108 protein-coding genes (2 of these 108 running past the window's edge) are annotated in these 113,205 nt (G+C 62.9%); 30 read left to right on the top strand and 78 right to left on the bottom strand.

All coding sequences use genetic code 11. From position 1 onward, the window contains the following. Positions 1-84 carry the end of a substrate-binding periplasmic protein gene (locus tag AC3IQ7_RS04085; protein ID WP_489208421.1) on the top strand. 714 nt of this gene lie to the left of the window's left edge, so the window shows 84 of its 798 coding nt (coding positions 715-798); its start codon lies off the left edge, out of view; it ends in the stop codon at positions 82-84. A 55-nt stretch (positions 85-139) separates the two neighbouring features. Here AC3IQ7_RS04085 and AC3IQ7_RS04080 read toward each other — a convergent pair whose 3' ends face one another. After that, positions 140-643, bottom strand: a complete 504-nt coding sequence (locus tag AC3IQ7_RS04080) for a DUF3016 domain-containing protein (RefSeq protein ID WP_322426780.1) — start codon at positions 641-643, stop codon at positions 140-142. Positions 644-1,079: 436 nt separating this feature from the next. On the opposite strand from AC3IQ7_RS04080, the gene AC3IQ7_RS04075 reads away from it, so the two are divergent. After that, positions 1,080-2,585: a DUF3369 domain-containing protein gene (locus AC3IQ7_RS04075; RefSeq protein ID WP_489208420.1), complete on the top strand. Its 1,506-nt coding sequence runs from the start codon at positions 1,080-1,082 to the stop codon at positions 2,583-2,585. 230 nt (positions 2,586-2,815) lie between these two features. On the opposite strand, the gene AC3IQ7_RS04070 is transcribed toward AC3IQ7_RS04075, so the two are convergent. Then, positions 2,816-4,762 (bottom strand): GAF domain-containing sensor histidine kinase, encoded by a 1,947-nt coding sequence (locus tag AC3IQ7_RS04070; protein WP_489208419.1) that lies wholly within the window; start codon positions 4,760-4,762, stop codon positions 2,816-2,818. A 185-nt stretch (positions 4,763-4,947) separates the two neighbouring features. On the opposite strand from AC3IQ7_RS04070, the gene AC3IQ7_RS04065 reads away from it, so the two are divergent. From AC3IQ7_RS04065 to AC3IQ7_RS04045, 5 genes are all read left to right on the top strand, one after another. Continuing rightward, positions 4,948-6,495, top strand: a complete 1,548-nt coding sequence (locus AC3IQ7_RS04065) for a C13 family peptidase (RefSeq protein ID WP_489208418.1) — start codon at positions 4,948-4,950, stop codon at positions 6,493-6,495. Between the two features lie 29 nt (positions 6,496-6,524). Then, positions 6,525-6,899: a cation efflux protein, CzcI family gene (gene czcI, locus AC3IQ7_RS04060; protein WP_099378563.1), complete on the top strand. Its 375-nt coding sequence runs from the start codon at positions 6,525-6,527 to the stop codon at positions 6,897-6,899. A 91-nt stretch (positions 6,900-6,990) separates the two neighbouring features. Then, positions 6,991-8,229 carry a TolC family protein gene (locus AC3IQ7_RS04055; RefSeq protein WP_489208417.1) on the top strand — a complete coding sequence of 413 codons (1,239 nt, stop codon included), beginning with the start codon at positions 6,991-6,993 and terminating at the stop codon, positions 8,227-8,229. Between the two features lie 13 nt (positions 8,230-8,242). After that, positions 8,243-9,448 carry an efflux RND transporter periplasmic adaptor subunit gene (locus AC3IQ7_RS04050; RefSeq protein ID WP_489208416.1) on the top strand — a complete coding sequence of 402 codons (1,206 nt, stop codon included), beginning with the start codon at positions 8,243-8,245 and terminating at the stop codon, positions 9,446-9,448. Between the two features lie 25 nt (positions 9,449-9,473). Beyond that, positions 9,474-12,650, top strand: a complete 3,177-nt coding sequence (locus tag AC3IQ7_RS04045) for an efflux RND transporter permease subunit (RefSeq protein ID WP_489208415.1) — start codon at positions 9,474-9,476, stop codon at positions 12,648-12,650. Between the two features lie 13 nt (positions 12,651-12,663). Here the strand turns inward: AC3IQ7_RS04045 and AC3IQ7_RS04040 are convergent, their stop codons facing one another. Further along, complete coding sequence (locus tag AC3IQ7_RS04040) at positions 12,664-13,173, bottom strand: hypothetical protein (RefSeq protein WP_034753470.1); 510 nt, start codon at positions 13,171-13,173, stop codon at positions 12,664-12,666. 364 nt (positions 13,174-13,537) lie between these two features. On the opposite strand from AC3IQ7_RS04040, the gene AC3IQ7_RS04035 reads away from it, so the two are divergent. Beyond that, on the top strand, positions 13,538-14,176 hold the full coding sequence (locus AC3IQ7_RS04035) for an Npun_F0296 family exosortase-dependent surface protein (RefSeq protein WP_322426772.1): 639 nt from the start codon (positions 13,538-13,540) through the stop codon (positions 14,174-14,176). Between the two features lie 80 nt (positions 14,177-14,256). Here AC3IQ7_RS04035 and AC3IQ7_RS04030 read toward each other — a convergent pair whose 3' ends face one another. Beyond that, positions 14,257-14,493: a hypothetical protein gene (locus AC3IQ7_RS04030; RefSeq protein WP_158301226.1), complete on the bottom strand. Its 237-nt coding sequence runs from the start codon at positions 14,491-14,493 to the stop codon at positions 14,257-14,259. 211 nt (positions 14,494-14,704) lie between these two features. Between AC3IQ7_RS04030 and AC3IQ7_RS04025 the strand changes: the two genes are divergently transcribed. After that, the gene (locus tag AC3IQ7_RS04025) at positions 14,705-15,079 is read left to right on the top strand and encodes a hypothetical protein (protein ID WP_099378558.1); all 375 of its coding nucleotides are present in this window, start codon (positions 14,705-14,707) and stop codon (positions 15,077-15,079) included. Here AC3IQ7_RS04025 and AC3IQ7_RS04020 read toward each other — a convergent pair whose 3' ends face one another. Next, complete coding sequence (locus AC3IQ7_RS04020) at positions 15,080-18,118, bottom strand: sensor domain-containing diguanylate cyclase (RefSeq protein WP_489208414.1); 3,039 nt, start codon at positions 18,116-18,118, stop codon at positions 15,080-15,082. Between the two features lie 224 nt (positions 18,119-18,342). On the opposite strand from AC3IQ7_RS04020, the gene AC3IQ7_RS04015 reads away from it, so the two are divergent. After that, entirely contained in the window at positions 18,343-19,062 is a 720-nt protein-coding gene (locus tag AC3IQ7_RS04015; RefSeq protein ID WP_099378556.1) for a helix-turn-helix domain-containing protein, read from the top strand. On the opposite strand, the gene AC3IQ7_RS04010 is transcribed toward AC3IQ7_RS04015, so the two are convergent. Together AC3IQ7_RS04010 and queC are read right to left on the bottom strand one after the other, a co-directional pair. Next, on the bottom strand, positions 19,046-19,963 hold the full coding sequence (locus AC3IQ7_RS04010) for a sterol desaturase family protein (protein WP_489208413.1): 918 nt from the start codon (positions 19,961-19,963) through the stop codon (positions 19,046-19,048). The two genes, AC3IQ7_RS04015 and AC3IQ7_RS04010, sit on opposite strands and share 17 nt — an antisense overlap. Before the next feature lie 81 nt (positions 19,964-20,044). Then, complete coding sequence (gene queC / locus AC3IQ7_RS04005; protein WP_099378554.1) at positions 20,045-20,758, bottom strand: 7-cyano-7-deazaguanine synthase QueC; 714 nt, start codon at positions 20,756-20,758, stop codon at positions 20,045-20,047. A 222-nt stretch (positions 20,759-20,980) separates the two neighbouring features. Here queC and AC3IQ7_RS04000 point away from each other — a divergent pair, with 222 nt between their 5' ends. Next, positions 20,981-22,903, top strand: coding sequence for an autotransporter assembly complex protein TamA (locus AC3IQ7_RS04000; RefSeq protein ID WP_322426768.1), 1,923 nt, complete (start codon positions 20,981-20,983; stop codon positions 22,901-22,903). Beyond that, positions 22,903-27,327 carry a translocation/assembly module TamB domain-containing protein gene (locus AC3IQ7_RS03995; RefSeq protein WP_489208412.1) on the top strand — a complete coding sequence of 1,475 codons (4,425 nt, stop codon included), beginning with the start codon at positions 22,903-22,905 and terminating at the stop codon, positions 27,325-27,327. Before AC3IQ7_RS04000 ends, AC3IQ7_RS03995 begins: the two co-directional genes overlap by 1 nt. 80 nt (positions 27,328-27,407) lie before the next feature. On the opposite strand, the gene AC3IQ7_RS03990 is transcribed toward AC3IQ7_RS03995, so the two are convergent. Further along, positions 27,408-27,647: a hypothetical protein gene (locus AC3IQ7_RS03990; RefSeq protein ID WP_099378551.1), complete on the bottom strand. Its 240-nt coding sequence runs from the start codon at positions 27,645-27,647 to the stop codon at positions 27,408-27,410. Positions 27,648-27,671: 24 nt separating this feature from the next. Then, on the bottom strand, positions 27,672-27,824 hold the full coding sequence (locus AC3IQ7_RS03985) for a hypothetical protein (RefSeq protein WP_489208411.1): 153 nt from the start codon (positions 27,822-27,824) through the stop codon (positions 27,672-27,674). Between the two features lie 222 nt (positions 27,825-28,046). On the opposite strand from AC3IQ7_RS03985, the gene AC3IQ7_RS03980 reads away from it, so the two are divergent. Next, positions 28,047-28,565 carry a CcdC protein domain-containing protein gene (locus tag AC3IQ7_RS03980; protein ID WP_489208410.1) on the top strand — a complete coding sequence of 173 codons (519 nt, stop codon included), beginning with the start codon at positions 28,047-28,049 and terminating at the stop codon, positions 28,563-28,565. Between the two features lies 1 nt (position 28,566). Here AC3IQ7_RS03980 and AC3IQ7_RS03975 read toward each other — a convergent pair whose 3' ends face one another. The 8 genes from AC3IQ7_RS03975 to AC3IQ7_RS03940 form a co-directional block, all read right to left on the bottom strand. Next, the gene (locus AC3IQ7_RS03975; RefSeq protein ID WP_489208409.1) at positions 28,567-29,376 is read right to left on the bottom strand and encodes a hypothetical protein; all 810 of its coding nucleotides are present in this window, start codon (positions 29,374-29,376) and stop codon (positions 28,567-28,569) included. Positions 29,377-29,463: 87 nt separating this feature from the next. Further along, a complete protein-coding gene (locus tag AC3IQ7_RS03970) occupies positions 29,464-30,042 on the bottom strand; it encodes a nucleotidyltransferase family protein (RefSeq protein WP_489208408.1) in 579 nt (192 codons plus the stop codon). Between the two features lie 4 nt (positions 30,043-30,046). Then, positions 30,047-31,045, bottom strand: a complete 999-nt coding sequence (locus AC3IQ7_RS03965) for a DUF4424 family protein (RefSeq protein WP_158301225.1) — start codon at positions 31,043-31,045, stop codon at positions 30,047-30,049. A gap of 5 nt (positions 31,046-31,050) precedes the next feature. Next, positions 31,051-33,882, bottom strand: a complete 2,832-nt coding sequence (locus AC3IQ7_RS03960; RefSeq protein ID WP_489208407.1) for an ATP-binding protein — start codon at positions 33,880-33,882, stop codon at positions 31,051-31,053. 8 nt (positions 33,883-33,890) lie between these two features. Further along, on the bottom strand, positions 33,891-34,634 hold the full coding sequence (locus AC3IQ7_RS03955) for a hypothetical protein (protein WP_176390728.1): 744 nt from the start codon (positions 34,632-34,634) through the stop codon (positions 33,891-33,893). Then, a complete protein-coding gene (locus AC3IQ7_RS03950) occupies positions 34,627-35,997 on the bottom strand; it encodes a hypothetical protein (protein ID WP_099378545.1) in 1,371 nt (456 codons plus the stop codon). The genes AC3IQ7_RS03955 and AC3IQ7_RS03950 overlap by 8 nt, the downstream gene beginning before the upstream one ends. A gap of 223 nt (positions 35,998-36,220) precedes the next feature. After that, on the bottom strand, positions 36,221-36,985 hold the full coding sequence (locus AC3IQ7_RS03945) for a DUF3108 domain-containing protein (RefSeq protein WP_489208406.1): 765 nt from the start codon (positions 36,983-36,985) through the stop codon (positions 36,221-36,223). Beyond that, positions 36,986-38,104: a DUF3108 domain-containing protein gene (locus tag AC3IQ7_RS03940; RefSeq protein ID WP_489208405.1), complete on the bottom strand. Its 1,119-nt coding sequence runs from the start codon at positions 38,102-38,104 to the stop codon at positions 36,986-36,988. It lies immediately after the preceding gene. Positions 38,105-38,253: 149 nt separating this feature from the next. Between AC3IQ7_RS03940 and AC3IQ7_RS03935 the strand changes: the two genes are divergently transcribed. Further along, on the top strand, positions 38,254-38,973 hold the full coding sequence (locus tag AC3IQ7_RS03935; protein ID WP_489208404.1) for a PhaM family polyhydroxyalkanoate granule multifunctional regulatory protein: 720 nt from the start codon (positions 38,254-38,256) through the stop codon (positions 38,971-38,973). A 21-nt stretch (positions 38,974-38,994) separates the two neighbouring features. On the opposite strand, the gene AC3IQ7_RS03930 is transcribed toward AC3IQ7_RS03935, so the two are convergent. The 11 genes from AC3IQ7_RS03930 to pdxR form a co-directional block, all read right to left on the bottom strand. Then, positions 38,995-39,291: a hypothetical protein gene (locus AC3IQ7_RS03930; protein ID WP_225242919.1), complete on the bottom strand. Its 297-nt coding sequence runs from the start codon at positions 39,289-39,291 to the stop codon at positions 38,995-38,997. Then, complete coding sequence (locus AC3IQ7_RS03925; RefSeq protein ID WP_322426759.1) at positions 39,275-41,005, bottom strand: response regulator; 1,731 nt, start codon at positions 41,003-41,005, stop codon at positions 39,275-39,277. Before AC3IQ7_RS03925 ends, AC3IQ7_RS03930 begins: the two co-directional genes overlap by 17 nt. An 11-nt stretch (positions 41,006-41,016) precedes the next feature. Then, a complete protein-coding gene (locus tag AC3IQ7_RS03920) occupies positions 41,017-41,736 on the bottom strand; it encodes a sensor histidine kinase (protein WP_099378540.1) in 720 nt (239 codons plus the stop codon). 157 nt (positions 41,737-41,893) lie between these two features. After that, a complete protein-coding gene (locus AC3IQ7_RS03915) occupies positions 41,894-43,699 on the bottom strand; it encodes a family 2A encapsulin nanocompartment cargo protein cysteine desulfurase (protein WP_322426758.1) in 1,806 nt (601 codons plus the stop codon). Then, on the bottom strand, positions 43,674-44,603 hold the full coding sequence (locus AC3IQ7_RS03910) for a family 2A encapsulin nanocompartment shell protein (RefSeq protein ID WP_034784363.1): 930 nt from the start codon (positions 44,601-44,603) through the stop codon (positions 43,674-43,676). Before AC3IQ7_RS03910 ends, AC3IQ7_RS03915 begins: the two co-directional genes overlap by 26 nt. Positions 44,604-44,720: 117 nt before the next feature. After that, positions 44,721-44,945 carry a helix-turn-helix domain-containing protein gene (locus tag AC3IQ7_RS03905; RefSeq protein WP_070305409.1) on the bottom strand — a complete coding sequence of 75 codons (225 nt, stop codon included), beginning with the start codon at positions 44,943-44,945 and terminating at the stop codon, positions 44,721-44,723. A gap of 7 nt (positions 44,946-44,952) precedes the next feature. Next, a complete protein-coding gene (gene epsC, locus AC3IQ7_RS03900; RefSeq protein WP_099378537.1) occupies positions 44,953-45,939 on the bottom strand; it encodes a serine O-acetyltransferase EpsC in 987 nt (328 codons plus the stop codon). 19 nt (positions 45,940-45,958) lie between these two features. Then, positions 45,959-46,456, bottom strand: coding sequence for a rhodanese-like domain-containing protein (locus AC3IQ7_RS03895; RefSeq protein ID WP_489208403.1), 498 nt, complete (start codon positions 46,454-46,456; stop codon positions 45,959-45,961). A 117-nt stretch (positions 46,457-46,573) separates the two neighbouring features. After that, positions 46,574-48,205: an FAD-dependent 5-carboxymethylaminomethyl-2-thiouridine(34) oxidoreductase MnmC1 gene (mnmC1, locus tag AC3IQ7_RS03890; RefSeq protein ID WP_489208402.1), complete on the bottom strand. Its 1,632-nt coding sequence runs from the start codon at positions 48,203-48,205 to the stop codon at positions 46,574-46,576. Beyond that, positions 48,205-48,768, bottom strand: a complete 564-nt coding sequence (locus AC3IQ7_RS03885) for a DNA-3-methyladenine glycosylase I (protein ID WP_099378632.1) — start codon at positions 48,766-48,768, stop codon at positions 48,205-48,207. The genes mnmC1 and AC3IQ7_RS03885 overlap by 1 nt, the downstream gene beginning before the upstream one ends. A 38-nt stretch (positions 48,769-48,806) precedes the next feature. Next, positions 48,807-50,294 carry a MocR-like pyridoxine biosynthesis transcription factor PdxR gene (pdxR, locus tag AC3IQ7_RS03880; protein ID WP_489208401.1) on the bottom strand — a complete coding sequence of 496 codons (1,488 nt, stop codon included), beginning with the start codon at positions 50,292-50,294 and terminating at the stop codon, positions 48,807-48,809. Positions 50,295-50,399: 105 nt separating this feature from the next. Here pdxR and AC3IQ7_RS03875 point away from each other — a divergent pair, with 105 nt between their 5' ends. Continuing rightward, complete coding sequence (locus AC3IQ7_RS03875) at positions 50,400-50,861, top strand: OsmC family protein (RefSeq protein ID WP_489208400.1); 462 nt, start codon at positions 50,400-50,402, stop codon at positions 50,859-50,861. Beyond that, the gene (locus AC3IQ7_RS03870; protein ID WP_489208399.1) at positions 50,862-51,515 is read left to right on the top strand and encodes an FMN-binding negative transcriptional regulator; all 654 of its coding nucleotides are present in this window, start codon (positions 50,862-50,864) and stop codon (positions 51,513-51,515) included. Here the strand turns inward: AC3IQ7_RS03870 and AC3IQ7_RS03865 are convergent. The 3 genes from AC3IQ7_RS03865 to AC3IQ7_RS03855 all read right to left on the bottom strand — a co-directional run bounded on the left by AC3IQ7_RS03865 (position 51,499) and on the right by AC3IQ7_RS03855 (position 53,713). Then, positions 51,499-52,452 (bottom strand): AEC family transporter, encoded by a 954-nt coding sequence (locus AC3IQ7_RS03865; protein ID WP_099378531.1) that lies wholly within the window; start codon positions 52,450-52,452, stop codon positions 51,499-51,501. The two genes, AC3IQ7_RS03870 and AC3IQ7_RS03865, sit on opposite strands and share 17 nt — an antisense overlap. 99 nt (positions 52,453-52,551) lie before the next feature. After that, a complete protein-coding gene (locus tag AC3IQ7_RS03860) occupies positions 52,552-52,989 on the bottom strand; it encodes a CHRD domain-containing protein (RefSeq protein WP_099378530.1) in 438 nt (145 codons plus the stop codon). Between the two features lie 166 nt (positions 52,990-53,155). Next, the gene (locus tag AC3IQ7_RS03855; RefSeq protein WP_034753667.1) at positions 53,156-53,713 is read right to left on the bottom strand and encodes a winged helix-turn-helix transcriptional regulator; all 558 of its coding nucleotides are present in this window, start codon (positions 53,711-53,713) and stop codon (positions 53,156-53,158) included. Positions 53,714-53,966: 253 nt separating this feature from the next. On the opposite strand from AC3IQ7_RS03855, the gene AC3IQ7_RS03850 reads away from it, so the two are divergent. After that, positions 53,967-54,203: a hypothetical protein gene (locus AC3IQ7_RS03850; protein WP_489208398.1), complete on the top strand. Its 237-nt coding sequence runs from the start codon at positions 53,967-53,969 to the stop codon at positions 54,201-54,203. Here the strand turns inward: AC3IQ7_RS03850 and AC3IQ7_RS03845 are convergent. From AC3IQ7_RS03845 to AC3IQ7_RS03830, 4 genes are read right to left on the bottom strand one after another with little or no spacing between them, the layout of a single operon-like run. Continuing rightward, entirely contained in the window at positions 54,200-55,207 is a 1,008-nt protein-coding gene (locus AC3IQ7_RS03845; protein WP_099378528.1) for a Csu type fimbrial protein, read from the bottom strand. The two genes, AC3IQ7_RS03850 and AC3IQ7_RS03845, sit on opposite strands and share 4 nt — an antisense overlap. Next, entirely contained in the window at positions 55,207-57,561 is a 2,355-nt protein-coding gene (locus AC3IQ7_RS03840; RefSeq protein WP_489208397.1) for a fimbria/pilus outer membrane usher protein, read from the bottom strand. Before AC3IQ7_RS03840 ends, AC3IQ7_RS03845 begins: the two co-directional genes overlap by 1 nt. 57 nt (positions 57,562-57,618) lie before the next feature. Then, entirely contained in the window at positions 57,619-58,347 is a 729-nt protein-coding gene (locus AC3IQ7_RS03835) for a fimbrial biogenesis chaperone (protein ID WP_489208396.1), read from the bottom strand. 12 nt (positions 58,348-58,359) lie between these two features. After that, positions 58,360-58,890, bottom strand: coding sequence for a Csu type fimbrial protein (locus AC3IQ7_RS03830; protein WP_099378525.1), 531 nt, complete (start codon positions 58,888-58,890; stop codon positions 58,360-58,362). Between the two features lie 70 nt (positions 58,891-58,960). On the opposite strand from AC3IQ7_RS03830, the gene AC3IQ7_RS03825 reads away from it, so the two are divergent. After that, a complete protein-coding gene (locus AC3IQ7_RS03825; protein ID WP_158301222.1) occupies positions 58,961-59,227 on the top strand; it encodes a hypothetical protein in 267 nt (88 codons plus the stop codon). Between the two features lie 12 nt (positions 59,228-59,239). Continuing rightward, positions 59,240-60,043: a response regulator transcription factor gene (locus AC3IQ7_RS03820; protein ID WP_099378524.1), complete on the top strand. Its 804-nt coding sequence runs from the start codon at positions 59,240-59,242 to the stop codon at positions 60,041-60,043. Here the strand turns inward: AC3IQ7_RS03820 and AC3IQ7_RS03815 are convergent. Next, positions 60,040-62,607: a TonB-dependent receptor gene (locus tag AC3IQ7_RS03815; protein WP_322426752.1), complete on the bottom strand. Its 2,568-nt coding sequence runs from the start codon at positions 62,605-62,607 to the stop codon at positions 60,040-60,042. The two genes, AC3IQ7_RS03820 and AC3IQ7_RS03815, sit on opposite strands and share 4 nt — an antisense overlap. Before the next feature lie 331 nt (positions 62,608-62,938). After that, positions 62,939-63,529, bottom strand: coding sequence for a nicotinamide riboside transporter PnuC (gene pnuC / locus AC3IQ7_RS03810; protein WP_489208395.1), 591 nt, complete (start codon positions 63,527-63,529; stop codon positions 62,939-62,941). A 228-nt stretch (positions 63,530-63,757) separates the two neighbouring features. Between pnuC and AC3IQ7_RS03805 the strand changes: the two genes are divergently transcribed. Further along, positions 63,758-64,513 carry a substrate-binding periplasmic protein gene (locus tag AC3IQ7_RS03805; RefSeq protein ID WP_322426750.1) on the top strand — a complete coding sequence of 252 codons (756 nt, stop codon included), beginning with the start codon at positions 63,758-63,760 and terminating at the stop codon, positions 64,511-64,513. A 6-nt stretch (positions 64,514-64,519) separates the two neighbouring features. On the opposite strand, the gene AC3IQ7_RS03800 is transcribed toward AC3IQ7_RS03805, so the two are convergent. Further along, the gene (locus tag AC3IQ7_RS03800) at positions 64,520-65,221 is read right to left on the bottom strand and encodes an isochorismatase family protein (RefSeq protein WP_199534412.1); all 702 of its coding nucleotides are present in this window, start codon (positions 65,219-65,221) and stop codon (positions 64,520-64,522) included. A 65-nt stretch (positions 65,222-65,286) separates the two neighbouring features. Continuing rightward, positions 65,287-66,153, bottom strand: coding sequence for a pirin family protein (locus AC3IQ7_RS03795; RefSeq protein ID WP_099378521.1), 867 nt, complete (start codon positions 66,151-66,153; stop codon positions 65,287-65,289). Between the two features lie 119 nt (positions 66,154-66,272). Between AC3IQ7_RS03795 and AC3IQ7_RS03790 the strand changes: the two genes are divergently transcribed. Together AC3IQ7_RS03790 and AC3IQ7_RS03785 are read left to right on the top strand one after the other, a co-directional pair. Further along, positions 66,273-67,178 carry a LysR family transcriptional regulator gene (locus AC3IQ7_RS03790; RefSeq protein WP_099378520.1) on the top strand — a complete coding sequence of 302 codons (906 nt, stop codon included), beginning with the start codon at positions 66,273-66,275 and terminating at the stop codon, positions 67,176-67,178. A gap of 46 nt (positions 67,179-67,224) precedes the next feature. Continuing rightward, on the top strand, positions 67,225-68,028 hold the full coding sequence (locus AC3IQ7_RS03785) for a metallophosphoesterase family protein (protein WP_099378519.1): 804 nt from the start codon (positions 67,225-67,227) through the stop codon (positions 68,026-68,028). Here AC3IQ7_RS03785 and AC3IQ7_RS03780 read toward each other — a convergent pair. Both AC3IQ7_RS03780 and bla read right to left on the bottom strand, forming a co-directional pair. Beyond that, positions 68,025-68,198 (bottom strand): hypothetical protein, encoded by a 174-nt coding sequence (locus AC3IQ7_RS03780; protein WP_199534410.1) that lies wholly within the window; start codon positions 68,196-68,198, stop codon positions 68,025-68,027. The two genes, AC3IQ7_RS03785 and AC3IQ7_RS03780, sit on opposite strands and share 4 nt — an antisense overlap. A 265-nt stretch (positions 68,199-68,463) precedes the next feature. Beyond that, the gene (gene bla / locus AC3IQ7_RS03775; protein WP_489208394.1) at positions 68,464-69,420 is read right to left on the bottom strand and encodes a subclass B3 metallo-beta-lactamase; all 957 of its coding nucleotides are present in this window, start codon (positions 69,418-69,420) and stop codon (positions 68,464-68,466) included. A gap of 84 nt (positions 69,421-69,504) precedes the next feature. On the opposite strand from bla, the gene AC3IQ7_RS03770 reads away from it, so the two are divergent. After that, positions 69,505-70,362 (top strand): metallophosphoesterase family protein, encoded by an 858-nt coding sequence (locus tag AC3IQ7_RS03770; protein WP_233516170.1) that lies wholly within the window; start codon positions 69,505-69,507, stop codon positions 70,360-70,362. Here the strand turns inward: AC3IQ7_RS03770 and AC3IQ7_RS03765 are convergent. Beyond that, entirely contained in the window at positions 70,359-70,886 is a 528-nt protein-coding gene (locus AC3IQ7_RS03765; RefSeq protein WP_099378516.1) for a dihydrofolate reductase family protein, read from the bottom strand. The two genes, AC3IQ7_RS03770 and AC3IQ7_RS03765, sit on opposite strands and share 4 nt — an antisense overlap. A gap of 41 nt (positions 70,887-70,927) precedes the next feature. Here AC3IQ7_RS03765 and AC3IQ7_RS03760 point away from each other — a divergent pair, with 41 nt between their 5' ends. Further along, positions 70,928-71,524, top strand: a complete 597-nt coding sequence (locus AC3IQ7_RS03760; protein WP_158301221.1) for a TetR/AcrR family transcriptional regulator — start codon at positions 70,928-70,930, stop codon at positions 71,522-71,524. Positions 71,525-71,554: 30 nt separating this feature from the next. Here the strand turns inward: AC3IQ7_RS03760 and AC3IQ7_RS03755 are convergent, their stop codons facing one another. The 28 genes from AC3IQ7_RS03755 to AC3IQ7_RS03620 all read right to left on the bottom strand — a co-directional run bounded on the left by AC3IQ7_RS03755 (position 71,555) and on the right by AC3IQ7_RS03620 (position 100,367). Next, the gene (locus tag AC3IQ7_RS03755; protein WP_099378514.1) at positions 71,555-72,232 is read right to left on the bottom strand and encodes a type 1 glutamine amidotransferase domain-containing protein; all 678 of its coding nucleotides are present in this window, start codon (positions 72,230-72,232) and stop codon (positions 71,555-71,557) included. Between the two features lie 22 nt (positions 72,233-72,254). Beyond that, the gene (locus tag AC3IQ7_RS03750) at positions 72,255-73,418 is read right to left on the bottom strand and encodes an iron-containing alcohol dehydrogenase (protein WP_489208393.1); all 1,164 of its coding nucleotides are present in this window, start codon (positions 73,416-73,418) and stop codon (positions 72,255-72,257) included. A gap of 85 nt (positions 73,419-73,503) precedes the next feature. Next, the gene (locus tag AC3IQ7_RS03745; RefSeq protein ID WP_489208392.1) at positions 73,504-74,106 is read right to left on the bottom strand and encodes a TetR/AcrR family transcriptional regulator; all 603 of its coding nucleotides are present in this window, start codon (positions 74,104-74,106) and stop codon (positions 73,504-73,506) included. A 137-nt stretch (positions 74,107-74,243) separates the two neighbouring features. Beyond that, on the bottom strand, positions 74,244-75,023 hold the full coding sequence (locus AC3IQ7_RS03740) for an enoyl-CoA hydratase (protein WP_489208391.1): 780 nt from the start codon (positions 75,021-75,023) through the stop codon (positions 74,244-74,246). Positions 75,024-75,116: 93 nt separating this feature from the next. Beyond that, positions 75,117-76,313 (bottom strand): acetyl-CoA C-acyltransferase, encoded by a 1,197-nt coding sequence (locus AC3IQ7_RS03735; protein WP_070221628.1) that lies wholly within the window; start codon positions 76,311-76,313, stop codon positions 75,117-75,119. A 60-nt stretch (positions 76,314-76,373) separates the two neighbouring features. Next, complete coding sequence (locus AC3IQ7_RS03730; protein WP_099378629.1) at positions 76,374-76,820, bottom strand: PaaI family thioesterase; 447 nt, start codon at positions 76,818-76,820, stop codon at positions 76,374-76,376. A gap of 62 nt (positions 76,821-76,882) precedes the next feature. Beyond that, positions 76,883-79,282 carry a 3-hydroxyacyl-CoA dehydrogenase/enoyl-CoA hydratase family protein gene (locus AC3IQ7_RS03725; RefSeq protein ID WP_489208390.1) on the bottom strand — a complete coding sequence of 800 codons (2,400 nt, stop codon included), beginning with the start codon at positions 79,280-79,282 and terminating at the stop codon, positions 76,883-76,885. 14 nt (positions 79,283-79,296) lie between these two features. Next, positions 79,297-81,087: an acyl-CoA dehydrogenase C-terminal domain-containing protein gene (locus tag AC3IQ7_RS03720; RefSeq protein ID WP_034753387.1), complete on the bottom strand. Its 1,791-nt coding sequence runs from the start codon at positions 81,085-81,087 to the stop codon at positions 79,297-79,299. A 79-nt stretch (positions 81,088-81,166) separates the two neighbouring features. Next, entirely contained in the window at positions 81,167-81,769 is a 603-nt protein-coding gene (locus tag AC3IQ7_RS03715; protein ID WP_034753385.1) for a TetR/AcrR family transcriptional regulator, read from the bottom strand. 256 nt (positions 81,770-82,025) lie between these two features. Next, the gene (locus AC3IQ7_RS03710; RefSeq protein WP_099378509.1) at positions 82,026-82,415 is read right to left on the bottom strand and encodes an RNA-binding S4 domain-containing protein; all 390 of its coding nucleotides are present in this window, start codon (positions 82,413-82,415) and stop codon (positions 82,026-82,028) included. Beyond that, positions 82,412-83,575: a cardiolipin synthase ClsB gene (clsB, locus tag AC3IQ7_RS03705; protein ID WP_099378508.1), complete on the bottom strand. Its 1,164-nt coding sequence runs from the start codon at positions 83,573-83,575 to the stop codon at positions 82,412-82,414. Before clsB ends, AC3IQ7_RS03710 begins: the two co-directional genes overlap by 4 nt. Before the next feature lie 9 nt (positions 83,576-83,584). Further along, positions 83,585-84,406 carry an endonuclease/exonuclease/phosphatase family protein gene (locus AC3IQ7_RS03700; RefSeq protein WP_322426737.1) on the bottom strand — a complete coding sequence of 274 codons (822 nt, stop codon included), beginning with the start codon at positions 84,404-84,406 and terminating at the stop codon, positions 83,585-83,587. A 72-nt stretch (positions 84,407-84,478) separates the two neighbouring features. Continuing rightward, the gene (locus tag AC3IQ7_RS03695; protein ID WP_176387726.1) at positions 84,479-84,772 is read right to left on the bottom strand and encodes a hypothetical protein; all 294 of its coding nucleotides are present in this window, start codon (positions 84,770-84,772) and stop codon (positions 84,479-84,481) included. 20 nt (positions 84,773-84,792) lie between these two features. After that, positions 84,793-85,257 (bottom strand): dihydroneopterin triphosphate diphosphatase, encoded by a 465-nt coding sequence (nudB, locus tag AC3IQ7_RS03690; protein WP_099378506.1) that lies wholly within the window; start codon positions 85,255-85,257, stop codon positions 84,793-84,795. An 84-nt stretch (positions 85,258-85,341) separates the two neighbouring features. After that, positions 85,342-87,138 carry an aspartate--tRNA ligase gene (aspS, locus tag AC3IQ7_RS03685; protein WP_070221635.1) on the bottom strand — a complete coding sequence of 599 codons (1,797 nt, stop codon included), beginning with the start codon at positions 87,136-87,138 and terminating at the stop codon, positions 85,342-85,344. Positions 87,139-87,207: 69 nt separating this feature from the next. Further along, the gene (locus tag AC3IQ7_RS03680) at positions 87,208-87,849 is read right to left on the bottom strand and encodes a DUF502 domain-containing protein (protein WP_099378505.1); all 642 of its coding nucleotides are present in this window, start codon (positions 87,847-87,849) and stop codon (positions 87,208-87,210) included. A 40-nt stretch (positions 87,850-87,889) separates the two neighbouring features. Further along, positions 87,890-88,198 (bottom strand): FmdB family zinc ribbon protein, encoded by a 309-nt coding sequence (locus tag AC3IQ7_RS03675; RefSeq protein WP_099378504.1) that lies wholly within the window; start codon positions 88,196-88,198, stop codon positions 87,890-87,892. Between the two features lie 79 nt (positions 88,199-88,277). Further along, complete coding sequence (locus AC3IQ7_RS03670) at positions 88,278-88,880, bottom strand: methyltransferase (RefSeq protein WP_489208389.1); 603 nt, start codon at positions 88,878-88,880, stop codon at positions 88,278-88,280. Between the two features lie 18 nt (positions 88,881-88,898). Continuing rightward, positions 88,899-90,470 (bottom strand): ubiquinone biosynthesis regulatory protein kinase UbiB, encoded by a 1,572-nt coding sequence (gene ubiB, locus AC3IQ7_RS03665; RefSeq protein WP_489208388.1) that lies wholly within the window; start codon positions 90,468-90,470, stop codon positions 88,899-88,901. Beyond that, positions 90,467-91,105, bottom strand: coding sequence for a ubiquinone biosynthesis accessory factor UbiJ (locus AC3IQ7_RS03660; RefSeq protein ID WP_489210380.1), 639 nt, complete (start codon positions 91,103-91,105; stop codon positions 90,467-90,469). The genes ubiB and AC3IQ7_RS03660 overlap by 4 nt, the downstream gene beginning before the upstream one ends. Positions 91,106-91,252: 147 nt before the next feature. Next, the gene (locus tag AC3IQ7_RS03655; RefSeq protein WP_489208387.1) at positions 91,253-92,197 is read right to left on the bottom strand and encodes a Tim44 domain-containing protein; all 945 of its coding nucleotides are present in this window, start codon (positions 92,195-92,197) and stop codon (positions 91,253-91,255) included. Positions 92,198-92,228: 31 nt separating this feature from the next. Further along, entirely contained in the window at positions 92,229-92,963 is a 735-nt protein-coding gene (gene ubiE / locus AC3IQ7_RS03650; RefSeq protein WP_034753359.1) for a bifunctional demethylmenaquinone methyltransferase/2-methoxy-6-polyprenyl-1,4-benzoquinol methylase UbiE, read from the bottom strand. A gap of 29 nt (positions 92,964-92,992) precedes the next feature. Further along, positions 92,993-94,234 carry an RNA polymerase sigma factor gene (locus AC3IQ7_RS03645; protein ID WP_489208386.1) on the bottom strand — a complete coding sequence of 414 codons (1,242 nt, stop codon included), beginning with the start codon at positions 94,232-94,234 and terminating at the stop codon, positions 92,993-92,995. Between the two features lie 2 nt (positions 94,235-94,236). Next, complete coding sequence (locus AC3IQ7_RS03640) at positions 94,237-94,581, bottom strand: YciI family protein (RefSeq protein ID WP_489208385.1); 345 nt, start codon at positions 94,579-94,581, stop codon at positions 94,237-94,239. Between the two features lie 96 nt (positions 94,582-94,677). Beyond that, on the bottom strand, positions 94,678-95,127 hold the full coding sequence (locus tag AC3IQ7_RS03635; RefSeq protein ID WP_099378497.1) for a gamma-butyrobetaine hydroxylase family protein: 450 nt from the start codon (positions 95,125-95,127) through the stop codon (positions 94,678-94,680). 9 nt (positions 95,128-95,136) lie between these two features. After that, complete coding sequence (locus AC3IQ7_RS03630; protein ID WP_489208384.1) at positions 95,137-95,580, bottom strand: HIT family protein; 444 nt, start codon at positions 95,578-95,580, stop codon at positions 95,137-95,139. Beyond that, positions 95,577-99,617 (bottom strand): DUF3683 domain-containing protein, encoded by a 4,041-nt coding sequence (locus AC3IQ7_RS03625; protein ID WP_489208383.1) that lies wholly within the window; start codon positions 99,615-99,617, stop codon positions 95,577-95,579. The genes AC3IQ7_RS03630 and AC3IQ7_RS03625 overlap by 4 nt, the downstream gene beginning before the upstream one ends. Before the next feature lie 258 nt (positions 99,618-99,875). Continuing rightward, complete coding sequence (locus tag AC3IQ7_RS03620; protein WP_092718393.1) at positions 99,876-100,367, bottom strand: YqaA family protein; 492 nt, start codon at positions 100,365-100,367, stop codon at positions 99,876-99,878. Positions 100,368-100,568: 201 nt separating this feature from the next. Between AC3IQ7_RS03620 and ilvA the strand changes: the two genes are divergently transcribed. The 5 genes from ilvA (at position 100,569) to rapZ (ending at position 105,942) form a co-directional block, all read left to right on the top strand. Then, complete coding sequence (gene ilvA, locus AC3IQ7_RS03615) at positions 100,569-102,104, top strand: threonine ammonia-lyase, biosynthetic (RefSeq protein ID WP_034753344.1); 1,536 nt, start codon at positions 100,569-100,571, stop codon at positions 102,102-102,104. A gap of 78 nt (positions 102,105-102,182) precedes the next feature. Beyond that, a complete protein-coding gene (queF, locus tag AC3IQ7_RS03610; protein ID WP_489208382.1) occupies positions 102,183-103,025 on the top strand; it encodes an NADPH-dependent 7-cyano-7-deazaguanine reductase QueF in 843 nt (280 codons plus the stop codon). 343 nt (positions 103,026-103,368) lie between these two features. After that, entirely contained in the window at positions 103,369-103,851 is a 483-nt protein-coding gene (locus tag AC3IQ7_RS03605; RefSeq protein WP_034753339.1) for a PTS sugar transporter subunit IIA, read from the top strand. A gap of 36 nt (positions 103,852-103,887) precedes the next feature. Next, positions 103,888-104,823, top strand: coding sequence for an HPr(Ser) kinase/phosphatase (gene hprK, locus AC3IQ7_RS03600; protein ID WP_034753337.1), 936 nt, complete (start codon positions 103,888-103,890; stop codon positions 104,821-104,823). A gap of 255 nt (positions 104,824-105,078) precedes the next feature. Further along, complete coding sequence (gene rapZ / locus AC3IQ7_RS03595; protein WP_099378492.1) at positions 105,079-105,942, top strand: RNase adapter RapZ; 864 nt, start codon at positions 105,079-105,081, stop codon at positions 105,940-105,942. On the opposite strand, the gene AC3IQ7_RS03590 is transcribed toward rapZ, so the two are convergent. The 8 genes from AC3IQ7_RS03590 to AC3IQ7_RS03555 all read right to left on the bottom strand — a co-directional run bounded on the left by AC3IQ7_RS03590 (position 105,943) and on the right by AC3IQ7_RS03555 (position 112,635). Further along, entirely contained in the window at positions 105,943-107,028 is a 1,086-nt protein-coding gene (locus tag AC3IQ7_RS03590; protein WP_489208381.1) for a 3-hydroxyisobutyryl-CoA hydrolase, read from the bottom strand. 135 nt (positions 107,029-107,163) lie between these two features. Then, positions 107,164-107,526: a ribosome hibernation-promoting factor, HPF/YfiA family gene (gene hpf / locus AC3IQ7_RS03585; protein ID WP_034778388.1), complete on the bottom strand. Its 363-nt coding sequence runs from the start codon at positions 107,524-107,526 to the stop codon at positions 107,164-107,166. Between the two features lie 69 nt (positions 107,527-107,595). Next, positions 107,596-109,074 carry an RNA polymerase factor sigma-54 gene (locus AC3IQ7_RS03580; RefSeq protein ID WP_489208380.1) on the bottom strand — a complete coding sequence of 493 codons (1,479 nt, stop codon included), beginning with the start codon at positions 109,072-109,074 and terminating at the stop codon, positions 107,596-107,598. A 4-nt stretch (positions 109,075-109,078) separates the two neighbouring features. Further along, complete coding sequence (gene lptB / locus AC3IQ7_RS03575) at positions 109,079-109,834, bottom strand: LPS export ABC transporter ATP-binding protein (RefSeq protein WP_099378489.1); 756 nt, start codon at positions 109,832-109,834, stop codon at positions 109,079-109,081. Further along, complete coding sequence (gene lptA / locus AC3IQ7_RS03570) at positions 109,834-110,415, bottom strand: lipopolysaccharide transport periplasmic protein LptA (protein ID WP_099378488.1); 582 nt, start codon at positions 110,413-110,415, stop codon at positions 109,834-109,836. The genes lptB and lptA overlap by 1 nt, the downstream gene beginning before the upstream one ends. 25 nt (positions 110,416-110,440) lie before the next feature. Further along, positions 110,441-111,052 (bottom strand): LPS export ABC transporter periplasmic protein LptC, encoded by a 612-nt coding sequence (lptC, locus tag AC3IQ7_RS03565; protein ID WP_233516169.1) that lies wholly within the window; start codon positions 111,050-111,052, stop codon positions 110,441-110,443. Positions 111,053-111,091: 39 nt separating this feature from the next. After that, positions 111,092-111,625, bottom strand: a complete 534-nt coding sequence (locus AC3IQ7_RS03560; protein WP_071325611.1) for a KdsC family phosphatase — start codon at positions 111,623-111,625, stop codon at positions 111,092-111,094. Beyond that, positions 111,625-112,635: a KpsF/GutQ family sugar-phosphate isomerase gene (locus tag AC3IQ7_RS03555; protein ID WP_489208379.1), complete on the bottom strand. Its 1,011-nt coding sequence runs from the start codon at positions 112,633-112,635 to the stop codon at positions 111,625-111,627. The genes AC3IQ7_RS03560 and AC3IQ7_RS03555 overlap by 1 nt, the downstream gene beginning before the upstream one ends. Before the next feature lie 108 nt (positions 112,636-112,743). Between AC3IQ7_RS03555 and AC3IQ7_RS03550 the strand changes: the two genes are divergently transcribed. Then, positions 112,744-113,205, top strand: the start of a protein-coding gene (locus AC3IQ7_RS03550) for a monovalent cation:proton antiporter family protein (RefSeq protein WP_099378485.1). The gene runs 1,518 nt beyond the window's last position; the window shows 462 of its 1,980 coding nt (coding positions 1-462); its start codon is at positions 112,744-112,746; its stop codon lies beyond the right edge, outside the window.

Here is a 113,205-nt window from a genome sequence, read left to right as displayed (position 1 = left end):
TTCGTCGCGCAAATGAATGCCGCCCTGCTGGCCCTGCGGCAGAGCGGCCAGCTGGCGCGCATCGAACAGGCTTACTTGCGTTGACTACTTGCGTTGACTATTGACGTTAATTAGCCCGGCACTGCGCCCGGCGGCAAGATCATTTGCGTACCGGACGCTTCACTTGCGTGCCAAACGTGTCCGAGAACCAGTCATCGATCATCTTCTTCTCGTAGCGCAGCTTGTCGCCGCTCGCATAGCGATTGATGCGCGTCAGATAGGACATATCGGACAGGGCCGCATCCGCACTGCCGATGACCTTGCCATCCTGCTCCAGCACATAATGCAAGCGCATGTGCGGCCAATCGGCCTGACCGGTCATCACGCGGAAATCCTGCGTGGAGCGCATGGAGGGATTTTCACGGCCAGCCATGTCCAGATCCGTCACATCGATCTTCAGGGTCAGGCCAGGCTTGAGCGACTCTCCCAGTTTCTCGAAATGCGCCGTCAAGTCCTTGAGCACTTTGTCACGCTCCGTCTGATCGAAAGACACGTCCGAAAATTGTTCCGGCTTGGTGAAATGAACTTCCGTGCCCGCCCAGGCGGCAGTGCTCGCCAGCAAGGCAAGACCAGCAATGAAGGTACGCGTCGTTTTCGTTTTCATGATGAGTCCTTTCAAGAATGTGGATGGCACTCCGGCCACTTTTTACGTCTTACTATAGCGCGATGAGTTTCATTCTAAAGGGAAACTAATACATTGTTACTTTTCTTGCACCGCGTAACGAACAGGGCTCAGGCCACAGACTTTTTTTACAGATTCATTGGCAATATTAATTAAAACAAAGTATTGTCTTGAAAATATAGTTGCCTAAGCGATAAAGTATAGATAGTGTCGCCAGCGTGGATTTAAAGTGCTTTTTTGATATGCATGTTGCATGAATTTAGTCAATTATTCTTGCTTGTTGTTAATACTTGGCTGTCAGTCTACAATCGATAAAATGCGCCCGAAAAACGCGCAACGCCAGTAGTGGCGCGCAGGCAAGCCTGGCGCGGGCGTCTCAGCATTGCGTCAGTTATGCCTTTTAGCGGAACTCGCCCTTATGTCATTTTTGTCTTCAGCCTCGCCCAAGTTACCTCCCTGGAAAGTCCTGCTCGTCGACGATGAACCCGACATCCACGACATCACCAAACTGACGCTGAGCCGTTTTCGCCTCGAGGGCCGCGCCCTGAGTTTCGTGCATGCCTACAGCGGCGCCGAGGCCAAGCAGGTGCTGGCGCGCGAAGAAGACATCGCGCTGGTGTTTCTCGACGTGGTGATGGAGCGCGAAGACAGCGGCCTGGAAGTGGCACGCTGGATGCGCGAAGACCTGGGTAACCAGTTTACGCGCATCGTGCTGCGCACGGGACAGCCGGGACAGGCGCCGGAAGAGCGGGTGATCGTCAACTACGACATCAACGACTACAAGGAAAAGACGGAACTGGACCGCACCAAGCTGTTCACCACCACCTTTGCCGCCCTGCGCGCCTACCGCGACATCATGAAGGTGGAAGAGGCACGCCAGGCCCAGCTCCATTACCGCGAGGGACTGGAAAGAGTCATCGCCGCCTCGGCGCACATTTTCAAGCAGCGCAACCTGCGCGACTTCGCCAGCGGCCTGCTGCAGCAAGTCGTCGCCCTGCTGCGCCTGGAAACGAGCATGTTGCTGCGCCTGCGCGGCGCCAGCGCCATCTCGGGCGAACAGGATTATGAAATCCTCGCGCAGATCGGCGACACGGACGACGGCATCCTCAGCCCTTCCCTGCTGTCGCAACTGGACGACGCCAAGAGCAACAAGATCTCGCGCCTGCACGGCGACACCTATGTCGGCTATTTCCCGAACAGCAGCGGCAAGGCCTCGCTGCTGGTCTTGAAAGGCGTGGAAGAAATTTCCGACCTCGATGCGCAGTTGCTGGAAGTATTCTGTTCCGGCGTGGCCATCGCCTTCGACAATATCCTGCTGACGCAGGAAATCACCGATACCCAGGCCGAGCTGATCCTGCGCCTGGGCGACGTGGTCGAATCGCGCTCGCACGAAGGCGGCAACCACGTGCGCCGCATGGCCGAAGTGTGCCAGCTGCTGGCGCAGGCGTCCGGCATGTCGGAAGAGGAAACCATGGTGCTGCGCCACGCGGCGCCCATGCATGACATCGGCAAGATTTCCACGCCCGACGCCGTGCTGCTGAAACCGGGCAAGCTCGATGCGGCCGAATGGGAAATCATGAAACAGCATCCGACGGTGGGCATGTCCATCCTCGACGGTTCGCAGCGCCCGCTCTTGAAGGCGGCTGCCGTGATTGCCCACCAGCACCATGAAAAATACGACGGCAGCGGCTACCCGCAAGGCCTGGTCGGCGAAAACATCCACAAATACGCACGCATCGCCGCCGTGGCCGACGTGTTCGACGCCCTCATGCACAAGCGCTGCTACAAGGATGCCTGGCCCCTGGAGCGCGTGGTCAGCTACCTGCGCGAAGTGAGCGGCAGCCACCTCGACCCGCAGTATGTGGAGTTGCTGATTGCGAATCTGGATGAAGCGCTGGCGTTGAACAAGCGCTTCCCCGATTAGCCAACATACGTCGCTGAGCGATACGCACACCGGCAAAACACGCTTCGGCCCAAGCCCCCAACATGGGCGTTCCGGGCCAAGCGGGCCTGAAAAATGTCGAGGGCAAGGCGCAGCGACGCAGACAGTACGCATGTACGGCAAGGAGCTGCAACGCCGCCATCGGCATTTTCTCAGGCTCGCGTCTCCGGCCCGCCATTTTTGGCCGCCTGCGTCGGACTACGGCCTGCGGCCTAATCCGACCTACGTGGCTCCAGAGGGAAGCGTATCTTGTAATGCAACCCCATCCCCGCCGCACTAACCACCTTCACCGTCCCTCCCAGCGGTCCCGTCACCAGGTTGTACAGGATATGCGCACCCAGACCGCTGCCGCCGGAACCGCGCTTGGTCGTGAAGAAGGGGTCAAACAGCTGGCCCAGGGTGGCGCTGTCCATGCCCATGCCGTCGTCGCTGTAGTCGAGTTCCAGCATCTCGCCGGCCATCCTGGCTGAAATCTTGATCTTGCCCGGCTCGCCTTCGGCAAAGCCGTGCACCAGTGAATTGACCACCATGTTTGTGACGATCTGCGAGACGGCGCCCGGATAGCTGCGCAGCTGCACCTCGGGCGCGCAGTCGATCTCCACCTTGACCGGCTTGCCCTTCAGCTTGGGCTGCAAGGACAACAGGATTTCATCGAGGTATTTGCGCAAGTTAAAACTGCGCAATTCGTCCGAAGACTGGTCCACGGCCACCTGCTTGAAGCTGCGCACCAGCGCCGCGGCGCGCTGCGTATTCGTCGTCATGATGCGCAGGGTCTGGTCGATGATGTCGAAGAATTGCCGCAAGCCGTCCTCATCGAGCTGGCCGCCCTCCAGGTCTTCGCGCGTGAGTTTCAATTCCTGCACCAGATGGCTGGTGGCCGTCACGCAAATGCCCAGCGGCGTATTGATTTCATGCGCCACGCCCGCCACCAGGCGCCCCAGGGACGCCAGTTTTTCCTGGCGCACCAGTTCCGACTGCGCTTCCTGCAAGGCGCTCAGGGCGCTGTTCAGGGCCGCGTTCTGCTCTTCCAGCGCTTCCTTGGCCTGGCGCATGGCGCTGTCGGCCTGGATGCGGGCCATCGCCACGGCCACGTGGCTGGCCATGAAGGCCAGCACGTCCAGTTCCGCCTGGCCATACACGACAGATTCGTCGTAGCTTTGCACGATGATCACGCCATATTTCCGCTCGCCCAGCAGCATGGGTGCGCCCATCCAGCTGGCGATGCTGGTATTGCCCAGCGGCTCGTCCATCTCGCCGCTGGCCACCAGCGCCGCATAGCTGCCGGCATCGAGCAAGCAAGCCTGGCGCCGCGCCAGCACATACGAACTCATGCCGATGCCGTAATGAAAGCGTTTTACGGGCGCCTGCGCATCCTTCTCGTCGACAAAATACGGGATCGTGATGTCCTTGTTGTCCGGGTGGTACAGGGCGATGAGGAAATTCTTTGCCGTCACCAGCTCGCTGATGATGGCGTGCAGGCGCGCGTACAAGGTCGTCGCATCGGCTGCCTGCGCCGACAGGTTGGCGATTTCATACAGCGCATGCTGCAGGTTTTCCGCGCGGCGCCGCTCGGCCACCTCGTGCGCCAGCAGGGCCGTGCGCTCCTGCACCGCCTTTTCCAGGCGGTCCATGCTTTGCATGCCTTGCAGCGCGCTCGATACATGCGTGGCGATCAGCGCGAATAGGGCCTGGTCTTCCAGGCTGAAGCGGTGCTGCGCGTCATAGCTCTGGATGACGATGGCGCCCAGCACCTGGTGCTGCTGGTCCAGCAGCGGGCAGCCGATCCAGTGCTCGGCCGCCGTGCCGCCGCCCCAGGCGCCGCCGCCGATGGCGCGCATGGCGTCGTCGTCGGCCGTCATCACCAGCTGCTTGCGGTTGACGATGACCCACGCCGTGGGCGACTGCGCGGCGCTGGCCAGGCGCACGCCCTCGTCCGGATCGGGCGCGGCGTCGAATTCATCGACAAAGTAGGGAAAGCGCACGAGGCCATCGTCGTGGTCGCTGAGCGCCACGTAAAAATTGGCGGCATACATGATGCGTCCCAGCGCCGCATGCACCGCCTGCAGGAATTCGCTGATATCGCTGCAGGTGCTCGAGCGTTGCCCGATTTCCAGCAACACGGTTTGAACGGCTTCCAGGCGGCTGAGACGGCTTTCCATGGGTGACTATGTACCTTGTGCAAGTATATGTTCTGAAAATCAATATTATCAGTTCAGCCCAGCCTTGGCACGGCATAAAACGCAGAATCTTGCCTTGAGGCAGAGCAACACACGCCACGCGCGCATTTGCCATGCTGGCAATACAGTGGCAGACTAGGCCCCTTCCTACAGACCAGACCGTCCTCATGACTGCCACGCTACGCGCCTCGCTTCGCCCCTACACCCTCGCCGGCCTGCTGGCCTTTGCCGCGCTGGGCATGCCGCCGCTGTGCGCCGCGCCAGCCAAGGCGCCGGCGGCGGAAACGGCCGATGGCGGACGCTATTTCGGCCCCCTCGTCACGGGCAAGATGCATGGCCAGGGCCGGCTCGAATACGCGAGCGGCGCGTTCTACGAAGGAGGTTTTGCGCGCGGCGTGTTTTCCGGCCAGGGCAAGCTGCGACAGGCGTCCGGCGTCGAATACACGGGCGCGTTCCGCCAGGGCGCCTTCGATGGCCTCGGCCGCTACACCTCGCCCAAGGGCGAAATTTACACGGGCAGCTTCGTCAAGGGCAGCTTCGAGGGACAAGGCCGCTTCCAGGGCGCCGATGGCGCCACCTTCGAAGGCCATTTCAAGCACTGGCGCCCGCACGGCGCCGGCAAGCTGACCGACACGGACGGCACCGTCTTCGAAGGCGAATTCGTCCAGGGCCAGGTGCAGGGCAAGGCCAGGGTCACCACCAGCGATGGCATCCACTACGAAGGCGAGCTGAAAGACTGGAAATTCGAGGGTGTAGGCGTGCTGCGCACGGCCGACGGCGACGAATACCGGGGCGGCTTCAAGAATGGCCAGTTCGATGGCAAGGGCGTGCTGCGCTACGCCGTGGCGCAAGCGGACGGCCGGCGCGAAGACAGCGGCAACTGGACGGAAGGCCAGCTGGACGACCCGGCCTTGGACAAGCTCACGCGCGACAATATAGAGCTGGCCCTGTATAACCAGCGCGCCCTGCTCGACAGCGCCCTGGCCAGGATCGCGCCGCGCGATGCGGCGAAGAAAATCAATCTGTATCTGCTGGGCGTGGCCGGCGATGGCGCGCAGGAAGTGTTTCACCGCGAAACGGCCTTCGTGCAGCGCCAGTTCGACCGCGATTACGGTACCGTGGGCCGCTCCTTGATGCTCGTCAACAGCCGCAACACGGTGGCGCAGCAGCCGATGGCCACGCGCACCAGTATCGCAGCCAGCCTCGACGCGCTGGGCGCGAAAATGGACAAGGCCAACGACATCCTGTTTTTATTCCTCACCAGCCACGGCTCGCCCGAGCACGAACTGGCGCTGGCGCAAAACGGCATGGACCTGCACAGCCTGCCCGCGCAAGAGCTGGCGTCCATGCTCAAGCACAGCGGCATCCGCTGGAAAGTCATCGTGATCTCGGCCTGCTATGCGGGCGGCTTCATTGCGCCATTGAAAGATGACAACACCCTCATTATCACGGCCGCACGCAGCGACCGCACCTCGTTCGGCTGCGACGACCAGAACGATTTCACCTACTTCAGCGAAGCGTATTTCAAGGAAGCCTTGCCCAAGAGCACCGGCTTTGCCGAAGCGTTCGACCAGGCCAGGGGGCTGGTGCAGGCGCGCGAGGCAGCCGATTTCCGCGAAGGCGGCATGGAGGCGGAAGAGCATTCCGAGCCGCAGCTGTTCCAGGGCAAGGCCATCGCCGCGCAACTGAAGGTGTGGCGCGCCCAGCCACGTTAAGCGCTTCTTTCTGTACAATAGCCGTCACCATGCGCCGATTCTTCCTCATTTTGCTGCTGTTCGTGCTTCCGCTCCAGATGTCCTGGGCCGCGGCGAGCGCGTATTGCCTGCACGAGGAAGGCAAGGCGGCGCAGCACCTGGGCCACCACAGCCACCAGCACAAGGCCGAGGCAGATGCGGACAAGCAACCCGCCGGTGACAAAAAGGTAGCTGACCAGCAGAAAAAAGGCCAGCCGCACAGCGATTGCAACGTCTGCCACGGCATCGGCCATGCATGGCTGCCGGCCGGCTCCAGCCTGCCCATCGGTGACATGGCGTCCGTGAACGCGGACACCTCCCCCTTCTTTTACGCTTCCCACATCCCGGACGCTCCCAAGCGCCCTGACTGGTCGTCGGCCACCTAGGCCGACGGGACGTTTCAATCACTTTTCGCTGTAAGCCAGGCGCAAGCCTGCGCGTCCCGTCGAATTCTTTTTCCATACCTTGGAGAATTCGATGCACCGTTCCATCTATCTGTTATTGCTCTCCGCTGGCCTGCTGGCCGGCAACTTTGCCCATGCGCAAGCGCCACAGGAGCCTGCCGGCCCCCTGACCTTGCCCGCCGCGCTGCTGCTGGCCGAAGGCGGCAACGCCACCCTGTCGGCCGCCCGCCATGAGCTGGCGGCGCAAGGCGGCGCGTTGCAACAGGCACGCGCCCTGCCCAATCCGGAATTGCAAACCGTGCTGGAAGACACGCGGCGCGCCACGCGCAGCACCACCGTGCAGCTGAACCAGTTGATCGAACTGGGCGGCAAGCGCGGGGCGCGCGCCGCCGTCGCCCAGCGCGGCGCAGACCTGGCGCAAGCGGGCCTGTCCCTGCAGCAAGCCGACACGCGCGCGGCCGTCACGTCCGCCTTTGTCGACGTGCTGGCGGCGCAGGAAGGCTTGCGCCTGGCCGACAGCGCACAGGCACTGGCCGCGCGCGCCAGCGACATCACGGCGCGCCGCGTGACGGCCGGCAAGGCCTCGCCCGTCGAGGAAACCCGCGCCCGTGTCGCCGAAGCGAGCGTGCGGCTGGAGCTGAACCTGGCCCGCAGCACCCTGGCCAGTGCCCGCAAACGCCTGGCCGCCCAGTGGGGCAACGCCACGCCACGCTTCAGTATCGCCGAGGGACGCCTGGAAACTTTGCCAGAGCTGCCCCAGGCAAGCGAACTGGCAGCGCGCCTTGGGCAAGCCCCGGCCGTGCGACAGGCGCAGAGCGCGCTGGCCCAGCGGCAAGCCATGCTGGACGTGGAACAGCGGCGCGCCACGCCCGACGTCACGGTCAGTATCGGCATGAAGCGCTCGGAAGAACTGGGCCGCAACCAGGCCATCATCGGCCTGGCCCTGCCGCTGCCTTTGTTCGACCGCAATGCGGGCAACAAGCTCGATGCCTTGCGCCGCAGCGACAAGGCCAGCGACGAGCTGGCCGCCGCCCGCATCGCCGTGCAAACGGCCGTGGCCGCCGCCACCGAACGCCTGGCCACGGCCCGGCTCGACGTGGAAAGCTTGCGCCAGGACATCTTGCCTGGCGCACAAAGCGCCTACGACGCGGCCAGCAAGGGTTTCGAGTTCGGCAAGTTCGCCTTCCTCGACGTGCTCGATGCCCAGCGCACCTTGCTGCAAGCCAAAAACCAATACCTGCGCGCCCTCACCGAAGCACACCAGGCCGCCGCCGACATCGAGCGCCTGCTGGGCGCACCAGCTCCCCTGTAAGGAATCCCCGACCATGAATATCAAACTCGACAAAAAACAGACGATCGCCATCGCGTCCATCGCCGCCGCCGGCATCGTGCTGGCCATCCTCATCCTCGGCACGGGCAAGTCCGGCGCCCCTTTGGTCCCTGCCGTCAAGGCGGAAGCACATGCTGAAAAGAAAGACGAACATGGCCACGAAGAAGTGGAAGGCAAGCTGGAATTGAGCGCCGCGCAAAGCAAGGCCGCCGGCGTCGTCATCGCTACGGCCGCGCCCGGTCGCATCAAGACGACGGTCGCCCTGCCCGGCGAAATCCGTTTCAATGAAGACCGCACGGCCCACGTCGTGCCGCGTCTGGCCGGCGTGGTGGAAGCCGTGCACGCGGACCTGGGCCAATTGGTGAAAAAGGGGCAAGTGCTGGCCGTCATCGCCAGCACGGAACTGTCGGAACAGCGCAGCGAGCTGCTGTCGGCGCAGCGGCGCCTGTCGCTGGCCCGTTCCACGTATGAGCGCGAAGAAAAACTGTGGCGCGAGAAAATTTCGGCCGAACAGGATTATCTGCAGGCGCAGCAGGCGTGGCGCGAAGCGGAAATCGCCGTGCAGAACGCGCAGCAAAAGCTCAGCGCGCTGGGCGCCACGAGTACCAGCAAAGGGCCGCTGAACCGCTACGACATCCGCGCGCCGTTCGACGGCATGGTGCTGGAAAAACACATCACCCTGGGCGAAGCCGTCAAGGAAGACGCGAACATCTTCGTCATTTCCGACCTGTCGACCGTGTGGGCGGAAATCGCCGTGCCGGCGAAAGACCTGGCCACCGTGCGCATGGGAGGCAAGGCGGAAGTCAAAGCCAGCGCTTTTGATGCCAGCGCGCAAGGCACGATCACCTATGTGGGCGCCTTGCTGGGCGAACAGACGCGCACGGCCAAGGCACGCATCAGCTTGCTGAACCCCGACATGGCGTGGCGCCCGGGCCTGTTCGTCACGGTGGAAGTGGTGTCCGGCGAAGCGGACGCGCCCGTCACCGTGCACAGCACGGCCATCCAGACGGTGGAAGACAAGCCCGTCGTCTTCGTGCAGGTCAAAGATGGCTACCAGGCCACGCCCGTGGTGCCGGGCCGCAGCGATGGCACATTGACGCATATCAAGCAGGGCCTGGCCGCTGGCACGCCGTATGCGGCGCAAGGCAGTTTTGTCCTGAAGTCCGAGCTGGGCAAAGATTCCGCCGGCCACGAACACTGATCACGTCAAACTAAAGGAAACCATCATGTTTGAACGCTTGATCCGCTTCGCCATCGACCAGCGCTGGCTGGTGATGCTGGCCGTGGCCGCCATGGCTGGCCTGGGCATCTACAGCTATCAAAAGCTGCCCATCGACGCCGTGCCCGACATCACCAATGTGCAGGTGCAAATCAATACCCAGTCCGCCGGCTATTCGCCGCTGGAAACCGAGCAGAGGGTCACTTTCCCCATCGAGACGGCCATGGCCGGCTTGCCCAACCTGGAGCAGACGCGCTCGCTGTCGCGCTACGGCCTGTCGCAAGTGACCGTGATTTTCAAGGATGGCACGGACATCTATTTTGCGCGCCAGATGATCAACGAGCGCTTGCAGGAAGCAAGGGAAAGTCTGCCGGCCGGCATCACGCCGAAGATGGGGCCCGTCTCCACGGGCCTCGGCGAAATCTACCTGTGGACGGTGGAAACGCAGGCGGGCGCGAAAAAGCCGGACGGCACGCCGTACACGCCGACGGACTTGCGCGAAATCCAGGACTGGATCATCAAGCCGCAGTTGCGCAATGTCACGGGCGTGACGGAAATCAATGCCATCGGCGGCTACGCCAAGCAATACCAGGTGGCGCCCTACCCGGAAAAACTGGCCGCCTACGGCATCAGCCTGCAAGACGTGGTGACGGCGCTCGAGCGCAACAACAGCAACGTGGGCGCCGGCTACATCGAACGGCAGGGCGAGCAATTGCTGATACGCGCGCCGGGCCAGGTGGCCTCAAAGAGCGACATCGCCAACATCGTCGTCGCCAATGTGCAGGGCGTGGCCATCCGCATCCGCGACGTGGCCGACGTGGTGCTGGGGCGCGAATTGCGCACGGGCGCGGCCACGGAAAACGGCCGCGAAGTGGTGCTCGGCACCGTCTTCATGCTGATCGGACAGAACAGCCGCGCCGTCTCGCAAGCCGTCGACAAAAAGATGGTGGAAATCAACCGCAGCCTGCCGAAAGGCGTGCACGCCGTCACCGTGTATGACCGCACGGTATTGGTCGACAAGGCGATCAATACGGTGAAGAAAAACCTGCTCGAAGGCGCCGTATTGGTGATCGCCATCCTGTTCCTGTTCCTCGGCAATATCCGCGCGGCCGTCATCACGGCCATGGTGATTCCGCTGGCCATGCTGTTCACGTTTACGGGCATGGTGCAATACCATGTGAGCGCCAATCTGATGAGTCTTGGGGCGCTCGATTTCGGCATCATCATCGATGGCGCCGTGGTGATCGTGGAAAACTGCGTGCGCCGCCTGGCCCATGCCCAGCAAAAACTGGGACGGCCCTTGACCTTGCAGGAACGTTTTCACGAAGTGTTTGCGGCATCGCAAGAGGCGCGCCGCCCCTTGCTGTATGGTCAGCTGATCATCATGGTCGTGTACCTGCCCATCTTTGCGCTGACGGGCGTGGAAGGCCGCATGTTTACGCCGATGGCCCTGACGGTCGTCATCGCCCTGCTGGGCGCCATGCTGCTGTCGATCACCTTCATCCCCGCCGCCGTGGCGCTGTTTATCGGCGACAAGGTGGCGGAGAAGGAAAACGCCATCATGCGCGCCGCCAAGCGCTGGTATGCGCCGCTGCTGGACAAGGTGATGCGCAACACGCCCGTCGTGCTGACGGGCGCGGCGGTGGCCGTCGTGCTGTCGGGCTTGCTAGCCACGCGCATGGGCAGCGAGTTCGTGCCCAGCCTGAACGAGGGCGACATCGCCATCCAGGCCCTGCGCATCCCCGGCACCAGCCTGAGCCAATCGCTGGCCATGCAGCAACAGCTGGAAAGCAAGCTGATGGCAAACCACAAGGAAATCGCGCGCGTCTTCGCCCGCACGGGAACGGCCGAGATCGCCTCGGACCCCATGCCGCCGAATATTTCCGACGGCTACATCATGCTCAAGCCCCGCGATCAGTGGCCGGAACCGGGAAAATCGCGCGAGCAATTGCTGGCGGAAATCGAAGCGACGGCCACCAGCTTGCCTGGCAATAACTACGAGTTTTCGCAGCCGATCCAGCTGCGCTTCAACGAACTGATTTCCGGCGTGCGCAGCGACGTGGCAGTGAAACTGTTCGGCGACGACATGGCCGTGCTCGACAGCACGGCGGCGAAGATCGCCGGTGTGCTGGGCAAGATTGCCGGCGCAACAGAGGTGAAAGTCGAGCAGACGACGGGGCTGCCCATGCTGACGGTGCAGATCGACCGCGAGCAGACGGCGAGATACGGTCTCAACATTGCCGACGTGCAAGCGGCGATTGCCACGGCCATCGGCGGGCAAGAGGCAGGCACCCTGTTCCAGGGCGACCGCCGCTTCGACATCGTCGTGCGCCTGCCCGACAGCCTGCGCAGCGACCTGGAGCAATTAAAACGCCTGCCCATCGCCCTGCCCCTGGGCGCGGCGACGGAAGGCCGTGCGCGCTTCATCCCGCTCGGTGAAGTGGCCAGCCTGCAAGTGGCGCCGGGGCCGAACCAGATCAGCCGCGAGGATGGCAAGCGCCGCATCGTCATCAGCGCCAACGTGCGCGGACGCGATATCGGCTCGTTTGTGGCCGACGCCACGCAACAGTTGCAATCGCAGGTGGCCATCCCGGCCGGCTACTGGACCAGTTGGGGCGGCCAGTTCGAACAGTTGCAGTCGGCCACGAAACGCCTGCAGCTGGTGGTGCCCGTGGCGCTGGCCCTCGTCTTCGTCTTGCTGTTTGCCATGTTCGGCAACGTGAAGGATGGCTTGCTCGTGTTCAGCGGTATCCCGTTCGCCTTGACGGGCGGCATCGTCGCCCTGTGGCTGCGCGACATCCCCATGTCGATCTCGGCGGCCGTCGGCTTCATCGCCCTGTCCGGTGTGGCCGTGCTGAACGGCCTGGTGATGATCGCCTACATCCGCCAGCTGCGCGAACAGGGCATGCCCTTGCAGGAGGCGATACGGGAAGGGGCGATCACGCGCTTGCGGCCCGTGCTGATGACGGCGCTGGTGGCCTCGCTGGGTTTCGTGCCGATGGCCATTGCCACGGGCACGGGCGCCGAAGTACAGCGCCCGCTGGCCACCGTGGTGATCGGCGGCATTTTGTCGTCGACGGCCTTGACCTTGCTGGTGCTGCCGCTGCTGTACCGGCTCGCGTACCGCCGGCAAGAGGAGGTGGAAATGTCCGCCTCACGCGAAGGCGCAGCGGTGCAGATGTAGCGGCGGTGCCGGACTACGGGCGGCGGTAGCCGCCCTCGATCCAGTTCGCTGCGGACGTGGCGTTGAACTTGAACGCGGCCGAGGTACGCACCTTGGCGATCTGTTCGCCGTCGGCGTCGTAGGCGCTCAGTTCCGCGTACGGGTGGTCTTCGTCGGGGACGATGTCGAACATCACCTTGACTTGTCCCTCGTCCGTGGCGACAAACAGGTTCTTGTGCAATTGCGCATGCAGCTGCTGCTCATGGCGACGCAGCACTTCCGACGCCGTCTTGACCAAGGTATTGAACGCGTTGACGTCGAGCGGCTTCGGGTTTTTCTTGTCGCGGCCCATGGTCCACGGACCCACGAGGGCCGGCTCCGGTTCGCCATCCTTGATCATGGCCACGGCCCAGCCTTCATCTTCCTCGTTCTTGATCACGCGCGCCGTCCAGCCATTGCCTACCCACAGGCGCGGCTCCTGGATCGGGGCGTCGTTGTCCTGCTCGGCTGCTTCGTCGGAAAAGTCGGGGAAATCGGTACTCATGGCGGTGCTCGTGATGGAAGGTCGGGGCTAGCATGATAGTCGAAAACGCCCGCCCGTGCCGCCTTGCCGCAAGGTAAGGCGCGGCCCGCCATAGTCGATCCCGGCAAGAAGACAAGCTATCAATGTAGTAGCTTTACTCTAGCAATCGCGCTTTGATATTTCTCAAGTAAACCTATTATTATTTTGCAATCTGAATTGTGTTTTTTATATTTAAATATTGCATGTAGTAATGCTTGGCCTCCAGAAACTCTTTTCTCCTGCGACGCCCCTCGTCCCCGCGCGCCGCACTGCCTCGCCACGCCGGGCACTTTCGTCGTTCCTGATAAAAATAGCTGTGTACACCAATACATTCGAGGGAATCAACATGAAAATCTTGTCCACTCTGGCCTGCGCCACGCTCGCCATCGCCGCAGGCAGCGCCAGCGCAATTCCCACCTTCACTACCGGCGGTACGGTACTGGCAGGCGAGGGGCTGGTCACGTCGGTCGCGGGCGCCACCACCATCGATTTCAATGATGGCCTCGTACCCGGCAATTACACGGGTAACGTCTTTACCAGCGATCACCCAAGCTATGCCGCGCAGCCACCGAACGATCTGACGGCCTTCTATTCCGTCGGCGTGACGAATGGCCAGATCACCCCTGGCGTCGCTACCTTCGGTGGCGGATTGAGCTATTTTGGTTTCTACATGGGTTCGCCAGACGCGTATAACAGCGTCGTCTTCACCATGGGAGATCAAAGCACGGTCACCTTGACGGGATCGCAAATCGCCACCTTGGGCAGTGTCAGCGCCAATGGTGATCAATCGGTGGGCCTGTATGTGAACGCGTGGGCGGGCGAAGGGGCAACATTTACCACGATCGCCTTCCACTCGACAGGCCAGGATGCATTTGAAAGCGATAACCACGCCTTCATCGCCGCCGTGCCCGAACCGGAAACCTATGCCATGTTGCTGGCCGGCCTGGGCTTGCTGGGCTTCATGCTGCGCCGCAAACCATCCTGATTCCAGGCATGCACCGACAAAAGCCCGCACTGCGGGCTTTTGTCACTACCAGGCGAGGCATGTCTTGCAACGACCACGCATCAGCACATGGACATGGCAGGCCGGTTGGGCCAGGTCAGCGGTGGACCGGGCGGCACCCAGCGCGGGTCGATGGCCGGCAGCGGCGCATGGTAATTGAAGGGGTTGATGATGATCGGCGGTATCGCCGATGGCGCGCCGACGGGCTCGGCGCAGGACTGCCTGGCGCTACGCTGGCGCGTGCTTCGATGGTGGGAAAGGGATAGCGATTGATCCCCGGTATCTGCAAACAAAAGCATGTTGCCCTCCTTGCGAGACTGAGGTGTTCAGTATAGGACGGCTTGCGCACATTACAAGAAAAGAAATCTTGTTCCAGATCAGCGTTTTTCTGTCCCCAGCGCCTTCCATACCGTGAAAATGACGGCCTGTCGCACGCCACTGGCGGCCAGCCGGGCGCGCCCCTACAGTGTGACCATGCAACACCCCATCACCCACACACTGAGGCTTACCATGAAAAAATTGCTCACCTTCGTCCTCATCGTCATGCTTGCCTGCCTGTTCCTCGACAAGATCAGCGGCAGCGACATGCACATGCAGTTCCACGGCGACGATGTCGACGGGCCGCTGGAGTGGCTGTTCGGCCTGGTGTTTGCCGGCGGTGGCTTGCTGATCGCCGCCATTGCGGTGGTGTGCGCCGCCATCATCACGGGCGTGGTCCTGGCGGGAGTCGGCGTGGTGCTGATCGCCGTCGTGGCCCTGTGCGTGGTGCTGGCGCTGGCCTTGAGCACGCCCGTGCTGCTGCCGTTGCTGATTCCCGTCGCCATCGTCTGGCTGATCGTCAGCCGCAACCGTAAGCAGGCGCAAGCGCGTCAGCACAGCCTGTAATCACTGCGCCATGAACTTGCTGAGCACGCCGTCGCTACCGCCATCATTCTGTTCGATGCGGTTGCGCCCGCCACGCTTGGCCCGATACAACGCCTCGTCGGCACGCGCCAGCACGGCTTCGCAATCAGCATCGGTACCGGCCATGGCGGCCATGCCGATGCTCACCGTGATGCTGATCACAATGCCACCATCGATGGTCAGCGAACTTTCCGCCACGCGCCGGCGCAACCGTTCGGCAAACACGGCGGCGGCGCTCAAATCCGTGCCGGGCAGCAAGATGGCGAATTCCTCGCCACCCACGCGGCCCGGCACGTCGACCTTGCGCAGCGCCTGGCACATCAGCGCGCCCAGGTGGCGCAGCACGGTATCGCCCACGGCATGGCCATACTCGTCGTTGACGCGCTTGAAGTGATCGATGTCGAGCATCAGCACGCTGGCGCAGCTGGCCAGTTCGCGCTGCAAGCGGGCATGCTCGTTTTCCAGCGACGCCATGAAGTGGCGCCGGTTCGGCAAACCGGTTAAAAAATCCGTAGTGGCCAGTTGCAACAGTTCCGCGTTCATGCGCTTGCGCTCGGTGATATCGAGCGAGGACACCATGACGAAATCGAGGCTGTCCGCATGGCCGGGCATCACCAGCAAGCTCAATTCATTTTGCCTCGCCGCGCCATCGAGACGCACGAAGCTGCTTTCGCACTCGAACAGGTGGGCGCCGCCAGCCAGCGCCAGCAGCGCATCGCCAAAGCGCGGCAAGGCGCTGTCGTCGAAATTCTGCGCCAGGCCCAGCGCGCCGCGGCGCTGGTCATCCTCGTTGGCGCGCACCTGCGCCAGCGCGGCGCCGTTCGCATCGATGATGCGCACCAGCCCCGCCAGTTGCCGCAGCGCATCCGGATTGGCCTGGAAGTGGGCGCCCAGGTCGTGCACGCCGGCTAGCTCGAGAGCATCGAGCGCGGCGCGCACAGCCGACCAGTCCTGTTCCCACAGGGCCACGGGCGCATGGTCGTACAGACTGCGGAAACGCGCTTCGCCCGCGCGCAGGGCCAGCGCCACCTGCGCCTGTTCGATGGCCATGCCGGCCAGGTGCGCCGCCTCGCTCAGCCGCGCCAGATGGGCCGCGCCCGGCAAGGTCGGATGGCGGTGATACGCCATCAGCACGCCCAGCAGCTTGCCCGAGCCGCCACGCACGGGCTCGGCCCAGCACGATTGCAGCTGGGCCTGCCACGCCAGTTCCATCGTCTCCTGCGCATCCGCATGCAAGTCACCGACGATCACGCGCTGACCATCGCGCACGGCTTGCGCGGCGATGCCATGCACGCCCTGCAGGGTGTCGAGGTCATGGCCATGGCTGGACAGGTTGAAAAACGCGGGCAAGCCCGGCGCCGCTCCCAGCACCAGGCGGTGGCGGCTTTCATCGAGCAGCAAGATGCTGCACAGCATGGCGGGATGGTCGGCTTGCACGCTCAGCACCACGCTTTCCAGCACCCGTTCCAGCGGCGCGCCCGTGGCCAGCATTTCCAGCACTTGCCGCCGCGTATGTTCGCGCCGCTCCATCTGGCTGCGCTCGCTGATATCGCGGAAGGTCCACAAGCGCGCCTGCTCATTGCCCAGTTGCATGCTGCGCACATATTGCTCGACCACCCGTCCATCGCGCAGGTGCAGCACGTCGCGCCGTTCGCGGTGGCCATGCGGCGCATGGACGCGTGCTCCGAGGAAAGGCGCCGCCTGCTCCAGCTGGCTTTCCACATGGCGCACCAGCGCCGCGCCATCGGCTTGCCAGTCGAGCGCGTCGGGCACTTGCCACAGGTCGCGGAAACGCCGGTTCGACGTGAAGATGCGTTCCTCGGTATTGTCGACCAGAATGCCGTCGATGGTCGAATCGAGGATGCTGCGCAGCATGGCCTGGCTGCGCTGCGCCGCCTCGGCCATCGCCAGCACGCTCGCCTGCCCCTGCTCCAGCTGGCCGGTCAGCTCGCTCGAACGCGCCAGCGCCGCCTGGGCGCGGGCGCGGCCCGCCGCCAGCAGCCAGGCGGCCAGCGCCAGCACGATACTGGCCAGCACGCCGGTCAAGGCCACCAGGCGGGGCCGCGCCAGCAGTTCGCCATCAAAGCCCGGCATGGCGCGCACGCGCAAGGTCCAGGCATGACCGGCGATGCTGATCGCTTGCTGCGACACCAGGCTGTCCGAGGCGGCAGACGACAAGGCGCCCGGCAAGCTGTCATACATCAGGGCCGCCTCGGCCAGTTGCGCGCCGTCATAGATTTCCAGGTCCAGCTGGCGCGCGCTCTCGCCTCCCACGCCCGCCATCAGGTCGCCCATGCGAAATGGCGCAAACACCCAGGCGCGCAAGGCGGCGCGGCGCTGCTCCACGCTGCCATGCAGCAAGCCATTGTCATACACGGGCAGCACGACGAGGAAGCCATGCGCCTGGGCGCTGCCGCCATCCTGCACCAGGTGGATCTTTCCCGTCATGGCGGCTTGCCCCGTGTCGCGCGCCTGTTCGAGCGCGGCGCGACGTACGGGTTCGGAGCCGATGTCGTAGCCGAAGGCCAGCAGGTTGCTCTCGCTCAAAGGTTCCAGATAGGTGATCGGCGCATGCCAGGCACGCTGGCCGTGCGGACGCACGGCATAGCCGGGATAGCCGTCCGCGCGCACGCCGGCCTCGTGCCGCGCCAGGGCGCCGCCGGACAACAGCGGCAGGTAGCCGATGCCATGGATGCCGGGAAAGTGGCGGTCCACCTGCTGCACCGCCAGGTAGGCATGGAATTCGCGGCGCGTGACTTCCTGCGAACTGGCATACAGTCCCTGCACCCCGTGCAGCACCTGGATATAGGTCTGCATGCGGCCGACGATGTTGCCCACCAGTTCGCGCACGCGGAAATCGAAATCGGCCTGCACCTGCTGCTCGCTGGCATCGTCGGCATTGCGCCAGGCGCCGTACGTCAATCCCAGGCACAGCGCCAGCACCAGCGCTGCCAACGCGCGCGGTCCCACCCAGTACGATACTGGCCAGGCAAACCACGACGAAGACGCACGTGTAGGCATGACAGGTGGACAAGCAGAACGGACATCAAACCGCTACACGGCCAGCAACATGGCTGGCAGCGGGCTGCACGACTACCATCGGTAGTCGATGAGAATGATAGTACGTTACAGCGGGCAGCCATGCAATGCTGAATATTGTATTAAAAAAATCACATATTTCATCAATGCAACGATACGTACTCCAGGAAAATTCGATGCCATGAAAACCATCCCCGCCGGCTGGTATGATCGCCCCGCAATCCATCACCTGGGAGTCGCGTTTGCAACAGGATAGCTGGCAGGGAACACTTTGGCTGGCGCCGGACTTTGCCATCTTGCATGGCGCAGCAGGCGCCACGGACAGCCACGCCCATTATGCGCACCAGCTGATGCTGAGCACGGGGGAGCCTTTCACGGCCGAGCTCGACGGCATCGTCCACACGGCGCGGCACTTGCTGGTCGATAGCCTGCGCCCGCACGCCATCCTGAGCGCGCCGGCGCCCATGCTGACCATCTATGCGGAACCGCAGCGCCTGCGCGGCGCGACCCTGCTGGCCGCGGCCGGCAGCGCAGGCGTGCCCAGCCTGGACAATCTGGCTGCCGCGCTGCAGGCCCAGCCACGCGAAGACTTGCCCGATCCCCGCCTGCGGCGGGCGCTGGACAAGGTCGACGCGCTGCTGTCGGGCAAGGTCAGCGCGGCCACCGTGGCCGAGGCGGCGCATTTGTCGCTGAGCCAGCTGGAACGCCTGTTCAGCGCCCAGCTGGGCCTGCCCGTGCGGCGGCTAGTGCTGTGGCGCCGCTTGCGCCTGGCCATCCGTTTCATCTTGCTCGGCAGCACCTTGACGGACGCGGCCCACGGCGCCGGCTTTGCCGATGCCGCGCATTTTTCGCGCACCATGCGCAGCCTGTTCGGCGTGCGCGCCGACCGCAGCTTGCGCCAGCTCAACGTCAAGCTGCTCGATTGATGACGCCTTTGAGCGCCTGCTTCAAGCCGACCGGCAACTCGGGTGCGCGCACGCCCTCTTCCGCTCGGAACGGTTCCAGCAGTTGCGCCCCATATGCGGGCGGGTAATCGGGACGGCTGCCGATGCCCAGGTCCTCGCCCCGCATGCGGTAATCCGGGGCATCGAAACGCGTGCCCAGCAGGCGGTCCCAGCAGGTAAAGAACAAGCCGAAATTCACGTCGCCGGCCGTGCCGTATTTCATGTGATGAAAACGGTGCAGGGGCGCCCAGGCAAACACGTGGCGCAGCGGCCCCATGCGCATGTCGACATTCGCGTGCTGCAGCAGCAACTGGATCGCCACGGCAAACGCCAGCACGGCCATGACCTTCTCAGGTATGCCCAGCAGCAGCAAGGGCAGCATGCCGCCCGTCGCTTCCAGCAGCAAATGCAGCGGATGTTTCATCCAGCCATTAAAACCGTACAGGCGCGTCACGCTGTGGTGCACGGCATGCAGTTTCCACAGAAAATAATAGCGGTGGCTCAGGTAATGCACGAGCGTTATGCCGCAGTCGGCGAGAAGGATGGCCAGCAGCAATTGCAGCCAGAACGGCCAGGTGCCGGGCCAGAAGTCTCCCAGCGCCAGGTATCCGGCCAGCAAGGGAAACGCCGCCAGGCCCAGCAGGTATAGCGCTTCATTGACGAACGCATGCAGCGTATCGCGCCAGCCGTCGCCGTGATCGTGGTTCCACGCGCCGTCATACGGCAGACAGCGTTCGGCAAGAAAGGAAGTGAGCAGGGCCAGCAGCAGCAAGGGCGGCAAGACCCAGAGAGAATAGTCGCACACCGCGACCAGGCAACTGGCGGCGCCGATGAAGCCGGCCCAGAACACGGGGCCGTACAGCGCGGCAAAGAGGGATTTCATGGCAAGACGCTCCTGTGGCAAAAACCACAGCATGGCGTGTCCCCCTGCCGCGCCGCTTGAAGAAACGGCGCAAGCTGTTTTTTACTTTGCTGCCTTGCGCGCAGCGTATTGCTGGTAGCCATTCGCGCGCAGGGCGCAGGCGGGGCAGGTGCCGCAGCCATAGCCCCAGTCGTGCAGCTCGCCACGCTCGCCCAGGTAGCACGTATGCGTACCGCTACGGATCAGGTCGACCAGCGGCTGGCCGCCCAGGTCTTCCGCCAGGTCCCAGCTTTGCGCCTTGTCCAGCCACATCAGCGGCGTTTCCAGCTTCAATCGTGTATTCATGCCCAGATTCAGGGCCACTTGCAGGGCCTTCATCGTGTCGTCGCGGCAATCCGGGTAGCCGGAGAAATCCGTCTCGCACATGCCGCCCACCAGCACCGTCAAGCCGCGGCGGTACGCCACGGTGGCGGCCACGGTCATGAACAGCAAGTTGCGTCCAGGAACAAAGGTATTTGGCAAGCCGTTTTCCTGCATGACGATCTCGACGTTCTGCGTCATGGCCGTATCGGAAATGGCGGAAATGAGCGACAGGTCGATCATGTGATCCTCGCCCAGGCGGCTGTCCCATTCGGGTGACTGCTGGCGCATCTGTTCCAGTACGCCGGGCCGCACGGTCAGTTCGATCGCATGGCGCTGGCCGTAATCAAAGCCGATGGTTTCCACGCGGCTATAGTGCTTCAAGGCCCAGGCCAGGCAGGTGGTGGAATCTTGCCCACCGCTAAAGAGCACCAGTGCGGAGTCCGTTGCTAGCATAAATTTTCTTTCTATGTTTTTATCTGTTGCAATAGTGCGCGGGGAAACATGATTCCCCATGCAAAAAATACTTATTCGTCCGCCATCAGTTTACCTATTCCGGTAACATGCAGTCAGCATTTACTCATCTGGAGCACCATGTTTTCTGCACGACCCATACGGCATACGGCTGCCGGCAAGGCGATACGACCACGAATTTTGGCACAAGTAGTGACAAAAGTAATGGGGCAACTGACACTGGCGGCCGCCGGCGGTGCCATATTGCTGTTTCCCATCGCCCATGCCGGCGCGCAGGAGGCGACGCAAGAGCGCCCGCAAGACGCCGTTGCCGACAGCTCCGCCGCCACGGAAGCGGCGCCCGCCCCGCTGCAGTACGAGGTCAAGGTCAACGCGCCGGGCGACCTCGATGAGTTGCTTGAAAAAAACCTGGACCTGGAACGCTTCCGCGGCAACCCGCGCATGGACCGCGAGCAATTGCGGCGCCTCGTGCGCGGTACGCCCGAAGAAGCCAAAAACCTCATCGCCACGGCCGGCTACTACACGCCCGTCGTCACGGTGCGCGTCGATACGACGGGCGCCAAACCCGTCGTCATCGTCGACGTCGACCCGGGCCAGCCCGCGACCATCGACAAGGTCGAGCTGGAATTGCGCGGCTTCGATCCCACGCCGCCGCTGGCCGCCAGCGAGCCCTACGATACGGAAGCCCTGAAGCGCAGCTGGTCGCTGAAGACGGGCAGCGTGTTTCGCCAATCCGACTGGGAATCGGCCAAGCGCGCGCTGCTGCGCGAAGTGGTGCAGACGCGCTATCCGCGCGCCCAGCTGGTCGATACGCAAGCCGTGGTCGACCCGGAAACGCACAAGGTCTCCTTGCTGGTGGTGCTCGACAGCGGCCCCGAACTGCGCTTTGGCGAGCTGCGCATCGAAGGCCTGAAGCGCTACCCGGAAGCCATCATCCGCAACCTCGACAAGATCCGTCCCGGCGAGTACTACAGCGAATCGGCGCTGCAATCGTTGCAGGCGCGCCTGCAGGACACCGGCTACTTTGCCAGCGTGGAAGTGAGCGCCGACATGAGCAGCATTCTCAACGAGCAGATCGAGGCAGGCCAGGAAAGCCAGCAAGCCGAGGCCGCAAGTGCCAGCGCCGGCGCCGTGCCCGAAGCCAAACCCGTCAACCGCGGCCCCGCGCCGCAGCTGCCGCTGGTGGTGCGCGTAACGGAAAACAAGCAGCAGAACGTCAGCGCCGGTCTCGGTTTCAGTACGAATACGGGGAATCGCGCCCAGCTCAACTATGACAACCTGAACGTGTGGGGCACGCGCTTCAAGAGCGCGATCACCATGGAAACGAAGAAACAGGCGGCGCACGCCAATTTTTATTTCCCCACCACTGAGCGCGGCTACAACGACAGCGCGGGCGCATCGTTCGAGCGCAGCGACATTTCCAACGAAATCACGGCCGTCACGACCATTTCGGCCAAGCGCAACTGGGGCGGCACCAACCTGGAGCGCAGCCTGACGTTCGAGTTCCTCAGCGAAGACAAGACCGTCGTCGGCCTGGAACAGACGCGCAGCAAGAGCTTGCCACTGACCTATGCCATCACCAAGCGTAGCCTCGACAGCCTGCTGTTTCCCACCAAGGGTTATGTCATCAATGCCCAGGTGGGCGGCGCCCTGCTGCCCGTGCTGACGGATGAGCGCTTCGTGCGCGTGGCCGGCAAGGCCGTGTATTACCGTCCGCTCGGTGAAAAAGGCGAGCTGATCGTGCGCGGCGAAATGGGCGCGCTCGGTTCGAAGGAAAAACGCGGCGTGCCGGCCGTCTACCTGTTCCGCGCGGGCGGCGACCAGTCGGTGCGCGGCTATGCCTACCAGGAACTGGGCGTCAAGGAAGGCGACGCCACAGTCGGCGGACGCTACATGCTCACCGGCAGCGCCGAATACCAGTACTGGTTCAAGCCGAAGTGGGCCATTGCCGCCTTCTATGACGCCGGCAACGCGGCCGATACCGTGAAAGCGGCCATGACGCCGAAGTCGGGCTACGGCCTGGGCGGACGCTACAAGAGCCCCGTCGGCCCCATCAATGTCGACGTGGCGTACGGCCACGCCGTCCACGCCTACCGTTTGCACTTCTCTCTGGGATTCACTTTCTGATGTCCGATATGACTACCGAGGCGCCAAACGCCGCGCCCCAGCCCCCAGTAAAAAAAACGCGCCGCTGGCCCCGCTATGTGGCGATCGCCGTCGCCAGCCTGGCCGTGCTGCTGGGCGGCGCCTTCTGGTTCCTGGGCCGCGAATCGACCTTGCAGATGCTGGTGCAAAAAGTGGCCAGCGCCAGCGGCGGCGACATCGAAGTATCGGGCGTGTCCGGCTCGCTGTACAACCGCATGCACCTGGGCCACGTCAGCTACCGCAGCAAGACGCAGCACATCACGGCCGACAATATCGACATCAACTGGTCGCCGTTCCAGTTCTTCTCGGAAGGCATCGCCATCAGCGAACTGCACGTGGCCAGCCTGTCCGTGGAAAGCACGGCGCCGTCCGAAGAACCGTCGACCATGCCCGCCAGCCTGGCTTCGCCGTTCAAGATCGGCATCGCCGACGCGCGCCTGGACAAGGTGACCCTGGTCAGCGCGGGCGGCAACACGGTATTTGAAAAGATCCACTTCACCTTGTCCGGCGACAAGACGCAATGGCAGCTGGAAGACGCTTCGGCGCTGACACCGTTCGGCCAGGTCACGGCCAGCGCGACAATTGCCGCCACGCAGCCATTCAAACTGTCAGGCAAGGCCGGCTTGACGCAGCTCAACCCCGCCGCCGGCGAAAAACCGGCGGCCCTCGCCTTGCAGCTGGGCGGCGACTTGAACGTACTGAACGTGACAGCCAAGGGCAGCGCGGGCGCGGCCACGGCCGACGCCCAGCTGGCGCTGGCGCCGTTCGACCCTGTCATCATCCTGCGCTCGGCCAATATCCGTGGCCGCAACATCAATCCGGGCAAGTTTGACGCCACCTTGCCACAGGCGGACCTGAGCCTGGAACTCGACGCCGCCATCGACACGCGTCCCAACGCGCAGACCGTGTCGGGCAAGCTGGCCATCCTCAACCACGCCACGCCGGGCCCCATCGACCAGCAAAAATTGCCGCTGCGCCAGTTCGAGGCGCGCCTGGGCGGCACCCTGACGGCCACCACGCTCGAGTCAGCCATCATCGACTTCGGCAACGCGGGCAAGTTCACGGGCAGCGGCAAGCTCAACCGCGATGCGGCCGACGCGCCCATCGGCAATGCGCAATTGACCCTGCACACGGACAAGATCGACTTGCAGCATATTTACAGCAGCATCAACAGCACCAAGATCGTCGGCGATATCGTGCTCGACAGCGACGGCAAGACGCAAACCCTGCGCGCCAAGCTGGGCGAAGCCAAGCTGCGCCTGGACGTGGAAGCCACCCTCGCCGACTCACTGGTGCAACTGCGCAAGGCGACCTTGCAAGCAGGCAAAAGCAGCGTCAACGCGACGGGCCAGATCAGTCTGAAGGATGAACAACCCTTCAAGGCCGTGGCCAGCACCAGCCGTCTTAATCCCGCCGACTTCGGCGCCTTCCCCGTGGCCGACCTGAACCTCGACGTGCGCGCGAACGGCCACGTGGCCCCCCAGTGGCTGGCGAATGCGGACTTCACCGTGCGCCCCAGCAAGCTGCTCGACCAGCCCCTGTCCGGCAAGGGCAAGCTGACGGCCGATGCGGCCCATTTCAGCGGCATCGACGTGCAGTTGGCGCTGGGCAAGAACAACGTGACGGCCAAGGGCAACTTTGGCGGCGCCGGCGAAAAGCTCAACTGGAACGTCGATGCACGGCAACTTTCCGCCCTGCAGGGTGATTTGCTGGGTACCGTGCTGGCCAGCGGCGTGGTGCAAGGCACCCTGCAGCAGCCGCGCACGAGCTTCGTTGCGGATGCGAAAGGACTGGGATTGACCAGCGGCAAGCGTCCCGCGCCCGACAGCGCCATCCACGCCAGCGGCGACGTGGGCCTGACGGGACCGAAGAAGGAAGCGGAACTGAAAATGACGGGTTCCTTACAGAAGATCAACCCGGCCGCGTTTGGTGCATCACTGCCCAATGGCAACGTCAATGCGGATTTCAACGGCAACGGCCGCCTGAGCGGCGACTGGCAAGTGGCCCTCAACCTGGCCCTGCGCGAATCGACCTTGCAAAACGCCCCGCTGGCCGGCTACGCCAAACTGTCGGCCAACGCCAAGCGCATCGACAGCGTGGATACGGAACTGCGCCTGGGGCCGAACAGCCTGCTGGCCAAGGGCGCACTGGGCGGCGCCACCGACAAGCTGACGTGGAAACTCGATGCGCCGCAACTGTCGACCCTGGGCCCGCGCTTTGCCGGCGTGCTGCAGGCGGCCGGCTCCGTCTCGGGCAAGATGGATGCACCGGCAGCGCAACTGACCTTGGATGGCCGTGACCTGACCTTCTTTGGCGACCAGCAACTGAAATCCATCAAAGGCAGCGCCAGCGTGGGCGCTGGCCAGGGCGCGCTCGACCCCATGGTCAGCAGCCTGGACATCATGGGCTACAGCACGCCCACCTTCAAGCTGGCCAGCGCCCGCCTGGCCACGACGGGCACGCGCGGCAGCCACACCGTGAACCTGGCGGCGCGCAACGACGATTTCGATGCCACCGTGCAAATCCGGGGCAGCCAGAGCGGCGCCAGCTGGACAGGCACCATCGACAGCCTGCAAAACAAGGGCCGCTATGCGCTGGTACTGCAAGCGCCCGTGCCCGTCAAAGTGGCGGGCCCTGCCGGCAGCGGCGTGGCGGGCCTGGGCCAGCCTGAACAGATCAGCGTGGGCAACACCGTCATCAAATTGCCCGCAGGCAGCATCACCATGCAAAACCTCGTCAAGAACGGCCCCCGCTGGACCAGTTCCGGCCAGGCGGCCGGCGTGGCCCTGACCTATCTGGCGCAAGTGATTCCCGCGCTGCAAGCCAATGCGCGCAGCGACCTGACCTTGGGCGCGCAATGGTCGCTCGACATGCAAGTGCCGACGGCCAAGCAGAAAGATCCATCACTGGCCGGCATGCTGCACATCTACCGCGAAAAAGGCGACGTAACGGTGGGCGTGGAACAGCCGCTGGCACTGGGCTTGCGCACCCTCGATGCAAGAGTGGACGTGGCCAACCAGCAATTGCGCCTGGCCGTGAAACTCGATGGCGCGCGCGCGGGCCAGAGCGACATCAATGCCACTGTGCAAATGCTGGGCGGACGCATCAGCAATGACAGCGCCCTCTCGCTGACGGCCACCACCAACGTCGATACACTGGCCTGGCTGGCGCCACTGACGGGCCAGCCAGGCCTGGAACTGGGCGGCGCCCTGAAAATCGCGCTGGCTGGCAGCGGCACCATCGGCGCGCCGCAATTGAATGGCGACATCAACGGCAGCAAGTTGCTGGTGAACTGGGCCGACCAGGGCTTGAAATTGCGCAATGGCGTGCTGCAAGCCAAGCTGGCCGGCGATCAATTGCAATTGCAGCGCCTGAGCTTTGACGGCGGCGATGGCAAGGTGCAGGCAGATGGCTGGGTACGCTTTGCGAATGGCGAAGCGAGCCTGGAACTGAAATTGATGGCCGACCGCCTGCAGGCGCTGTCGCGCCCCGACCGCACCTTGATCCTGTCGGGCAACAGCACCTTGGTGCGCAACGACAAGCGTTTCAGCTTCGAGGGCAAATTCAAGGCCAACCGCGCGCTGATCGAACTGGCGCCGCAGGATACCCCGACGCAAAGCGGCGACGTGGTAGTGCTGGGCAAGGAAGTCAAAGGCAGCAAGGAAGCGCCATCCTTGCCCCTGAATATCGACCTCGAGTTCGACCTGGGCAATGCCTTCCACCTGCGCGGCATGGGCATCGATGCGGACCTGGCTGGCAATGTGCGCGCCAGAGTCATCAACCGCGCCGCGCCACGCGTGACGGGCAGCATCAAGGTTACCAGCGGCCAGTACGCGGCCTACGGACAAAAGCTGTCGATCGAACGGGGCTTGATCGCCTTCACGGGCGCCTACGACAACCCGTCCCTGAACATCCTGGCCGTGCGCAAGCGTCCCGAAGGCGAAGCCTTGTCGGAAACGAATGTGGAAGCGGGCGTGGAAGTGCGCGGCACGGCCCAGGCGCCAACAGCCAAGCTGGTCTCCACGCCGAGCGTGTCGGACAGCGACAAGCTGGCCTGGCTGATCCTCGGCCACGGCGCGGAAACGGCGGCCGGCGATGAAATGGCCCTCTTGACGACGGCCGCAGGCGCCCTCTTCGGCGGCTCCGGCGGCGGCTTGCAGGGCAAGCTGGCCAGTTCGCTGGGACTCGATGAGGTGGGCCTGTCACAGGCACAAGGGCTGGAAAGCACGGTTGTCACCGTCGGCAAGCGCCTGTCCTCGCGCGCCTACCTGACGTTCGAGCAAGGCACGAGCACGGCGACGAGCCTGGTCAAGCTGCGTTACAAGCTGAACCGCCGCATTACTTTGCAGTTCCAGACGGGCACCAACAATGCGCTGGACGTCCTTTACACCTGGGCGTTCGATTGATTCATTGATTGATTCAACGCAAGCGAAAAACACAAAGGGCGCCTCGGCGCCCTTTTCTTTGCTCTACCGCAAAAGCGATCTTACTCAGCCACGTCGAGGCCCCGCTCGATCATGCCTTCAACATACGCGCGCAGGTACTGTTCCAGCGCGGGGCCGGACAGCACGTTGGCCGTCAGCGCGCCGTGCGGCGAGCCTTTCAGCACGCCGTCGTGGTACACGCGCGCAATCCAGGCCACGTCCGTGCCCTGGGTGTAATCGAGTTCATAGTCGAACGATTCTCCGCTGACTTTGCGTGTGTAGACTTCCTTGACAATTGCCATCTAAAACAGCCTTTCTTGACGAGATTAACTGGGATGCGGGTGCGGCACGGGATCATCCTGCGGCACCGGGTGCACGGGCCCCGGATGGTGCCCGGGCGCGTCTTGCGGCTCCGGCGCCGGCATGGGTTCATCGACGGGCGCCGGGTCGGGCGCGCGGTGGGCATGGATGACTGACATGGCTGGCCTCCCTGCAGACAAAAGAAGACCATACCACGAGATGCCCGCCGCTGCCCTTATTTGCCTGCCAGTTTGATATCGGCGGCCAGCGCCCTGCCATGACAGACCATAGTGCTTGCATGCCAAGTAAATGTCAACATGCAACTTTTACCGTTTGACAAGCATCGCCGCCTGTCCCCATCTGGCTTACAATCGCTGTTTTACCCGTACCCGATTGCATACATGGAAACCACCACCCTCGCCCTGCTGTTACTGGTCCCGCTGCTGGTCTGGCGCATTTATTCGCGCCTGAAGAAACTGGTGGCGCGCCAGAAGTCGCAGCTGTGGCGGCACTGGACCGTGGCGATCGCGTTCCCCGCGTTGCTGCTGTTCCTGGCGACGACGACGAAATTCGACACCCTGCCCCTGTCCAGCCTGGGCGCGGCCGCACTGGCCGGCGGCTGGCTGGGCATGCTGGGTTTGAAGCTGACGCGCTTCGAGCACGTCGGCAAGGACTTTTTCTTTACCCAGCACAGCTACCTGGGCCTGGCCATCACGATGTTGTTCATCGCACGATTGCTGTACCGCGGCATGGAGATTTACCTGAACTCGCGCCAGGACGTGCCCGTGCCGCCGCCACCGTTCGGCCAGAGCCCGCTGACCATGGCTGCCTACGGCCTCGTCATCGGCTACTACGCCGTGTATGCGTGGGGCCTGGTGCGCTGGCGCCAGCGCAACAAGCCCTTGCAAGCCTCAGAGTAAATCAATAGTACTGGCACAGGCCAGTACACGTCGTCACCGCCAGCGCCTGGCGTATCGTCGCCAGCGCCGGCGCCAAGGCAGGGTCGAGGTCCTTGTCCGCCTCGGCCAGGCTGGTCAGCAGGCGCTCGCGCAAGGGCGGCGCCATCAGATTGGCATTTGCCGTGGCATGCTGCGCCGCCGTTGCCAGCATGACTTTCTTTTGCGCCACATTCCAGAACGGCACCTGCACAAACTGCACCACATTCGCAAACATGGTGCTCGATCCCTTGCTGAAGGCGCGGGCGCGCATACGCTCGGCACCGCTCACGTCCTGCGCCGGCTGCGTGCTGAACTCGGCTTCCATCAAACCGATCAAGTGCGCATGGCAATGCACGCCGAAGGCAAACAGGGCGGCCATTTCATCGCCATAATTGGCCAGGTTCTGCGTCACCTGCTCCCGGCGCGCCTGCTGCAGCTCCGCGCCGGACAGCAGCAGCGGCCGTTGCAAGCCAAACGTGTAATACGCCTTGCCCAGGTTGGTCGCCCGCTCGCAAACGGCCACGCTCTGGTTCATGTCCTGCAGCGCGGCCACGGGCGCCTGGAACAGGCGCGGGCCATCGGCGACCTGGGCAAACAATGCCGCCACGGCAGGGTCGGCCAAATGCGGCAAGCTGCCATCGGCAGTGGACGCGGCCATCATCGCTTCCAGGCGCGTGGCAGCTTGCTGGAAATCGGTATAGCTGTCGGCGCAGGCGACGGGTGCTACGAGGGCGGAGGAAAGGCAGAACAGGTGGCCGAGGCGGCGCAGCGGCGTGGAAATCAAGAAGGACATGGGATCAGGAAAACACTATTGGAAAATTGGCAATTATAGGCAATCTGTATCCACAGTGCATTTAATTGCGTTTTACACCACATTTATCTAGGCGATGATGGTGACGCGCGGCCAGCGCGCCGCATAGTCCTTACTGGCCAGGCGCTGCGCATAGCCGTCCAGGCTGATGCGCGCCGGGTTGCGCCGCACCACCATATTGAACAGATCATCGAGGCCATGCGGCGCGACGATGCCGATCTCGCCGTCAGGCTGCAGATAGATGCCAACCGAGGTGGCAAATTCGGGCCAGGTAGCGATGGCGTCGTCGAGCGACAGCAGCGGCGGCACGGCATAGCCAAAAGCATCTTCGAACCACAGGTGCACCCGCGCCTGATTGCAGACCTCCCACGGCACGCCGGGCAACGCAGTTTCCAGGCGCTGGCGCAGTTCCACCTCGCGCCGGGGTTGCACATCGTGCGCATCGAAATACGCCACGTCGACGTCGCTCAAGGCCGACGGTTGCGCGTAGCCGTGCAAGGCGTCCCACACGAGGTTGCGCACGGCGCCGGCACCGATGCAGCAGTGGGGCAAGCCCAGCTGCGCCACGGCTTGCAAGGCTTGCATGCACCACGGTGTGGCGCGGGCGATGGCGCGCAAACGCACCGCCAGTGCCTGCTGCTCGCTCACGTGCTCACGGCCGGATCTGCGGCGCCACGCCGTCGTGGGCACCACCGATCTCGACATTGCCAAAGTACACGTCCAGGTCCTGTTTCGGATGGAAGTTGCGCAGCTTGACTTGCAAGGTGGTGGGGTTGATTTTCGTAAACGTACCGGGGAAGCACAGGCTGACCAGCTCGTCCGACTTGCCCTTGATCAGGTTCAAGGTAAAGTCTTCGATGCCATTCTTCCATGTATTGCCCGTCGTCAGAATGTACGAGACCCACACGGCATTGACGAAGCCGCTTTCACCCTGCTTGGCCGCCAGGCGGTTCCACGTCTTGTAGAAGGCCTTGTCGCCGCAGTATTTCTTTTCAAAGGCATTGCCATCGCCCAGGTAGGAAGCGCCAGGACCGGCCGCGACGAACGGCGCATATTGATGGCGCACGCGCACGACTTTGCCGGCGGGGAATTTCTGCTGCCACAGGTAGATGACTTTCACGGTCCAGGCCGGCACCCATTCCTCGTCGTACAGCTGGGCCAGTAGGCCTTCACGGATCATGATCTTGCTCTGCGCGGCCGTCAGCGGCGTCACTTTCTTGTCGAACGGCGTGTGCGAGGGGAAATACGCAATTTGCGCATCCGACAATCCCAGCTGGCGCAAGCGGGCCGTCACGTCCTCGGCATCGAGCTTAGCGACAAAGGTGGTTTTATAATCCTTGCGCTTGCCATCCACGTCGACAGTAAACTGCTGCGGCTGGCCATAATACGTGGGCGAGCCGTGGTAGCCGGACGCGTATTCTGGCAAGGGGAAGAAGATCGTCTCTTCCACATCCCTGGCCGATTCATTGAGGAATTCGTACTCGACCTTGATCAAGTCCGTGCTCACGCTGAGCACTTCCTTTTTCATGGCCACGGCATCCGTCTTGCCGAACAGAATGCCGCCCGCGCTCACGGAACCGATGCCGTCGTTGGCCACGGCCGTGCCGGCCAATGCCAGCGACAGGGCCGCGGCCAGAATGAGCTTGCCCATGGCCATCACGCCACCTTGCCCGATACGGGATCGACGCGGCGCTGCAGCACGAAAATCGGTTGCGCCCATTGGGTATCCTTTTTCTTCTTGCTGGTGATCAAAGTCAGTTCCGACGGATCGTAGACATCCGTGTTGTGCGTCAACGGCGTCGTCATCAGGTATTGCGCTTCCGTGTTTTTCAGGAACTCGCCGACCAATTGAATATTGCGGATATCGAGGTGGGCAAACGGTTCGTCGATGAAGACGAAGCCGCCGGAACCGTCCTCCGATTTCAGCAAGCCGATCAGCAACACCAGCGACTTCATCACTTGCTGGCCGCCCGACGCCTCGCCATCGTTCATGCCGATGACGCCCTTGCCGTCGAACTTGAAGCGCACGTGCAAGCCCGCCTGCGACAGCTGCACGTCGTCGTTTTCCAGGCGCACGGGGTCGGCATGCACTTCGATGCCGGCCAGTTCACCCAGTTCCTTGATGTTCTTGCTGTACGTCTTGATGGTGTAGCGCAAGCGTTCCATGTAGGCGCCGCGGGCATTGCCCGTCGCTTCGATGGCGCGGTTGTTCTGGTAGCGGCGCTCGTCCGTCTCAGACTGGCGGCCATGCAACTGGTCCGACAGGCGGTGATGCTGGTCGATGACGGTAGCGTCGAGTTCCCAGTCGTCGCGCGCCAGGCTGTTTTGCAGGCTGGCCACGCGCAGATCGACCTGGTGCGCATTCTGGTGTTCGGCCACCAGTGCCGCGCGTCGGCCCGGCCTGCGCCAGCTTTTCGGCAAGTGGCGCCACGCATGGCGCAGGGCCAGCAAGGCGCGCGCATGCTCGGCGCGCTGTTCGATCTGCTTCTTGTAGCCGAGGCGCGAGCCGGCTTCCGCCTCGGACAGGGCCAGGCGCGCGTTTTGCCACACGGTATCGGCACGCGTACGCGCCACGGTGGCGTTCTTGGTGAGGTTTTGCAGCTCGCCCAAACGGCCGCCCACTTCCAGGCGCTCTTCCTTGAGCGGCTTCGAATTGCGCAGCGCTTCGGCGAATTCTTCCTGGCGCGCGCTCAGTTCCTTGGCCGCGTCGACGCCGGCGATGCGCGCTTTCAAGGCGCCCACTTCGGCCGCCAGCTTCGAGATCGCTAGGGTCAAGGTGTCTTCCTGTCCTTCCAGGCCCGGCAGGGAGCGCAGCAGCGCTTCCAGGCGGCCGCTGCGGCCAGCCTGGCCGAAGCGGTAGCGCGACGCTTCCACGAACAGCGAACGGCCGCCGCGGCGTTCGCGGTGATACGCCTCGGGCGTGATCCACTCTTCGTGGTTGCCCAGCTTGAAGCCTGCTTCGACGGAATCGACACGCGCAATGCGCGACAATTGCTCGATCAGCCAGCTGGGCACGGGTGCGGAAAATTTCACCACGGCCAGCAAGCTTTCGTCTTTCGCCACTGGCGCCGTGACCAGCTCGGGCACGATGAAGTGGCGGTAGCGCTCCTTCTCGGCCAAACGGTAAGCGGCAGCCGCATCCTTGGCCTTGTCGAGCAAGACGACCGAGGCGTATCCGCCCAGCACGCCTTCGACGGCGCCCTGCCAGCGGCTGTCCGTCACTTCGACGATGTCCGACAGCATCGCGTGTGCAATCCCCGCGTCGCGCAGCGCGCGGCGCATGCCGCGCACATTGTCCGGCTCCGGCATGGCCGTCTTGCCTTGCAGCGCTGCAATCGTTGCCTGCTCGCCCGCGATGCGGGCCGACAAGGCGTCGCGCTGCTGGCGCTGGCGCAGCAGTTCCGCTTCCTTCTGTTCCAGCTGGGCCGCCACTTCGGCGATATCGCTGCCCGAGTCCGCCGCCAGCTTGTGCAGGCGGTCTTTCTGTTCCAGCAGGCTGTCCAGCGGTTTCAGCTTGGCATTGATCAAGGACAAACGGCTCTGCAGACCAATGGATTCCTGCTCCAGCAAGGTCTCGTTCATCTGCGCGTCTGACAGGGCTTTCGCTTGCGCGGCCAGCGCATTGCGTTTATCGGTCAGCTGCTGGTCGGCCTGCGCCATCGGTTTGCGCGCATCGCGCAATTGGCGGCTGGCGATGGCCGCCTTTTCGCGCGCCTCGTGGTACTGCAGGCTGGGCAGTACTTCTTCCAGCAGGTTGCGGCGCTCTTTATGCAAACCTTCCCACTGGTGGTAATTGGCCACGCGCAGGCGCAAGCCTTCCAGGTTGGTTTTCGACGCTTCCAGCTCTGTTTCGAAGCGCTTCAGCTCCACTTCCGTGTCGCGCTGGTGGCGCTTGGCTTCATCGTAGGCGTCCAGCACTTCCTTGTCGCCAAACACCTGGAACACCAGGTCGAGCAGCTGGCGCGGCGCGTATTCGCACAGCTTGTCCGTCTCGCCCTGCTCCAGCGCCAGCACTTTCGACATGGCCGGCGACAAGCCCGCATTGGCCAGGCGCTTGCGGTAGTTTTCCACACCGAGCCAGTCGTTGGCATCCGTGATGTCCTCGATCTGTACATTGCCCGGACGCATCAGATACTGGCGCTTCCAGTCGCCGCCATTCTTCTGTATCTGGCAAAACAGGGTCACTTCATCGTCGCTGAAGAAGCCGGAACTGCGGAACGGGCGGTTCGACAGCTGCTTGCCCACGTTCTTGTTGTCGACCACGGCGCGCAGCCAGGCCGTCTGCTGGCCCGAATGGCGCGCATAGTGTTTATAGGTGCGGCCCATCGAGCAGTCGAGGCCGAACAGGGTGCGCAAGGCGTCGAGCAAGGTGGTCTTGCCGGAGCCGTTCTGCCCCGCGATGGTGATGATCTTCGCGTCGAGCGGGATGTTCTTGATGCGCTGCCAGTAATCCCAGTGCACCAGTTCAAGTGATTTGATATGAAACATGGGCGCTTTCAGTGAGGAAGGTCGGACGACGTCGTGTCATCGGCATCGCCGGCGTCGGGCAGGTCGCCGATGTCGGCGGACAAATCAGCCGACAAGTCAGCATCGAGGTCGACGGCCACCAGGCGCGCCGGCGCCCGCTTGAACACGTCGGCCAGGGCGCCGTTGATGATGCGCTCTTTCAGGACGTCGGTATCCATCATCAGGTCCAGCAGCGGACCTTCCAGGATGAAATCGCCACGCCGCTCGATGAAGCCCAGCTTGGCCAGGGTGCCCAGATTCATGTCCATGCGCGTCTTCTTGCCCAGCTTGTCGCCGAAGTCCGACAGCAGTGCCTTGTAGGAAATGCCGATCGACGCGTCTTCCGCGCGCGGCAGCGGTTTTTCCGTGCCGAACATGTCGTTCTGGTCATCGTCCGCGTGCTGGTGCGTTTCCTGGCGTTCACGCTTGGGCAGGATGATCTGCGCCCACAGCACCACCAGCAAGGCCACGCCATCGCGCGCCAAACCAAAATTATTGTTTTGCCACACGTCACGCGCGCCGAAGATCTTCGGCTCGATGGTGCGCGTCAGGGCCAGGGTGACATGGTCGGCGTACACGTTGTCGAGCAGTTTCAAGCCGCAGGCCAGCAATCGCGCATCGATTTCGGCGCGGAACAGCTCGTCGGACAGCACGCGCTTGACGAGCTTGTCGTCGCGGCGCAGGGTTTGATGCGTGAGCAGGCGCGCAATCAGGATTTGGGAATCGTCATTCATCGGCGGTGCCGCTATCTAAATCAAGTGAAACATTCAGTGAAAGCGAGGCGATCGACATGGCCGCCACATGGGGGTCGGTCAGCTGGACCATCTCGTCGGTCGGTGTAAAGGTAATCGGCAAACGGGCCAGTTCGGCCGTCGAGCCTTGCAAGCTCGCTTCGGAAACATCACCGAGCAGCGGCAGCATGGAGGCGCGGTACGAGGCCACGGCAAAGCTGGCCGGCAGCAGCGAGTCCTGCACGGGCACCGATTTCGGCCCCTCTTCGCCGATGCTGGGGAAATTGCCCAGGCTGGCGAAGTTTGACAGGCGGTCCAACAGGTCATCGAGTTCAAGCTGCATGGCGGGTCCGTCGCTGATGGTGGTGGGCGCATCCTCGCCGCTAGGCAGGCCCGTGTTGATGACGCCTGCCGCCCGCTCGGACAGCAGTTCCGTTTCCGCCACATCGATCATTTCGGCCGGCGTGGAGAACAGCGGTACGACGGGCTGGTCGATGGCGCCTTCGGCCAGGCTGGCCAGGTCGTCGTGCAGCAAGAGCCAGCGCTTGATGTCGGTAGTCGACAGGCCCGACTGGCCCAGGTGCACGCGCTGGCGCTCGATCTGGTTCAGGGCGCGCGAAAACATGCCTTGCATGTTCAGCAATTTACTTTGCGCGCGGCCAATCGCCTGCGCCGCCTTGTGCGTGGCGCTGTCCGCGTTTTCATCGGACGTGATCGCCACGAGAATCTCGGAACCCTTCTCGACCCAGTCGCAAGCCATGTTCCACTTCGCTTGCGCCGTGCGCAGCCGGAATTCGGAACCGGAAGCGATGGCATCGGAGAACTCCTCCGTCAAGTCCACCAGGCGCCCCAGCAAATGCTGGAGTTGCTCAACGGATACGCCGCCGACGGCTTGCGCACCAGCCACCTGCGACAACAGAAAGCCCATTTCCGCTTCATCTTCCGTCTGCCCCAGGCCCAGCAGGCTGTCGATGGCGGACAGCACATTGCGCGCCATCGGGGTCACGCGGTACACGCCCTGCTGCGCATCCCAGGCCAGCAACTGGTTCGAGCGCAGGCGCAGCAAGACCGTTTCCAGGCTTTCCGGCAACAGATACGCCAGTTTCGTGTTGATATCGGCGCGCGTATAGGCGGACGTGGCCGCATCGGACGCCAGCTCGCGCAACACCAGCAGGCGCACCAGCACGCCATCGAAACCGCCGTGGAACAGGGCTGTAAACACTTGCAGCAGGGGCTGCGCCCGCTTCAAGTGAAATACCTGCTCGATCTCGTCGGCCGAAATATTGGGCTGGAAATGCGCCTGCAAGGAATCGTGATGCTCTTGCTCTGTCTGATTTGCATCCGTAGCCACGGCTGCACTTGCCATTATATCAATCATTCTTTTCCGGATGAGTGTTCAGCGGGCGGCGCTGCGGGCTAACGCGGCGCTGCGGGGCGGGGGCGTCAGTATATCAGTTCTGACATGCAATTTAGCGCATGGGAGGGGGAGGTGCGGACACGGCGCAACACGGCCGCTGCGCCGTGCCGGGCCAGGATGATGCAATGGGGGGCCAAACACGGCATGCCTGCCCCGAACCATTAGTGAACACTTACTTCTTGACGATCTTTTGCAAGGTTTGCTCGACGTAATCGCCGTCTTCATCGGCGAACGTCACCTTCACGGGATACCATTCCAGCGACGGCGCCAGCCACAGGTCCACTTGCTGGCCCTTCTTGTCCGGCGGCGGCGCCTTGACCAGGTGCACGGCCTCCACCAAACCCTGGCCGGTGGCGACGGTCTCCTGCTTGACGACCTTGAAGGTCCACGGTTCGGCGTCATGGCGGCCGGCAACGAAGAAGCTCCATTCCGAGCCAGGCGTAAATTTCTCGGGGATGGCGCGCGCCACGCTGACCAGTTGCCAGACGGTGCTGTTACGGTCCTGCTCGCCGCCTTTCAGCGGATAGCTGTCATCGCCTTCGCTGAAGACGATGGTCTTGCTGTCGCGCTTGAAGGTGGTCGTGGCCGCTTCCTTGCGGAAGCGCTTTTCCACGAATTGAAACGGCGCCAGGCCGTAATCGTCGACCGTGCCTTCGCTGCGCTGTTCCAGTATTTTGCCGAACAGGGCGGCCTTGGTTTCGGCCAGCAGCGAGTACTTGCCATCGCCGGCGCGCCAGTTGCTGACGGATTCGCCGGACAGCGCAATGCCGCGCTGTTTCGCCTTGATCGAATAGACGAGGTCAGCCGAGGGCGCCAGCTTGTACGGGCGCTTGATGACGGGGTGATCGACGGGCTCGTCCGCCGCCATGGCGGGGGACAGGGTGGCGGCCAGCAGGCTGGCGACCAGCAATTGTTTTAAAGTTTTCAAAGTAGTCATTTATTTTCCTGTAGCGTCATTGACGCGAATTTGGGTCACGGTTTGCGTGGTCAGCGCCCCGTTCGCTTCGGTATTGCGTATTTGTACCGGATACCATTGCATGGATGGCGCCAGCCAGATATCGAGCTGCGACGAATACGTGCCGGGCTTCGGCGGGCGGCGCAGATGCCACGTCACCAGGCGGCCCATCCTGGTTTCCAGTTCTTCCTCGCCCACCAGGTGGAAGCGGAACACGGTCGCTTCCTTTTCCTCGCCGACGAGTATGTCGATATTGCCCACCAGCTGGTTGACGTCGGCACGGCCGATGGCGGCCAGCTGGAACGGCACGGTGGCCTTGTCTTGCGCCCCCTCTTGCCATGGCACCGTGGCCGTCGTGGCCGAAAAGGTGATGGCCTTGGCGTCGCGGTTGAAATGCGTTGCCGTTTGCGCGCGGCCCTTGCGTTTCTCCGTGGCCGTGACGGGCACGATGCCGCTGCCATCGATCACGCCTTCGCTGGTCAGCACCAGCAGGTTGATGCGCGTGATTAGCATGCTCAAACCCACTTCCAGCTTCAGCTGATACGTGTCGCCCCGGTTGTCCCACGCCATCGCGGCCACGCCCTGCCATTTGGTGCCATCCGCATCGCGCCGGTCCACATGCAGGTCGAACTGGGCCGAGGCAGGCGCATTCGTCTTGTAGCGGCGTGCCTGCTCGACGGGCGGCGGCGGCGCGCTGGCCGGCACGGGTGCGGCGGCCACGGCGGGCGCCGGCGCCGTGATGGCCGGGGCAGCCACGGCGGCCGCCTCGGTCGTGGCCGGGCCTTCCGGCACGTCGCTGGCGGGCGCCGTCAACCGGGGCGTTTCGCTCGACGCCAGCTCCGTCGGGGGCGGCGGCGGTGGCGGCGGCCTGGGCTTGGGCACTGGCCGCAGTTCAGGCGGCGGTGGCGGCACCACCGGCAGCGGTTTGGGCGGCTCGGCGATCAAGGCCATGCTGACCACCTGCGCATGATTCTGTCCCAGCGGCACCATGCTGGCACGCGAAGTGAGCCATTCCAACGCCACGTAATGCAGTACGCCGATGACCGCGACAAAGACGACGGTGCGGCGGCGCGGTGGCGAAAAGAAGGAGTCAGGCATCATAGGCCGTAGTGTAACGCTTCCGCCCCGCTTCCCGCTTCTTGCCCGTGCTCAACTCTTAATGTTTTATGTAAGAAAATGTTGGCGGCATTGCGTCAGTTGCAAGCCGATATCTGCTACGCTAAGGCTATCCACCTACCAGGAGATTTCGCATGGCAAACCCGCAAATGCCCCAAATGCCGGGCGCAGCAGTTGTGACCGATACGCTCGACTTCGTCAAAAACCTGTGGGGCAGCATGAGCGTGCCCGGCATGGGCATGCCTGGCATCACGGCGCCCACCATGTCGGTGGAAGAGCTGGACAAGAAAATCAACGACCTGAAAGCCGTCGAAGCGTGGCTGAACCTCAACACCAGCATGCTGCGCGGCAGTATCCAGGCGCTGGAAGTGCAGCGCGGCACCATCGCCACATTGAAATCGATGGGCGCGTCACTGGCGGCGGCCATCACGCAACCGGGCGCCAGCGAGAAAACCGTGTTTGAATCCGTGCCCTACGCTTCCGCGTTTTTCCAGCAAGCCACACCTGCGGCACCTGAACCGAAACCGGCACCAGCGCCTGCGCCCGTACCGGAACCGGCTGCTGCGGCTGCGCCCGGCGATGCCGGCAGCCAGGCGGCAGCCCAGCTCGCCAATCCAAGTGCATGGTGGAATTTGTTACAAGATCAGTTCAAGCAAGCCGTCTCGACGGCGATGTCGCCTGACGCCGCCAGCTCGGCAGCGGCCAGCTTTGGCAGCGTGAGCAAAGCCAAGCCAGCGGCCAGCAAGCCGGCCAAACCTGCCGAGGCAGGCACGGCAGCCAAGGCCAAGGCCCCGCTGCGCAAGGCGCCGGCAAAGCGCGCGGCACCCAAGGCTAAAGCGCCAGGCAAAGCCTGATGCTGCAAGTCGGCAATATGATCAGGCGATACGATGAATGCGGATCGCCTCGATCATGTTGTCGGCCTGGCGTTTTACGTCACCGATCGTGATCAGGCCTTCGTCGGCCAGCGCCTTGGCGTGCTCGTACGAAGACTGGAATGTTTCCAGCGTGTCTCCCTTGGCGGCGACCGGGCGTACCCAGGCAATACTGCCGACTTTCATTTTTTTGTACACTTCATTGACCACATCACGCATAGTTTCTTCCTTATTGTTGTAAAGCAACTCAAGCACGGGCGAACCCACGCTGGCCCCTAGTTTATCATCCGGCACGCTCACGCACGGCTTTTCCCCCTTTTTCCGGCGCCAAAGGCGCATTTTCCGGCGCCACGACGGCGTCTTCCGGCCCGGGCGGCGGTGTCAGCTGCACCAGTTGCTCCATCAATTGCGCGAAGCGCTGCTGCCCTGGTGCAATTTTGTCTACATATAACAACACTTCCATGGCCTCGGCCGCCAGGTCGGCCTGAAACCCGCGCTGCTGCAGGAAAGAGACGATGATTTGCGCGGAATTGAACAGGATGCGCAGGTTGTTCGGCAGCTTTTCGCGCGCCGCGCGCATCCAGGCCACCGCCTCGTTGAGCTTATCGGTCTTCCACAGCAGCACGCCCTTGTTCATCAAGTCCGACGCTTCCTTGCGCGAGGCGATGATCAGGCTCGTGCCTTCGTCGCCCATCTTCGCCTTGTCGAAAATCTTTTGCACTTCGTCCTGCACCACCTGGTTGTCGTGGTTGTTCTTCACCACGTAGCACAGCAGGCCGGCCGGCGCATCCTTGACGCCGACGGCGAACAGCAAGGTGGCCAGCTCCATGCAGATAGCCTTCTCAGGCCGCGCCGGGTCTTCAAGCAGCATGGCTTCGAGCTCGTCGCCGCACTTGCGCGCACGCCGGTAATCGCCCGTTTCGTGGTGCACCATGCCTTCCGTGATCTTCGCGCGCAGCCCGATCTGCTCAGGCGAGAACTCGCGCTGCGCCAGCAGCAGCCACTGCAGCGCCTCCTTGGCATCCTTCTTCAAGCCGCACACGCGCGCCAGTCCCAGGTAGGCGTCCGGCGTCTTCATGACGGAAAACTCACCGATGGAAATACACTTGCGAAAGGCCTTTTCCGCCATGCTGACATTGCCCACTTTCAGGGCCGCGAGCCCCAGGTTGCGCTGGCGCGGCACGGAATTGGGCGACAGGCGCGCCGCCTTTTCCAGCACGCCGCACGCTTCCTCGTGCTGGCCCATCAGCTGGTAGGCGACGGCCATCTGGTCGTAGGCGTCGATGTAATACTTGTTTTCGACGATCACGCCCTGGAATATCTGCCGCGCCGCCTCGTGCTCGCCGTTGTTCATGCGGATCTTGCCCAGGCCCGCCTTGGCCCAGCTGTAATCGCGGTCGGCCAGCACTTTTTCATACACGGCGCGGGCCTTTTCCGGCTCGCCGCTTTTCAGCAGCAAACTGGCCTTCATGCGCAGCAATTCCAGCTCGTGCAGCTTGTTGAGCTCGATCTGCGCGTCGCACAATTTCGCCGCGCGCAAATAATCCTTTTCCATGCAGGCCTGGTCGATTTCGCGGAATACCTGCTTCTTGTGCCACACGCGGTTCAAGCGCGTCAGCAGCACACCTTCCGTGATCGGCTTGATCAGATAGGCGTCGGGCTGGTGCTCGGCCGCGCCCATCACGGATTCCACACTTTTCTCGGCCGATACCATCAGCCACACGCTCGATGGGGCCGTCAGGTTGCGCACGCGCGTCTCTTCCAGCACTTGCTGGCCGTTCTTGCCTTCGCCCAGGTTGTAATCGCACAGCACCACGTCGTAGCGCGTCTTGGCCAGCAGCTTCATGGCTTCGCCGCCGCTGGCCGCCTGGTCGATATGGCGCGCGCCCAGGTTGCGCAGGGATTCGCGCAACAGGATGCGGATGCCGATGAAATCGTCGACCAGCAGATAATGTTTGTCGGCCCAGTCGGTGCTGCCCGCTTCGGCGGCGGTGGCGTGGCTGTCTGTCGTCATGGTTTCCTCGTTCAGGGCAGGCGCAGGATGAAACAGCCGCCGCCCAGCGCGCCGCCATTTTCCAGGGCGATGCTGCCGCTGCTGCCCCGGTGCTTGTGCATCTTTGCCACTTCGCTGGAAAAATACAGGCCCAGGCCCGTGCTGTTGGTGGAAAAATTCACGCCGGCGGCCATGCCATCCATGGCCGCGCTGCCCGCGTCGAGCAAGGCCTGCGTATAGCCGTCGCCATTGTCTTCCACGCGCAGCTCGAGCATGCCGTCGTGCTCCCGCACGGACAGGCGGATCGTATCTTTCGTGTAGCGGATGGCGTTGTTGATGGCATGCGCGAGCACGCCGATGACCAGGTCTTCATCGAGGGTCCAGATCAGCTCGGGCGCACAAGCCGTCTCCAGCTGGATGCCTTTCGAGGCCAGCAATATCTTTTCCTGGTCCACCACCTGGTCGACCACCTGGCTCACCAGTTGCGGCTGCACGTCGAAAGGGTAGCCGGGCTTGCCCACTTCCTTGTACAGGGCCAGCAGCTGGATCAGGTTATCGTTGAGGCGCTTGGTCTGGTACAGCATCTGCGCCATCTGCAGGTAGGCGGGGTCGGCCTGGGGGGCTGTTTTCGCCTGCTCGGCCGCCAGCAGCGATTCCAGCGTGCCGCTGACCACGCTGATCGAATTTTTCATGTCGTGCACGGTCGACGCCAGGAACAGGAAAAGCTCGGGCGAGCTGTGTTGATCTTCCACCGGATATCTCCTTGGGGCCGCAGCTTGATTATTGCCAAGGATAAATTATACCGCCAGCCTGCGGGCGCCTGCCAGCCACGCGCAAAGTCCGTGACCTGACGCAACAATGCCGCCCCCGCTTGTGCCGGGGCGGCATCAGATTGTCAGGCCAGCAAGATTAGCGGCGCGCGCCCGCCAGGCGTTTGACCACGACGATCATGCGGTCGATTTCCTCATACGTGTTGTAGAAGGCGAACGATGGCCGCACGGTCGCTTCCACGCCGAAGCGGCGCAGGATCGGCTGGGCGCAGTGGTGGCCCGAGCGCACGGCGATGCCCTCGTCGTTCAGGGCGCGCCCCACTTCCGCCGGCTCGTAGCCGGCCAGCACGAACGAGGCCACGCTGGCCTTGTCCAGCGCCGTGCCGATCAGGCGCACGCCGGGAATGGCCTGCAAATGATGCGTCGCGTATTCCAGCAGCGCGTGCTCGTAGGCAGCGATGTTTTCCAGGCCGATGCGCTGCACGTAATCGATGGCCGCGCCCAGGCCCACGGCATCGGCGATATTGCCCGTGCCCGCCTCGAAACGGTTCGGCACGCCCTGGTACACGGTGCGCTCGAACGTGACGTCGGCGATCATGTTGCCGCCGCCCTGCCATGGCGGCAATTGCTCGAGCAAGTCCGCCTTGCCATACACGGCGCCGATGCCCGTCGGGCCGAACACTTTATGGCCCGAGAAGACATAAAAATCGGCGCCCAGCGCCTGCACGTCCACGCGCAGGTGCGACACGGCTTGCGCCCCATCGACCAGCACGCGCACCCCGGCCGCATGCGCCAGCGCGATGATCTGCGCCACGGGCGTGACCGTCCCCAGCGCATTCGACACCTGCGTCACGGACACCAGTTTCGTGCGCCCATTGAGCAGCTTGCGGAACTCGTCGAGCAGTATCTGGCCGCTGTCATCGACGGGAATCACGCGCAAGGTTGCGCCCTTTTCCGCCGCCAGTTGCTGCCATGGCACGATGTTGGCGTGGTGCTCAAGCTGCGAGACGATGATCTCGTCTCCGCTGCCGATGTACTTGCGCCCAAACGTATTGGCAACCAGGTTGATGCCCTCGGTGGCGCCACGCACGAAAATAATTTCATTGGCCGAGGCGGCGCCAAGGAAATTGGCCACCTTGGCGCGTGCCGCTTCATACGCGTCGCTGGCGCGCGCCGCCAATGCGTGTGCCGCGCGGTGAATGTTCGAGTTCTCGTGCGCATAAAAATACGACACGCGGTCGATCACCGACTGCGGCTTGTGCGTGGTGGCCGCATTGTCGAACCAGGCCAGCGGCTTGCCGTTGACCCGTTCGGCCAGCACGGGAAAATCGCGCCGCACGGCGTGCACGTCGAACGGCGCCGGCGTCTGGTGTTGACCAGGCTTCGTCGCCGGGGGCAGCTCGGTCTGGAAATAGAATGCGGGCTGACCGGCGGCTGGCGCCACGGGCAGCTGGCGCGCGGGCACCTGCGGCGGCGTGGAAAACAGTCCCCGCAGATCATCGGGTGCCGCCTGCCCCAGCCCCTGCTGCGCCAGGCCGTCGAGCTTGCCGTTCGACGCGGGATAGCCATGCGCGCCGCCGACAAAGTAATACGGCGACGGCGCACCGAGGCTTGACGCCCGCGGCGTGGGAATCGATGCCGGCGCCGGCGCAAGCGGCGACTCCAGAGGCGGCGTCACGGGCGGCACTTGCGCCGTCGCCACGCCGGGGGCGATGGCAGCAAACGAAGGGCCGGGCTGCGGCGGCGGACGGTTCGCATAGCGAGGCGCCGCATCGAGCACGCTGCCGGAACCACCGAGGCTGGGCGACTTGTCCAACGCGGGGGCCACCCCCGGCAGGCGCGCAAAGAATTCACCGGCCAGGCGGTTCAGGGTCGCTTCGTCAGGTAAGAACGGGACGGCAGGCAAGCCCGCCGCGCCATCACTTGTAGGTGTCTGGGTAGTCATGGTATTTACCGATCTCCACGTCTTCCAGTACGGCCAGCGCATCGTCGGTCAGCACGGCCAGCGAGCAATACAGCGAAATCAGATAGGACGAAATCGCGTGGCGGTTGATGCCCATGAAACGCACGGACAGGCCCGGACTTTGCTCGCCCGCCAGGCCAGGCTGGAACAGGCCGATCACGCCCTGGCGCTGTTCGCCCGCGCGCAGCAAAATGATCTTCGTCTTGCCGTCTTCGATCGGCAGTTTGTCGGACGGCACCAGCGGCACGCCGCGCCACGTGAGGAACTGGGAACCGAACAGGCTGACGGTCGGTGGCGGCACGCCGCGGCGCGTGCATTCGCGGCCAAAGGCGGCAATGGCCAGCGGATGCGCGAGGAAGAAGCCCGGCTCCTTCCACACTTTCGTCAGCAGTTCGTCAAGGTCGTCCGGCGTGGGCGCGCCCGTCAGGGTAAAGATGCGCTGGTCGTCATGCACGCTGGCCAGCAGGCCGTAGTCGGGATTGTTGATCAATTCACTTTCCTGGCGCTCCTTGATCGTCTCGATGGTCAGGCGCAGCTGCTCCTTGATCTGGTCGTGCGGGCTGCTGTACAAGTCCGACACGCGTGTGTGCACGTCGAGCACCGTGCTGACGGCATTGAGAAAATACTCGCGCGGCTGGTCATCGTAGTCGACGAAAGTCTGCGGCAGTTCCGACTCGTCGCGCTGCGAGCAGGCCACGCGCACGTCCTTCGGATTTTTTACGCGATTGAGGCGGTAGATACCCGCTTCCACGGGCAGCCATTGCAGCAGGTGCACGAGCCAGCGCGGCGTGATCGTGGATAACTGGGGGACGCTCTTGCTTGCATTGGCCAGCTGGCGCGCGGCGTTATCGCCCAGCGCGAACTGGTTCTCTGTTGCTTCTGCCATGACTACTCCTGATGAGAAAAGTGAATATGCTTATCTGAAAAACGAATAAAGTATCGGACGCCCCTCTCATTTACTCAACATGCTATCGCCATCATCGTGGCGCTTAATCCACCCGCTTTAATCCACCAACTCCGGCTCGCAGCGCGCCATCAATCCCGCCAGGCCGACGCCCAGCGCGACGGCCAGCTTTTCCACCGTCAGCAGCGACGGCGTGGCGGCGCCCCGTTCAATTTCGCCGATGAACGAGCGGTTCAAGTCGGCCGCTTCGGCCAGCCGCTCCTGCGACCAGCCATGCCCTTCGCGCAACTGGCGCACGGCCAGTCCAAACTGTTTGATCAACATGCTGTCCTCATGGGTGGTGGGCAAAAGCGGGGTGGGATGGCGCCGGCAATTCGGGCGCTTCCTGCTGGTTGTGCGCTTGCGTGACATGGCTGCCGGGCGCCACGCTGCGGGTCAGCCAGACATTGCCGCCGATGACGGAACCCTGGCCGATGGTCACCCGTCCGAGGATCGTCGCGCCCGCGTAGATGACCACGTCGTCCTGCACGATGGGATGGCGCGCCAACCCCTTTTTCAGCACGCCATCGGCGCCGGCGGGAAAGCGCTTGGCGCCCAGGGTGACGGCTTGATAAATGCGCACCCGTTCGCCGAGGATGGCCGTCTCGCCGATCACCACGCCCGTGCCATGGTCGATGAAAAAGCTGCTGCCGATGATGGCGCCAGGGTGGATGTCGATGCCCGTCTGCGAATGGGCCACTTCGGCGATGATACGCGCCACCAGCGGCGCACCGAGCGCATACAAGGTGTGCGCCAGGCGGTAATGGATGATGGCCAGGATGCCCGGATAGCACAGCAGCACTTCATCGACGCTGTGCGCGGCCGGGTCGCCATGGAAGGCGGCCGCCACGTCCGTGTCAAGCTGGGCGCGGATGCGTGGCAGCGCGCGGGCAAAGCGCTGCACGATGGCCAGCGCCTGCTGTTCGATGGACACCGTCTGCTGCAAGCCATGCTGGCGCGCGTGATAACTGAGTTCGCGCCGCACCTGTTCGTGCAGGCCCGTCAGGGTCGTGTCGAGCGTGTGGCCGACAAAGAAATCCTCGCTCTCCTGCTGCAGGTCGAGGGGACCCAGGCGCATGGGGAACAGGGCCGCGCACAGGGCTTTGATGATGTCGTGCAAATGCTGGCGCGACGGGAATTCGCGCGCACCGCACTCCTGGTTGCTGGCCAAACCTTCGCGCCACTGCTCGCGCACGGCGCGCAATTCATCGACGATCTGGTGCAGTTCCCATTGCGGCTGCGCGGCAAGGGAGGCAGGGGGAAGGGCTCGCTGGTTCATGGTGGGTCCGGGAAGAGGTTTAATCTTGCAGCCAGGGCAGCGCATGCCAGCGCCAGCCACCGCTGTGGCCACGCTGCTGCTGCTCGTCGAGGTCGCCTTCGAAGCCTTGCGCGATATTGAAGACGTGCGTGAAACCAGCCTTGGCGGCCGCTTCGGCAGCCGCGGCCGAGCGCTTTCCGCTGCGGCACAGCAGCACCACGACGGCATCCTTGCCGCCCGCCTTTGCTTCCAGTTCGCGCGTAAAGCGGGGATTGCGGTTCATGGACGTGCCGGTCGCCCACGCCACGTGCAGCGAGGCGGGCACGTAGCCGACAAAAGTGCGTTCTTCATGCGTGCGCACGTCGACCAGCACGGCTTTGCCGGCCTGCACCAGCTGCCACGCATCCTGCGCGCTGACGATGCCCGCATACGGCAAGCCTTGCGCCTGCGCCTGGGTGCGCGCGAGATTGAGTACTTCGTCAAAAGCCGCCTCGCCATGCGTGGCGCGGGGATCGAAAATCAGTTCTGCAGCAGCCATCTTTCCACCTCTTTATTCCGTCGTCAAAAACCAGCACGAGTCCACTGTAGCGAACTTATGTTGTTCGGAAAACAAATTAAAAAGAGTTTGGAAAGCTGAAAAACGTATATGGAAGATTTATGCAGCGCGCCGGCGTTCGCGCAGCAGGAAGCGCGCTGGATCCAAAGCAGCGGCCAATTGACTCTCCAGCGGCAACGGCTCCCCCTCCAGCTGGCAAGCCAGCAGCTCGGCCGCCAGCGGCGCCCAGATCAGGCCGCGCGAGGCGTAACCGAGCAAGCCAAACAGGCCGGGCCAGCGCGGCACGTCGCGCAGGCGCTCGCAGCGGCCTGGCACGCCGGGGTCGGGCAAGGCGCCCGCCAGCGGCAGGCGGTCCGGCGCCATGCAGCGAAAGCCCGTGCGCCCGGCCAGCGGCGCGGCGAACGGAGCGACACCCAGGATGTCGGCGATCTTCGCGATATTGTCTTCCTGGCTCGATGGGCGCAACTTGGCGTCCGTATCCGCATCGTAGCTGGCGCCCACGCACACGACGCCCTGGTGCGCCGGCGTCATGTAGGCTTCGCGGCAGACGACGAACGGCAAGGACGGCAAGCTGCCTTCGGCCAGGTGCGTGACCTGGCCGCGCACGGCGTCGAGCGGCAGGCCGGCCGCCTGTTCGAAATCGATGGCCCCCGTGCCCGCCGCCAGGATGACGTTGGGCGCGGCCGCAATCAGGGCGCCGTCCGCATCGCGCACCAGCCACTCCTGGTCGCCGCGCTCCAGACGCAAGGCGCTGCTGGAAAAGCGCCGCGTCAGCGAGGCGCCGCAGGCGTCCAGCATGGCCGCGCAGACGGAAGACGGGCGCGCCCAGCCGCCCTGCTCGAACCACCAGGCGCCATCGGGCGCCGGCGCGCCCAGCATGGCGGTGGCCTCGGGCGCTTCCAGCCAGCGGGCGAATTCGCGCGGATACAAGCCACTGGCGGCGATCTGCCGCTGCACCTGCGCATGCGCGCCGTCGCGCGCCAGGTGCAGCACGCCGCTTTGCGCACCCTCGATGGCCGCGCCGATGCCGCCAAGGTCTTTCCAGCGGCGCAGCGAGTACAGATAGGCGGCGCGCGTCAGGCGCGTGGCGATGTTGTCGTCCTTCGACAGCAACGGCATGAAGATGCCCGCCAGGTTGCCCGACGCTTCGCTGGCCGGCTGCGCGTGGCGCTCGATCAAGGTCACCTTCCAGCCGCGCGCGGCCAGCCGTTCGCAGGCGGCCGCGCCAGCCACGCCCGCGCCGATGACGATGGCGCGCCGCTCGGGTACGACGGCAGCCACGGATTCTCCGGAGCGCGCATAAAACATGGCACGCAGGCGGCTCTCGTCGAAGACAAAACCGTTCTTTTGCAGCGCCGTGCGCTGCGCCTCGTCCAGGTGCACGGCCTGCAGGCGCGCGCCATCGACCATCAGGCGCGCCAGCACCGGCGTGGCTGCCGGCACCCAGGCCAGATGCACTTCATCGACACGCGCCGACAATTGCGCCAGGCAGGCATCGGGCTCGCCGATCAGCACGTCGAGCGTGACGAGGCCATCGTGCGAGACCATGCGGTGCAGGCCCGGCACGCAAGGCGGCCACTGTGCCCGCCACTGCTCGGGCAAGTGGCGGGCATCGACGGGACGCGGCGCCAGCGCGATGTAGTGCAGGCGGCGGCCGCCATGCGCCGCGCAGGCGGCGCGCAAACGGGCGCCGTCAAAATCCGTGTCGAGCAGGACCAGCGCGCGGCGCATCAATGCCCCGCGCGGCAAAAGCAGGCGGGCGCATGGTCGTTGACCATGCCGATGCCCTGCATGTAGGCGTAGATGATGGTCGAGCCGACGAACTTGAAACCCCGCTTGAGCAGGTCTTTCGACAACTGGTCCGACAAGGCCGTCTTGGCGGGAAACTCGCCCGGCTGCCAGCTGTTGACGATGGGCTGGCCATCGACATACGCCCACAGGAAGCTGTCCAGGGTCTGCCCTTCCGCGCGCAGGCGCAAATAGGCTTGCGCATTCGTGATGGCGGCCGCCACCTTCAGGCGGTTGCGCACGATGCCGGGGTCCGCCAGCAGCTGCGCCACCTTGTCCGGGCCGTACGCGGCGATCTTCTGCGCGTCCCAGTTGTCGAAAGCGGCGCGGTAGGTGTCGCGCTTGTTGAGGATGGTTTCCCAGCTCAGGCCAGCCTGCGCGCCTTCCAGGTTCAGCATCTCGAACAGCCGGCGCTCGTCGTGGCAGGGCACGCCCCACTCCGTGTCGTGGTAATCGAGATAGCGGGGATTGGCCGGATTGGCCCAGGAGCAGCGGGTGATGGTCATGGTCGTGTTCTTCATGTGCAGGCAACTGCCAGTATAGTTTATCGGCCGCGCAGGATGCGTCCCAGTTCCTGCAAGCCGTGCGCCATCTCGGCCGGGGGAATCGCAGCAAAGCCCAGCAGCAGCCCGGGCGGCGTGGCGCAGGCGGCACCGGCGTCGGGGTCGGCATAGTGGCCCAGCGGACGCAATTCGATGCCGTGTGCCATACCCGCGCGCGACACCATTTCTTCATCGTGGCCAGCGCGAAAGTACGCGCACAGTTCCAGGCCGCTGTCGGCCGGGCCGCACGCGAGCTGATCGTCGAGTTCGCGCGCAAGGCCACGCACCAGCGCATCGCGCCGCTCGGCATTGCTGTCGCGCGTACGGCGGATATGCCGGCCAAAGTGGCCCTCGGCGATGAAGTCGGCCAGCGCCATCTGCGGCACGATGGCCGTGTGCCGGTCCATCACGGCCTTGGCTTGCACCAGCGCGTCGGCCAGCGCGGGCGGCGCCACCATATAGCCCAGGCGCAGGCCGGGAAACAGCACCTTCGACAAGGTCCCCACGTACACCACACAGCCGGCCCGGTCCAGGCTTTGCAGCGAGGCCAATGGCGCGCCCGTGTAGCGGTATTCGCTGTCGTAATCGTCTTCCACCAGCCACGCTTTATGTTGCGCGGCCCAGGCCAGCAGGGCCAGACGGCGGGGCAAGCTCATGCTTACGCCCAGCGGCATCTGGTGCGACGGCGTCACGTACGCCAGCTTGGCCTGCGGACAGTGCGCCACGCCATACGCCACGTCGAGCCCCTGCGCATCGACGGGGACGGGAAAGACGCGCGCGCCGGCCGCGCGCAGCGGACCGCTGGCGCCCCGGTAGCCGGGCGACTCCATCCAGGCAGAGTCGCCCGGCGCCAGCAGGATGGTCGACAGCAGGAACAGCGCCTGCTGCGAACCGGAGGTGATGACGATCTGCTGCGGCGTGCACTGGACGCCGCGCGAGGCCTTCAAATACACGCACAGCAGTTCGCGCAGCGGCAGGTAGCCGGCCGGGTCGCTGTAGCCGAAATGGTGGTCGGGCCGGCGCCAGCGCCGCGCTTCCAGGCGGTTCCACACGTCGAACGGAAAATGGTCGATGCGCGGCATGCCGACGCGGAAGGCGCGCAACGGGCCACGATGGAAGGCCACCTGGCGCATGGCTGTCACCACGCCCTGCCCGCGCACCGACAGGGGCCGCAGCAGGCCCGGCGCCGCGGCAGGGGCAGAGGCAGACACCGGCAGCGGGACGTCGCGACTGACAAAAGTGCCGCGCCCCACGGCGCCATCGAGATAGCCTTCGGCCGTCAACAGCGCATACGCATTGAGCACCGTCTGGCGCGACACGGCCAGCAGGCGGCAAAAGTCGCGCGTGGGCGGCAGCTGCATGCCGGGACTCATGCGGCCATCGAGGATGGCGGCCTTGATGGCCGCATACAGCTGGCGAAACAGCGGCTCGCCGGCGCCGCGCTGCAGCGGCAAGGCGGCGATGAGCTGGTGCAGATGGGAAGATGACATGGTGGCAGTCTTGAATTGGTAGCTTCAAGATAGCACTTATTGGCTGTTTTAAATAGCCAAAACTGGCGCTAAGATGGCGCATCCCCCTACTCTTGCGGAGCACCCATGCATCAATTTTTCGCCACCGTGGCCTGGCAGCGTGACGGCCAGGATTTCGCCGGCCAGCGCTACAGCCGTGGCCATGAATGGCAATTCGACGGCGGCCTGACGGTACCCGCCTCGTCGTCGCCCCTGTCCGTGCCGCTGCCCATGTCGGTGGTGGCAAATATCGATCCGGAAGAAGCGCTGGTGGCCGCCACGTCGAGCTGCCACATGCTGTTCTTCCTGTCGCTGGCAGCGCAGCGCGGCCACGTCATCGACGACTACCGCGACGATGCCGTCGGTGAACTGGGCAAGAATGCGCAAGGCCGCCTGGCCATGACGCGCATCGTGCTGCGCCCGCGCATCGTGTTTGCGGGAACGCCGCCCTCGCCCGAGGCGCTGGCGGCCCTGCACCACGACGCGCATGAACGCTGCTACATCGCCAATTCGCTGACGGCCGACGTGGTCGTGGAAGGAGCCGCCTGAATGTACACGCCCACCAGCTTTCGCGAAGAGCGCCTCGACGTGCTGCATGGCCTGATCGACGCGCATCCGCTGGGCGCGCTGGTGCGCCAGAGCGTCGATGGCCTGTGCGCCGACCATCTGCCATTCGAGATCGCCGCACCCACGCCTGACGCCCCATTCGGCATCCTGCGCGCCCATGTGGCGCGCGCCAACCCGCTGTGGCGCGCGGCCGGCGGGAACGATGAATGCATGGTGATTTTCCAGGGGCCGCACGCCTACATCACGCCCGCCTGGTATGCGGAAAAGCAGCGCAGCGGCAAGGAAGTCCCCACCTTCAACTACGCGGTCGTGCACGCCCACGGCCCCCTGCGCGTCATCGACGATGCGGCGTGGCTGCTGGGATTGGTGGAGCGGCTGACGGCGCGCCATGAAGCAGGGCTGGCCGCGCCATGGCGGGTGAGCGATGCACCGGCCGGCTATATCGAAAAACTCTTGAAAGCCATCGTCGGCATCGAAATCCCCCTCACGCGCATCACGGGCAAATGGAAGCTGGGGCAGAACCGCACGCAGGAAGATCAGGCCACGATGGCGCGCGAACTGACCGCCGGCACCCAGCCCGGCGCGGCGCAGGCCCTGGGCGCGCTGATCGCCGCCAACGTCACGCCAGCCAGCTGACGGCCGCCGAAAACGTCAGAAACGACAGCGCCGTCGACACCAGGATGATGCGGGCGATGCGCGCCGTGTTCGCCCCGAAGCGTTCGGACAGCAGCGAGACATTGCTGGCGCTGGGCAGGCAAGCCACCAGCACCATGCAGGTCAGCGCGAACGGATCGAGCGGCGCGCCCAGTGCGATGGCCGCGTGGCCGATGCCCCACACCAGCAACGGATGCAGCAGCAGTTTTTTCAGCGCCACGGGCACATATTCCCCCAGCGGCGCCGGATCGCTCGTGCTCATTTGCGAGCGGGCCAGCACGGCGCCGATGGTAAACAGGGCAACCGGCGAGGCGGCGTCGGCCAGCAGGCCCACCGTCTGCATGATCGGCTTGGGCAAGGCCAGTTCCAGCCACGACGACAGGGCGCCCAGCACGATCGCCCACGGCATCGGGTTGCCGGCCATGCCCTTCAGGGCGTTGACGACGGCGGCGCGGCTGCCGTGCGCGCCGCCGCTGCCGATACGCGACAGGGCGATGCACAGCGAGCTGGTAATCAGCATGTCGACGACGATGGTGACGATGACGGGGCCAGAGGAACGGGGACCGAGCAAGGTCAATAGCAGGGGCACGCCCATGAAGCCTGTATTCGGGAAGGCCGCCACCAGCGCACCGAAGGCGGCGTTGTTCCAGTCGATGCGGTGGCTCAGGGTCATGGCCATGGTGACGCCCACCATGATCAGCGCGCACAGCAGGTAGACGCCGAACACGCTGGCGTCGAGCAGCTGCGCGATGGGCGTGGCGGCGCCGAAGCGGTACAGCATGCACGGCAGCGCGAAGTACAGGACAAAACTGTTCAAGCCGCCGATGGCGGCCAGCGGCAGCAGCTTGCGCCGCACGGCCAGGTAGCCGCACAGCACCAGGGCGAAGAAGGGAAAGGTGATGGCGAGGATGGTCAGCATGGAGCGCCATTGTAGCGCGCTGCACTGGCTGGCCGCCTGGTTCAAAAAAAGGCCGCTCGCGCGGCCCAAGGAGGTTTCGGGGATAACGCCGCTGGCCGGCTAGGGCTTGAGCTGGGCGCGGATCTCGCCGGCCGGGTAGGCGGCGCTGTGCACGTTCACGTACAGGTTGCCGGCCTGGTAGCTCGCATATTGGGGCGGCGTGAGCATGGCGCCGGGCGGCACGGCAAACATGCCTTCGGCCGTTTTCACCAGCGGCACGATGACAGGGCCATTGGCGCCGGCGGGCGCTTCATGGATATGCGCGACGGTGGCCAGCATGCCCGTGTAGCGCACGCCGCCGCTGACGCTGCGGTCGTGGGCGACGCGAAGATTGCTGCTGCCGCTGGCCGTGCTGGTATTGGCCGGCACTTCCTGCGCGCCCGTCAAGGTGACGTCATGCCCGCCAGGGTGATGCGGGCCGTGGGAACAGGCGCCCAGCAGGGCGGCCAGCGCCAGCACGCTGGCGGTGCGGCAGGCATGTTGTTGCAGTGTGCTCATCGCAATACTCCTTCAACGGACATCGGATCACGGATGGCGCACTGCCCTGCCCGCACAGCCGAGCCGGGCGTACGCCGCACTTGCGTTGCATGGTGCGACAGTAACGCCATGCCGCCGTGTCCGCTTTGCTGTACGCCAAACTTGCTGCTCGTCTGCCAGCGCGCCTTCAGGCCAGGTGGCCTTCCGCCACCCAGCCGCGGTTGGCGGCCGGCGCCTTCGGCTTGGGTGCGATGCCGCTGCTTTTTTCCGCATCGAGGATGATGCTGCGCATGCTATCGCTGGCGGCAGGCCCAGGCGCGAACGCGTAGTACTCGTCATTGATGGGCAAGCCCGTCGTGGCGTCGACCAGTACCGGGTCGGCGGCCAGGCCCGTATCGCGGCTGGCGATGACGAGGCTGGCGCCTTCCGGGGCGAAGTTTTCATTACCCCAGGCAATAAACGCCAGCAAGACGGGCTTGAAGGCGCGCCCGGACTTGGTCAGCACATAGTCGTAGCGGGGCGGCTTGGCGCAATACAGGCGGCGCGTCATCAAGCCGCCCTCCACCAGGTCGGCCAGGCGGCGCGTCAGGATGGTAGGCGCGATCTTGAGGCTTTTTTCAAATTCGTCGAAGCGCGTCTTGCCATAAAACGCTTCGCGCAGGATGAGGATGCTCCACCATTCGCCCACCTTGCCCAGGCTGCGTGCGATCGGGCAAGGCAAATTATTAAAGTTGGTATGTTTCATGGCCATCTCCTCACATTGATTCAACACAACAATCGAAAAGTATTTCAGTTGCAACACGGAAACTTAGTTACTATCATTTTGAAAGTGAGGTGCGTGCCCCTGTGGCGGGCTGAAAATACACGAAAACTCACACTTTCCTTGTTCAAGTACAATCATGGCTGGTTCTGCTCCCCCAATCCCGGTGCGAAAAACGGTGTCAGCCACGCCTTCCGGCGCTGCTGCCCACGCCCGTTTTTCACTCGATGCTTTCACGATGACCCCTTTGAAATTTGCCGTCCTGCCTGCCCTGCTCGCCGTATCCCTTTGCCAGACCACCACCGCCGGTACCGTGTCTTCCGCGTCGTTCCAGGCCACCTTCGCCGTCCACGAAACGTGCACCATCGTCTCGCAGCGCAACAGCACCCAGGTGCGCTGCCAGCACAACACACCCTATTTTCTGCACCAGCAGGCAACGCCATCGGGCGCTGGCCTCGTCACCGTCACGTTCTAAAAATAAATCGTTGCCGTCACGGTGTCCTTGTAGTCACCGGGGCGCGGCGACACCTGCGCCGGCACGCGGCCGTAGATCGTCAGCGGCACGCTGGCGCCCGTGCCCGTGCCCGTCACCATGCTGGTCCCAGCCGTGCCATCGCCCCATGGCGCACCATCGAGCGTGGCTGACAGCAGGTAACTGACCTTGTCCGTGGTGACGGTGTTCTTCATTTGCCGGTTGGCCACATTGAGCGCCACGCTGCCGCCGTTCAGCGCAATCTGGTAGGCATTGTTGTTCACGCAACGCACCGACAAGGTGCTGGTGCTGCGCAAGTTGCCCGTCAGGATGGAGGCGTTCGCAAACGCCATCGGCGTGGCCGTGATGGTGCAATCGTTGATGGCCGTGGCATTCACCGTGAAACCGAAGCTGCCGCTGCTGGCCGTGCAACCTTGCAGGTTGATGAGGCCGTACGTGGTGTAGGTATAGGTACCCACGCCGGCAAAGCTCGACGTATAGGCGGTATTCGCATTACCCACCGTGGGCACGGCGGCCAGGGCGGTACCGGCAGGAATCTTCGCGTACACGGTAAAGGTGGTGGAATAGGTGCCAGGCGGCGCCAGCAAGCCGGCCGACAGGATCATGCCAAAGGTCGACGGCGCGCCCGTCACGCCGGCGCCGCCCCAGATCTTCGCCGTCGCATACGAACTGTCCACGTACACGTTGTATTCCATGCGATTGCTACCGTTGCCCAGCTTGCGCGGCAGGGCCGAGGTGGAATTCGTGCCCAGCCCCAGCGAAATGCACACTTGCGCATTCGGCGTGAGCAGCTGCCCCAGGTTCAGCGACGAAAACAGGCAGCTGAAGGTCCCCGTTGCCTGCGCCACATAATCGGTGCCGGAAATCGGACTGACGGAGCCGAAATCGATATTCGTCACGCTGACTGTGCAGGTATCGGCCGCCTGCGCCACGCTGCCCCAGGCGCAGCCCAGCAGCAGGGTCAGCCATAGCAGCAGGCGGCGCATCAGCGGCCTGCCCCGGCGCTGGCGGCAGCGGCTGCGCAGCGCAACGGCCCAATCACGGGCAAGCCGCCCGACGCCGGACGCACATAGGCAAAGCGCACGGTGCACGCGCTGTCGCCCTCGCCGACTTGTAACTGATTTTGCTCGAGCAGATCGTCAACGAAAACGATGCCGTCGAATCCCACGACCGTCTGCTTGCCGCTTTGCACGTGCAACACGGGCAAGCCCGTGGCCAGCGACTTGCCCTGCGCATCCTGGACGATGACGGTGGCCGCGCTGTAACGCTCGATGGGAAAGGCCGCCAGCACGCCCGCCAGGTATTGCGGCACAACATTGATATTGCTCACAGGCACCCGCGCGTCGACGTCAAGCTCGTCCGTGGCGATGCTGATCTGGTTGTTGCCATAGGGATTCAAATTCGGTACCAGCAGATAGCCGCCCCTGCCCGTCACGCCGATCTGGCGGTTTTCATGCAGCACAGGAATATCTGCCACGCCGCCCGTGGAGACCAGCGCAAAACCGTTGCCCACCTGGCGCGCCGCCTCGACATGGCCGTCCATCAACAGCAGCGCGCCGGCCGCGCCCAGCGAGGAAGCATTGCCCATGCTGCTGCTTTGCGTGCGCGCGCTCACGCGGCCATCGCTGCCCAGGTATTCCACCTGCGCCTGGCGGTAGGCATTGCTGCCCGATGTGCCAGCCTGCACGTTCCAGCCGAAACCGCCGCCAAAGTCCGCCGCGCGCTGCGCGCTGATGCTGCGGCCGCTCTCGCCGTTTTGCCGGCTGCTGTTTACGCTGATGGCCAGATTGTTGTCGAAGGCCATGCTCAGGCCAAAGTAAAAGCCCCGCTTCTCGCGTTGCCGCAAGTCCTGGAACAGGCTGGCGTTGAAGAACAGGCCGTGAAACAGAGTGGCCGAATAGCCCACGGTGGCCAGCTTCGATGGCGGCGCGCCGGGCGTGCGGTAACTGATATAGCTGCTGCTGATGCTGCTTCCTGCTGGCAATGGCAAGCTGACGGTGAAGCGGTCGGCCGCGCGCACCACGGGGCTGCCGTCGCGCGAGGCCAGGTCGCCAAAGCCGGCGCTGGCGCGCACGCTTTGCACGTCGACGCTGAAGCGCGGCCCCATGTACTGGTAGCCGGCGCCCAGCTGCACGCCACGGCTGCGGCCGGCGCTGGCCGACAGTGAACCGTTGAGCACGCCCGCCTGGCCCAGCCGCACCAGCGCGCCCGCCCCCGCCTGATACAGGCCGGCGGCCAGTTCCGCATGGCCTTCGAGGGTGAGATTGTCGCTGACGCCGTGGCGGCCGGAAGCGCTGGCGACCAGTTGCCGCGCATAGCCGAACAGGCGGCGGCCATAGTCGCGCCGCACGGCGCCCGCCTCGACCGAGTAATCGCTCAAACCGCTGGCCAGCATGCGCGTGTCGACATACAGGGGCAGCACGGTCGTCACGCTGCGCCCCAGCGCATCGCGCGTGATGATCGTGGCTTGCCCGGCGCCATTGATGCCGGCCACCTGATTCAGCACAAACGGACCACTGGGCACGCTGGCGGCATATTGCTGCACGCCATTGACGTACAGGCTCAGCGACGATGGCACGAGCGCCGTGCCATCGACGGAGGCGACGGGAAAAGTCAGCAGGTCTGGGCGCAGCTGGAAATTCTTGCGCCACTGCACGCCACCGATGCGCACGGCGCGGCTCCAGCTCAGTGACGAGGAAATCAGGTCGCCCACCTGCCACGTTTGCAAGGTTGCGGGGTCGGCGTGGCTCCAGAAGGTGTCGAAACGCATGTATTTGCGCTGGTCCGCCCCCAGGTTCACCGTGCCGGTATTGCTGAAGACGCCGCTGTCATTGAAATAGCGCAAGTCGTTGAAGATGGCGGCGCGCCGCGTCTGCCCCAGCTCCGCATAGGCTTCGTAATTGAGGACGGCGCCGGGCGTGACGCTCGATGGCGGCGTCTGCGCCGCCGTGCGCGCGCTGATGCGGTAAGGCGAGCGCAACGCGTCCGCCACCTGCAGCGACACGCTCTGGCGCGCCGCATCATACTCATAGCTGAGTCCGGGAATCGACTCGAGCGCCACCTCGGTCTGACCGGGTGCGACCAGGCGCGCCGGGTCCAGCCCCAGCTGCTGCAAGTTGGCCACACTGCTGCGCAAGCCTTTGCCCACCTGGGTAAAGCGCAAGATCAGCCCGGTTGATTCAGCATTCACAGTGACCTCCAGATACAGTTCATTCGGCGCCGCCGGATCGCTGGGCAAGCTGGCAGGGCCAGGATCGGCGCCCGTCAGGCCCACCGCGCCATCGGCCCTGGCCAGCGGCGCCATGGCCAGCAACAGCAACGCTGCCAGTACGCGTTTCATGGTGTGGCCGCTTGCGCCCAAGGCGCGCGGCAAGCCGGCCCGTCATGGCAGCCATGTTCAAGGTGTCGAATTCTTGGCAATGAGTGCCTTGGCATTCACATTGACCGCAATACTCAACGGCCCATCCAGTTCAGCCTCCCTGGCAACGGGCAGGCGCCAGACGCGCATGCGTGCCGCCAGGACATAACCAAACAGCCCCTTGCTGATGACAAACTCCTTGCCCGCCTGGTTCGTCAACGTCATCGCACCGATCTGCGCATGGAAATTGCCACTGTTCTTGACACGCAGCATCCACTCGCCCTGTTCGCGGAAAACCTGCCAGTCGAGCACTTCCTTGCCCGGCGCACCGGCCGGCAGCACGAATACGGGCACCGAATAGCGCAGGCGGATATCGACGCCACTGCGGCCCGCCTCATCCTCGCGGCTGACTTCATCGATGAGCACGCGATACGTCTTTTCCTGCGCGACAGGGCCAGCCTGGGCACGCACGAGGCGGATGGTCTGCCGGCTGTTGGCGGCGATTTCGACGATCGGCGGACTGGCCACCAGTTCCTGCGTTGGCGCCAGCGTTTCTTCGCCATCGCTCTGATCCCAGACAAACACCCGCACTTGCCCGTAGATGGGCTGGTCACCGAGGTTTTGCAGGTTGAGGCCGGCCGCATTCTGCGCCGCGCGCAAATTGAGCGTCACCGGCGAAATCTGCAGACTGGCGCCGTGCGCGCCCGCGGCACAGCAGACTAGCAGCGCCAGCACGCCTTTCATCAGGGAAGCAACACCGGCCTTCACGCAGCGCCTGGCTTAAAAGTAAACGGTGGCCGTGATGGTCGACTTGTAGGTATCGGGCGCCGGTGTCGCCTGCGGCGGAATATTGCCGTACACCGTGATCGGCTGCGAAGAGCCGTTGCCGGTGCCGCCGACGGTATTCGTGCCCTGGGTATCGCCCCACAAGGTGCTGCCGGCAGTCTGGTACAGATTGAATTGCACCGTCCCCAGGTTGCCGCCAGTGCCGCTCAGGTAGCGTGTCGTGCCGGTCGAGCCGGTGCCCGAGCCAGCCGTCAGGCCCACGTTATACAGCGTGGTATTGGTGCAGGTGACGTTCACGGTCGTATTGACGTTCACGGCAGTAGCCAGCACACCCTGACTTTGGCCAAAGTCGAGATTGGCCGCCGCGATGGTGCAATTGGCGATGATTTTCAGGGTGACGTCAAAGGTGGTGCTGGCGCTGCCATTCAGATACACGGCGGCGTCGGCGCCACGCGGCAGGAACGCCGTGGCGGCAACAGCCACGCTGGCAGCAACGATAAGGCGGGGGAAAATAACTCGCAACATGATACCTCCTGATGATGGAACATCATTAATGAGCCCGCCAATTTGAGGGGCATCGAGGATAGTCACGGTATTGCCGGCGTTTTCTTGGGCACGCAAACCAGGACGACAGAATACTTGCGCCGAGAGTCAGGAACCCGGGGACTCCGGCACTTTTTGCAGCATTGGCAAAACAGATTTTTTGGCAATCGACATTGCTTTAAATCAATGCATGAATGAATTATTAGCGATCTGGGAAATCGCCGCTTCTTCTGGCGGAGAAACATCTTTTGAAACACGAGAAAAGCAGAAAAAAAAGAAAAAGCAGGGCATAATAAACCACAACTTGCTTTTTGGTTAAGTCATCCATGCCATGCCATTGACCAGCGAAACCATCAAAAAGAACATCTTGATCGTGGACGATTCCGCGTTCGAGCAGCGCATGCTGATGGAGCTTCTCAGCGAGCAGCCCTACCGTTTCAGCATCGCGTTCAACGGCTACCAGGGCTACCAGCTGGCACTGGCCACGCATCCCGACCTGATCCTGCTCGATGTGCGCATGCCCGAGATGGATGGCTACACGGCCTGCCGTTTGCTCAAGGCCAATCCCGAAACGGAACAGATACCCGTGATCTTTCTCAGCGGTGCCGATGCCGCCAAGGAACGCATCATGGGCTTGCAGGTGGGGGGCGTCGACTACATTTCGAAGCCGTTCACGCCGGAAGAACTGGCCGCGCGCATCCATATCCACCTGGGTTTGATGCGTAAAAGCAACAGTACCCTGCCGGCGGCGACGCCGATCAGCGACAAGCTGCAACATCCCGACCTGGTCTTCGTCAATGCCGTCAAGCAACTCATTCTCGACAACCTGGGCAGCCTGCCCAACCTGTCCGAAATCGCCCGCAGCGTGGGCACCTACCGCGAAAAGCTGACCCTGATGTTCCGCGAGCAAACGGGCATGACGGTGTTTGCCTTCATCCGCGAAGCGCGCATTGCCCGCGGCGTGGAATTGCTGCAGCAAACGGATATCGACGTGCAGGATATCGCCCTGCTGATCGGCTTTCACAACGCGGGCAACTTCGCCACCGCCTTTCGCGAACGCATGGGCGTTCCCCCCAGCGCCTACCGCCAGCGCCTGCAGGAGCAGACGGGCCAGCGACAGGCGGCGGGCGGTTAGAACTTGTAGTTCAGCTTGAGCGCCGCGACGCGTCCACGCGGATCGGCCTGGGTAAAGTCAAAGCCGGTGGAGGCATAGTCCCAGGGCGCGCGCTTGTTGGCCAGGTTTTGCACGATGAAGGTGACGTTTGCCTGTGGCGTCACCTGCCAGGTGCTGGTCACGTCAAACGTGCTGAAGGCGGCCACCGATTCGTCGAGGTGCTGCTGCTGCGCATAGCTGCCCACGTAGTTCCAGGTCAGAGTCGACGACCACTTGCCCTGTTCCCAGGTGGCCGACGAGACGCCGCGCCATTTCGGGATGGAACCGAAGTAATTGGTGCCGGCGCCATCGGTCAGCGGCGCGCCATCGGACAGCGGTTCGGCAAAGCGCAGCACGCGGCTCAACTGGCCGGCCAGGGTCAGCTTGCCCCAGTCCTTGTCGACGAAGCGCTGGCGCAGGTCGATATCGATGCCCGACACTTCGCGCTGACCCTGGTTGCGGAACTGGCGATACAGGGTCGTGATGCGCCCATCGGCACCGCGCGTGATCTGTTGCGGCGCCGTGCCTTCATTCTCGAGAATGGTGGTGGCGCTGGCCGTGCCGATCACGCCATCCTGCTTGATGCGGTAGTAATCGAGGCCGATGCTCGAACTGCTGGTGGGAGAGACCACCACGCCCAGGTTCAGGTTTTTCGAGCGCTCGGGGCGCAGGTTCGGATTGGCGATGGTCATCACCGTCACGCCGCGCGACTGCGTCGGCGTCAGCGGATCGCGGGCATCGATCACGCCGGTATAGCTGACGGCCGTGCTGTCGGTGATTTCCGGCAGCGACGGCGCGCGGAAGGCCCGTGAAACGGTGCCGCGCAGCAACAACCATGGCGCCGCCTGGTAGCGCGCGCTGGCCTTCGGCGAAAACGCATTGCCAAAGTCGCTGTAATGGTCGGCGCGTCCCGCCACGTTGACGGACAGGTCTTTGACGACGGGTACATTGAATTCGGCAAACAGGGCCGACACATTGCGCGAGCCGTTGATGATATTGAGTGCGGGGCGCAGTTCCGTGCCCGACAGCACGGCAGTCGAGGTTTGCGAATCCATCTTTTCGCGGCGCCACTGGGCACCGGCGGCAAAGCCCAGCGGGCCGGCGGGCAAGTCCCAGATATCCTTGGCCGCCGAGAAGTCGAGCGTGTCGAGCGTCGATTCGGCCGGGCGCAGGGTCGACAGGCGCAGGCGGTTGCGCACCGCTTCGCTGTTTTGCGACTGGTCGAAGAAATTGTAGCTGCCGTCGGCCAGCACTTTCTGGAATTCGTAGCGGTTGACGAAGTTCTGCACCGTTTCCTCCAGCTTGCTGCTGGAATGGGCCACGGCCGTATCCCAGTCCCAGCCCGCCCAGGTGCCCTTGGCGCCGGCCAGCGCACGGTAAAAGGTGACGCGGTCCTGTTTCAGGCGCGGTCCCAGGTCGAACAGGGTGGCCGTGAACGGCAAGGGCGTCGTGCCCGGATTGTTCGGATGGCCCACGGGCAGCACCACGGGAATGGTGTCGAGCAGCTTGGTGCTGTTGTTCCACACGCGCGTGGCGTTATTCACCGTCAGCGGCGCGCTGAAGGTCTGGTCGGCGCGCGAATAGCTGTGCAGCAAATCGACATAGGCTTCCGTGTCCGCGTTCAGCTTGAGGGTGCCGCGCAGCGACGAGTGGATGCGCTGGATGCCCGGAATCAGCGTCTTATACGGCGCCGGATTGTAGGCCAGCACCTGGCCGCTGCGATCGGGATTGATATCGTTGTATGGCACCAGTTGCAGCGGGCCGCGCACGCCGCCGAGGGTCTGCGTAGGATCGTTGCCAGCGTAATTCGTGGCAGCCCAGCCCAGGCTGCCGCGTTGCTGCTGGCGGTAATCGGCGTCGCGCAGCCAGGCCACGTCGCTTTGCTGCAGCTTGTCGCGCTGCTGCGCGTCGACCGAGAAGACCACGCTGTAGCCATCTTCCTCGAGCTTGCCGAAACCCGTTTGCAGCGCCGCGCTCTTTTCATGCTGGCCCGTGCCTTGCGTCGAGCCGCCCCATTGCGCCGTGATGTCCGTGCCCGTGAATTCCTTGTACAGGATGATGTTGACCACGCCGGCCACGGCGTCGGAGCCATACACGGACGAGGCGCCATCCTTGAGCACCTCGATGCGCTGCACGGCCGCCATCGGCAGGCTGTTCAGGTCAACGAAGGTCTGCTGCAAATCCTGCGCCGTGGCGTAGCTGGCCACGCGGCGGCCATTCACGAGGATCAGGGTATTTTGCTGGCCGATGCCGCGCAGCGACAGGCCCGAGGTGCCGGCCGAGAAACTGCCCGTATATTGTTCGTTGTAGCTGTTGCCGCTGTTGGCGGAGATGGCGCGCAGCACGTCCGACACGCTGGTCTTGCCGCTGGCTTTCAATTCCTTGGCCGTGATGACTTGCACGGCGCTGGCGCCCTCCTTTTCGCTGACGCGGATATTCGATCCGGTGACGTTCACGCGCAGCATGTCGTCCTCGGCATGGGCGATGCTGGAAACGGCGGGAAAGGCGGCGGCGATGGCAAGACTGATGGCGAGTGGTTTGAACATGGTTTCCTCTTATTGGGATTGCAGCCTTTTTCCGATAAAAAAGGCCGAGCAGGGGCACGCAGACCGGGTGGGCCTACGGGCAGACGACAACGAAACGGATGGATTGACTTAAGGGATGCGTGGACGGGCACGCACCGGCATCCACTGCGCCATGCATTGCATGGTCAGCTGGTGCGGGGCGGCGTAAAAACAGGCAGAAAGGGTAAAACGCAACATAAAAGACACCGGTAAGCGGGGAAAGGCCACTATATCCCGGTGTCTTTATCGCGTGAACGAATTAAAAATTGATTGTATATACGATTTGAATCTAAGGACTTGGTGTAAGGCAAGATCAGGCGTCGGCAATCACTGCAGGCGCTTGCGCCGCGCGGCGTGCCTGCACGCTCCACCAGTACCAGGAAATCACGGCGTTGACCCAGTAGGCCGCATACAGCACGGCCGTCAGGTGCAGGCCGCGGCTGTAGTACAGCGGCACGGCCACGGTGTTGACCAGCAACCAGAAAGCCCAGGTTTCGATGCGTCGGCTCATCAGCAGGAATTGCGCGATGATGCTAAATACCAACACTGCCGAATCGATGAACGGCGCGTAGGCATTCGTGAAGCGGTGCAGCAGCATGCCGTAGATCGCCACGGAGACGATGCCGGCCGGCACCACCCAGGCCAGGCTGCGCCAACCTGTGCGCGTGATCGGCAACGGCTTGCCGCCGGCGCCACTCCGCCATTGCATCCAGCCGATAACGCAGGTGACGATGAAAAACAGTTGCAGCATCACGTCGGCGTACAGGTTGACCTGGAAAAACAGCACGGCAAACAGCACGCAGCCGACCATGCCGATCCACCAGGAATGAATATTATTGCGTCCGGCCAGGATGATGGAGGCAGTCATCAATACATTGGCGGCGATCTCGAGCGGGGCAGTCAAGCGGTCTTCCTTTGCGGGGCAGTGGTGGCACCGCGTCACTATAGCCGATTACACTGCACGGTGTTCGCCACGCCGGAGCCGACACCCATGGGGGAAAGCGGCAAAAAACGCGCAAACATCGAGGAAATGCGAACCAGGCCGGCCTTCAACCGCCGCAGCCCTTGACTTCCGTGGCCATTCTGGCAAATTGAATAGCAAGTTGAAACTCCAGGAAGCCCCCTTATGCGCATGCGCCATCTCCTGTTTGCGGCAGTGCTCGGCGTATCTGCCCTGCCCGCCGTAGCTTGCCGCATGACGATGGCGCTGGAGCAGTGGCCGCCGTATGTCTACCGCGATGCCCAGGGCCGCCATACGGGCCTGGACCTGGAATTGCTGAAGGCCATTTTCAAGGAAGCCCGCTGCACCCTGGTCACCGTGCCGGAGCTGCCCACGGCGCGGCGCCAGCTGCTGTTCCAGAAAGGGGGGCTGGACCTGATGCTGGCCGCGTCCGAGACGCCGGAACGCCAGTCGTATGCGCGCTTTTCCCTCTCGTACCGCGATGAAGCCGTGGGCGTCTTCAGCAAATCCGGCTCGCCCGGCAACCACCAGCAGATCGCCAGCTTCGCGCAGCTCGCGCGCGGCAAGTCGACCTTGCTGGCGCCCAAGGTGGGCTGGTATGGCGCGCAATACGCGGCGGCCCGGCCGGCGCTGGAAAAGGCCGGCCGCCTGAATGCGTTCGGCAGTTTCCAGCAAGGCGTGCGCATGCTTGACGCGGGCCGCGCCGACCTGCTGCTGGGCGACGTGCTGGCCGTGCGCCACGAAGCGCGCCTGCAGGGCGTTGCCTTGCGCACCCTGCCCTTCCTGGTCCTGCGCGCCCCCGTGCACCTGATGCTCAATGCGCGCACGACCAGCGCCGGCGACCTGGCGCGCCTGAACGCCGCCATCACGCACCTGGAACAGCGCGGCGTGCTGGCGGCGATACGCAACAGCTACGAAGCGCCGTAGCGACGGTCAGCCCTTGCCGGCCGCTTCGAGGATTTCCAGCTTGGTTTCGCGGCCATTCTTTTGCACACCCTGCGCCTTGTCGTAGCTTTCGATCAGGGCGCGGTATGGCGGCACGATATGGTCGGTCATGATGGCGGCGAATTCCATCGCGTCGGCGCGGTTCCAGGTGCTCATCACTTCAGCCAGCACGGCGTACGTGTCGATCGGCACGGCGCCCGCCTGCGTCACGCGCGCCATGGTAATGTCGGTGGCCATCTTCGACCAGTTGCCCGAGGCATCGATGATGGCGAACACCTTGTAGCCGGCCGCCAGCGCGCTGATGGTCGGGAAGGCCATGCACACGCTGGTGAGCGTGCCGGCGATCAGCAGGGTCTTGCGGCCCGTCTTTTCGATGGCTTCGACCCAGGCCGGATTGTCCCAGGCGTTGATCTGGCCCGTGCGCGGGATGTAGACGGCGTCCGGGTTGAAATGGTGGATTTCCGGGATCAAGGGGCCGTTCGGACCGTCGGGCACGGACGCGGTGGTAAAAGTCGGCATGTTGGCCAGGCGCGACAGCTTGGCCAGCGCCGTGACGTGGCCGCGCAGCACGTGCTGCTCGATGTCGCGCACCAGCTGGAACAAACCGCTCTGGTGGTCGATCAGCAGCATGACGGCATCGTCGGGATCGATCATCGGTGGCAAACCTTGGAAGTTGGCGGGGGTGCTCATGGTGGTCTCCTGAAAAACCATGCCGCGGGATGCGGCATGGGTACTACACAAATTCACTGCACAAATTACGTCGCGATACGGGCGAAGCGGCCGCTGTTGAAATCCTCGAACGCCTGCGCGATTTCCGCCTCGGTGTTCATGACGAAGGGACCGTGGCCGACGATGGGTTCCTCGATCGGCTCACCGCTCAGCAGCAGTACCACGGCGTCGTTGTTCGCTTCGATGGTGATGCTGTCGCCATCGCGCTCGAACAGCGCCATCTGCGCTTCGCGCACCACGCTCTCGCCATTGACCAGCACCGTGCCGTGCAAAACGATCAGCGCCGTGCTCCAGCCTCGGGTCACGGGCAGCTCCGTCAGCTTGCCCTGGGCCAGGCGCATGTCCCACACCTGCATCGGCGAGAACGTGCGGGCGGGTCCATGCTGGCCAGCGAAGTCGCCGGCGATCACGCGCACGGAACCGGCATCATCGGGCAGCGCCACTGTGGGAATCGTGTCGCTGGTGATGGCCTGGTAGCCGGGCGCCGTCATCTTGTTTTTCGCCGGCAGGTTCACCCACAGCTGCACCATTTCCAGCGTGCCGCCCGACTGCGTGAAGGCAGGCGAGTGAAACTCTTCATGCAGGATGCCGGCGCCGGCCGTCATCCACTGCACGTCGCCGGGGCCGATCACGCCGCCCTGGCCCGTCGAATCGCGGTGCGCCACTTCGCCCTTGTAGACGATGGTCACCGTTTCAAAGCCGCGGTGCGGATGCGAACCGACGCCGGGCGGACGGGTGCCGGGCGCAAATTCGGCAGGACCGGCATAGTCGAGCAGCAGGAAGGGGCTCAGCTGCTTGCCATGGCCGTTATACGAAAACATCGAGCGCACGGGGAAACCGTCGCCGACCCAATGCTGGCGGGGTGCGCTGTAGATACCTGTGACTTTGTTCATCTCGATCTCCTGTTGGGGTTTGCATTACGATGAAGACAGAATACGCTTGCAACGATGAAGGCGGTAGACGGTAAAATATGCCATCAGCGTTCCATAAATAGAACGATCAAGGAGGCGACATGCAGGACCTGAATGACTTGTATTACTTTGTGCAGGTAGTCGACCATGGTGGTTTCGCGCCGGCCGGGCGCGCGCTGGGCATGCCGAAATCAAAACTGAGCCGGCGCATCGCGCTGCTGGAAGAGCGGCTCGGCGCGCGCCTGCTGCAACGCACGACGCGGCATTTTTCCGTCACCGATGTGGGGCAGACGTTTTACGAGCATTGCAAGGCCATGCTGGTGGAGGCGGAGGCGGCGCAGGAAGCGATCGAACTGACGCGCGCGGCGCCGCGCGGCACGGTGCGCCTGTCCTGCCCCATCGCTCTGCTGCACTCGCTGGTCGCCCCCATGCTGGCCGGTTTCATGCGCGAGCATCCGCAAGTGACTCTGCTATTGGAAGCGAACAACCGCCGCGTCGACCTGGTGGCCGAGGGTATCGACGTGGCCATCCGCGTGCGTCCGCCTCCGCTACCCGACAGCGATCTGGTATTGCGCGTGCTGGCCGAACGGGGCCAGTGCATGGTAGGCAGCCCGCTGCTGTTCGCCGGCGCGGCCTTGCCGAAGGCGCCGGCCGACCTGTCCGACTGGCCCAGCCTGGCCCTGGGCACGCCGCAACAGCACTACCAGTGGGATTTGCACGGCCCCGATGGCGCGCGCGCCCAGCTGCGCCACGTGCCGCGCTTCGTCACGGGCGACATGCTGACCCTGCGCGACGCGGCCGTGGCCGGCGTGGGCGTGGTGCAGCTGCCGACCATGATGATCACGGAACAGGTGGCCGATGGCAGCCTGCTGCCGCTGATGGAGCAGTGGCGGCCGCAGCGCGAAATCATCCACGCCGTGTTCCCGTCGCGGCGCGGTCTGCTGCCTGCCGTGCGCGCGCTGCTCGACTACCTGGCGCACAGCTTCGCCGCGCTGGAGGAAGAGTGAGGGTTTTCAGGTACGATGGCGTACTCTCCAATCGCCTGGATGCCGCATGCGTTTATTGATTCTGTCGGACCTGCACCATGAGTTATGGCGCGACGAAGCGCCGCAGGGCGACCTCGCGCTCAGCTGCCCCGACGCCGTGATCCTCGCCGGCGATATCGACACGGGCGCCCGCGCCGTGGCCTGGGCCGCCAGTGCATTCGCGGGACTGCCCGTGCTGTACGTGCATGGCAACCACGAAGGCTATGGCCACCACCTCGACAAGGTGCGCCAGGAACTCCACGCGGCTTGCGCCAGCACGCAGAACGTGCATTTCCTCGACTGCGGCACGCACGTCATCACCGACCAGGCAGGCCACGCTGTGCGCTTCCTGGGCGCCACCCTGTGGACGGATTTCCGCCTGCTGGGCGACGACACGCGCCAGGCGGCCATGCGCGACGCGGAAGCCGTCATGAACGACTACAAGCGCATCCGCCTGGCCAACATGGGCTTTCGCAAGCTGCGTGCGGCCGATACGGCCATGTTCCACGCGCAGCAAAAAGCGTGGCTAACGCGCGAACTGGCGCAGCCATTCGACGGCAGCACCGTCGTCATCAGCCACATGGCACCGTCGCTGCTGTCGGTCGACGATGCCTACGGCAGCGAAGGATGTTCGCCCGCCTATGCCTCGCGCCTGGACGAACTGGCTGCGCGGGCGAACCTGTGGGTGCATGGTCATATCCATGCTTCGCGCGACTACCGCATCGACCAGTGCCGCGTCGTAGCTAACCCCTGCGGTTACAAGACGCGCAGCGGCGCGCCGCAAAATCCCGCTTTTGATCCGAACTTCATCATTGACCTGCCGGCCCGCTAATCGTCAGCCTTGAGGCGGCCCGCCAGCCATTGCTGCAGGCGGTGCTTGCCGGCCCGGCGCGCCACGCGCGGCGACACTTCCGACTGGTGCGCGCCGGCGCCGCCGCGCAGCCTGGCGGCGGCCACCAGCGGATTGCGCGGCTTGGGCGCGGCTTTTACTTTGATTTTCATGCTGTTTCCTTTCAACCCAGTCGTGCAAAACAAAAAACCCCGGCGAGTTTCCTCACCGGGGTTTGAAGGACACCGGCCCGGGATCGGCAATGCTGCCGTTGGCCCCGAGCGTCATGCGCGGGGCTAGTGGTAAGTCAACTTGCTGCCAGCCTGCTCGAACATGGGTTTCCTTTCTTTTGTGTGGTTGATCTGCACTGCGGATGACGATTCTGCGCCGGATGCTGCAGTGCGTCAACCGCTTTTCATGGCACATGCGCCAACGTTGTTATTTTGTCGCAGTCTCGCCAGCCATGGCTTTTTCCTTGGCGATGCGCGCTTCGAGCTTGGCTTCATTCTTGGCAGCGTAGTTGCTGCACGCCTGCGCATCGATGAAGGGATTCGGCGCGACGCCTTCCAGCAACTGCGTCAGCTTGCGATCGCCGCCCGAGTGGTCGGGGTGGGCCGAGATCAGGATGTCGCACGGCAGTTTGGCGAAGTCCTGCATGACGCGGCGGAAGGCCGGCGTCAGGTCCGCATGGCGTTCATCGCCCAGGTAGTGAAAATCGTCGGCCGCCACCGGCGTGAGGCTGGCGCCGAACACCACGTTCAGGCAGTCCTGACGCTCCGCATCCTCGCACGACACCCAGGTCCAGCTGGTGCTGCCCGGCGTATGGCCAGGCGTGTAGCGCGCCGTGACGGTCACGTCGCCCAGTTGCAAGGTTTCGCCATCGGCGATCTCGCGCACGTTTTCCACGGCCGGCATGGGGTCGATTTCGCCCGCTTGCGGGTCCATGGCGAGCACCGAACCCGCGCGCAGCGCCTGCGCACCCAGCGGGCTGGCGACCACTTGCGCGCCGCTGTCGCGGGCCAGGGCGGCGATGCCGCCCGAATGGTCGAAATGCGCTTCCGTATTCAGGATGAACTTGATGTCTTCCAGGCGAAAGCCCAGCTCGAGGATATGTTCCTTGATGGCGGCCACCGATTGCGGCAGCGCGCCATCGATCAGGATCAAACCTTCGCGCGTGTCGATCAGCACCACGCTCAAGCCGCCCACGCCCACGTAATACGTGTCGCCGTGGATGCGCGCCGGCTGCTGCGGGCGGTTCCATTGCGCCGCATACGGCGAGGCAATCGGCTGCGTCAAGGGATCGACGGCGGGCGTGGCGGCATGCGCGGAAAACGGCAGCGCCATGGCGGCCAGCGCGATGCTGAGCAAGGTCTTGGAAAGGAAGAAAGGCGGCATGCGGCTCCAGTAATGAGTGTGCGGTAATCGATGCCACAGGGTAACGTCGCCCCCGCGCGCGGTCAAGCAGACGGGCGTGGCGACTTGCGCTACGATAGAGGCCCATTCACTGCCGTGCGCCATGCCGCGCCTCCTGCCATGCGTTTGCTGATCCTGTCCGACCTGCACCTGGAAGTCTGGGGTGACGACACGCCCGCCATCGACCTTGCCGCCTGCCGTCCCGACGTGGTGATCCTGGCCGGCGACATCGACACGGGCAACAATGCCATCGCGTGGGCCGCGCGCACCTTCGGCGCCCTGCCCGTGCTGTACGTACATGGCAACCACGAGGGTTATGGCCACCAGCTCGAACACATGCAGGACGCCGTGCGCGACGCCTGCGCCAGCGCGAATACACAGGGCGCCAACATCCGATTGCTCGACGGCGACGCCGTGGTCTTGAACGGCGTGCGTTTTCTCGGCATCACGCTGTGGACGGATTTTTTACTCTTCGGCGCCGACAGGTACGAGGAAGCCTTGAACGCGGCGCAAAGCTACATGCCCGACTACAAGCGCATCAGCACGGGCGGCGACACGCCGCGTCTCTTGTGCGCGGCCGACACGGCGCAGCTGCACGCGCAGCATCGCGCCTGGCTGGAACAGCAACTGGCGCAACCGTTCGATGGCAAGACGGTCGTCATCACGCACATGGCGCCATCGATGCAGTCGGTGGAAGAGCAATACGCGACCAATCTCGGCTCGCCCGCCTTCGCCTCGCAGCTGGACGCGCTGGTGGCGCAGGCCGACCTGTGGGTGCATGGCCACATGCACGCCTCGCTCGACTACCGCATCCAGGACTGCCGCGTCGTGTGCAACCCCTGCGGCTACAAGCGGCCGGACGGCACGCCGGAAAACGAACGTTTTGACACAGGCTTCATCGTCGACCTGGCCAGCGCTGGCTAGTTTTTGCGATAGCGTAGCTGCACCACGCCACTCGGCAACTGGCGCGTGTGGTCCAGGCGCCAGTCGCTGCGCGGCAAGCCGTCCTCGAACAGGCGCACGCCCTTGCCCAGCACCACGGGCAGCACGGACAGGGTCAGGCTGTCGATGACGCCCTCGCGCAAACCGGCACGGATGACGGCGCCGCCATCGAGATACACGTGACGGCACCCCTCCTCTGCCAGTCCCTCCAGCACTGCCCGCACGCTGCCTGCGCGGCGCTGCTCGCCATGGCGCGGCGCGAAGTCGCGGCGGCTCAGGACCACCACGCGCTTGCCCGCATACGGCCACGGCTCAAAACCCAGCACGGCGTCATACGTGGTGCGCCCGATCAGCAGGGTATCGACCTGCTCCATCAAGGCCGTGTAGCCGGTGGCGTCGGGCGAGTCGGGCGCCAGTTCGGTCAGCCAGGACAGGTCGCCGTTTTCTCCCGCGATGCAGCCATCGAGGCTGATGCCGAGAAAAACGCTGACGAAAGTTTTTTGCATGGATGCTCCTTGATTTAATTCTACGGTGTAGAATTATGCCCATGAAAACCCCAAAACTTCAAGCCGTGGCATCTCCCGTGCGCCGCGCCGGGCGTCCGCGTCGCGCCGCGCCCGCGCTGGACAACGCCAGCATCCTGCAGGCGGCCCTGGCCCTGCTGGAAGAAAAAGGCGAAGCGTTCTCCATGCGCGCGCTGGCGCACAGCCTGGGCGTCGATGCCATGGCCCTGTATCACTACTACGCCGGGAAAGAGGAATTATTGCAAGCGTTGATGGTGCAGCGTTTTGCCGCGCTCGATCCGCAGCAGCCGCCATTCACGCGGCGCCAGGCAGCGCCACGACGCCTGCTCGCGCTGTGCGCGCTGTACCTGGAACTGGTCAGCGCCACGCCATATTTCGTGCGCCTGATGGCGCGCGGGCTGGTGACGCAAGCCGATGTGGCCGAGCGGTTTACGGCCCTGTTCGAGCTTGCCGTCGAGGGTCTCGCGCTGAATAAAAAATCCCGGCTGCGCGGGCATGATGCGCTCGTCGATTTCCTGCACGGCTATGCGCTGGCCGGCAGGCCGGCCAGCGAGACGCAATGGCACGCCTCGGTCAGCCTGATCCTGGCGGGCATGGTCGCCACACACAATGCCGTGTGACGACCAGCGGCCGGACGCCCTACCCTGGCATCAGGCCAGCAGCTTGAGCAGCGCCTGGGCGGCCGCTTCCGACGATGCGGGATTCTGGCCCGTGACCAGCAAGCCATCGGTGACGGCGTACGGCTGCCAGTCGCCCAGCTTCGAGTAGACGCCGCCATTTTCCTTGAGCATGTCCTCGACCAGGAAAGGCACGATGGCCGTCAAGCCGACGGCGTCTTCCTCGGTATTCGTAAAGCCTGTCACTTGCTTGCCACGCACCAGCGGCGCGCCATCGACAGCCTTCACGTGGCGCAGCACGCCCGGTGCGTGGCAGACGGCGGCAACGGGCTTGCCGGCGGCAATCATCTGTTCGATCAGCGTGATCGAGTGCCGGTCTTCGGCAAGGTCCCACAGCGGGCCATGGCCGCCCGGGTAAAACACGGCGTCAAAGTCGGCCGCCTTCACGTCGGCCAGCTTGCCTGTGTTGGCCAGCACGGCTTGCGCATCGGCGTCCTGCTTGAAGCGGCGCGTGGCGTCCGTTTGCGAATCCGGCTCGTCGCTTTTCGGGTCGAGCGGCGGCTGGCCGCCCAGCGGCGAGACGACCGTCAGCTTCGCGCCCGCTTCTTGCAGCGCATAGTAGGGCGCGGCGAATTCTTCCAGCCAGAAGCCGGTTTTCTTGCCAGTGTCGCCCAGTTGATCGTGCGAGGTCAGTACCATCAGGATGTTCATGTTGTTTCCTTTTATGTCAGGGTTACAGTGCTGCTTCGAGGATACGGCGGCTGCGCGCGAGGTCGATATCGCGGTGTTCGCCGAGGGAGGTCATGCCATGTGCTTCCAGTTGCGTCAGTACCGCTTCCACCGCTTCCTGGCCCAGCTGATAGGCCGACAAACGGGTCGGGATGCCCAGGCCTTCGAAGAAGGCGCGGGTTCGCGCGATGGCAGTATCGATGCGCTCGTCGTCGCTGCCGCTGGTGATGTTCCAGACACGTTCGCCATACTGTAGCAATTTGCCGCGTTTCTGCTCGCGCTGTACGTCCAGCAGAGCCGGCAACACCAGGGCCAGGGTGCGCGCATGGTCGATGTCGTACAGGGCCGTCAATTCGTGGCCGATCATGTGGGTGGCCCAATCCTGCGGCACGCCGGCGCCGATCAGGCCATTCAGGGCCAGGGCGGCCGTCCACATCAGATTGGCGCGGGTATCGTAATCGTCGGGCGAGGCGATGGCCTGCGGCGCGATCTCGACCAGGGTTTGCAGCAAGCCTTCGGCAAAGCGGTCCTGCACCTTCGCCTGCACCGGATAGGTCAGATACTGTTCCGTCGTGTGGACAAAGGCGTCGACCAGGCCATTGGCCACCTGCGTGGCCGGCAAGGTAAAGGTTTTGCTCGGGTCGAGCACGGAAAACTGCGGGTACAGCAGCGGATTGCGAAAACTCAGCTTGTCATGCGTGGCTTTTTTCGTCACCACGCCGCCGCTGTTCATTTCCGATCCCGTGGCCGGCAAGGTCAGCACCGTGCCGAACGGCAGGGCGCGCTGCACATTGGCGCCGCCGCGCTCGGCGATTTCCCACGGCTCGCCGTCGTACAGGGCGGCCGCGGCAACGAACTTGGTGCCGTCGATCACGGAGCCGCCGCCGACGGCCAGCAGGAAGTCCAGCTTTTCGCTGCGCACCTGAGCGACGGCGCGCATCAGGGTTTCATAGCTGGGATTGGGTTCGATGCCGCCAAACTCCTGCACGCTGCGCTGGCCCAGCGCAAGCGCGGCGCGCACCTCGGCCAAAGTGCCCGTCTTTTCCGCGCTGGCGCCGCCGTACAAAATCAGCACGCGCGCATCGTGCGGCACCAGCGTGGACAATTTGGCGACCGTGTCGGCACCGAACACAATCTTCGTTGGATTATGGAATTCAAAATTCTTCATGCTGCTGCTCCCTTATTATTAGACTGGTCGTCTAGAGTAAAATTCAAAAAAACGCGGACGTTTGCCATCCGCGTACCTAGCGTCCTTATTGATCCGGCGGCAACTGCAGCATGGACAGCGTCGCCCGCCATGCCGTTTGCAAGGCGCTGGCGTCGCGCCGCAGCTTGGTCAGCATCGCCGCGCCCAGCCACAGCTGGTACAAGGTGGCAGCCATCTGCGCCGGATCGGCCACCGATGGCAGGGTATCGTCCACCCTGCCCCGCGCGATGGCCAGCGCCAGCCTGGCGATGATGCGGTGGGTGCCATCGAGCAGCGCCACGCGCATCGGTTCCGACATATCCGCCACTTCGCTGCTGAGCTTGACCACCAGGCAACGGCAGTCGCAACCGCTGCCATCGAGGCTCTCGCTGGTCCAACTGGCCCAATACGCCATCAGCGACTGCGCCGCGTTCTGGCCGGGCTGGCTCAGCACGAGCTCCATTTCCGCCAGGTAGCCGGTGACGTAATCTTCCAGCATCGCTACACCAAACAATTCCTTGGACTTGAAGTAATGGTAGAACGAGCCCTTGGGCACATCTGCAGACGACAGGATCTCGTTCAGCCCCACCCCGGCAAAACCCTTGCGCGTGATGATGGCCTTGCCCTGGTCGATAATGTGCTGGCGCACGTCGGTGTATTCAGCTTTCATGCGAGGCATTGTAGCACAATTAGACCAGTCGTCTAGATTAAATTGAACCCGGAAGAAAATGTTGGGGTCAGACCCTCGAGGCCGCTAACGCAGAGGTTTGCTCTCACGGCTAGGGGGGGCTGACCCAGGCAGTCAGCTTAGGCAAACTTCTTGAAATCCGGCTTGCGCTTTTCAAAGAAGGCCGTAAACGCTTCCTTCGCTTCGGCGCCGCCCAGCATGGCGCTGAACAGTTTGTTTTCCTCGGCGATGGCCGCCTTCATCGGTTCCATGCGGCTTTGCTTCATCAGGCGCTTGGTGGCGCGGATGGAGGCGGCCGGCAGGGCTACCAGCTTGGCGGCCTGGCCTTGCGCGAAGGTCATCAGGTCGTACAGGGGCACGACTTTCGAGACCAGGCCCATTTCCAGCGCTTCGCTGGCCGGGAACGCTTCGCCCAGCATCAGTTTTTCCGCCGCGCGCGGGTAGCCGGCCAGTTGCGTGAGCAGCAGGCTGGAGCCGAATTCCGGGCACAGGCCCAGTTGCGTGAACGGCATCGAGAAGCTGGCATTGTCGGCCGCGTAGACCAGGTCGCAGTGCATCAACATAGTCGTGCCGATGCCGATGGCCGGGCCGGAGACGGCCGCCACCACGGGCTTGCTGCTGCCGTACAGGGCGCGCATGAACTGGAACACGGGACGGTCATGGTCGAGCGAGCCATCCTTCGGGCGCGCCGTCTTCATGAAGTCGTCGAGGTCGTTGCCGGCCGTGAAAATCTCGCGCTTGCCGCAGATCAGGATGGCGCGCACGTCGTCGTCCGTCTCGGCCGCTACCAGTGCATCGGCCAGGGTCTGGTACATGGCGCCCGTGATCGCATTCTTGCGTTCCAGGCGGTTGAATTCCAGGGTCAGAATGCCCTCGCTCTTGCTGCACAAAATATCCATGTCGTCTCCAAAAAGATAAAGGGCGCCGAGGTATCCCCAGCGCCCAAGTTTGACCAACCTAATCTGACCTCTTACGTCACGACGCCCGGCAGATCAGACGCGCTCGAAGATTCCTGCTGCACCCATGCCGGCGCCCACGCACATGGTGACCATGCCGTACTTCTGCTTGGTGCGCTGCAGTGCGTGGATCACGGTCGCGGCGCGGATGGCACCGGTGGCGCCCAGCGGGTGGCCCAGGGCGATCGCGCCGCCCATCGGGTTGACCTTCGATGGGTCCAGGCCCAGGTCGCCGATGACGGCCAAGGCTTGCGCGGCAAACGCTTCGTTCAGCTCGATCCAGTCCAGCTGATCTTGCGTGATGCCGGCGGCGGCGCACGCTGCCGGAATGGCGAATTTAGGACCGATGCCCATGATTTCCGGCGGCACGCCGCGCACGGCGAACGACGAGAATTTCGCCAGCGGGGTCAGGTTGTGCTCGCGCAGGATTTTTTCGCTGACGATCAGCAGCGCGCCGGCGCCGTCGGACATCTGCGAGCTGTTGGCGGCCGTGACGGTGCCCTTGGCGGCGAAGACCGGCTTCAGTTTTGCCAGCGACTCCATCGACGAATCGGCACGCGCGCCTTCGTCGGTATCGACGGTGCGGCGGCTCACGTCGACCTGGCCGGTAGCCAGGTTCGGCGTGCGCGTGATGATTTCCACGGGCGTCGTTTCCGCCTTGAAGAAGCCGGCTTGCTGCGCGGCGATGGCGCGGCGGTGCGATTCAACGGAGAACGCATCCTGCTGTTCGCGCGACACTTTCCATTGCTGCGCCACTTTTTCAGCCGTCAGGCCCATGCCGTAAGCCATGCCGATATTCTCGTCGCTGAACATGTCCAGGTTCATCGATGGGTGGTGGCCCATCATCGGCACCATCGACATCGATTCGATGCCGCCGGCGATCATCACGTCGGCTTCGCCCACGCGGATGCGGTCGGCCGCCATGGCGATGGCCGTGATGCCCGAAGCGCAGTAACGGTTGACGGTGACGCCGCCGACGGTTTTCGGCAAGCCGGCCAGCAGCACCGAGTTACGCGCGATATTGAAGCCCTGCTCCGCTTCCGGGAACGAGCAGCCGATGATGGCGTCGGTGATCAGCGCCGGGTCGAGGCCAGGCGCTTGCGCCAGGGCCGATTGCAGCACGCGCACCAGCAGGTCGTCCGGGCGGGTGTTTCTGAACATGCCGCGCGGCGCCTTGCCGATCGGGGTGCGGGTTGCAGAGACGATGTACGCGTCTTGAAGTTGTTTGCTCATTTTATGCTTTCAAAGATGTTGAACGAGGTTCGTGTTCTGTCGAATGTCCGGGATGCTGGCCTATCGCTTCTGCGACAAATACCAGTCCACCGTCACCTGTGCCGCCAGCGTGCCTTCGGAATCGAAAATATCGACTTCCACGGGAAACGCCACCTTGCCGTCCTGCGCCAGCTGCGCCTTCAAGGCAGCCAGGTCGCCCGGTACCCGGCCTTCGGCGCGCGTCGCGCCCCGGGCCACCTTCTGGTACTGGATGCGCGACTCCTTGGCCACCGGGCGCAAGCCCATAATGAGCTCGGCGAAGCCGCCAGCCATGGCCGCGCCGGAAGCCGTTTCGGCCAGGGTAAATAAGGCGCCCGCATGCTGCGTGCCCAGGTGATTATTCAGTTTTGGATCTTCCGGCATCGACACCTTCGAGGTGCCGGCGCCGATGTCGTCGATGCTGATCCCCAGCAGCCGCACGAAGGGCAAGGTGTCCATCATCTGTTGTTTGATACGGTCATACACCATGCTTGGCCTCACGCGCAGCAATACTTTAAAAATAATGGACAGGATCGTCATCGACGTCAGGCTTAGTTGCGTACCGGCTTACCGGTTTGCATCATGCCCATGATCCGTTCCTGGGTTTTCGGATGGTTCAACAGCTCCAGGAATGCCTTGCGTTCCATATCCAGCAGCCACTGTTCGCTGACGAAGCTGCCCTGGTCCACGTCACCGCCCGATACGATCTCGGCGATCATCTCGCCCAGCTTGAAATCGTGCGCCGAAATGAAGCCGCCGTCGCGCATGTTGACCAGCTGCGCCTTGATGGTGCCCCAGCCGTAACGGCCCGTCACCTGGATCAGCGAAGGGAGCGCTGGACGGAAGCCCGCGTCGAACATGGCGCGCGCTTCGACCTTGGCCACGTGCAGCAGCTCGTAGGCGTTGAACACGATCACGTCGTCTTCCTTCAGGTAGCCCATTTTTTTCGCTTCCAGCGCCGATTTCGACACGTTGGCGGTGGCCGCATTGGTGAAGCCCGTTTTCAGAAATTGCAGGATGTCGTTACCCTTGGCTTCCTTGTAGGCGCGCTGCGCCGCTTCCTTCAAGCCGCCGCCGGCTGGAATCAGGCCAACGCCCACTTCCACCAGGCCGATGTACGACTCGATCGAGGCCACGCGCTTCGATGCATGCAGCGCCAGCTCGCAACCGCCGCCCAGTGCCAGGCCAGCGACCGCGGCGATGACCGGCACGTTCGCGTATTTCAGCGACATGAAGGTGTTCTGCAGTTCGGCGATGATCGGATCGACGGCTTTCACGCCACCTTGCATGAACGCCGGCAAGGCCGATTGCAGGTCGGCGCCGGCCGAGAACGCGCCGCCTTCGGCTGCGTCCGCGTGCCAGATCACCAAGCCCTTGAAGTTCTTCTCGGCTTCGGCCAGCGCCAGTTTCAGGCCGTTGATGACACCTTCGCCGATCACGTGCATCTTGGTCTTGAACGAGATGATCAGGACGTCGTCGCCCGTATGCCAGACGCGCACGGATTCGTCTTCGAAGACGGTGGTGCCGGCGGTCTTGCCGTCGATGGCGCCGCTGCCCAGGACTGGCGCGCGGAATGGCTGGCGGTCGTACACGGACAAGGTCGAACGCGGCACGAAGCTGTTCGACACGGCGGAGTACGAACCTTCCGGCGTATGCACGCCGCCTTTTTCAGCAACCGGGCCTTCGAAGACCCAGGCTGGCAGCGGCGCGTTGCACAGCGCGTGGCCGGCGTCGATGTCTTCCTTGACCCAGTTGGCCACTTGCAGCCAGTTCGATGCCTGCCACGTTTCAAACGGACCGACGTTCCAGCCGAAGCCCCAGCGCATGGCGAAGTCGATGTCGCGCGCATTGTCGGCCACGGTATCCAGGTGGATGGCGATGTAGTGGAAAGCGTCGCGGAAGATCGCCCACAGGAACTGGCCTTGCGGATTCGTCGATTCGCGCAGCGCCTTCATCTTCTTGACCGGATCCTTTTCCTTCAGGATGCGGGCGATGATGTCGGCTGCCTTGGCGCCGCCGGCCACGTATTCACCGGTAGCGAAGTCCAGACGCTGGATCTCCTTGCCGACTTTCTTGTAGAAGCCCGCGCCGCTCTTCTGGCCCAGCGCGCCTTTTTCCACCAGCTGCGCAAGTACGGCCGGCGTCTTGTAGACGGCGGCGAACGGATCGTTCGGCAGGTAGTCCTGCATGGTCTTGATCACATGGCCCATGGTGTCCAGGCCAACCACGTCCGCCGTGCGGAAGGTGCCCGACTTGGCGCGGCCCAGCTTGGCGCCCGTCAAGTCATCGACGACGTCCACGGACAGGCCGAATTTCTCGGCTTCGTGCACGATGGCCAGGATGCCGAACACGCCCACACGGTTGGCGATGAAGTTCGGCGTATCCTTGGCGCGAACCACGCCCTTGCCCAGGGTGGTGGTCAGGAAGCCTTCCAGCTGGTCGGCGATTTCCGGCTTGGTAAACTCGGTCGGGATGATTTCGACCAGGTGCATATAGCGCGGCGGGTTGAAGAAGTGCACGCCGCAGTAGCGCGATTTCAGGTCGGCGTCGAAGCCTTCGGCCAGCTTGGTGATCGACAGGCCCGAGGTATTCGAGGCGAAGATCGCGTTCGGGCCGATGTGCGGAGCCACCTTCTGGTACAGGTCATGTTTCCAGTCCATGCGCTCGGCGATGGCTTCGATGATCAGGTCGCAACCGGCCAGCAGGTCCAGGTTGTCTTCGTAGTTGGCGACCTGGATCAGCGCCGCGTCATCCTTGTTGCCCAGCGGGGCAGGCGACAGCTTTTTCAGGTTCTCGATGGCGCGCAGCACGATGCCATTCTTCGGACCTTCCTTGGCCGGCAGGTCGAACAGCACGACCGGCACTTTCGCGTTGATGCAGTGGGCGGCGATCTGCGCGCCCATCACGCCGGCGCCGAGGACGGCTACTTTTTTAACGATGAAATTGGTCATATTTTCCTCAAGTCTTAGAACAGGTCTGCGTCGAGTGCCATCAGGTTGGCCGAACCGGAACGCGCCTGACGGATCAGGGTTGCCGTCTCAGGCTGCAAGCGGGCGAAGTAGAAACGTGCGGTAGCCAGTTTGGCGGTGTAGAACTTGTCGCCGCTGGATTCTTTTTCGAGGGCGATCTTGGCCATCTGCGCGAACAGGTAGCTGTAGATCATGTGGCCGACGACGCGCAGGTAAGGCACGCATGCCGCGCCCACTTCGTCCGGATTCTGGAATGCCTTCATGCCGATTTCCATGGTCAGCTTGGTGACTTTGTCGCCCAAATCGCCCAGTGGCGTGACGAATTCGCTCATCGCTTCATCGGTGCCGTTGTCTTCGACGAAAGCCTTGATCTTTTCGCCGAACTTGCGCAGCTTGGCGCCGTTGTCACCGAGGATCTTGCGGCCCAGCAGATCGAGCGACTGGATCGTGTTCGTGCCTTCGTAGATCATGTTGATGCGTGCATCACGTACATACTGCTCCATGCCCCATTCCGAGATGTAGCCGTGGCCGCCGAACACTTGCATCGCGTCCGAAGTGGCGATCCAGGCGTTATCGGTGATGAAGGCCTTGATGACGGGCGTCAGCAGCGCCACTTCGTCGGCCGCTTCCTTGCGCACGTCGGCGTCAGGGTGGTGCAGTTCACGGTCGATCTGCAGCGCCACGTAGGAAGTGAAAGCGCGCGCGCCTTCGGCGTAGGCTTTGCCCGTCAACAGCATGCGGCGCACGTCAGGGTGCACAATGATGCGGTCGGCCGGCAGTTCCGGGTTCTTGATGCCGGACAGCGAACGCATTTGCGTGCGGTCCTTGGCGTAGATCAGCGCGTTCTGGTAGGCGATTTCCGTCAGGCCCAGCGACTGCATGCCCACGCCAAGACGGGCCGCGTTCATGAAGACGAACATGGCGTTCAGGCCCTTGTTTGGCTGGCCGATGATCCAGCCTTTCGCGCCGTCCAGGTTCATCTGGCAGGTCGAATTGCCGTGGATGCCCATTTTTTCTTCGATGGCGCCGCAGGTGATCGGGTTGCGTTCACCGACCGTGCCATCCGCGTTCGGCAGGAATTTCGGTACCAGGAACAGCGAGATGCCTTTCGAGCCTTCCGGCGCGTCCGGCACGCGGGCCAGCACCAGGTGCAGGATGTTTTCCGCCATGTCATGTTCGCCGGCCGAGATGAATATCTTGTTGCCGGTGATGGTCCAGGAACCGTCCGCCTCAGGCAGCGCTTTCGAGCGCAGCAGGCCCAGGTCGGTGCCGCAGTGCGGTTCGGTCAGGCACATGGTGCCCGTCCATTCGCCCGACACCAGTTTCGGCAGATACACTTCCTTCTGGTGGTCGGTGCCGTGTTCCTTCAGGCACTCGTAGGCGCCGTGCGACAGGCCAGGGTACATGGACCAGGCCTGGTTCGACGAGTTCAGCATTTCATAGAACGAATTGTTCAGCACGACCGGCAAGCCCTGGCCGCCGTATTCCGGATCGCAAGCCAAGGCCGCCCAGCCGCCTTCGACGTACTGCTTGTAGGCTTCCTTGAAACCTTTAGGCGTGGTCACGCTTTTCGTGACGGGATCGTGGTGGCAGCCTTCGCGGTCGCCGGAGTGATTCAGCGGGAACAATACTTCGGAAGTGAACTTGCCGCCCTCTTCCAGTACCTGGTTGATGATGTCGGCGTCGACGTCGGCGTACGACGGCATTTGCTTCAGTTCTTCTTCCACTTGCAGGAACTCATGCAGGACGAATTGCATATCCCGGATTGGCGCGACGTATTGACCCATAATTTTCTCCTGAAGGCGATTAGCTAAAGTGTTGTACTTGTGAACTGCGTATGCGTTGTTGCGGATACTGCCTGATGGCTTATTTGCTTGTGACGGAATTCTGATACGACGCCAGCAGGCGAATAAAGCCCGCTTGCGCCCGTTCGATGCTGCCCGGCACGCGCAGGAAACGCGCGTCGTGATGCAGGGCCAGGATCAGGCCATACATCTCGTACACCAACTGCTGGGCGTCCGTGTCCGCTTTCAGGTCGCCCGTGGCGATCGATTGCTCGACACAGCGCAACAGCGCGCCCTGCCAGGCCCGCACCATGGCCACGAGGGCTTCACGAATAGGACCGGGACGGTCGTCATACTCGACGGCGCCGCTGATATAGATACAGCCGGAAGCGATTTCCACGCTGACCCGCTTGACCCAGCGCGCAAACATCGATTGCAAGCGCTGGATGCCGCGTGGCTCTTTCATGCTGGGGAAAAAGACTTCTTGCTCGAAACGATAGTGGTAGAGCTTCAGCACTTCCATCTGCAAGTCTTCGCGCGAGCCAAAGTGGGCAAACACACCCGACTTGCTCATGTTCATTTTGTCCGCAAGCAGCCCAATGGTCAGGCCCTCCAGGCCGTCGCGGCTGGACAGGTCCAGCGCCACGTCGAGGATGGCTGCACGGGTCAGTTCGCCCTTGCGCATGAATTTGACTGAAGTATTCAAGATTACCGTTCTAAAAGTGATGTTGCCGATTTGGCGGACTGAAGCGAGGGTAAAAAAAAGCACGCTCCGAAAAAATCCGAACGCTCGTACTATTATCCACTACCACGTAAAAGTCAAACGGGAACTTTAGAGCAGGCGTTCTATTGGTGCAGCGCAGCATTTTTTGGCTGCGTGTTTATCGCGATTTCGGGAGGCAAAAGCGTCGCGCGCCCCTGCCATCCCAGCCCGGCGAACCTCAGGAAAGGTCGCCTGCCTTGCTCAGTTGACGGCGGTCGCGCTTGGTCGGCCGCCCCTTGATGGTGGTGCCTGGCTCGCGGAACAGCTTGCGCTCCTCGGCCAGCTGCTCGCGGCGGGCGATGCTGGCCGGGGTTTCCCCGTACAGCAGGCGCGCCACGGGTGCCGCGCCGCGCTTGTCGGACAGGCCCAGCACGGCCACTTCCCACGTCTCCGCGCCATTGTCGATGGCCAGCTCATCGCCCACGCGCAGGCTGCGCGCCGGTTTTACGCGTTCACCGCCCACTTTGACTTTCCCCGTGTCGACAGCTTCGCTGGCCAGCGAGCGCGTCTTGAAGAAACGCGCCGCCCACAGCCATTTGTCCAGCCTGACCATTGTCATCTCGTTCATGCGTACTTGCCTACTGAAAAAATGCGCATCACCAGCCGGTACGCGAGGAATGCCGCTTCATAACCGAGCCGGCGGAAACGGCCGATGTGCTTGAAATCATCCTGGTGAATCACGATGCCGTCGGCCACGCCCTGCTCGATATGCTGGCGCAAGCTTTGCGCGAACGCCACGTCCTTGATCACGACGTTCGCTTCCTGGTTGAGGAACAGGCTCAGCGCGTCAATATTACTGGAACCGACCGTCGCCCAGTCATCGTCGACGACGGCCACCTTGGCATGCAGCTGCGTCTTGCGGTATTCGACTATCTTGACGCCGGCGGCCAGCAGTTTCGGATAAAACGAGTGCGCCACGGCATCTTGCATGCGGAATTCGCCCACGCCGATCAACAGCACCACGTCGACGCCCCGCTGGGCCGCCTGGGCCAGGGCGCGGCGCAGCTTGTGCCCGGGCGCGAAATACGGGTTGGCCAGCATCACGCTCTTGCGCGCCTGGCCCAGCGCCTGCAGGTAGGCGCGCTGGATGGTGCGGCGGTTGCGCAGGTTGTCGCGCACGACAAAGCCGGCCACCACGGGGTTCTTCGCCAGCTCCTTGCTGACGACGCGCATCTTGCGGTACAGCTTGATACGCCGCACCAGGTTCATCTTCCCCAACCGCGCCCACTGCGCCTGCACTTCTTCATGGATGGCGTCGACCAGCGGGCCCTTCACCTGCACGGCAAAGTCCCAGCGCGGCGCTTCCAGGCTGATGTTGTGGTCGTAGTCGCAAAACATGTCGTCGTTGATATTGATGCCGCCCACCAGGGCAATTTCGCCGTCGGCCACGCAAATCTTGCGATGCGTGCGCGTGATGCCGCGCCGGAACCACGGGTTGAAGATGCGGTGGTGCACGCCCGCCGCTTCCAGCTGCGCATGCATGGCGTTGACCCGGCGGTTGCCCGTGCCGAACCAGTCCGTGATCATGCACACCAGCACGCCGCGCGCGGCGGCGCGTTTCAGGGCATCGAGCACCAGGGTGCCCGTGGCGTCATCGGCAAAGATATACGTTTCAAAATACACTTCCGAGCGCGCGCCATCGATGGCCGCAATCAAGGCAGGAAAATAGTCGGTGCCGCAATACAGCAGCTGGATGTCGTTGTGGGCGATGAAATTGACTGTGCGCATGCCGGCAGTCTACGCGAGTTTCAAAGCGGCAACGATCGGCGCATGGTCCGACAATTTCGCCCACAGGGTGCCATGCATCACTTGCGCGCCTTCCACGTGGAAACCGCGCACATAGATGCGGTCCAGGCGGAACCACGGCAAGGCGGCGGGAAAGGTGCGCGCCGGCACGGGGATCGGCGTTTTCGTCTGGCGCCGCGCCAGGGTGCGCACCAGGTCGCCCAGGGCCGAGTTCGACGCACGCTGGTCGAATACCTCGACCACACCGAGCGCATTGCGCAGCTTGTCGCTGAGCGTGTTGCGCCAGTCGTTGAAGTCGCCGGCAATGATGACGGGCTCGCCATTCGGCGCCGACTCCATGACGGCGTCGATCAGCGCCTGCGTCTGCCTTCCCCGCCCCGATTCGAACAGGCCCAGGTGAACGACATAACAGTGCACGTCGGCCTGCGGCGTCTGGAGCACGCAGTGCAGGATGCCGCGCTGCTCGTAGGCATGGTCAGACACGTCGTGGTTGGTTTGCGAGGCGATGGGAAACTTGCTCAGCAAGGCGTTGCCATGGTGGCCATGGTCATACACGGCATTCATGCCATACGCGGAATGGTGTTCGGCGCCGGCAAAGAACTCGTGCTGCGACGCTTCCGGCCAATGCTTGTGGCCGTTTTTCTCGGCGCCATAGCGGGCCGCATTGCGGTCGTGCTTGCCTTGCACTTCCTGCAAAAAGACGACATCGGCATTGAAGAGAGCGATCGCCTGCTTCAATGCGTGCACCCTGGGCAAGCCCCGCACGGAGGAGACACCCTTGTGTATATTATAAGTTGCTACGCGGATTTTCATGCATTGATTCTACTCCCTGACGGGCCCCGCACGGCGCCGAAGTAGGTGCGCGTGCGCACCTAAAACCCACAATCAGGCCAGCATGCGTCCCACGCCCGCCGTCACGCTGACGAGCAGCGCGGTGATGCCGGCCGCCCAGACGATTTTGACCAGCAACGGCGCGCCGCGCCAGGCCACGGTACGCTTGCCCTTGGCAAAGGCGCCCGGATGCAGCAGCCAGCCGATCGCCATCAGCGGCATGCCGATCGGCGGCGTGCGGCCAGGCACCGTAGAGCTGAACAGCAGGAAGATAAAGCACAGGCAAAAAACGATGCCCAGGGTGCCCAGCAGTTTTTGCTGCGTCGTCAAATGTAACCAGTTCAACATGGAATGCTTTCTAGGAAAAATCAGGTGGGGCGCGCCAGGCCCGTCATGGCCGGCAATTGCAAAATCGCTTCCGCGTTGGAAGATGAGAAACAGCGGTCGGCCGCCGCCAGGTAAGGCAGCCACGCGTGCTGCAAGTGCTCGCGTGGGCTCAGGGTGATGGCGATGTCGCGCGGCACTTGCACGCTGAACACGTGTTCCGTGTTGCGCGTCACTCCGGGCGCATAGCGGTGGCGCCAGATCGGATAGATCTCGTACACATTCGACAAGTTCCAGTCGCGCAGCACGATGTCATGGCCATCGGCAACGATGCCGGTCTCTTCCGCCAATTCGCGCGCGGCCGTCTGCAGCAGCGGTTCGTCGACGGCATCGACGGAACCCGTCACCGATTGCCAGAAACCGGGTTGGCCCGCGCGCTCGATCAGCAAGACGTCAAGGTCAGCCGTATGAATGACGACCAGCACGGAAACAGGAATTTTATGAGTCATATCAACAATGAAAAAGGCGCCACAACAGCGCCTTTTTTTGCATAGTGGATCAAACAGCGGCCGCCTGGGCAGCCGCATGCTTCATTACACTACTTTTGGCTCGGCGCTGCGCAGACGGATGTGCAGTTCACGCAGTTGCTTCTCGTCCACTTCCGACGGCGCATGGGTCAGCAAGTCTTGCGCGCGCTGGGTTTTCGGGAAGGCGATCACGTCGCGGATCGATTCGGAACCCGTCATCATGGTCACGATACGATCCAGGCCGAATGCCAGGCCGCCATGCGGTGGCGCGCCGTATTGCAGGGCGTCGAGCAGGAAGCCGAATTTCAGCTGCGCTTCTTCGGCATCGATCTTCAGTGCGCGGAAGACCTTGCTTTGCACTTCTTCGCGGTGGATACGGATCGAACCGCCACCCAGCTCCCATCCGTTCAAGACCATGTCGTAAGCCTTGGCGATGCAGGCGCCCGGATCGCTTTCCAGCATGTCTTCATGGCCGTCTTTTGGCGCCGTGAATGGATGGTGGGTCGCCGTCCAGCGGTCCGCTTCTTCGTCGTGCTCGAACATCGGGAAGTCAACCACCCACAATGGCTTCCACACGTCTTCGAACAGGCCGGCTTTCTTGCCGAACTCGCTGTGACCGATTTTCACGCGCAGCGCGCCGATAGCGTCGTTGACGACCTTGGCCTTGTCCGCACCGAAGAAGATCAGGTCGCCGTCTTGCGCGCCCGTCTGCTCGAGGATCGTGGCCAGCACGTCAGCCGGCAGGAACTTGACGATCGGCGACTGCAAGCCTTCAGGACCCTTGGCTTTCTCGTTGACCTTGATGTAAGCGAGACCCTTGGCGCCGTAGATGGCAACAAATTGCGTGTAGGCATCGATTTCCGAACGGGGCATGCTGCCGCCTTGCGGTACGCGCAGGGCAACCACGCGGCCGCCTTTCATGTTGGCGGCGCCGTTGAAGACCTTGAATTCGACCGACTTCATGACTTCGGTCAAGTCCGTGAAGGCCAGCTTGACGCGCATGTCCGGCTTGTCGGAACCGTACAGGCCCATCGCTTCGGCGAAATCCATCACCGGGAACGGGTTCGGCAGGTCGATGTTCAAGGTGTTCTTGAAGACGACGCGGATCATGTCTTCGAACAGGTCGCGGATTTCCTGTTCCGTCAGGAACGAGGTTTCGCAGTCGATCTGCGTGAATTCAGGCTGACGGTCAGCGCGCAAGTCTTCGTCGCGGAAGCACTTGGTAATCTGGTAGTAACGATCGAAGTTGGCGACCATCAACAGTTGCTTGAACAACTGTGGCGATTGCGGCAAGGCGAAGAAGCTGCCTGCGTTGACGCGCGACGGCACCAGGTAATCGCGCGCGCCTTCTGGCGTCGACTTGGTCAGCATCGGCGTTTCGATGTCGATGAAGCCCAGCGCGTCGAGGTACTTGCGCACTTCCATCGTCACCTTGTAGCGCAGGCGCAGGTTGTTTTGCATTTGCGGGCGGCGCAGGTCCAGCACGCGGTGCGTCAGACGCGTCGTTTCCGACAGGTTGTCGTCGTCCAGCTGGAACGGCACGGGCACGGAAGGGTTCAGCACTTCCAGCTCCGAGCAGACCACTTCGATCTTGCCCGACTTCAGGTTGTTGTTGATGGTGCCTTCGATACGGTTGGTCACGACGCCCGTCACGCGCAGGCAGAATTCGTTACGCACGGCTTCGGCGACCTTGAACATCTCCGCTTGTTCCGGGTTGCAAACGATTTGCACCAGGCCTTCACGGTCGCGCAGGTCGATAAAAATCAGGCTGCCGTGGTCGCGGCGGCGATGTACCCAGCCGCACAGGCTCACGGTTTGTCCCAGCATGGCTTCGGTAACGAGGCCGCAGTATTCAGTACGCATAGACATAAAATTCTCAGTTCAGGTTAGTGAGTGTTCAATCCGGCCACGTCCCATGTGGGACGCCTGCCTTTATTCTTTGGCTGCCGGGGCCGGTACAGCAACAACTTCCGCAGGCGCCACCACGCCCATCGAGACGATATATTTGAGCGCCGCATCGACGCTCATGTCGAGTTCGACGACATCGCTGCGTTTCATCATCAGGAAAAAGCCCGATGTCGGATTCGGCGTCGTTGGCACGTACACACTGACAAAGTCGCCCACCAGGTGGTTCGCCGCATCGCCGCCCGGCACGCCGGTCAGGAAAGCGATGGTCCAGGAGTTCTGGTGCGGATATGGCACCAGCACGGCCTTGCGGAAGGCATTGCCCGACGGGGAAAACAGGGTATCCGACACTTGCTTGACGCTCGAATACAGGGAATTGACGATGGGTATGCGTTGCAGCAATTTTTCCCACAGTTTCACCACATAATTACCGACCAGGTTATTCGTCAGCAAGCCCGTGAAGAAGACGATCAGTACCGTCAATACCGTGCCCAGGCCGGGAATGGTGCTCAGCGCGGGAATCTGGCGACCGAACCAGACGCTGGGCTGCTTACTGCCGGGCACCAGCAATAGCGACTGGTCCATCGTGCTGATCACCAGATTCAGGACCCAGGCCGTAATGGCCAGGGGCACCAAAATCAGTAATCCGGTAATAAAGTATTTACGCATCGGTTTCTCAGTAAGGGATCGTAGCGGCGCGGCGCGCTTTTCAGTCCGCTTTCGGTGCAGCGGCAGCCGGGGCGGGCGCAGGTGCCGCGGCAGGCGCGCTCTCGGTGGTTGCAGCAGGCTTGGCGCCATCGGCCGGGCCCGTCGGAATGGCCGTGGTGGGCGCCGTGCCGCCGCGGAAATCGGTCGCGTACCAGCCAGTGCCTTTCAATTGGAAACCGGCGGCCGTCAATTGTTTCTTGAAACTGGGCTTGCCGCACGACAGGCACACCGTCAGTACTGGATCGGAGATCTTTTGCAAGACGTCCTTGGCAAAACCACACTCGTCACAACGGTAAGCGTAAATCGGCATCTCTACTCCGAGAAAATCATCAAAAACCCTGAATTATAAAGCTTTTCCTTTGCTCCCAGCAGAAATTGCCCCGCCCGCCTCAGTCCGCCCGGCGGCGCCAGCTCATCCATCGCTCCTTGCCGGCGAAGACGGCGATGGAATCATCGACGGCTTCATCGGCCAGGCAGTCGAAATGCGGCGCCAGCAATTCCTGCAGTTTCTCACGCGAAATACCAAATGGCGGTCCCTTGGCATTGTCGTCAAAGAAAAAGTAACCAGCCAGCATGGCGCCCGGCGCCAGTAGCTGCGCCCAGCGGGCCGCCACTTGCGGCCACATGGCGCGCGGCATGGCGCACAGGAAGGCCCGTTCATAGATCAGGTCCAGCGGCGCTGCGGGCTGCCAGGCAAAGAAATCGGCTTCCATCACCTGCCCTGCCCGTTCGCCGACGACAGCGCGCGCGGCGGCCACGGCAGCCGGTGAAAAGTCGATGGCCGTGGCATCCCAGCCGTGATCGAGCATGAAGACCAGTTCATAGGCTGAGCCGCAGCCGGGAATCAGGCAGCGCAGCGGCGCCGGGCTGCCGGCAACGAAGCTGCGCAGGCGCGACGGCACGCCGCCCTGGTCCCAGGGCGTAAATTGCTTCTCGAAACGCTCGTCCCAGAAAGCGGGCGAGAGCGGATCGCGGGTTTGAAAGTCAGCCATCACTTACGTCCTCAGCCTTTAAAACGGCAGTTGATGCCAGCGCATGAACACTTGCAAGCCCAGCGCACCGAGGGCAAAGGCACCCACGAAGTACACGATAAAGCTCAGCAAGCGGTTCGTCTGGCGTTGCTCTGCCAGCAAGGTTTTCATCAGTTCCACATCGTTTTCGCGCGGCTCGCCATGCACCGTCAAGGCCTGGTGCAGCAAGCGCGGCAGTTGCGGGAAAATGTGCGCATAGCGGGGCGCCTCGGCGCGCAGGCGCTCCATGAAGCCTTGCGGCCCCACCTGGTTGCTCATCCATTTTTCCAGATACGGCTTGGCCGTTTGCCACAGGTCCAGTTCCGGGTCCAGCTGGCGGCCCAGGCCTTCGATATTGAGCAGGGTCTTTTGCAGCAGCACCAGCTGCGGCTGCACTTCCACGTTGAAGCGGCGCGAGGTCTGGAACAGGCGCAGCAAGACTTGCCCAAAAGAAATATCTTTCAGCGGACGGTCGAAGATCGGCTCGCAGCAGGCGCGCACGGCCGCTTCCAGCTCATCGACGCGCGTGTCTTTCGGCGCCCAGCCCGACTCGATATGCGCCTCCGCCACGCGCTTGTAGTCGCGGCGGAAGAAGGCGAGGAAGTTTTGCGACAAATAATCTTTGTCGTAGTCGTTCAAGGTACCGACGATGCCGAAATCGAGCGCGATATAGCGGCCGAACGATTCTGGCGCGATCGACACGAGAATATTGCCCGGATGCATGTCCGCATGGAAAAAGCCATCGCGGAACACTTGCGTGAAGAAAATCTCCACACCATCGCTGGAGAGTTTACGCAAATCCACGCCGGCCGCCACCAGGCGCTCAGTCTGCGACACGGGGATGCCATACATGCGTTCCATGACGATAACGCTGCTGGAGCAGTAATCCCAGTGCATTTCCGGCACCAGCAATAAGTCCGAGTTGGCGAAGTTGCGGCGCAGCTGGCTCGCGTTGGCCGCCTCGCGCATCAGGTCCAGCTCGTCGTGCAGGTATTTGTCGAACTCGCCCACCACTTCTTTCGGTTTCAGGCGCTTGCTGTCGGCCCACAGGCGGCTGGTCCAGTCGGCGGCGATGTGCATCAGGGCCACGTCTTCGTCGATCAGCTTTTTCATGCCTGGACGCAAGACTTTCACGGCAACTTCACGGCCGTCTTTCAAGGTGGCGAAGTGCACCTGGGCAATCGAGGCGGACGCCACCGGCTCGCGCTCGAAGCGGGCAAATAACTGATCCGGATGCGCGCCCAGCGACTTGGTGATTTGCGCAATGGCCAGGTCGGAATCGAACGGCGGCACCCGGTCTTGCAGACGCGCCAGTTCTTCCGCGATGTCGAGCGGCATCAAGTCGCGCCGGGTCGACAGCACCTGGCCGAATTTGACGAAAATCGGGCCCAGCTCTTCCAGCGCCAGGCGCAGGCGCAAGCCCCGTGGCGACGACAGGTCGCGCCAGAAAATCAGGGTGTCGATCAATTTGGCGGTGCGGGGAACTTGCAGACCAGAAATCGCTATCTCATCCAGACCGTACTTGATGGAAACACGGATGATTTTAAACAGGCGCAGAAATTTCAATATCATGTAGACAAATCCGGTGAGGAGGACTGCGGCTGGACGGCGGCGGCCGCCTTTTCCAACCGGGCAAGGCGCTTGGCCAGGCGTTCGACGTCATCGCGCACACGCGTCACGCCAGCAGAATACTCTTGCAAGGTAGAAGGACGGATCAGCATGGGCTGTTCGTCGAGAAAATATTCAGCCACATTTTCCGCCAGCTTTTGCTGGCCCGTGCGCACAAAGGCGGCCGCATCTTTCGCGCCGGAAACGAGGCGCGTGGCCAGCATGGGCCCGACGACTTTTTCCAGGTCGTGCTCGGCTTCCCAGCGCAAGCCCTTGCTCAATTGCGAAATCGCATTGGCAAACTCCGCATCGCCTTCGATTTTCACATACGAAAACGCCCGCTCGCGGTTTTGCAGGATCAGCGGCACATCGGACAATTTCACGCGGATGGTGACGTTGGCCGGCATGTCGGCAGGCGCCGCCTCCAGCATGCCTGCGCTGTCGACGCGCAGGCGCAAGGCCACGGCGCCCGTGTCGATGCAGGCCAGCTTGCCGGCGTGCACGGCCAGCTGCTGGCGCGCCCACGGCTCTTGCGCCAGCAAGTGGTTGAGTGTCGCGATGACGGGCGTCATCAGGGAGAGATCGGAAAGTGGTGCCATCATGTTGCGCGCTTCGCGCCCCTAAAAAGAAAAAACCGCCCGTAAAACAACGTGGGCGGTTTCGATCTTACCAGTTCAGCAGGAAATATCTGTTAAGCATCATGCATTCCGCATGGACTTAAGCCAGTATTCAGCAAGTTTTTACAATTAATTCAATTGCTGGATGCCTGCCAGGACCCAGCCGCTATTGCCGCTGACGGGTTTCGACATATTCCATACTTCCGCGAACGGTTCGGCCGCGGCGCCCGGCGCCGAACGGATCAGGCCCGTAAACTTTACGCTGGCCAGGTAATCGTTGACGCTCGTCTCGATGCCCAACAGTTCGGCATCGATGGTGACGACATCCGTAAAGTCCGGCTGCGCGCCCCGTTCCTGGATTTGCATGCGCAATTCCGCATACACTTCCGGCGACGTGAATTCACGGATATCGTTGACGTCCGCCTTGTCCCAGGCCGCTTGCAGGCGAATGAAATTGCTTTTCGCGTGGCGCAGGAAGGCATCCTTGTCGAAGTCGCCTGGTACGCCCCATGGCGCGGCAGCCGGGGCCGGCTTGTCCAGGCCTACGCCAGACGAGACAGGCTGCAACGGCGGCAGCGGCGGGATGCGCGAACCGATGTCAGGCACGTTGCCTGCTGGCGCAGGCTGGTTGCCGCCAAAACCCGCGAACGGCGCATTACCGCCGGCATTGCTGTCACGCTTGCCGCGCACCATGCGGTAGATAAAGAAGGCTACGCCGGCCAGCAAAGCCACCATCAGCAGGGTGCTGATCATGCTGGCCAAGGCGCCGCCCAGGCCAAAATGCGACAGCAAGGCGCCCAGGCCCAGACCGAGCAAGGCGCCGCCCAATAAACCCTTCCAACGGCTTGGTGCCTTGGCGGCAGGGGCCGGTGTGGGAGCCGGCGCAGGTTGCGCCTGGCGTGGCGCGGCGGCCGGTGCCGGGGTTGGTGCCGGTGCGGGCGCCTGGCGGCCCACGTTTTGCGACTGGCGGCCAAACGAACGGCCACCGCCCATGGGACGGGCCAGCGCCTCGCCCAGCATGGATACCGTGGTCGCGGCCAGCATCATGCCGACCATAAATTTCTTCAATTTCATTCCATCTCCTAAAATCACCAACGTTGATGCATTACATCTTGATACCGGTGTGCAAAGCGGCAATGCCTGCCGTCAAATTGTAGTACTGCACGCGTTCCAGGCCCGCTGTTTCCATCATGGTCTTCAAGGTTTCCTGGTCCGGGTGCATGCGGATCGATTCTGCCAGGTAGCGGTAGCTTTCCGCGTCGCCGGCGATTTTCTGCCCGAACCACGGCAAAACCGAGAACGAATACAGGTCGTACGGCTTTTGCAGGGGCGCTGCCACCTTGGAAAACTCCAGCACCAGCAACTTGCCGCCCGGTTTCAGCACGCGGCGCATTTCCGCCAGCGCCACATCCTTGTGCGTCATGTTGCGCAAGCCAAAGGCCACGCTGACACGGTCGAAATAATTATCGGGGAATGGCAGTTTTTCCGCGTCACACAACAAGGTGGGGGTGAGCAAGCCGCGATTCAAGAGGCGGTCGCGGCCCACGCGCAACATCGATTCATTGATATCGGTCAACCAGACTTCACCGGTAGGACCCGCCTGCTTGGCGAAGGCCTTCGACAGGTCGCCCGTGCCGCCGGCGATGTCGAGTACCTTGAAACCGGGGCGCACGCCCGCGTTGGCAATGGTGAACGTCTTCCACAGACGGTGCAGCCCGCCCGACATCAAGTCGTTCATCACGTCGTATTTGGCAGCGACGGAATGGAACACCTTGGCGACTTCGCGCACTTTGTCGTCTTCTGCAACTGTTTTGTATCCGAAATGGGTCGTATTGGTCATGGTAGGCAGTCTGTTTGAACTTGGGAGCATTATACAAGCGGCAGGCGCATTTCCCCGTGACGCCGGAGAAGGTATTGCCTTTCCACTGCATTCGCAGCCAGCATTGCCGCCCGGGCATACGCTGCCAGCGCCCCCGGCCGGTCCCCCTGGCGGCGCAGCAAGTCGGCCCGGGCCGCGTGCAGATAATGCGAATTGGCAAGGCTGGGCAGGGCTTCCAGGCGTTCCAGCCACGCCAGGCCATGTGTGGCGCCATGCGCCATCGCGCAGGCGATCACGGCATTGAGCAAGATCAACGGCTCCGGCTTGTGCCGCAGCAAGGCGCCGTACAGGGCGCTGATCTGGCGCCAGTCCGTCTGGCTGGCCGTGGGAGCCTTGGCGTGCAAGGCGGCAATCGCCGCCTGCAATTGATATGGCCCCGGTGCGCGCGCCGGCAAGGCCAGTTCCAGCAGCGCCAGTCCCTCGGCAATCAGGGCGTCATCCCACAGGCGCCGGTCCTGCTCTTCCAGGGTCAGCAAAAAACCCTCGGGCGACAGGCGGGCCGGGCCGCGCGACGCCTGCAGCATCATCAGGGCCGATAAGCCCTGCACTTCCGGCTGGCCGGGCTGCAGGCTGTCAAGCAGCCGTCCCAGGCGCAGCGCCTCCGCGCACAAGTCCGCGCGCAGCAAAGCATCGCCGGCGCTGGCGCAATAGCCTTCGCTGAACACCAGGTAAATCACGTGCAGCACTTGCGCCAGCCGTTGCTGCAACTCTTGCTCCGGCGGCAACTCGAAAGGAATGCGCGCCTCAGCGATCTTGCGCCTGGCGCGCAACAGCCGCTGCGACAGGGCAGCTTCCGCCAGGCCGAAGGCGCGCGCGATCTCGCCCGTGGACAGGCCACACAGGGTGCGCAGGGCCAGCGCCACCTGCGCCTCGGGCGCCAGCGCGGGATGGCAACAAATAAACAGCAGGCGCAGGCGGTCGTCTTCGATGGCGTGCGCTTCTTCAATCACGGGCGCCGGCAGGCGCGACAACACGGCCTCGGCCTCGCCGACGCTCTTGCCTGCCCGGCGCACGTGATCGAGCCCCGCATTGCGCGCCACGGAACTGAGCCAGGCGGCGGGATTATCGGGGATGCCCGTGCGCGGCCACAGTTCCAGCGCCTTGCGGCACGCTTCCTGCAACACATCGTCCACCAGGCCCAGGTCGCCGAAACGCCGCATCAGGCCGGCCAGCACCCTGCCCCTTTCCTGGCGAAAGACGTACTCGACGGCCGACAGGGCGTCGCCGGCCATGTTTATGCTGTGACAGGCCGTACTTCGATGGTGCCCAGGGAAGCGGCCGGACAACGCCCGGCCCAGGCCAGCGCCTCGTCCAGGTGCGCGCAGTCGAGCAGGTAATATCCACCCAGCTGCTCCTTGGTTTCCGCGAACGGCCCATCCGTGACAACGGGCTTGCCGTTTTGCACCCGCACGCTGGTGGCGCTGCGCACGGGCGCCAGCTGGGCCCCGCCGCGCAGCACGCCAGCGGCCTCCAGGTCCTGCGTATAGCTGGCAAAGTCGGCCATCAGGCTGGCCATCTGCTCGTCTGGCATGGCGGCATAGCGTGCCTCGTCGGCGTAGATCAGGATCAGGTATTCCATAGTCTCTTCTCCAAAAGAAAAATGCCCGCAAGCGCGGGCATTCATACGACGAATGGATCTGCGGCAATCCGACAAGATTACCGCATTTATTTTTCCTTAATGCTTATGCCCGCAACTCGGTCCATGAACGTGACCGGAAGATTGCTTGATCGTCATGTCGGCCTTGGCGTCGCGGCCGCTGTCGCCCGGGTAGCCGGCTGCCGTCAGGCGGTCCAGGTAATCCTGCCACAGGGTCGCTTGCTGCGCGCCCAGCTTGTACAAATAGGCCCAGGTGTACAGGCCGGAATTGTGGCCATCGCTGAAGGTGGGCTGCACGGCGTAGTTGCCGACCGGCTCCAGGCCCGTGATGCCGACCAGGCGCTTGCCTAATTGCAAGGTTTCCTGGCCCTTGCCATGGCCCTGCACTTCGGCCGACGGCGAATACACGCGCAGGTATTCGAACGGCAGCGCAAATTCACTGCCATCGTCGAACGCCACGTCGAGCACGCGCGACTGGTTGTGCACGGTCAAGCCGGTGGGTTGCGGTGTTGCTGTTTTTTCAGTCATGACGATACTTTATGCGGATAAACGTTGAATGATGGCGTCGCGCAGTGCCGGCAGCAGGGCGCGGCGCGCGGCCAGCACCTCGGGCACCGTCTCGCGCTGCACGACAGCCCAGCTCGGGTTCGGGAAATGCGCGTCGTCGCGGTAGCGGGGAATCACGTGCCAGTGCACATGCGGCGTCATGTTGCCGAAACTGGCCACGTTGACCTTTTCCGGCTGCATCACTTCACGCACGGCCAGCTCGACTTGCCACACGACTTCCATGACGTAATTGCGCTCGCCGGGCGTCAAATCCGTCATTTCCTTCACGTGTTTGTTCCAGATCACGCGGCAAAAACCGGGATATGCAGGGTCATCGACGGCCACGACGGACAGGCGCTCGCTGCGCCACAGCAAGGTTTCACAACCCTGCTTGCTGGCGAAGCTGTCGAGCAACTGGCATAAATCACAGGTCACACGAGCACCCGTTCGATGCCGCCGTCATTGGCGCGTTTCACGTAATCCGGCATCCAGTTCTCTCCCAGCAAGTGTTTGGCGATCTCGACGACGATGTAGTCGGCCGTCGTGCCCGAATCATCATTGTAGCGCGAGAGTCCTTGCAGGCACGACGGGCAGCTGGTGAGGATTTTCACGTCACCTGTAAAACCATCGCCGCGCAGCTTGTCGGCACCCTTGACCATCTCTTCTTCCTTGCGGAAACGCACTTGCGTAGAAATGTCGGGGCGCGTGACGGCCAGCGAACCCGATTCGCCGCAGCAACGGTCATTCTTCTCGATCTTCACGTTATCGACCGTGCTGATCAGGGAATTGATGGTCTTGCCCGATTCCTGCAGCTTCATCGGATTGTGGCATGGCTCGTGGTACATATAGCGCGTGCCGTTCACGCCTTCCAGCTTGACGTTTTTCTCCAGCAAATACTCATGGATATCCATGATGCGGCAGCCTGGGAAAATCTTTTCAAACTGATACGTTGCCAGCTGGTCGTAGCAAGTACCGCACGAGACGAGCACAGTCTTGATGTCGAGGTAGTTAAGCGTGTTGGCCATGCGGTGGAACAGGACGCGGTTATCCGTCATCATCTTCTCGGCCTTGTCGAACTCGCCCGCGCCCCGCTGCGGATAACCGCAGCACAAGTAGCCCGGCGGCAAGACCGTCTGCACGCCCACTTCCCACAGCATCGCCTGTGTGGCCAGGCCCACTTGCGAGAACAGGCGCTCCGAACCGCAACCGGGGAAGTAGAACACGGCTTCCGTATCGGCCGTCGTCGTCTTCGGGTTGCGGATGATCGGAATGACCTTGTCGTCTTCGATGTCGAGCAGCGCGCGCGCCGATTTCTTCGGCAAGTTGCCCGGCATCTTTTTGTTGATGAAGTGGATCACCTGCGCCTTGACGGGCGGCTTGCCCGTCGATGGCGGCGGTGCCTTGGTTTGCTTCTTGGCAAACTTCTTCAGCAAGTCGTGGCCCAGGCGCTGCGCCTTGTAACCCCAGCCGATCATGACCTTGCGCGTGGCGTTGATGGTCACGGGATCGGTGGCGTTGAGGAACATCATCGTGGCCTTGGTGCCAGGATTAAAGCTCTTCTTGTCCATCTTGCGCAGCAAGTTGCGCATGTTCATCGACACGTCGCCGAAATCGATGTTGACGGGGCAAGGCGTGACGCATTTATGGCACACGGTGCAATGGTCGGCCACGTCCTCGAACTCTTCCCAATGCTTGATGGAAATACCGCGGCGCGTCTGCTCTTCGTACAGGAAGGCTTCGATCAGGGACGAGGTCGCCAAAATCTTGTCGCGTGGCGAGTACAGCAAGTTGGCGCGCGGCACGTGCGTCGAGCACACGGGCTTGCACTTGCCGCAACGCAAGCAATCCTTGACGCTGTCGGCGATGGCGCCGATATCGCTTTGCTGCATGATCAAGGACTCGTGCCCCATCAGGCCGAACGATGGCGTGTAGGCATTGCGCAAGTCGGCACCCATGCCTGGCAGGTTCAGCAATTTGCCTTTATTAAAACGGCCTTCGGGATCGATGCGCTGCTTGTAGCTGCGGAATTCGCCGATCTCTTCTTCCGTCAGGAATTCCAGCTTGGTAATGCCGATACCATGTTCGCCGGAAATAACGCCGTTCAGCGAGCGGGCCAAAATCATGATGCGGCCCACGGCTTCGTGGGCGTCCTGCAGCATTTCGTAATTGTCCGAGTTGACGGGCAAGTTCGTGTGCACGTTGCCGTCGCCCGCATGCATGTGCAGCGCGACAAACACGCGGCTACGCAAGATGCGCGCATGGATGGCGGTGGCCTCGTCGAGGATCAGTTTGAAAGCGGCGCCGTTGAAGATCTGGCGCAACTGGGCCCGAATCTCTTGCTTCCAGGTAATGCGCACGGTGCGGTCCTGCACCACGTCGAACAGGGTGGCGTCCGGCTGCGTTTCCAGGCGCGCATCGAACACGGGCAGCAAGCGCTCCATGCCCAGTTCGGCCAATTCGCCCTTCACGTCCGCCAGCGGACGATCGAGCTGGGCCAGCAGATAGGTCCAGCGTGCCGTGACTTGCGCCAGCAGCTGTTGTGCCTGCTCGGCGCGGTCGCCCAGCATTTCCGCATCGTCGACCCGGTCGTCGGACGCATCGTCGCTCTTGCCTACTGGCAAATTACCTTTGCCAAAGAATTCGCTCAGGGCCTCGGCCAGTTGCAGCTTGTTCTTGATCGACAGCTCGATATTGATGCGCTCGATGCCATCCGTGTATTCGCCCATGCGATTGAGCGGAATCACGACGTCTTCATTGATCTTGAACGCGTTGGTATGCTTGGCGATCGCGGCCGTGCGGGCGCGGTCGAGCCAGAATTTCTTGCGCGCTTCCGGGCTGACGGCAACAAAACCTTCGCCCACGCGGGTGTTGGCGATGCGCACCACTTCCGACGCCGCTTGTGCGACGGCATTTTCATCGTCGCCGACGATGTCGCCGAACAGGGCCATCTTCGGCAGCACGCCCCGCTTCGACTTGGTGGCGTAACCGACGGCGCGCAGGTAGCGCTCGTCCAGGTGTTCCAGGCCCGCCAGGCGGATGGTCGTGTATTGCTCGCCCTTGGCCGGCAAACCGTCCAGGTAATCCTTGATTTCCACGATCGACGGAATCGCGTCGCGCGCCTGGCCAAAGAATTCCAGGCAGACGGTACGGGCGAACTTCGGCATCTTGTGCAGAATCCAGCGCGCCGACGTGATCAGGCCGTCGCAACCCTCTTTCTGGATGCCCGGCAAGCCGGAGAGGAATTTATCGGTGACGTCCTTGCCCAGGCCTTCCTTGCGGAACTTGCGGCCAGGAATTTCCAGGATTTCCGTCTTGAACGGCGCGTTCGGCTTGGTCGCGTCGCGCGTGCTCGGGTGACGCCATTCCAGCTGGAAACGTGCCAGCGCGATATCGTGGATCTTGCCCAGGTTATGGTCGAGGCGCGTGACGTCGAGCCAGTCGCCGTTCGGGTCAACCATGCGCCACGAGGCCAGGTTGTCCAGCGCCGTGCCCCACAGCACAGCCTTCTTGCCGCCCGCATTCATGGCGACGTTGCCTCCGATGCAAGAGGCGTGCGCCGAGGTCGGGTCGACGGCAAACACGAAACCGGCCTTTTCCGCCGCTTCCGACACTTTATTCGTGATCACGCCCGCGCCCGAATTGATGGTCGCGTATTCGTGGCTCAATCCCGGCAAGACCGTCATTTCCACGGCGCCCAAAGTGATGAGTTTTTCCGTGTTGATGACGGCCGACATCGGCGTCAAGGGAATCGCGCCGCCCGTGTAACCGGTGCCGCCGCCGCGCGGGATGATGGTCAATCCCAGCTCAATACAGCCCTTGACCAGGCCAGCCATTTCCTCTTCCGTGTCGGGAGTGAGCACGACGAACGGGTATTCCACGCGCCAGTCGGTGGCGTCCGTCACGTGCGAGACGCGCGTCATGCCATCGAAGCGCACATTGTGTTTTTCCGTGTAGCGGCCCAGCACCTTGACCGTGCGCTTGCGCAAGTCATAGGTCTTGCGGAATTCGTCGCCGAAATCGGCCACGGCCTTGCTGGCCGCTTTCAGCAGCAGTTCCACGTTGGCACTGCGCGCTTGCGCCACTTCCGGCGCTTCACCGGCAGCAAGCGCGTCGCCGCCGGCCACATCGATGGACAGGCGGCGCTTGTCGACTTCGGCCAGGCGGTGGTGCAAGGCATCGATCAAACCCTGGCGGCGCTTCGGATTGTCGAGCAAGTCATCCTGCAGGTAGGGATTGCGGCGCACGACCCAGATGTCGCCCAGCACCTCGTACAGCATGCGGGCCGAACGGCCCGTCTGGCGGGCGCCGCGCAGCTCGTCGAGCAGGCGCCACGAGTCCTCCCCCAACAGGCGTATGACGATCTCGCGATCGGAAAACGACGTGTAGTTATACGGGATTTCACGCAGGCGGCTTGCTGCGGGACCATTGGGCGTTTCTGCCAGTAAAGCTTGGATATGTGCGGGAGCGTTCATGGAGTGTGGTGACGATGTGGACTGGACCCTAAAGACCCATTTTATCTTATTGCGCCGCACCATGCGGGAACAGCCTTATGCCGCCCAAGGTTTAAGCACCTCACCCGCCACCATAGCAAATACGGAAAAGCCCTATTTTGCATGAATAAAAAACCAGTCTTGATGATTTTTCGACGCAAAAATGCCAAGAATCAGAGTCTGCTGCAAACTATCGAACTGCCCAAAAATAGGGCAAACGGGCGTTGCAGCCAGTCCCATTCAGGCCAGCATCTGGCCGATCCGGTGCCATACGCCATCGGGTACGTAGAGCAGCAAGCCCGTCATGGTCAGGTAGCGCGCGCACTTGCCGACGGCCATGTAGGCCACGCTGGGCCAGAACGGCAGCTTGAGCCAGCCGGCCAAGGTGCACAGCGGGTCGCCCACGATGGGCAGCCAGGCCAGCAGCATGGTCTTGGCGCCGTAGCGGGCCAGCCAGCGGAACCAGCGCGTGTCGCGCTCCTTGGCGAACGCCTGCTTGGCCCGGTAGCCCATCCAGTAGTCGACGATGCCGCCCAGGGTATTGCCCAAGGTGGCGACGCCGATGGCGGCCCAGAACAGCGCGGGATTGGCCTTGATGACGGCAAACACGGCCGGTTCCGAGCCGAGCGGCAACAGGGTGGCGGAAATAAAGCTGATCAGAAAGACCGAGGTCAGCCCGACTTCCGGTGCTGCGATCAGTTGCAGCAGCCAGGCGATTGCGGATTCGATCATGGAACACTTCGCGATGCAGTAAGGCTCTCCATTATAATGAAGAGCAGCTTGCGCGCCGCACAATCCGCGCTGGCAGGCAAAGGCATACCCGCCCGTAGTTCCACAGAGCATTATTGTCGCCAGGCTATCCGCCGCGGCGCCGCCGCTATCGCCCGACACGCTCCAGACCCTTTCTGGCCCAGAATCACTTGCTTGCAGACTATGAACATCGACTACCTCAAGAAAATCCTGACCGCCCGCGTCTATGACGTCGCTACCGAAACGCCGCTGGAACTGGCCCCTGCCCTGTCGCAGCGCCTGAACAACCAGATTTACTTCAAGCGCGAAGACATGCAAAGCGTGTTCAGTTTCAAGATTCGTGGCGCCTACAACAAGATGTCCAAGCTGAGCGAAGCGGAACGCAAGCGCGGCGTGATTTGCGCCTCGGCCGGCAACCATGCCCAGGGCGTGGCTCTGTCGGCCGCGCGCATGGGTTGCCGCGCCGTCATCGTCATGCCGACCACCACGCCGCTGGTGAAAGTCGAGGCGGTCAAGGGACGCGGCGGCGTGAACGTGGAAGTGGTACTGCACGGCGAGTCCTACACGGATGCCTACAACCATGCGCTGACCCTGGAAAAGGAACAGAAGCTGACCTTCGTGCACCCGTTCGACGACCCGGACGTGATCGCCGGCCAGGGCACGATCGGCATGGAAATCCTGCGCCAGCACGCCGGCCCCATCCACGCCATCTTCGCTCCCATCGGCGGCGGCGGCTTGATCGCCGGCATTGCCGCCTATGTGAAACAGATTCGCCCCGACATCAAGATCATCGGCGTGCAAAGCGTCGATTCGAACGCCATGGCCCGCTCGCTGAAAGCGGGCGAGCGCGTGACCCTGAACGACGTGGGCCTGTTTGCAGACGGCACGGCCGTGCGCCTGGCCGGCGAGGAAACCTTCCGCCTGGTGCAGGCGTATGTCGATGAAATCATTACGGTCGACACGGACGCCATCTGCGCCGCCATCAAGGATGTGTTCACGGATACGCGCTCCATCCTGGAACCATCGGGCGCCCTGGCCATCGCCGGCGCCAAAGCCTATGTGGAACGGGCCAGCCTGACCAAGCATCCTGTCAACAATGAAACCCTGGTCACCATCGCCAGCGGCGCGAACATGAATTTCGACCGTTTGCGCTTCGTCGCCGAGCGGGCCGAACTGGGCGAGTTCCGCGAAGCCGTGTTTGCCGTCACCATGCGCGAACAGCGGGGCAGCTTCAAGCGCTTCTGCTCGCTCATCGGCGCGCGCAACGTGACGGAATTTAACTATCGCATCAGCGATGAAAAAGCCGCGCACGTGTTCGTCGGCATTCAAATTGCCGACCGGCATGAGTCGAGCGTCCTGGCCAAGACCTTCGAGGAACACGAATTCAAGACCCTGGACCTGACCCACGACGAACTGGCCAAGTCGCATATCCGCCACCTGGTGGGCGGCAAGAGCCGGCTGGCGCAGGACGAGCTGCTGTACCGCTTTGAATTCCCCGAGCGCCCGGGTGCGCTGATGCGCTTCCTCGACAGCATGGCGCCGAACTGGAATATTTCACTTTGTCATTACCGCAGCCAGGGCGGCGACGTGGGCCGCATCCTGATCGGCTTGCAAGTGCCGCCCGACGAGATGGGAGAATTCGCCCGCTTCCTCGATACCCTGGGCTACCGTTACTGGGATGAGAGCAGCAATCCCGTCTACAAACTGTTCTTGGGCTAAATAGCGAATTCACCCCGGTATTGCACTGGGGTGAAATAGGCTACCATGCGTGCTTGACTGAATTCACGCCACACGACCATGACCACCACCAACGACCTCGCCGAACTGTCTCCCCTGGGCAAAAGCTCCGCCTACCGCACCGATTACGCGCCGGAACTGCTGTTTCCGATTCCACGCCAGGGCAAGCGCGACGAGCTGGAACTGCGCGGTACGCTACCCTTCTTTGGCCTCGATATCTGGAATGCGTATGAATTGTCGTGGCTGAACCAGCGCGGCAAGCCGCAGGTGGCCATTGCCAAGGTCAGCGCGCCGGCCGATTCGCCCAACATCATCGAATCGAAATCGTTCAAGCTGTATCTGAACTCGTTCAACCAGACCAAGCTGGACAGCGCAGATGCGCTGCTGGCCCTGCTCAAGCAGGATTTATCGAACGGCTTCGGCGCGCCCGTGCAAGTGGAACTGACCTTGCAGGACGATTTCGGCAAGCTGAAAATGGGCGAATTCGACGGCGTACTGCTGGACCGCCTGGATCTGGAAATCACGCAATACACGCCCTCGCCGCAGCTCTTGAAGGCGGCGTTCGATGATGCGCCCGTGGAAGAAAAACTCGTTTCGCACTTGCTCAAATCGAATTGCCTGGTGACGGGCCAGCCCGACTGGGGCAGCGTGCAGATCGAATATGCGGGACCGCAGATCGACCAGGAAAGCCTGTTGCGCTACCTGATCGGTTTCCGCGAGCATAACGAATTCCACGAGCAATGCGTGGAGCGCATCTTTGTCGATATCTTGCGTCAGTGCAAGCCGCAAAAACTGTCCGTGTATGCGCGCTATACGCGCCGCGGCGGGCTCGATATCAATCCCTGGCGCAGCAATTTCAGTACGGGTACGATGCCGGGCAATCTGCGCAATGCGCGCCAGTAACATTGGGTAACACCGCGCAACACCACAAAACCATGCCAACAGGAATGTTGGCTGTGTTTTAAAACAACGTTGCAGTAGTGCCGCAGAGCATGTCAAAGACGCTGAAAAATCGGAAAATCGGCATTCGGCGGCGGAAAAACCGGCGCACCGCGTGTTTTTAATCAGGAAATAGCCGATACACGCCGATGTTATTTTTTTGCTAAAATGATGGCTACGCGGGCTGTAGCTCCCACTGCGCCCGCAGCGGGCGTATACTGTTGAGAATTGGCGTTACAGGCCGCCGAAACAGGCCTATAATTCGGCTCGCAAGCCCTCTGCGCATTGCACCATTTCATTGAGTGTCATGACTAATCTTAGCAAAATATTATCCCTCGAAAACGTCCTGCTGGACCTGGAAGTCTCCAGTAAAAAGCGCGCCTTCGAGCAAGCCGGCCTGATCTTCGAAAACAATTACGGCATCGCCCGCTCTACCGTCTCGGACAATCTGTTTGCCCGCGAACGCCTGGGCTCGACTGGCCTGGGCCATGGCGTGGCCGTGCCGCATGGCAGAGTCAAGGGCAGCAAAACTTTGAAATCGCCGCTGGGTGCCTTCGTGCGCCTGGCCGAGCCGATTCCGTTCGAGTCACCCGATGGCAAGCCCGTCAATCTGCTGTTTTTCCTGCTGATTCCCGATCATGTCACCCAGCAACATCTGGAAATCCTGTCGGAAATCGCGGAAATGTTTTCCGACGATGCCTTCCGCACGGCGCTGGCCACGGATCCGGAACCGAAATCCGTGCATTCGCGCATCGTCAATTGGCAACCCAGCCTGCAAGCGGCGGGTTAAACTTCAGGTATTCCTCCACTCCTGAAGAAGACTGCCATGTTGCAAACGCCGCTGACGATACAACGCCTGTACGACGATAATCGTGAAAGTCTGCAACTGGGCTGGTTCGCCGGCTTCCCCGGCGGCGAGCGCCTGATCTCGGGCGACGTCTCGTCGGCCGCCGACCAGGTGGGTCACTTGAACCTGATTCATCCGGGCCGCATCCAGGTCTTTGGCCACCAGGAAATCAATTACTACCAGCGCCTGAAGGTCAACACGCGCACCCACGTGATTGGCGAGCTGATCGCCGGCGGTCCGCCCGCGCTGATCATCGCGCAGGGGCTGGAAACGCCGCCCGACATTCTCGCCATTTGCGACGAGCAAAACATTCCCCTGTTCTCCACGCCGCTGCCGGCCGCGCAAGTGATCGACTTCCTGCGCGTCTACCTGTCGAAAAAACTGGCGCAACGCATCATCATGCATGGCGTGTTCATGGACGTGCTGGGCGTGGGCGTGCTGATCACGGGCGATTCCGGCCTGGGCAAAAGCGAGCTGGGGCTGGAGCTGATCTCGCGCAGCCACGGCCTGGTGGCCGATGACGCCGTCGAGTTCTCGCGCATCGCCCCGAACATGATCGAAGGACGCTGCCCGCCACTGCTGCAAAACCTGCTGGAAGTGCGGGGACTGGGTTTACTCGACATCAAGGCCATCTTTGGCGAAACGGCCGTGCGCCGCAAGATGCGCCTGAAACTGATCGTGCACCTCGTGCGCCGCAACGCGCTGGAAGAAGAAGTCGAGCGCCTGCCCTTCCTGTTCCCCACGGAAGACGTGCTGGGCTTGCCCGTGCGCAAGGTCGTCATCCCCGTCGCCGCCGGCCGCAACATCGCCGTGCTGCTGGAAGCGGCCGTGCGCAATACGATTCTGCAGCTGCGCGGCATCGATACCTTGCAGGAGTTCATGGAGCGGCAACGACTCGCCATGAGTGGCGATTAATGTTGCTAAGGAGTTCGCCCTTGCAAGGGCGAACCGTTACGCAGGCACGCAGCTGTGCTGCGTGAATTCCCTGCTGCACCAACGTTTGGCAATGAGCGGCGATTAATTACCGGGGTCCGACCCGACGGGTCTGACCCCCACATTGACGTCAATGGCAACAATTAAATACAAGCAATGCTCGAACAATAATTGCAATAATTTGTAAAGATAATTGCCTTCGGAGCAGAGCGCCGATCTTTATTGTATGATCGGCGTATGCATATCGTCCTTATCACCGGAATATCCGGCTCCGGTAAATCCGTCGCGCTCAATGTGCTGGAAGATACCGGCTACTATTGTGTCGACAACCTGCCACCGGCCTTGCTGCCCAGCCTGGTGCAAACCCTGCTCGACGAAGGTACACCGCAACTGGCCGTCGCCGTCGATGCGCGCAGCGCCGAGTCGCTGACCAGCCTGCCGCACAATGTGGCCCTGCTGCGCGACCAGGGGCATGACGTCAAGGTCATGTTCCTGACGGCCACCACGCATTCGCTGGTGGCGCGCTTCTCGGAAACGCGGCGCAGCCATCCGCTGTCGCATGAATTGCGTCCGAACCAGAATCCGGCCAGCCGCCGCACCCTGATCGAGTGCATTTCGGAAGAACGCGAGCGCCTGTCGGCCATCGAACAGCTGGGCCATGTGATCGACACGTCGGAACTGAGCGCCAATAAATTGCGCGCCTGGATCAAGGATATCGTCGCCTCCGAGCGCGCGCCGCTGACCCTGTTCTTCGAATCGTTCGCCTTCAAGCTGGGCGTGCCGCTGGACGCCGATTTCGTCTTCGACGTGCGGGCCTTGCCAAATCCCTATTACGACCTGGCCCTGCGTCCCCTCGACGGACGCGACGCGCCCGTGATCGCCTTCCTCGATGCGCAGCCGAGCGCGCTGGAACTGCTGGCCGATATCCGCACCTTCATCGAGAAATGGTTGCCGTCATTCAAGTCCGACAACCGCAGCTACCTGACGGTGGCCCTGGGTTGCACGGGCGGCCAGCACCGCTCCGTGTACATGGCGGAACGGCTGGCGCAGTATTTCGGCCCGAACGAAAGAGTCGTGCTGCGCCATCGCGAGCGCGCTTGATTAGTCGAGGTGGCGCAGCGGATGCGCTTGCGCCGGCCAGACGGGGACAAAGAAGCGCGCCACCATGGCCGTGTCGACGTCGTCCAGGCTGGCAGGATTCCAACGGGGCGCATTGTCCTTGTCGACCACCAGCGCGCGCACGCCTTCGAGCACTTCGCCATGCTCGAAATTATGGCGCACCACCGTGCGCTCCAGGCGCAGGCAATCGGCCACGCCCAGGTGAACGCCCCGCTGCAGCAATTCCAGGGTGACCGACATCATCAAGGGCGAACGCAAACGCATGGCCGCCAGCGCCCTGGCGGCGAACGCACAGTCGTCCTGCGCCAGCGAGGCCATGATGGTCGCCACCGAACCCGCACTGAAATGACGGTCCAGCGCCGCACGCGCCGTGGCCAGCGGAGATACCCCCGCCTCGGCCTGGAACGGTGCCGCCAGCGCCTTGATGGCTACCGGCAAGGCCTCGCCCGGAGTCGAGTCGAACAGGGCCAGCAGCGCCCCCATCTGCGCCTCGGGCAGGTAGACATCGGCCAGGCCCGTGTACAGGGCATCGGCCGCGTTGATCGTCAGGCCCGTCAAGCCCAGATACAGGCCCAGCTGGCCGGCCAGGCGGGACAGGAAATAACTGCCGCCCACGTCAGGGAACAGGCCGATATTGACTTCCGGCATGGCCATGCGCGTGCGGCCCGTCACGATGCGCAGGCGATTGCCGGGCCCGGCTTGCGCCACGCCCATGCCGCCGCCCATCACCACGCCATCCATCACGGCAATATACGGTTTCGGATAGAAATGAATCACATGATTTAACACGTATTCTTCCGTAAAGAAATCTTCCAGCAGGGCGCTGCCGCCTTGCGGCGTGGCCAGGCCCGCATCGTAAAAGAAACGGATGTCGCCGCCGGCGCACAGGGCTTTTTCGCTGCTGGAACGGATCACGACGGCGTCCACGTGCGGATCATCGCGCCAGGCCAGCAAGGTCGCACTCAGGGCGCGCACCATCTCCAGCGACAGGGAATTCAAGGCTTTCGGACGGTCGAGCACGATGTGCCCGGTGCGGTTGCGGATGGAGGTCTGGACGAAGTCGCTCATGGCAGGCAGGAAAGAAGTGAAAGTGCAAACATTCTAGCGCCTGCGCGGGGAAGATTGCGTTCAACAGGTCCAGGCGCAAAAAAGGGCGCAAGATGTGCGCCCTTAGTTGATCACAACTGCTGGAAGCGGGTGGCCTTAGACGGCGACGACGGCTTCTTCCTCGGAGTTGTCTGGCAGATGCTTGATCGCCTCTTTACCGTGCCCTTGCACTTTGGTTTTGTATTTCATCACTTGCCTATCGAGCTTGTCGATCAGGGTATCGATCGCGGCGTACAGGTCGTGCGCCAAGCTTTCCACATAGACAGTCTTGCCACTCAAACGCAGGTTGACTTCAGCCTTTTGACGTTTTTCTTTCTCTTTGAGGTTATCCACGGTCAGAATCACGGCGATATCGATGACTTGATCGAAATGACGTTTCACGCGCTCCAGCTTCGTTTGTACGTATTCACGGATGGCTGGTGTCACTTCGAGATGATGTCCGCTGATGGTGAGATTCATACACACTCCTAAAGATGATCGGGTTCGTGCGGTCCATCCTATCCGGCCCGCAGAGGAACCGAAAAAAACTTACAAACACTTACGCAGGCTCACTGGCGGAATTTTCAACGCTTCCCGGTATTTGGCAACAGTACGTCGCGCAATCACCATGCCTTGTTCCCCCAGCATGTCCGCAATCTTACTGTCGGATAAAGGATTTTTAGGGTCTTCTGCTCCTGTCAGTTGCACGATCAATGCCCGTATCGCCGTCGATGACGCTTCGCCCCCCGCTTCGGTGGCGACGTGGCTACCAAAGAAATATTTCAACTCGAACATGCCGTGCGGGGTCAGCATGTACTTTTGAGTTGTTACCCGCGAGATAGTACTCTCGTGTAAACCCAGTGTATCAGCTATTTCACGGAGCACAAGGGGGCGCATGGCAACGGCCCCATGCGAGAAAAAGTTCTTTTGTCTTTCTACTATCGCCTGTGCCACGCGCAGGATCGTGTCGAAGCGCTGGCGCATATTCTTGATCAGCCACTTGGCTTCCTGCAACTGTGCGCCCATGGCGCCCTCGCCCTTGCCCTGCTTGAGCAAGTTGGCGTACATGGCGTTGACACGCAGGCGCGGCATGACGTCGTTGTTCAGGGTCACTTGCCAGCCATTGCGCGCGCGCTTGACGACGACGTCGGGCACCACGTAATCGGAGACGTCCGAGGCGAATACGGCGCCCGGATGCGGATTGCACTGGCGAATCACCGTCTGCGCCTCGCGCAAGTCTTCATCGTCGCAATCGAGGGCTTTTTTCAGCTTGTTGAAATCGCGCTGGGCAAACCAGGCCAGGTGCTTTTCGACGATGACGAGGGCCATGCGCCGCGTCACCATGGCGATGTGCGGCAAGCGCTTGATTTGCAGCGCCAGGCATTCGGACGCATTGCGCGCGCCCACGCCGGGCGGATCGAAACTTTGCAGCAGCGACAAAGCCGTGCGCATCTCGTCGGTGTCGATTTCCAGCTCTTCCGGCAGGCGTGCCAGGATGTCGTCGAGCGACTCTTCCAGGTAGCCATTGTCGTCGAGCGCGTCGATGATCAGCTCGACCAGCGCGCGATCGCGCAATTCCAGCACCGTCACGCGCATCTGCTCCATCAGGTGCTCGCGCAGGGTGCAGTGATGGGCCTCCAGTTGCGGACGCGAATCTTCATCGTCGGGCGCCTTGCCCCGGCTCGCCTCGCTCCAGTCGCTGTCGCCGCCCTCGGCGGCGGCCGGGCTGTCGCCCGCCTCGCCATCAAAGGTTTCCGCTTCGGCCGGCGCGGCGGGCGCGTCCTGGCCTGGCGGCTGGGGTGGCGCTTCGGCCGGCGCTGCCGTGGAACTCAAGGCCCCGTCGGACAGCAGGCGCAGCGAACGGTCGAGCGGATCGTCGAGGCGTTCAAGCAAGGGATTATCCGTCAGCAATTGCTCTAATTCCTGGTGCAATTCCAGGGTAGACAATTGCAACAGGCGTATCGATTGCTGCAACTGCGGCGTCAGTGCCAGGTGCTGCGAAGTGCGCAGCTGCAATGATTGTTTCATTGGCTTACATGCGGAAGTGTTCGCCCAGATAGACCCGGCGTACCGACTCGTTCGCGATGATGTCGTCGGGGCGTCCCGACGCCAGCACCGAACCCTGGTTGATGATGTAGGCACGGTCGCAAATACCCAGCGTCTCGCGCACATTATGATCGGTGATCAGCACGCCGATATTGCGCTCCTTCAAGAAACGCACGATGCGCTGGATCTCGATCACGGCGATCGGATCGACGCCGGCGAACGGCTCGTCGAGCAGCACGAAACGGGGATCGGTGGCCAGCGCACGGGCAATTTCCACGCGGCGGCGTTCGCCACCGGACAGCGACAGCGCCTGGTTCTCGCGCAGCTTTTCAATCTGCAAGTCAGCCAGCAATTTATCCAGCCGCTCCTCGATCTCGGCCTTCGTCAGCGGACGGCCTTCGACGGTCTGGATTTCCAGCACGGCGCGGATATTGTCTTCCACCGTCAGCTTGCGGAAGACGGATGCTTCCTGCGGCAGGTAGGACAGGCCCATCTGCGCGCGGCGGTGGATCGGCAGGCTGGAAATGTCCACGCCGCTGATATCGATGCTGCCGCCATCGGACGGCACCAGGCCGACGATCATGTAGAACGATGTGGTCTTGCCGGCGCCGTTCGGGCCCAGCAAACCCACCACTTCGCCGCATTCGACTTGCAGCGAAACATCATGCACGACTTGCCGCTTGCCATAGGTTTTTTGCAGACCGCGAACGATCAGGGTGCTGCCGCAACGTGTATTGTCCATTATTTCTTTCCTGGCGCGGGCGTGGCCGGCGCTTTCTCCGCTGCCGGCGCCTTGGTCTTCGGCTGGATCACCATGCGCACGCTGCCGCCATCCGCGGTGCTGGTGCCGCTGTTGGAATTTTCCATCGCGAATTCTTCCTTGCGGCTGTCATACGAGATGAAGGCGCCATTCGCCACATCGGTCACTTTCGCGCCTTCCAGGCGCGTCAGCTTGGCTCTGGAAAACAGTTTCACCACTTCCGTCTTGTTGTCGTATTCCACGCGCTCCGCTTCGCCTTCCACCCACAGGTCGCCCGCGCCATCGCGCTTCTGGCGGAAGGTGGCGAGCTTGCCGGGGTCGGCCCAGAAGGTAATGAACTGGTAGCCTTGCGGGTCTTCCGTGATCAGGGCCCGGCCCGCCTTCATGGTCAGGGTACCCTTGACCAGCACGACGTCGCCCGTCAGGGTGCGCACCTGCTTGATGTCATCGACGTGGCCGCTACGTGCCGTGATGACGGCTTCCTTCTCGGAATCGGCCTTCTCGGCATGCGCCCCGCCCATGATGGCCAGGGACAATACGGTCAACAGCAAGATGTTCTTCATAGTATGGTTTCCTTGTTTCATTCTGTCATTTTGCCGCCGCGGCCGGGCGCGGTTTCGGCGGGAGGACCATGCGCAGCGCATTCTGCACTTCCACCACGCCGGTGGCGTTATTCGCCTTCATGCCGACGCCATTGATGCGCGAGGCGCCCGTCAGGATATCGACAGGCACGTCCGTTTCCATTCTTTCCTCATCCGGGAACACCGTCAGCGCTTCCGTCTTGACCGTCAGGTTCTGCGCCTTCGGACTGGCCACGCGGTCGATCACGACCTTGCGGTGCAGTTGCAGCCGGGTATTGTCCTGGTCGATATGCGCCAGTTCCGCATTCATGTTCATTGGCGGCATGCCTGGCGTGAGCTTGCGCACGAAAGGCTGGTCGATATCGGACGAATCGTCCAGCGGATAATGCGTGAGCTTGGTGCCCGACACGATATAGCTGGGCTTACCCGTCAAGTCCATGCGCACCAGGCTGAAATTGGTGATGAAATAGTCAGGCTCATCCAGATGCTTGCTGGCCGTGATGTCCTGGCTATTCTTGTTCATCACCTCGAGCAGCCAAAAGCTGGCCAGCGCGACAACAACCGCGCCCAGCACGGTAAAAATCATGCGCCAGCGATGGGCGCCTCCTGGCTTACGCATAGGGCTTTACTCTTTCAAATGTCACTGGCAAGGCGCGCCTCACTCCAGGAACGGCGCCATGACGCGCGCATAGTTATCCTGGGCGCGCAGCAGGAATTCGCAGATTTCGCGCACCGCGCCGCGGCCGCCGCCGGCCTGCGTCACATGGTGGGCCAGGCCCTGCACTTCCGGGCGCCCGCCCGGCACGCTGACGGCAAAGCCGACGCGTTTCAGGATGGGCGCATCGATGACGTCGTCGCCGATATAGCCGCATTGCTCTTCCGTCAAGCCCGTCAGCGCCAGCAGTTCGCGAAACGGCGTCAGCTTGTCGTGGCCGCCCTGGTGCACATGGGTAATGCCCAGGTCTTGCGCGCGACGCGCCGTAATCGCCGAGCGGCGCGCGCTGATGATGGCCGTCTGCACGCCCGATTCCTGCAGCAGCTTGATGCCCAGGCCATCATACACATTAAACGTTTTCATCATCTCGCCGTCCGGGCCGAAATGCAGGCTGCCGTCGGTGAGCACGCCATCGACGTCAAAGATCATCAGTTTGACCTTGGCCGCGCGCGCCAGGTTGTCCGCTACGCTTTCCATCAGATCACCTTCGCTTGCGTCAGATCATGGATATGCAGCGCGCCCACCAGCTTGCCGTCGGCATCGACGACCAGCATCTGGTTGATGCGGAACTGCTCCATCACGGCCACGGCGTCGACGGCCAGGCGCTCGGGCGCGATGCTGCGCGGCTGCGCATGCATGACGTCGCGGATCGCCACTTGCGTGAAATCCTGCACGCGCTCGAACATGCGGCGCAAGTCGCCATCCGTAAACACGCCCACGGGGCGGTCGTCGGCATCGACGACGGCCGTCATGCCCATGCCCTTCTTCGTCATTTCTTCCAGCGCCTGCAGCAGGGAAGCCTGCACGGGTACCTTCGGCACCCGTTCGCCGCTGCGCATGACGTCATGCACGTGCGTGAGCAGGCGGCGGCCCAGGGCGCCGCCCGGATGCGAGCGGGCAAAATCTTCTTCCTTGAAGCCGCGCAAGTCGAGCAAGGCCACGGCGAGCGCGTCGCCCAGGGCCAGGGTGACGGTGGTGCTGGCCGTCGGCGCCAGGTTCAGCGGACAGGCTTCTTTCTCAACAGAAACATCCAGGTGCACGTCGGCCAGCTGGGCCAGGCTCGAATTTGGTTTACCCGTCATGGAAATCAGCACGCCACCCATGCGCTTGACGACGGGCATGATGGCCATCAGTTCCGACGATTCGCCGGAGTACGATATGGCAATAAAAGCATCTTCCGAGGTGACCATGCCCAGGTCGCCATGGGCCGCTTCGGCCGGATGCACGAACAGGGCCGGCGTGCCGGTGGAAGCGAGGGTGGCGGCAATCTTGCGCGCGATATGGCCGGACTTGCCGATGCCGGAGACGACGACTCTTCCTTTGCATTGCAGCAACAGCGCCACGGCGCGGCCCACGCTGTCGTCCGTGGCCAGGCGCGCGTGCAGCGCAACGATGGCGTCGGACTCGATCTGCAAGGTGGTGCGGGCCAGCGCGACAGCGCGCTCGGTCGTCGCTTGCATGTCAATTCGATCAAAAGCTTTCAGCATTGTTTTTTCATGGGTTACACTCATGCCCAAAGTATAAACGAATTAGGAAAGCAAAAAACTTGCCAGTCACAACAAACAACGATTTCCATTGACCGTACCGGGCAACCCATGTTTTCCTCGCTTGAACTGACCCTGATGTTACTCGGCAGCGCCGTGCTGGGCGTGGTCGCTTTCAGAATGTTGCATTTGCCGCCCATGCTGGGCTACCTGGCCGTTGGCATCGTCATCGGCCCCCACGCGCTGGGCCTGGCAGCGGAAAACGAGGCCAGCCACACCCTGGCCGAGTTCGGCGTCGTCTTCCTGATGTTTTCCATCGGGCTCGAATTTTCCCTGCCCAAGTTCCTCGCCATGCGGCGCATCGTCTTCGGCCTTGGCATGGCACAGGTGGTCACCACCATCATCGCCACCGTCGTCTTCGGCTGGTTCGTCGCGCGCTATCTGTCCGCCTACATCCACCTGAGCTGGCAAGCCGCGTTCGCCCTGGGCGGCGCGCTGGCCATGTCGTCGACGGCCATCGTCTCGAAAATGCTCACGGAGCGGCTGGAACTCGAAAGCGAACACGGCCGCAAA

The sequence above is a fragment of the Janthinobacterium sp. GL_088 genome, assembly GCF_057837845.1.
Note: the sequence above shows the minus strand (reverse complement) of the source record. Positions and strands in the feature narration are given on the sequence as shown.

Coding starts and splice junctions, on each gene's coding strand:
- ubiB (WP_489208388.1), bottom strand. CDS start 90,470: ATGATATTGAAATTTCTGCGCCTGTTTAAAATCATCCGTGTTTCCATC.
- AC3IQ7_RS03735 (WP_070221628.1), bottom strand. CDS start 76,313: ATGAGCAAACAACTTCAAGACGCGTACATCGTCTCTGCAACCCGCACC.
- lptA (WP_099378488.1), bottom strand. CDS start 110,415: ATGAAGAACATCTTGCTGTTGACCGTATTGTCCCTGGCCATCATGGGC.
- AC3IQ7_RS03730 (WP_099378629.1), bottom strand. CDS start 76,820: ATGGTGTATGACCGTATCAAACAACAGATGATGGACACCTTGCCCTTC.
- pdxR (WP_489208401.1), bottom strand. CDS start 50,294: ATGTCATCTTCCCATCTGCACCAGCTCATCGCCGCCTTGCCGCTGCAG.
- AC3IQ7_RS03990 (WP_099378551.1), bottom strand. CDS start 27,647: ATGGCAATTGTCAAGGAAGTCTACACACGCAAAGTCAGCGGAGAATCG.
- AC3IQ7_RS03855 (WP_034753667.1), bottom strand. CDS start 53,713: ATGAAACATACCAACTTTAATAATTTGCCTTGCCCGATCGCACGCAGC.
- AC3IQ7_RS04000 (WP_322426768.1), top strand. CDS start 20,981: ATGGGGCAACTGACACTGGCGGCCGCCGGCGGTGCCATATTGCTGTTT.
- AC3IQ7_RS03620 (WP_092718393.1), bottom strand. CDS start 100,367: ATGATCGAATCCGCAATCGCCTGGCTGCTGCAACTGATCGCAGCACCG.
- AC3IQ7_RS03715 (WP_034753385.1), bottom strand. CDS start 81,769: ATGCGCAAGGGCGAACTGACCCGTGCAGCCATCCTCGACGTGGCGCTG.
- AC3IQ7_RS03830 (WP_099378525.1), bottom strand. CDS start 58,890: ATGTTGCGAGTTATTTTCCCCCGCCTTATCGTTGCTGCCAGCGTGGCT.
- queC (WP_099378554.1), bottom strand. CDS start 20,758: ATGCTAGCAACGGACTCCGCACTGGTGCTCTTTAGCGGTGGGCAAGAT.
- AC3IQ7_RS04025 (WP_099378558.1), top strand. CDS start 14,705: ATGAAAAAATTGCTCACCTTCGTCCTCATCGTCATGCTTGCCTGCCTG.
- AC3IQ7_RS03720 (WP_034753387.1), bottom strand. CDS start 81,087: ATGGGTCAATACGTCGCGCCAATCCGGGATATGCAATTCGTCCTGCAT.
- AC3IQ7_RS03560 (WP_071325611.1), bottom strand. CDS start 111,625: ATGGAAAGCGTAGCGGACAACCTGGCGCGCGCGGCCAAGGTCAAACTG.
- AC3IQ7_RS03790 (WP_099378520.1), top strand. CDS start 66,273: ATGCAGGACCTGAATGACTTGTATTACTTTGTGCAGGTAGTCGACCAT.
- AC3IQ7_RS04035 (WP_322426772.1), top strand. CDS start 13,538: ATGAAAATCTTGTCCACTCTGGCCTGCGCCACGCTCGCCATCGCCGCA.
- AC3IQ7_RS03645 (WP_489208386.1), bottom strand. CDS start 94,234: ATGGCCGGCGACGCCCTGTCGGCCGTCGAGTACGTCTTTCGCCAGGAA.
- AC3IQ7_RS03980 (WP_489208410.1), top strand. CDS start 28,047: ATGGAAACCACCACCCTCGCCCTGCTGTTACTGGTCCCGCTGCTGGTC.
- AC3IQ7_RS03845 (WP_099378528.1), bottom strand. CDS start 55,207: ATGCGCCGCCTGCTGCTATGGCTGACCCTGCTGCTGGGCTGCGCCTGG.
- AC3IQ7_RS03945 (WP_489208406.1), bottom strand. CDS start 36,985: ATGACTACTTTGAAAACTTTAAAACAATTGCTGGTCGCCAGCCTGCTG.
- AC3IQ7_RS03765 (WP_099378516.1), bottom strand. CDS start 70,886: ATGCAAAAAACTTTCGTCAGCGTTTTTCTCGGCATCAGCCTCGATGGC.
- AC3IQ7_RS03710 (WP_099378509.1), bottom strand. CDS start 82,415: ATGAACGAGATGACAATGGTCAGGCTGGACAAATGGCTGTGGGCGGCG.
- AC3IQ7_RS03935 (WP_489208404.1), top strand. CDS start 38,254: ATGGCAAACCCGCAAATGCCCCAAATGCCGGGCGCAGCAGTTGTGACC.
- AC3IQ7_RS04010 (WP_489208413.1), bottom strand. CDS start 19,963: ATGAAATCCCTCTTTGCCGCGCTGTACGGCCCCGTGTTCTGGGCCGGC.
- hpf (WP_034778388.1), bottom strand. CDS start 107,526: ATGAATCTCACCATCAGCGGACATCATCTCGAAGTGACACCAGCCATC.
- AC3IQ7_RS04020 (WP_489208414.1), bottom strand. CDS start 18,118: ATGCCTACACGTGCGTCTTCGTCGTGGTTTGCCTGGCCAGTATCGTAC.
- AC3IQ7_RS04080 (WP_322426780.1), bottom strand. CDS start 643: ATGAAAACGAAAACGACGCGTACCTTCATTGCTGGTCTTGCCTTGCTG.
- AC3IQ7_RS03875 (WP_489208400.1), top strand. CDS start 50,400: ATGCATCAATTTTTCGCCACCGTGGCCTGGCAGCGTGACGGCCAGGAT.
- AC3IQ7_RS03760 (WP_158301221.1), top strand. CDS start 70,928: ATGAAAACCCCAAAACTTCAAGCCGTGGCATCTCCCGTGCGCCGCGCC.
- AC3IQ7_RS04055 (WP_489208417.1), top strand. CDS start 6,991: ATGCACCGTTCCATCTATCTGTTATTGCTCTCCGCTGGCCTGCTGGCC.
- AC3IQ7_RS03805 (WP_322426750.1), top strand. CDS start 63,758: ATGCGCCATCTCCTGTTTGCGGCAGTGCTCGGCGTATCTGCCCTGCCC.
- AC3IQ7_RS03655 (WP_489208387.1), bottom strand. CDS start 92,197: ATGAAATTGAAGAAATTTATGGTCGGCATGATGCTGGCCGCGACCACG.
- AC3IQ7_RS03815 (WP_322426752.1), bottom strand. CDS start 62,607: ATGTTCAAACCACTCGCCATCAGTCTTGCCATCGCCGCCGCCTTTCCC.
- AC3IQ7_RS03950 (WP_099378545.1), bottom strand. CDS start 35,997: ATGGCAAGTGCAGCCGTGGCTACGGATGCAAATCAGACAGAGCAAGAG.
- epsC (WP_099378537.1), bottom strand. CDS start 45,939: ATGAACCAGCGAGCCCTTCCCCCTGCCTCCCTTGCCGCGCAGCCGCAA.
- rapZ (WP_099378492.1), top strand. CDS start 105,079: ATGCATATCGTCCTTATCACCGGAATATCCGGCTCCGGTAAATCCGTC.
- AC3IQ7_RS03740 (WP_489208391.1), bottom strand. CDS start 75,023: ATGGATATTTTGTGCAGCAAGAGCGAGGGCATTCTGACCCTGGAATTC.
- AC3IQ7_RS03675 (WP_099378504.1), bottom strand. CDS start 88,198: ATGCCGATTTACGCTTACCGTTGTGACGAGTGTGGTTTTGCCAAGGAC.
- AC3IQ7_RS03895 (WP_489208403.1), bottom strand. CDS start 46,456: ATGGCTGCTGCAGAACTGATTTTCGATCCCCGCGCCACGCATGGCGAG.
- AC3IQ7_RS03925 (WP_322426759.1), bottom strand. CDS start 41,005: ATGACGACAGACAGCCACGCCACCGCCGCCGAAGCGGGCAGCACCGAC.
- AC3IQ7_RS04075 (WP_489208420.1), top strand. CDS start 1,080: ATGTCATTTTTGTCTTCAGCCTCGCCCAAGTTACCTCCCTGGAAAGTC.
- czcI (WP_099378563.1), top strand. CDS start 6,525: ATGCGCCGATTCTTCCTCATTTTGCTGCTGTTCGTGCTTCCGCTCCAG.
- AC3IQ7_RS03985 (WP_489208411.1), bottom strand. CDS start 27,824: ATGTCAGTCATCCATGCCCACCGCGCGCCCGACCCGGCGCCCGTCGAT.
- AC3IQ7_RS03745 (WP_489208392.1), bottom strand. CDS start 74,106: ATGAAAGCTGAATACACCGACGTGCGCCAGCACATTATCGACCAGGGC.
- AC3IQ7_RS03965 (WP_158301225.1), bottom strand. CDS start 31,045: ATGGGCAAGCTCATTCTGGCCGCGGCCCTGTCGCTGGCATTGGCCGGC.
- AC3IQ7_RS04030 (WP_158301226.1), bottom strand. CDS start 14,493: ATGCTTTTGTTTGCAGATACCGGGGATCAATCGCTATCCCTTTCCCAC.
- AC3IQ7_RS04040 (WP_034753470.1), bottom strand. CDS start 13,173: ATGAGTACCGATTTCCCCGACTTTTCCGACGAAGCAGCCGAGCAGGAC.
- AC3IQ7_RS03840 (WP_489208397.1), bottom strand. CDS start 57,561: ATGAAACGCGTACTGGCAGCGTTGCTGTTGCTGGCCATGGCGCCGCTG.
- AC3IQ7_RS03865 (WP_099378531.1), bottom strand. CDS start 52,452: ATGCTGACCATCCTCGCCATCACCTTTCCCTTCTTCGCCCTGGTGCTG.
- AC3IQ7_RS03955 (WP_176390728.1), bottom strand. CDS start 34,634: ATGAATGACGATTCCCAAATCCTGATTGCGCGCCTGCTCACGCATCAA.
- AC3IQ7_RS03780 (WP_199534410.1), bottom strand. CDS start 68,198: ATGAAAATCAAAGTAAAAGCCGCGCCCAAGCCGCGCAATCCGCTGGTG.
- AC3IQ7_RS03850 (WP_489208398.1), top strand. CDS start 53,967: ATGACCCCTTTGAAATTTGCCGTCCTGCCTGCCCTGCTCGCCGTATCC.
- AC3IQ7_RS03860 (WP_099378530.1), bottom strand. CDS start 52,989: ATGAGCACACTGCAACAACATGCCTGCCGCACCGCCAGCGTGCTGGCG.
- AC3IQ7_RS03670 (WP_489208389.1), bottom strand. CDS start 88,880: ATGGCTGACTTTCAAACCCGCGATCCGCTCTCGCCCGCTTTCTGGGAC.
- AC3IQ7_RS03625 (WP_489208383.1), bottom strand. CDS start 99,617: ATGAACGCTCCCGCACATATCCAAGCTTTACTGGCAGAAACGCCCAAT.
- AC3IQ7_RS04070 (WP_489208419.1), bottom strand. CDS start 4,762: ATGGAAAGCCGTCTCAGCCGCCTGGAAGCCGTTCAAACCGTGTTGCTG.
- clsB (WP_099378508.1), bottom strand. CDS start 83,575: ATGCGCACAGTCAATTTCATCGCCCACAACGACATCCAGCTGCTGTAT.
- AC3IQ7_RS04065 (WP_489208418.1), top strand. CDS start 4,948: ATGACTGCCACGCTACGCGCCTCGCTTCGCCCCTACACCCTCGCCGGC.
- AC3IQ7_RS03785 (WP_099378519.1), top strand. CDS start 67,225: ATGCGTTTATTGATTCTGTCGGACCTGCACCATGAGTTATGGCGCGAC.
- AC3IQ7_RS03660 (WP_489210380.1), bottom strand. CDS start 91,105: ATGGCACCACTTTCCGATCTCTCCCTGATGACGCCCGTCATCGCGACA.
- bla (WP_489208394.1), bottom strand. CDS start 69,420: ATGCCGCCTTTCTTCCTTTCCAAGACCTTGCTCAGCATCGCGCTGGCC.
- nudB (WP_099378506.1), bottom strand. CDS start 85,257: ATGACTCATAAAATTCCTGTTTCCGTGCTGGTCGTCATTCATACGGCT.
- AC3IQ7_RS03910 (WP_034784363.1), bottom strand. CDS start 44,603: ATGGCAGAAGCAACAGAGAACCAGTTCGCGCTGGGCGATAACGCCGCG.
- aspS (WP_070221635.1), bottom strand. CDS start 87,138: ATGCGTACTGAATACTGCGGCCTCGTTACCGAAGCCATGCTGGGACAA.
- AC3IQ7_RS03750 (WP_489208393.1), bottom strand. CDS start 73,418: ATGAAGAATTTTGAATTCCATAATCCAACGAAGATTGTGTTCGGTGCC.
- AC3IQ7_RS03755 (WP_099378514.1), bottom strand. CDS start 72,232: ATGAACATCCTGATGGTACTGACCTCGCACGATCAACTGGGCGACACT.
- AC3IQ7_RS03975 (WP_489208409.1), bottom strand. CDS start 29,376: ATGTCCTTCTTGATTTCCACGCCGCTGCGCCGCCTCGGCCACCTGTTC.
- AC3IQ7_RS03885 (WP_099378632.1), bottom strand. CDS start 48,768: ATGACCATCACCCGCTGCTCCTGGGCCAATCCGGCCAATCCCCGCTAT.
- AC3IQ7_RS03820 (WP_099378524.1), top strand. CDS start 59,240: ATGCCATTGACCAGCGAAACCATCAAAAAGAACATCTTGATCGTGGAC.
- AC3IQ7_RS03940 (WP_489208405.1), bottom strand. CDS start 38,104: ATGATGCCTGACTCCTTCTTTTCGCCACCGCGCCGCCGCACCGTCGTC.
- AC3IQ7_RS03680 (WP_099378505.1), bottom strand. CDS start 87,849: ATGCGTAAATACTTTATTACCGGATTACTGATTTTGGTGCCCCTGGCC.
- queF (WP_489208382.1), top strand. CDS start 102,183: ATGACCACCACCAACGACCTCGCCGAACTGTCTCCCCTGGGCAAAAGC.
- lptB (WP_099378489.1), bottom strand. CDS start 109,834: ATGGACAATACACGTTGCGGCAGCACCCTGATCGTTCGCGGTCTGCAA.
- AC3IQ7_RS03870 (WP_489208399.1), top strand. CDS start 50,862: ATGTACACGCCCACCAGCTTTCGCGAAGAGCGCCTCGACGTGCTGCAT.
- ubiE (WP_034753359.1), bottom strand. CDS start 92,963: ATGACCAATACGACCCATTTCGGATACAAAACAGTTGCAGAAGACGAC.
- lptC (WP_233516169.1), bottom strand. CDS start 111,052: ATGCGTAAGCCAGGAGGCGCCCATCGCTGGCGCATGATTTTTACCGTG.
- AC3IQ7_RS03800 (WP_199534412.1), bottom strand. CDS start 65,221: ATGAGCACCCCCGCCAACTTCCAAGGTTTGCCACCGATGATCGATCCC.
- AC3IQ7_RS03635 (WP_099378497.1), bottom strand. CDS start 95,127: ATGACTGAAAAAACAGCAACACCGCAACCCACCGGCTTGACCGTGCAC.
- AC3IQ7_RS03605 (WP_034753339.1), top strand. CDS start 103,369: ATGACTAATCTTAGCAAAATATTATCCCTCGAAAACGTCCTGCTGGAC.
- AC3IQ7_RS04050 (WP_489208416.1), top strand. CDS start 8,243: ATGAATATCAAACTCGACAAAAAACAGACGATCGCCATCGCGTCCATC.
- ilvA (WP_034753344.1), top strand. CDS start 100,569: ATGAACATCGACTACCTCAAGAAAATCCTGACCGCCCGCGTCTATGAC.
- AC3IQ7_RS03555 (WP_489208379.1), bottom strand. CDS start 112,635: ATGCTGAAAGCTTTTGATCGAATTGACATGCAAGCGACGACCGAGCGC.
- AC3IQ7_RS03905 (WP_070305409.1), bottom strand. CDS start 44,945: ATGTTGATCAAACAGTTTGGACTGGCCGTGCGCCAGTTGCGCGAAGGG.
- AC3IQ7_RS03580 (WP_489208380.1), bottom strand. CDS start 109,074: ATGAAACAATCATTGCAGCTGCGCACTTCGCAGCACCTGGCACTGACG.
- AC3IQ7_RS03695 (WP_176387726.1), bottom strand. CDS start 84,772: ATGTTGAACTGGTTACATTTGACGACGCAGCAAAAACTGCTGGGCACC.
- AC3IQ7_RS04045 (WP_489208415.1), top strand. CDS start 9,474: ATGTTTGAACGCTTGATCCGCTTCGCCATCGACCAGCGCTGGCTGGTG.
- AC3IQ7_RS04015 (WP_099378556.1), top strand. CDS start 18,343: ATGATCGCCCCGCAATCCATCACCTGGGAGTCGCGTTTGCAACAGGAT.
- AC3IQ7_RS03995 (WP_489208412.1), top strand. CDS start 22,903: ATGTCCGATATGACTACCGAGGCGCCAAACGCCGCGCCCCAGCCCCCA.
- AC3IQ7_RS03960 (WP_489208407.1), bottom strand. CDS start 33,882: ATGTTTCATATCAAATCACTTGAACTGGTGCACTGGGATTACTGGCAG.
- mnmC1 (WP_489208402.1), bottom strand. CDS start 48,205: ATGCGCCGCGCGCTGGTCCTGCTCGACACGGATTTTGACGGCGCCCGT.
- AC3IQ7_RS03590 (WP_489208381.1), bottom strand. CDS start 107,028: ATGAGCGACTTCGTCCAGACCTCCATCCGCAACCGCACCGGGCACATC.
- AC3IQ7_RS03795 (WP_099378521.1), bottom strand. CDS start 66,153: ATGAACAAAGTCACAGGTATCTACAGCGCACCCCGCCAGCATTGGGTC.
- AC3IQ7_RS03640 (WP_489208385.1), bottom strand. CDS start 94,581: ATGGAATACCTGATCCTGATCTACGCCGACGAGGCACGCTATGCCGCC.
- AC3IQ7_RS03725 (WP_489208390.1), bottom strand. CDS start 79,282: ATGACCAATTTCATCGTTAAAAAAGTAGCCGTCCTCGGCGCCGGCGTG.
- hprK (WP_034753337.1), top strand. CDS start 103,888: ATGTTGCAAACGCCGCTGACGATACAACGCCTGTACGACGATAATCGT.
- AC3IQ7_RS03915 (WP_322426758.1), bottom strand. CDS start 43,699: ATGACTACCCAGACACCTACAAGTGATGGCGCGGCGGGCTTGCCTGCC.
- AC3IQ7_RS03700 (WP_322426737.1), bottom strand. CDS start 84,406: ATGAAAATCCGCGTAGCAACTTATAATATACACAAGGGTGTCTCCTCC.